Consider the following 114846-nt stretch of genomic DNA (forward strand, 5'->3'; position numbering starts at 1 on the left):
TTTTGCCGTAGAGGCTGACCCCAAGCCGATTGGCGCCAGCGCCATCGGCCTGGGGGGCAACACCGTTCAGCTGGTTGAAATTGACGTTCTGCTCGGCAGCGGCGTTGAGCGTAGCAGTCGTTTTCAGATTGCCTTGGGCGTCGACTTGTAGAGCCTGGCCCAGGCCGGCGGGGTTCACGCCTCCGATCAGCAGCGAGCCATCGCCGTTGAGGTAGCCTGACATAGAGTCCTGCCTCCTCTCTGCTTAGATGCCACGATAGAGACCGCGGTAGTCGACGACGGCGCCACCGTATTCATGGCGGATCTTGTACGAAATGACGTCTTGAGTAAAGTTTAGTCCGTAGAGCGGCTGGTCCTGAATGAAGAGCACAGGGTTAACCTGGCCGCCGACGAAGCCGATTTCAATGGTATCGACTTCGCGTGGATCTGCCACCAGGAACCACTGGGTTGGGCTGCTGAGCTGGGGCGAGACAATGGGAGTGACGTAGCCCATCATGGGGTTAATGTCGTTGTTTGGCGAGCCGGGGATACCCGCCGAGCGCGTGGCGATCATCGCGGTCCATTCCAGCTCGGGAGGGACAACCAGGTAGCGCGGGCGCAGTCCGATTCGCTTGCCAGCAAAGTTGGTCTGTTCGCGCATAGCCGTGACCCCGGCCTGCATAGCAGCGGTCGAGAGGGCGGCGTTGCCGAGGTTGTTATGTGGATTGCCGGCTGTGAAGAGTGGGGAGCCGTCGTAGATGGTGGGGTTGCCCGAGAGGAAGCCGTAGACGAATTCGGCCAGGGTGTAGGCGGCGGCCACGGCCAGCTTGGTAGGGATCTGGCGAATGGCCATCAGGTCGTCATTGATGATGGTTTCGCGCGAGATGGTGACCAGATTGCCGCGCTTCATAGGAACGTAGGTGGCGGCGGTATCGGTCAGACTCAGCGTGGTGTAAGCGCTGTCTTCGGCCACCGTCGAGAGGCTGCCGAAGGCACCCAGGCGCACGCGCGTCTGTTGCTTGAAGTCTTTGATGGGCACAATAGTGCAGAATTTTTGCCACTCTGCGGGCCAGGCCTGGTAGTCCTTGAGAAGGCGCTTGTTCATAGAGGTGCCTAGCAAGTAGCTGAAGGAAGCGGTGGTTGTGTCGCCCTCGCTGATGCGCGTCAGGGGGGCATGCTCCCCGATGTGGATCTGGCCAAGCAAGCTACGCTCAGAGAAGCCGCTGACGCTTGGGTCGCCGGTGACGCGGGCGTAGGCTTCACGGATGCTGGTGAAGCCGCGGATGTTGCCCAGGCGACTGGTGTCAATCTCCAGTTCGAACATGCGATCAAAGGCCGCCTGGATTTTCTCGACCTCGGTAATTTGCTCCCCGATCTCTGGGCGAGCGTAACCGTGGTCGCGCACGAGACCGGTGGCGGCCAGTTCAGCAAGCATACGGCGTTGCTCGGCGATGGCCTCCTCTAGTTCGGCAGTCTCGAAGATGCGTCCCTCATAGCGGTGGCGAAGATGTTGCTTGACGACCTCGGGCAGGTGAACCTCCTGCAGACGTCGCTCCAGGGTGAGGCGGGCGCGCTCAAGGCGCAGCTCTTGCAGGGTGCTTTCAAGCGATGAAGTGGGTGAGGTGGCCTGCTCCTGCTCGCGGATAGAAGCAAGCTGGCTGAGCTGGCTTGGAAGGGTGCTGGCCTGGTGGGTGGTCGTGTTGATTGGGGAGATGCTCTCGCTCATAGAGTGACCTCTCTGGGGGGAAGCCGACGCGGCCCCTGAAGGGGTGTTGGCCTCTTGGGACGGATAACGATCCTGAAGAATGCGGCGGATAGAGCCACCAGCACTGGGACGAGTGACGATGTCACAGGAGTTCAGGGCACTGATGCTGATCACTTCGCGCAGCGGGCGAGAGCTATCCTGACTCTCGCGTAGCTGCCAGGTGCCGTAGATGTCGATCGAGAGACCGATCAGGCCCGGCTGGCCCAGAGCGCAGGCTTCGCGAATCAGGCGCCAAAGCCAGTCGGCGGATTCGAGGATGTGCAGAGTGGCGTCAACGCGCCCTTGCTCGCCGGCGGTAGGCGGCACATAGTGCGGAGCGCGGTAGAAGCCCACGATGTCGCGCACGGAGCGAGCAGCGCTCTCGCCGTCGCTGCGGGCATGGTCAACGTAGGCGTGAGCGTTGTCGAGCAGAGTGGCGAGGCGTTGAAGAATGGCCTCGCTGTAGTAGTAGCCATTGAGGCTGGCACCGCCGCGAATGACGGTTACCAGGACATCGCGGCGCTCATCCTGGGGAAAGATCTGCTCTTCACGAATAAAACCTTCGATGCGAATGTGCTCCTGGGGCTGAACGGAGCCGGCGCCGGCAACCGACTCTGTGCTGGCACAGTTTCGGTCGCCGAGATCGGGGGGGAAGGGTTGCTCAGCGATCACGGGGAACCTCCTGCCCTGCCCAGGAGCTTAACCTATCGCTCAGCGCTAGCAGCAGCGGTGCCAGATGGCGCAGGCGGTGGGTCATGCCGTCCTGGGTAGTGCGCGTCTCATTGTAGTCGAGCGTCGGGGGGAGTGCCTGGGCATCAACGCTGCGCTGGATGTGGGTTGCGCTCTCTGGGGCCAGCGTGGCCGGTGTTTCGCCCAGGGTTGGAGCTACCTCTGCCTGGCCCACAGCATGCTCGCCAGGGGGAAAGCGCAGGAGGTTGGGCGGGAGCAGAGGCTCCAGCAGGGTGGGCAGTGGTGGATCGGGCCGCTCGGTGGGGGGCAGATCCAGAGGGACGGATGCCGACGGCCCGAAAAGGAGCGCGGGCGGATCAGGCTGCTCTGGATCAGGAAGCGTCAGCGCAGGCAGGCCAGGTGGATCTGGCGCGAGCGAAGGGAGACGAAAAATGGGGAGTTGGTCTTCGGTCATGGAGGACCTCCTTCCTCGCCGGGTTGGGTTGGATAGACGGGACCACAGCAGAGAGGATGAGTGAATGAGCGGGTCGGGCGCTGCTCCGCCAGGCCAGAGCGGAGAGGCTCCAGCACACAGTCAGAAGAAGAAGTCAGCGATGCAGCCGCGAAGATGGGGTGAGCGCCGCTTTGCAGGCACAATCAAGAAAGGACAGATCATGGGTGGGCGCGAGAGGGCACACTCACCGCTGCCTTGCCGGGACGTGAAGGGGCACGCCGGAGGCCGTTTCGTGGTTGCATCGTGCGGTGGCAAGCTGGAAAAGCTTACCAAGTCACAAGTATAACTGAGGCTTCGAGAGAAGTCAAGCCTGTTCGTAGCTGGCTATTTCACTACTTGCCCCTCTCTCCTTGACAGGTTGCTTGCCATACTCTATACTTGGCTTAGCTGGCAGTTTGCCACCTGCCACATCCTCGCCTACTGCGCACGGCTCGGGCGACCGTCGTACTCGTGTCCCCTGGCCGTGTCGCATCTCCCCATCTGCCTCTGGAGGAGCAAGGCGCTCTGCCCTCTTACGCCGGCAGGTGCCTGTTATCCCTCATCGCTGCCTACGAGGAGGTTCCGCATGTCACCGCGCTTCTCTCTCCCTGGCTGGCTTCCCAAGAAACGTGCTGCTGCAAACCGCCACTCCGCTGCTGGTGAGGCCATCGCGGGAGAGGTCCCGACTCTTGACCGCATCAGCGAGCAGCTCAATCCCACCACCTTCGCCTCCAGCCCCACACAAGAAGACTGGTACTGGGGGCGGCTCGCCACGGGAGGGGAGGAAGATTACTTCTGGCGCCGTCTTTCGGATAACTGGTATCAAAAAGACCCTATTCCCTCGACCTACCTCGAACTTCACAACCAGTGTTATGAAGCCTACAATGCCAATCCTCTGGCCTTTGCCATCATCGAAATCACCACCAGCTTTGTCATGGGAAAAGGCGTCACGATTGCCGCCCGCGACCCGCGGGTACAGCGCGTCCTGCTTGAATTCTGGCACGATCCCGAGAACCACATGGAGACGCGGGTGTACTCCCTTTGTACCGAGCTGGCTCTCTACGGCGAACAGTTCATCCGTTTCTTCGTCAACCCCTACGACGGGCGCGTCACCATTCGCCAGATCGACCCCTCGCTCATCGATCAAGTCGAGACCGATCCCGACGACATCGAAAAGCCCTTGCGCTTCCATCGCCGTCCCATCGGTCCCTCTGCCAGTCTCCCGAGCGACGCTAGCCAGAGCAGCGCTCGCTCAACCAGCGCTCAGCCGGCATTCTCTCCCTCTGCTGCCGCTCTTGAGGGTCAGTGGCTCAAGGCTGGTGAGGAGGTTGTTCAGTTTACCATCAATAAGGTCTCCAGCGCTAAACGCGGCAAAAGCGACCTGGCCACTCTCTTGCCCTGGCTGCGTCGCTACAAGGACTGGCTGACCGATCGCGTGCGCATCAACAAGTACAAAGGGGCTTTCTTGTGGGATGTCCGTCTGCAGGGGGCCGATCGCAAGACCATTGAGCGCAAAAAGATGGAGTATAGCTATCCGCCAGAACCGGGCAGCGTGATCATCCACAACGAGGCCGAGACCTGGTCAGCCATCAAGCCGGAGATCAATGCCAACGAGGCTGCCGAGGACGGGCGGGCCCTCAAGCTGATGATCGCTGTTGGCGCACAGCTGCCCGAGCATTATCTTTCTGACGGCTGTAAACCTGTAAAAATGGGCGAGTACTGCACTTCTACCCTCGGTTCGATATTTTCCATCTCGCTTCTTGAGCGCGGGCAGGACTCTTCCAGGAAACGGTTCAGTTCGTCCCGGTGGATGAAGGGTAAAGAGATGTCTCGCGTCTGCGCCTTTACCTTCCCCCTTCTAATAGCCGTCGTCATTGAACCGTGTGATATTATTCTCAGTTTAGCAAGCTTATTCACGGTAAACCATTCTTCCTGATACTGGTCGAGATTCACAGTTCGCCGCTTTCCGCCGCGAACTGGAAGGTTTTCTAGGTAGCTAGCAAGCTCATCCCGGTGAATAACTGTCATCGGGACAGTTCGGATGCATGTAGCGAGTTTGCCCCTCTCTATGTTTATCCGTAATGTCCTTACTGGTATTCCGGCGAGTCTGGCTGCCTTTTTAATGGTGAGCCATTCCTGATCGGTCTCGATAACTGGTTTATGGACTTGCCTGCCTGAGTGGACATAGACCCGAACACCAAGTATATCCAGCGCATTGCGTTTTTCTGCGAATGTCGCCTCCTCGTACCTACCCCGCATGGAGGTCAGGAAACTCAGGAAGCCTATCGTGCTTTGCTGATAAATGCTCGACAATCTCACTATGTTGATGGAGCTTTGGTATTCCTCTTCATAGCGCGCAAGCTGCGCTTCCTTAGCACGTATATCACCGGCAATGAGATTGTAGTAGTAACTACCCTCCGGATGTTTATCGCATTCCTTCTTCGCAAACTGTATTTCTTCTTTCAATTGCTCTATAAGCACTTTTCCTTGCGTGTCTTCCAGAATATTCTGAAGCGCCCTCTCTACATTGAACTCTATCGTTGCCTGTATCGACTCCAGCCGCTCAAACACACGGCAGCACTCTTCCCAGACGAGCTGGTCAACTCTATCGGATCGGATAAGGGGGCGTTCAGGGCAGGCAACATATTTATTTCCGTCATTTATACAGCAGTAAAAAGGATAGAGATGAGTTTCTTTCGTTGTTTTCATAACTCTTGATACATAACGCCCATGCATGCGATATTGGCAGGTTTTACAATAGATATGTCCTTTAAGAAGAAAATCTTCTGGATTCCGGTGAGGATGGCTTTTATCGCTCCGATTATTTTTGAGCTTTATCTGGGCCAGCTCATAGACATCCACCGCCACAATCGCCGGGATACCCCCTGGAATGGTTTTCATATTTGGGTTCGGCTTTCTGGTTTTCGTTCCTTTATCCGTCATGACTGAAGTAGTTTTACAGATGCGCAAAATGCCTATATTCTCTGGGTCGGTAAGCAGTTTGCGTACCGTGGAAGCCCTCCAGACGGGCTTCCCTTTCGCATACCGCCCGTTGGCAGGCGGTGCTATGCCATCTTCTGTGAGCTTGTGAGCAATAGAGCGTAAGCTCATATCCTCATCTATAAACATTCTGAAAAGCGCCACGCGCAAAGCAGCTTTCTCTTTGTCAATAACATATTTTGTCTTTTTATCATCTTCCCATGCCCATCCATAAGGCGCTCGACCTGTTGCAACTGGGAGATTCTGCTCCAATCGCGTCTGCCAGTGTCGGTTCGCGTATTCCACAATCTTCTCGCGCTCGCTTTCCGCGCTCCAAGCTAGGATGGAACGAATGAGCTTGCCAGTAAGACTATTGTCGATATTCTCGCTGACGCTCACAATCTGAGCGCCTACGCTCTCAACTTCCTCAAAAATCATTGCGGAATGGACAAAATTGCGGGAGAAGCGGCGCAAGTCCCAGACAATGATCATATCGGCGAGGCCATCTCGGATCATCTGCCGCGCCAATGTTAATTTCTCACGCATGGAATAATGGATAAAGCCGCTCTTTGTCTCCTTTAATACCAGGATCACATCGATACCGTGCAGGGCAGCATATTGGCGGCATTTTGCTTCCTGATAGTCTAGGCTCTCGCCATCCTGTTCCTGTTTGTCGGTGCTGACCCGGCAATAAATGACAGCACGTTTGCGAATGGAGGTGGGTTCTAGTGGCATAGGTTTACCCTTTCTGTCTCACCCGTTCTCTCTTGATTACTATACCATATAGCCGGGGACCTCTGCCGCCTGTTTCTTGAGGAAAATCATCAGCTCGGATATAATGATGAAGAGGCATATTTCTTGAGATCGTTAGTCCCCAAGAGAACTAATGGTGCCCTTCGGAAAAGGGGGGAATGATGGAACTGGATCGGTTTTCTTCAGCGCAACTGCGGATACAGGTCTGGCTCTTTGGGGCATTCCAGGTCTGGAAACGCGAGGGGATTGACTGGCGAGAGGTGAGCCGCAAGGAATGGCACTACGATCGCGCAGCACGCAAGGTCTTTGTACGGCTCCTGGTCACGCGTGGCAGGCGTTTGGCCCGCAGCATTTTGGAGGATGATCTCTGGGGAGAGAGCAGTCAGCGCATCTATACTGCGGTGAACCGGCTCCGCAGTGTCATCGGGAAAGACATGCTCAAATCCTTGGATGGCGGATACGCCCTGGCAGGACAGGAGCAGATTTGGACCGACCTGGATGCTGTGCGAGATATCATGCGCCAGGTGAGGAGAAGAGAACCGCTTATCGTAGAGGAGGTGGTGCCACTGCTGGAGGAGGCGCAAGAGATTCTGGGAAGAGGCGAGCTGCTGGGAGAGGAGGATGGGACATGGGTACACGCGCTTCGCGCAGAGGTTGAGAACATGAAACGGCAAAGTGGGCGCTGGCTCGCACAGGCTTACATGCAGCAGGGGAAGTGGTGGCAGGCAAGGGAACAGTACCGGATGCTGGTGGAAGGGGACCCTGGGGATGAAGAAAGTCTGCGGGAGTGGCTCAGACTGTTGATGGAGGAGGGTGGCGAGCGGGAAGCGAGGAAATGTTATCAGAGGATAGCTCGGAGGGCGGAGGAGGAAGGGATCAAGATTGTCCCTTGGAAACAGCTTGGGCTGGTGGAACAGTCTGACCATATGCTACGATGTAAATATGCATTGGCGGTGCCGATCTCGCGGTCGCTGGCGAACCCCACAGCGGTGGCGGTAGCTGAACTGCCTACCGTTGGCAGCCACGTCTGCCTGGCGTTAGTCGTACAGCGTGCGGGCGATGAGGAAAGCTGGACCGGTGTACGGCAGCGGCTGCAGGAGGAATTAGAGATGCCTTTATCCAATAGTCAACATCACCTATCTCGGCGGCAGGCACTGGCCGCGATCGCGGCCCTGCCTTTGGCGGCGCTGACCAGCCGCGCACTTCCACCGGCGGAAGAGTTTCTGCCGCTATGCGCGGCGGCTAATGCAGCCTGCAACCATCTTATGAATAGCGATGGTCTGGACAAGGCTCATGCGGCTCTCTCTTGCTACCTGCCAGTATTGGAGCAACTGGCATACACTGGCAGTTCTTCATATCGGCCAGCCGCTGCCCGCCTTGCTGCTGAGGGGAAACGCATGGCAGGTTGTATAGAGACCCACCGGGGTGATTCGCAGGCCAAACTCCGCTTAAGCCTGGAGGCCGTGCGGTTGGCCGCTCTCAGCGGTGACCCTGGCGTGCAGGTAATGGCGTTGCGCGATCTGGCCCTGGCCTATTACTATGGCGGCCAGATTGAGCAGATGCGGGTTCACCTGCAACCCGCACTGGCGCTTCTCGATCGCGCAACGCCATTACTGCGAAGTGGCACACTGTTTCTCCAGGCGGCAGTGGAGGCCCGCCTCGGTCAGCCACAAACAGCCCTGCGACTGGTCGGGCAGGCGCAGGATCTCTTCTCCAGAAAAGCAGATGGCGAGCCGTTGCCGGACTTCCGCTTTGAGGAGGACAATGTGATCATGTGGACAGGGCGCGTGCACCTTCATCTTGCTGAGCGGGGTCGTCCATATACCTCCCAGGCCCGGAAAGTCTTCGAGCAATCATCTCGCGTGAAAGCCGTCATCCCGCCTCGCTTGCTGGCTGAAATTAATCTGGATATGGCCAGAACAGCCCTCATACAGCAGGATCTGTATGCTTTCAGCGCATTTCTGGAGGAGAGTATACACCTCGCCAACCGCCTAGGGAGCGTTAGCCTGCGCAGGGAGGCCAGAGCGATCTACCAGCAGGTGCGAACTGGACATCCCTGGTCTGCCGAGCGACCGATCAAGGAGATGAAGGACCTCTTTACAACTAGGAACATCTGAGGAAGCGCAAGGCGCGACATGGCCAGGCACGTGCACTCGAGTCAGACCTGTAGCAAGGGCAGCTCGGCACGACTGATATGCTGTGTCATGCCGCGCCCCCCGTTGTAGACCACAAGAGCCGGCCCTCTGCCTGTTCTGGCCTACGCTGAACAATTTCCCACCAGCACAGTTATCGCTTGTTGGCACTCAATCAGCCTCTGCATACTTCTCCTCACTGCCACAGGGCGCTGTTACCTGGAGCGCATACCGCCGCTTCATCCATTTGCTTTGAGAAACCTTTCAGAAATCTTCGAGAAAACATACATCGGGTTAGCAGATACTCTGATTGACTCTGTTACAGAGAGAGATATGGCGATGTCATTACTATCAGAGTTCAGCTGCTCTGGCTCGCAGATCAGCATACAAGAGGCTCTGGTCGGTACTCTTAGCACATGCTATCAGGACGAGTATGCTGCCGGAGCCTTACTCCGGGAGGCCCTCAACAGACTGGAACAAATTGAACATAGCGAAGCGCTGGCGCAAGCCGAGGAAGTGGTGCGGGAGGCGTGGGACAGCATCGAAACTGCGCTGGCCCATCTTGACCTGCTTCCTGCGGCGCAAGCATGGCAGCTTGTGCTGGCACCATTCTTCGTTGCTGGAGATCAACGGTCTGAAAGAAAGGAGAGCGCTTATGGCCACATCACTGCAGCCATTGCCACTGAGAGCAGACGACCGCTCGTCACAGATAAACCCGGTGGACGGACAGATTAAGCAGCACAATAACCATACTGCTTCCCGGCGGCCTGCAACACACACGCCTAGCCCCCCGCCTGTCCTCTGCGGTAGGGAGGTGAAGCAGCCATGATAAACTGGCTTGGCCGCTTATTTGGCGGCTCGTCCCGCGTATCCGGCATTACTGTTCCAGGCGTTGAGGAAACCTATGTCCTCCCACGTACGCGGGATGAGCAGAATCGCCTGGAGCTGCAACATTTTGCCCTGCGCCAATTGCTCGGCACCCACTTTCTGGCTCCTGTTCAAAACCCTCGCCAGATCCTCGACGTCGGTACAGGTACCGGCATCTGGGTCCGCGAGGTCGCTCGTCGCTGGCCTACAGCCCGCATCATCGCCCTCGACAGAGATCTCTCGCTCCTGCGGCCTCTCCCGGTAACGTGCCAGGCCATCAAGGCTGATTTGCTCAATGGCCTGCCGTTCCCAGAGCATTCTTTTGATTATATCCATCAGCGACTGCTGGTGGCAGCTATTCCCGTCACTGCCTGGCCGGGTGTGCTCGCTGATCTGTTGCGCGTCACCCGTTCCGGCGGGTGGCTTGAATTTGTCGAAGCGACCGGCGAGGTAGTCAAGGAGGGACCGTTGCATGCACAGGTTCGCGCCTGGTTTGAGGCGCTGGCCGGGAGAAAGGGCCTGCGAATGGAAGCGCCCCTGCTCTTGCCAGACTGGCTGCGAGCGCTGGACCTCGATCCTGTCGTGCGTCACTTCATAGCCCCCCTGGCTGGCAAGCATCACGGCGCTCCGCTCTTTCGCAAAGATCTACTTGCCTCCCTACAGAGCGTGGCCCCTGTTCTGGCCAGCGTTAACCAGGTTCCCTTGGAGAAAGTCCAGGAAACATTGGCGGCGCTGACCGCCGAATGGGAACACTACGGCACTGGCTGTGGCGGGGTGGCTGTTTGGGCGCGGAAACCATAAGAGAGGAGAGGTCCAGAATCATGGAAACGACAGACGTCCCCTGGCGGCTAGACTGGCTCAAGGAAACGGACTGGCTCGTGCTGCTACTCAAATCACAGGGCTGGAAGGCCAGCAGGATTGCCCAGGCCCTGGGAAGAAGCCGAAGCCGCGTCTACCAGAGATTAAGCCGCGCCCGGTTGGCGCTCAGGGCTATGGGATGCTCCTCTCAGGAACTGCTAGCGCGTGTCCCCTGGGATCGGTGTCCAGCATCTGCGCGAGAGCAACTGGCCCGCTTGCTGGAACGGCAGCAAACCGGGGGAGGAAGAGCTGCACTGGAAAGAGGGGAACGTTATGCCGATACGAAAGCATGATGCCCACTGGGCAGTAGCTGTTGACCTGATGCTGGTGGATGAGGGCCGAAGCCGTATTGCGCTCATCCGGCGCGAAAATGAGAATGTGCTCGCGCTTGTGGGAGAGAAACTTCAATGGAATGAAACTGGGGCAATGGGGTTCCGCCGCGCCTTTTACGAGGAGCTGGGAATCATCGACATGATGGATGCAGGTATTAAAAGTTGGAGGCTGGCGGGCCTCTTTGGATTGCATGTCCCGGATCGCGATCCGCGTTTCCTGCAAGGGGACGATGGAACAGAGAAAGCCCAAATACTTTCGCTTGTTTATTTGATCGAGGCCGACCTGGATAGGCTCCAGAAAGCAGCCCGTCCAGGCAGCAGTGTGGTAGCCCTGGAAATGGTCGGGCTGGATCACCTTCCGCCGCTTTTTCTGGACCACTCGTCCATCATCAGGCAGGTGTTGCAGGCGGAGCAGGAAGGCCGGTTGCCTTTGCTGCCTGATGGCGAAGAGTATATCATATGATGATTGAATCTATGTTGCCGCATGAACTACTGGGAGCGTTAGAGATCCTGGCTGCGCAGCCACGCCAGGATACACCGGCGTTCTTCTGGCTCCGTATCGATGGCACAACACTGGCAACGTTGCAACGCGAGCTGCAGGCTTGTTGCCAGCGCTACCGACTCCCCTGGCTCTGGCTGTCAGGCGGCGCTCCGGGATCGGGGACGATTCTGTCTCCTCTTGGGGCTGGAGCCGTATGGCGATTGATCTTTGGCACGGGGCCGTTTTTCATCGTTCTGCAGGTGGAGGTCAGTGAAGAACTGCACAAGGCTGTTTCCCTATTGCAGCAGCCTGGGCGGATTTTACTCATCCTAAACACTACATCAGGAAACAGGAAAGGAGAATACGATGTCAGATCCGGGAGATGAGCGCACTAACACCTATGTGGTAAACGCCGAGGATGTAGCAGAACTGGCCCGCCTGATGCAACAGGACCGCCTGCTCACCGATAATATGGGGGGGGTGCTCCCCGAAAAGGAGGTGGAGCTGCCAGAGCGGAGCCGGGTGCTTGATCTGGCCTGCGGCCCTGGCGGCTGGGTGCTGGAGATGGCTTTTGCCTACCCCAAATCTGAGATTATTGGTGTTGATATTAGCCCGCAGGTTATTGACCATGCCCGCACCCAGGCGTGGTCGCGCGGCCTAGAGAACGCCCATTTCCGGGTAATGAACGTCATGCGGCCCCTTGACTTTCCTGATGCCTCCTTCGACCTGATCAATGGGCGGCTGATGTGCGCTTTCATGTTACCCAGTGCCTGGCCGAAACTGCTGGCCGAATGCCGGCGTCTTCTCAAACCTGGCGGTGTCATCCGGCTGACAGAGACAGAACCACCGCTTAGTACCAGCCCGGCATTTGAACGGCTGATGGAGCTTGGTTCTCAGGCGCTCAAACGCGCTGGCCAAAGTTTCTCGCCCGATGGCCGCCACATTGGCATCACCCCAGTGCTGCCGCGTCTGGTGCGCCAGGCCGGCTTTATGGATGTGCACCTTCGCGCGAGCGCCATTGAGTGGTCGATGGGAACAGAAGCATACTACCCCGTCTTCAAAGACTACCTGGTCGGCCTGAACCAGATCCAACCTTTCCTTATAAGGATGGGCGTGGTAGGTAAAGAGGAAGTGGAGCAACTCTGCCAGTTGGCTGTAGCTGAGATGCAGCAGGAGGAATTCTGTGCCATCTGGACGCTGCTGACCGTCTGGGGCAGGTGTCCGGCATCTGAGCGTCAGGACGCCTAGATACCTAAACGTCCTGACGCTCAAGCTCCTGACTGTTCAGATACTGGAGAGTTGACAAACTGCGAAGGATCGGTAGCATATAAGCGCGAAAAGCGTTTTTTTGCAGGAGCCAGAGGGCAGGCCCGAATGGGCCTGCCTCAATTATTTTCTTGAAGGGTATGGAGACACTCCGGGTCGTTTCAGTGTCTGGGGGCAAAGATTCGACGGCGGTTTACTGCTGGGCGATCCGGGAGTTCGGTCGGGATGGATTCCAGGCGGTTTTCGCCGACACAGGCCATGAGCACCCGGTGACGCTTAACTATCTGAGAAATCTCCCGAAAATGATGGAGGGGGGGGTAAAATCACCTGGGTGAAGGCGAATTTCGCCGACCAGGTAAGACGCAAAGGCAAGGAACCATCTGGCAACCCATTCCTTGACCTTATGCTCTGGAAAGGCCGCGCTCCAAGCTCAAAAGCGCAGTTCTGCACTGAGCACTTAAAGATGGCCCCGATCCGCGCCTGGATAGAGTCCATCAGAGGCGATAGCGAGGTGTATCTTTACACAGGAATCCGTGCGGGGGAGTCGCGGCGCAGGGCCGGGATGCTGGAGAGGGAGTTTTCCGAGTACTACGACGCCTGGGTGTATCGGCCTATCCTTCGGTGGTCAGAGCAGGACGTGTTTGATTTCCTAAAAAGCGTTAGCATCCCGCCAAATCCGCTCTATGAGGCAGGATTTACACGGGTTGGGTGCTTTCCCTGCATCCACGCGCGTAAGAGCGAGCTGGCCAGGCTGTCGGACTCCGCCTGGGAGAAGCTTAAGGCGTGGGAAAGCAGGGTAGGGAGCACATGGTTTCCGCCAGGTTTGGTGCCCGGCCAGCACATTACGACCATCAGCGCTGCACGCGCTTGGTGTAAAACGAAAAGAGGGGGGAGGGAATTAGATCCTGCCGCTCCCGATGCGAAGGACGTTCCTTCCTGCCTGTCCACCTGGGGGGTCTGCGAATAGCAGTTCCCAAGGCGCTGCTATTCGCCAGGCCCCCAATGTTCGGATACCCAGAACCATGATCTAGGATTTGCGCCTTGTCCTGTAATCCGCCAGCGCCTCCGCAATAATCTCGCTGATCTCCCTGTCGGAAGCTGCTGCTGTTACGCGCAGCCATGTTCTCAGTTCAGGAGGAAGGTAGCAGGTCTGCCTCTGCCAATCCGGGTGCTTGGAGGTCTGGGCGTTTGAACGTCTAGGCTCCTGGTCCTCTGGACGTTCAGGCGTCTGGGCGTCCAAGCCGCCAGACGCCTGAACGTCCAGATGCTCAGGTTGTTTACCGCCCAGCTTTCCGAGCTGGGCAGCGCGTTCTAGAGGGTTGCCTATACGGGACCTGTCGGGCATTTACGCTGTTACCTCCTCCGGCACCAGCAAGCTCGCCAGTGCCATGAAATCAGCGGCGGCGTTACTCCTGGGGTCATATTCAAAAACCGTCTGTCCGAGGCTCTGTGCTTTTGAGACAGTGCCATCGGTGCGGACAGGATGTAAAATCCGCTCTCCGAAATGCTCTTTAAGGGAATCATGATATTCCTTGGTCATGGCATAACGTTTGTCCAGGCGGAAGGGAACAATGCCGATCAGGTCAACTTCATGGTCAAGGCCTGTCAGCGTGTCGCCCAGCTTATTGATCATGTCAATCAAGCCCTCGACCGCATAAGGCTCCAGCAGGCAGGGAACAATCATTGCATCGCTGGCAAGAAGGGCTGCCTCCGTGATGCTGCTCAGGCTGGGGCTGTGGTCAAACAGAATGAAGTCATAATCCTGGTGGCGAGCGACTGCATTCTTGAGGGTTCCGTAGGCACGCATACCTGTCATAAGGATATGCTTTGCGGCTTCCTGCAGATCGCCGCTGGCCGGGAGCACGTCAAGATTTTCACGCGCGGGACGGATAGCGTCATTGAAGGATGCCTTCCCCTGTAATACCTCGGTCAGGGTAGGAGCGGCGCGAGCGCCCTCCGGCAAGAGGGAAGAAGAATTGCCCTGCCGATCACAATCCACGAGTAGAACCTTTGCCCCGCGCATGGTGAGCGCAAAGGAAAGATTGGTGGCGAGGGATGTCTTGCCGACACCACCCTTGAAGTTCAGGATGGAAATTGTCTTCATTCTGGTCCTTTCTGGACGTCCAGATGGTTGGACGTCTGGGAACTTGAGCGTCTGGACGCCCAACCATCTGGACGTCCATATAAGACTCAGTGTACTTCAACTGTCAATGTTTATGTGACCAGCTCGGTAAACGGCTTCCGCCGGGCGAGGCGCTGAGATGCGAAGCGCCTGCGCGACCAGAGCGGTTACCATTTTTTTCTTTCCCGCTGCCTTCCGGCTGGCTTGGCAAATGCTCAGGTGCCTAGGTTTCTGGCTACTGAGTATCCAGGAAAGGAGGGGTCCCGGATCGCTGCTACGGAAGCGCCTCCCGCAGCTTGATTTCCAGTACCGGATATACAATGCAAGCTCTTTCTCCCCGAATGGACAGCGGTAACAGGTAACCACCCGATACCGGAAAGTGCTATATGGTTAGCGGCTGTGACCACCGGAGTTTTTCAGACGGCTGGCGCGGGGAGGTATGGGGCGAGGTGGAGATGACTCCATCAGATCCCTGCCTATCACAGGGCCTTTGCCAGGATTTGGGATGAAGGTAGGCACTACTATCCCGTCTTTATTCACTCGGTCCTCTATCGTGCCCCACACTTCGTCTGGGCTTGTGCCGGGCGGAGGCGGGCGAGTCACAGTGTATTCCATGCCGCCAGACAGCTCTGACTGTTCATAGCCCGCCTGCTGCGCCTGATCGCCGCCCGCCTGTCGATCGCGCTTAAAAATTCTTTCGATAAATCCCCTGATGTCTGCCATGCCCATATTCTTCATATTGCATTTATCCAAGTATTAGTTAATGAATGATTAACATGTCTGTGACATGATATATATGAAAAAGTTATTAAAAGATATCAATAAGCATATCGGAAGAAAGCTGAGGGAAAGGCGTCTGTCGCTCCGCCTGAGCCAGAGGGAGCTGGCAGCAGCGATTGCCGTCACATTCCAGCAAGTCCAAAAATATGAAACAGGCACTAACTCCATGAGTCCTGAGCGGATTTACAGAAGCGCGATGCTGCTCCAAGTATCACCAGGCTGGTTCTTCGAGGGATTCGAGAAACCAGGGCATCATGATGGTGTGAGGTAATCAGGGCCAACGAAGAAACGGAACCTTCTGAGAATCATGCTCATCTATGTCCTCCCTCAAGCCCGCCATCTTCCATCTGGGACTAAACGAAATTCAAGGCATCGCCCTAATCAACAACCTTTTCCTTGAGGGGGCTTTTGAACCGCAACATCTGTAGAACAGCGTCCACCTCGTAGGTGGCGACTTCGGCGAAGATAGCGCGACGCCAAGCAAGATTTTTTAACACATATACGAGGTGATGAGACAAGCTGGAGCTTACGACGACCATAAGGGCTTTAATCCAGCGCTTCCGTTCGGCCAGCTATTCTCTTCTCTGACGAGCGCCTGGCTGACTCTCAGGACGTAGAAGACCTTCTCATCTATTGGAGCCAGTCATCCTTCGGGAGGAAACCCCACCAGGAGCAGCACGAGCTTCCTGAACAGAGAAGCCTGCGGGCCAAACGCCTGCCACGCGTGACCAGGATAACGCTACCGCGTTAGGGGTCATCGATCCTATTTACAGCGGCCTCCGCTCCTACAATGAAACCTGGATTCTCGGCGCTCCACGCCAGGCTATGCTTGACCGGCTGGGAACCGCAAAGTTCTCCCTTGATAGCGGAGTTGTTCCAGGCGAAACAAAGGTGCTGGCCGGGCACCAAACCTGGCGGAAACGCACTCACAAGATATGCTGGCATTGGTCAGCAATTCTTTAGATCAGGGTGATGCATAAGCGTAGCAGATAAGGGACGCTATATTGCTCCACTGTACACTCCCTTTTGTGTTCGTGGACACTAACACCCCGGTGTAGGGATAGATAGTGTCCACTAAAGCAAGTGGACGCTTAGCATCTCACCGGCCTGCTGTCCTGCGGTCGAGACTAAACGCTTACTGAGAAGCAGAGTAAAATCATATTCAGCTCGTGAGCGGTCAACCATCTGTGCTTCGCCAAGCGCTTCTTGCGCCAGCGCTGCTCAATACCCCTCGGCCTGCGCGACTAGGCCGGTTACCGCCTCTACCAGGCTAATCTACAGCCCCACCTTCGCCGAGGCGTTCTCAGTAAATAGCGATCCCTCGCGGATATAGCCGCGCAGGGTGGGTAAATGCTTGTGGCCGCTCTGTTTCATGATTATCCGTTCGGGCACTCCCGCTTTGGCGGCGGCGGTGATGAGACCGGAGCGCAGTGAATGCCCGGAAAACCTCTCTGGATCGAACCCCGCAGCCTTTACACGGCTCTTGACAATGTTGGCAATCGTCCGGTCCGAAATTGACGTGCCTATCTGCAGCTGAGTGCAGCGCCCGACCGCGCGGAACGCCTGGCCGTCCACAATTCCCGTCGAGGCGAGCCAGGCTCTCCATGCGCGTACTGGGCATGTCCTTTCATCGCTACCGAACGGAATGCCCTTGACGATGCCCTGGCCTTCCTGGTCGGTCTTGGACTGACGCAGCAGGATACGCAGGCCATCCTCGGTTTCAGTGAGGTCAGCCAAGCGTAGCTCGGCAAGCTCTGAACGGCGGAAAGCTCCGGCAAAGCCAATCAGCAGCAATGCGCGATCACGCACATCAATGAGGGAGCCGGTGAGCGGTTCCACGATGCGGGCTATCACGCTGGTCACGGCAGGCATAACCTTGCGCACCCCCTGGGCAGGCGCGTGAGTTCTCCTAATGCCCTGCATGATAAGCCTGACGGTCGCTGATCTGGTAGGTGTTTCATGGCCCGCAGCCGCATGCTGCTGGCTGATGGAGGCGAGACGGCGCTGCACTGTGGCAACCTTGCGCCTGGCCGCGAGGTCAACGAGATACGCGGCAACGGTTTCAGGAGAAGCGGGGAGGGGGGGAAGACTGTGAGCTTGGCACCAGGTGGTGAAGTCGCGTAAGTCGGCCTGATAGGCTCTCCAAGTGCTTGCCGCTTTGGAGTTGTGAGCATAGGCCGCAATCTGCTCTTTCACCTGAAGCAGATATTCAGGGGTAAAGGTGACGAGGTGGCGCGAGCACCCTTCGTTCATTAGCATATCACCAGGATATTGACGCCAATTTGCAGCTCCGCCCAGCCGCGATCTGCCGTCATGACGGGCAATGCTCTAGTAAGGGCAAGGGCCAAGCAACAGCGATCACCGAGGGATAGCCCTAGTGAGCGTGTGATCGGGCGCAAGCCCGCAGCGAGTTCCGCCTGCTGCTCGTCAAACGCAATAATGGGCAATTGCAAACCTCGCAGCAGGGCTTTCGCTGCCTCAAATCCTTTGGGTACTTCCGCTGCTTTCACTAGCACCTCCGAGAAGCTCACAGCAGAAATCGCCGCCCCAGCTAACGCGGATTGCACTTTGTCATTACCAGGTTCCCGCCGAAGCAGGGCCATTAAGGCGGAAGCATCGAGCACGACCTTACTCACGGCTGGCTTCCTCCCGGCGCTCGCGGATCAGTTCCTCTGAAAGCGGCATGTCTAGCGGGGCAAGGGTGGCAAAGAAATCCTGCGCTTCACGAAGGGCCTGCTCCTGAGTCTTTACCTGCAAGCCATCAGGCTGCTCAATGAGGATGACCTGATCACCCGTATGGATGTGCTGGCGTGACCGTACCTCAGCGGGGAGTACGATACGGCCCGACATATCTACTTTAGAGCGGTAGACACGAGGGTGTTGCCTTTCTGAAATCTGCATGGGATGTTTTTATTGTTCGGTTGCCTATGGGTTATCCTACCAATCTCATGCAATAACGTCAAACCATATTTTTAGGGCATGATGATTAGCATTTGCCCTAATATGAGAAATCTGGTAAACATCCCTTTCCTACGGCCTGAATGCTTCCGATAATAGAAGGTTATCGGAAGTATGGCAGGGGAGAGTATGAATTAATATTACTTGACACGCAATCCATCGGAAGTAATATGAAGGGCGGCTTTTTTTTGAAGGCAAGAGGCAGGCCCCTCCGGGCCTGCCTTGACTGAAAGTTGTTTGATGGTTATCGGGTTTTCGACGAAGAGCGGGGCTTTGGTGTTGGGGATGGGGCACCATTAAGCACCTCCTGTAACGCTCCCACATCTTCCGACACGGCGACAAATGCATCCGACACGCCTGCTTTCTTTACATCTGGGCCGAGCTGGCTTTGCAGGAGCGCTAGATCGGAGGACAGTTTTTTTGCTATGTCCCGCACGCCATCAAGCTGCGGATTGATCAGCTCCCCCGCCGCCAGCCCTCCGAGACTACCAGCAGCCGCACCAACCCCAATCGCTTTTATCGCCACCCTTCTTGATATTTTGTCGCCATTTACTTTGCTTTTCATATAAAACATCTTTTATCTATTTATAATTTCTATGCTCTACCCGTATGTTGTGTAGCGCTGCGTTCATTAAGAAAATTTATCCAGTTCTTATTACTAGATGCAGGTGTACTAACCTGCAGAGGCAGAGGCGGAGATTCAGGAATAGGGACAGTAATAGTCTGATCACGCTCCTCGATCTCGACGATGGAATCCGGGAATGCCGCTGGGATCAGGGATTTCTGGGGAGCCATGAATGTTACGCCATCCTTGGGAGCGGAAAGCAGCACGGGTATCACTTCACCATCAGCGGCGTAAAAATAGGTCCAGGCAATGTGATCGCCCCGATGGATCTCACCGCCATTCTTTAAGCCGTCTTTAGCGGGCCTGATGACAACTCCCTCTCGCTCGAAGTGCCTTCTTACGCTCTCAGGGACGTCGCTCATGCTGTTAATAAGCTGCACATCGCCGTACTGGCCTGGTTTTTCCATCACGGGCACGACTCCCGGCGGATTCAGCCCAGCGTTGGGCGAGCCGGGAGTGTAAAGCAGAGCCGGATCGCGATAGAAGGTTAGAGGTTGGGTGCGTGGCAGTAGGAAAGGCGAGAGGATCTCGATGCCTAGGGAATAGAGCAGGCCGACCACCGCTCGCTCTGCAGTACTGCCTGCATCCAGAGCCATATGCTGCCCTGTTTCCGCCAGCAGGGCTAATTTACCAGCAGCCGGAGTAGCGGTTTCACACATGTACCGAGTCGGGAGATCACTGGTCGGCTCGGCAAAAACCCCTGTTGCGCCTGTGAGTGCTGCCAGTTCCTTAAACTGCTTTGCCTGCTCCAGCGTCATTCCATAAAAAATCGCCATTGGCTCGCCGGGGTTGGAGGTCGTATGGCCGTCAAAGGTGATGGTCATCAGCTCTTTGCTGCTTCCATCTCCCTTCCCGTAGAAGCTGCGATCATAAAAATCATGGATTTGCTGAAGCCAGCCCAGAGAACCGGGAGTGCTGTCAGGCGGCTCTATCCGGGCCTTGGGAACACGGTTACAGTTCACATTGCTGGCTGTGTTGCGAAAGCTCTCAAGTTCCTCGGCAGAAATATATCCCTGCGCGTTTTCTCTAATGCGGCGGAAGAAATCATGACAGCGTTCCTTCTGGCCGCCCAGAAGCAGATTGATACCGCGCCCCTTGAAGGCTTCGGGATTCTTCCTGAATGCCTCCAATACCTGCTTGATTCCGTCGAGAATAGCCGTCTCGTTATGATGCGTGCAGAAGATGATATTCAGGTCCCCGGCAGCAGGCGGCGCTCCGTTCAGGCTGAGGCGCATTCCCCGCTGCTCTTTTGTCCCGTCAGCGAACTCCATGATGATCGGGGTTATGCCCTGGCCAGGCGATCCGGTGCTGCTGGTAAGGTAGCGAAAGGTTTCTTCCCGCTCCGCCATTTTGCCTTTAATATCATTATCAATCTTTATATCCATATAATACCTTTATTATTGACGCTCCCGGCCCCTGCGTGCCTGCTGGCTTGCGAACCGGTAGAGTTCGTAGGCAAGGCCAGGCTGCTCTTCCTTCCCCGATGTCAGCACGCCATCCCTGCTGCGCTCAAAATCCACCCCCAGGCGATGGAAGGTGTCGCGTATGTCTTTTATGTCTCGCGCCAGGGCCGGGTCGACCACGAGGACCGGCGCTCCATCGGGCGGACTGAAAGCGGAAAATGTCCCTTTTCTCTGCCCGGAGATAAGATCTGCCAGGTGGGCAATATCCCCCTCGAAGGAGCCAGGGCGGTCACTTCTGCCGGGGCTGGTCCTGAAGGCCCCTTTCACTCCCAGCGCTCCCTCAAGCTCGTCAGCAATAACCTGTATGTCACAGCGACCGCGCTCGACCTGGGTAAAGAGCAGAGACGGCTCCCCAGCCACGCGCACCATATTCTCAGCCAGCAGTCCGAGCGGCTCCAGGCGTCCTGCTTCAGCCAACCGCTCCAGGCGTCGAATGAGTTCAGGAGCGCAATTAATTTCTACAGCTTTCGCATGCTGGATGACCGACAGGCAACGTGTTGGAGAGTAAACCTCACCGGTCGCATAGAGGGGAGCCTCCTGCCCTTTGCGGTGCCGGCCTTGGACAGACTTCAAAAATTGGTTGGTCCATTCATTGAGCGAGTCGCTGGAAAATGCAGGCGACCAGCACTGGATCATCGCCCATCCGCCCTTGCCAAAGATGATTCGGGTTTGTCTGGTTTGCTCTTCCAATGCAGAGAATATCTGCGCTCCTGTTTCCTTCTGGCCTGGAGGGATATAGCAGAGAGAATACTCGTCAGTGTCAGCCCAGGTAAGGGGGGATTTCATGACGTTTCGGACAAATACCCTGGATAGTTGAGGGGGAGAGTAGAATTCTGAGGCGGCGAGGCGAGCATATTTCATCAAGTCTTTCAGATGATAACCATAGCAGTCAAATGCATAGCCCTTTTCTGTCTGGTATATTTCGGAAAGCGAATCTTCAACCGGTGCTCGCCTCTCCTGCACAGCCTCTGCAAGATCGCCTGCCATATACTGCGCCACCTCCAGCGCATCGACCCCGATCACCTGGCAAGTGATACATCCATCCTCATCCGGTCCATGAAACGAAATATCAACGTCCTCTGCCATGTCCCCTCCCATCGCTGCCTGGTTCTCGCCCTCACCCGGCCTGAAATACTTATCTCTCACAATTCACAATTTACATATCATTATTTAATTATTGGTTAATTACCGTCTGTGATTGCAAAAGTTCATAAAAAATTCATATGGTCTCCGCCGGGCAAGGCGCTGAGATGCGATTCTGACGGGGTGGCGGGAGCCTGACCTATGATTTCCTGCCTGGCGCTGGCAAGGCCACCAGAATCGTATCTCAGCACGTTACATGCTTCTGCTGTCAGACAGTCGGATCGGAGGGCGGAATAGCGCTCCGGCCTCTGCCGCCCCAGTTCATCGGGGTTACGCTCGGCGTTACCTCATGGGCTGATTCCGGCGCTTGCTTACCTACTGCAGGAAGCTGTCTCAGAGGCGGCTTCCGCCTTTCCGTAAGGACGTCCGTCCAGCATTCGTACTGGAGGTCCCTGCGATCAGGGCGGGCAGGACGTACCCGGACCGCATCCTGGCGGATTGAAGAAATGAACACTGCTATTTTCTCTCCTGTTGGGTTGCCGTTGGTCGCGGTAACAACCCTTGTGCGAAGATCCATCAGGGCTTCCCTTACTTTCCTGCTCTGCGCAGAGGAAAGCTCCTCTGGGGCACAGGGGATGCAGATATAAAGCCCATACTCGCCGCTGAGGAACTGATAAAAACTCATAGCATCTTCGGGGGATTGGCTAATAACAATACGATTTATGCGTCCACCTCCCACCTGGCAGGCGAATAATCCCTCAAAGAAAATAGGGCTGGCGAATGCGGCACGGGTCTGGTCGGTGATGCCCCGCTCTTCTTCCGGCTTGGTTGTCCGAGTGCCCGGAAGGCCGACCTGCGCATTCGCAGGCGATGGAACAGCGCTATCCCGCTCTATCTCTTCCTTCCTTCCTGCCTGTTCTGGTTCCGCAACGACCTGCGCCTCGTCTTTACCTAGTTCAAGCCGCTGGTTGATTTGCCTCTGCTTCTCCTGCATCGCCTGCCATTGCTCTTCATGCTCAAATATCCGACCGTGCTGCACCTGATAGTCCGCCAGCTCCTTTTCCATCCGCTTGATGGCTGCCAGCTCCACCTCAGCGGAATGGTCAAGACGCCGCAGCGCGTAGTCAATGCTGGCAATAGTGCCCAGCGGGTTTCCCATATTCACGCTTATTTCATAGGAATTACGACCACGCAAATAGAGCCTGGGTGCGCTCTTTTTGCCGCAGGTCGTGCTGATCGCAAAGCCCCTATAGCTGCCAATGGTTATTGCTCCTCCCCTACCATCGTGCGCTGCAGCAATCTCCTGGAGAATGGCCTTCCCGGCAGCTTCCCGCGCTCTCTTGCCGGTAATCACCTGCCCGCCTATCGTCATGGCGAATTCCGGCGTATTGTGCCGATCGCGCATTGCTATGTCAACGAGTAGACCAGCATGATACTCTCTTGATTGCTCAACCCGACTAGGCAGGATGCGCATCTGCTTACCAATTTCAATCTGCTGGTTGATATGTGCAGCCCGGAGCGCATCCAGGCGGCGCATCTCGGTATCAATCTCCACCTTTTCCAGCACCAGCGGGTTGCCAGACGCCAATGCTTTGATTTCCGCAAAACTCAAGGCTCCGCTTTCTAAGTCTTCCGCCTCGCGCACGGTGACATCGCCGCTCGTCACCTGGCCGATAAACCGCGCCTTCGTCTCCAGCAACTGCCACATGTAGGCGTCGAAACTTCCCTCCGTGACATAGCGGTAAATCTGAACCTGCTTGTTCTCGTTGCCCTGGCGAAGTATGCGCCCGTCGCGCTGCTCGATGTCCCTCGGCCTCCACGGTGCGTCCAGGTGATGCACGGCGATCAGCTTTTGCTGGACGTTGGTTCCCGCCCCCATTTTCTCGGTGCTGCCTAGAAGCACACGAATGCGGCCAGCGTTTACCGCGTCGAACAGCTCTTTCTTCTTCGCATCCGTGTCGGCATCGTGAATAAAGGCGATCTCCTTCGCCGGGATGCCGCGCTCAATGAGTCGGGCGCGAATTTCAGCGTAGATATTGAAGCCATCGCCGGTCGGAGTGGACAGATCGCAGAAAACAAGCTGAGTGGATCGCTGCGCCGCCGTTTCCTTCCAAACATGGTAGATATTGTCAACAGCCATGTAAACCTTCGAGCCGGGGCCTGGCTCCGCTGTCGCGTTCACCAGGCGCATATCGAGCGCCGCTTTCCTGCCGTCGCCGGTGATCTTGAGCATGTTATCGACGCGCGGGTCAACCTGCCGGAGCTGCTGGGCGCGGACTACCAGTCTCTCCACATAATCCTTCAGCTCCGACGAGGCAGGAGAAACGACCACCTTGGGCTTGCCTCCCTCGATGGCAGGGCGCGGCAGGTGAAGCATCTCCGCTGTCTGGATGTCGGCAAAGCTGCGGAACATCGACAGCAGTTCTGGCAGGTTGACAAACTTCGCCATGCGCGTGTTCATCCGGTAGCCGCTGCCATCCGGGGCAAGCTCCAGCGCCGTCACCGGCTCACAGAAGTTTGCTGCCCAGGCGTCAAAATGCTCAAGCCCTGCGGCTTGCAGCATCTGCGGCGCGAGGTAGCGCATGAGGGTGTACATTTCGGCCATCGTATTGCTGATGGGGGTGCCGGTCGCAAACACGATCCCGCCGCCGCGCTCGGCAAGGTAGCGCGTCTTCATGTACATATCCATCGCCCGGTTGCTCTCGGTATTGGACAGTCCGGCGATCCGGTTCATCTTCGTGGTAAAGCCCAGGTTCTTGTACATATCGGCTTCGTCCACAAAAATCTGATCAATGCCAAGCTGCTCCCAGGTTACGCCGTCGTCCTTATGCTCACGCTTCAGCCGGTCGGCAATCTTTGTTTCCAGGCGCATTTTCGCCTTCTCAAGCTGCTTGACGATGGAGCGGTTGTCGCCTTTCTCGGCTCTTGCTTCGAGCAGTGCATCCTCCAGGCTCGCAAGCTGTTTGCGCATGAAGTGGTTGAACGTGGCATCGGAGACGGGCAGGGCCTCAAAGGATTTCTGGGAGATGATTACCGCGTCATAATTGCCGGTGGCAATGCGTGCCATCGCCTTTTCGCGGTTGCCCGCTGTGAAATGCTCCTTGCCGGCGACAAAGATATTCGCCTGTGGGTACAGTTGCAGGAACGCTGCTCCCCATTGTTCGACCAGATGGTTAGGCACGACAATCATGGGCTTCTTGCGCAGACCGAGGCGCTTCTGCTCCATGCAGGTTGCGGCGATGGTCGCTGTCTTGCCCGCACCGACCACATGGCCGATCAGTGCGCTCCTGCTTTGCAAGATGCGCCAGACGGCGCTTTTTTGGTGGGGATCGAGATCGTTGTTACGCAGGCCGATGCGATTCATTCCTGGCAGCGTCAGATGCGAGCCATTAAAGGTGCGCAGGCGAATATTATTGAACCGGTCGTTATAGATCCGAGCCAGACGCTCGGCTCTCTCTGGATCTTCCCATACCCATATAGCGAAGCGGTCCCTGATTTTCTGCTGCGCCTCGCGGGCTGCGATAGTTTCTTCCTGGTTGACCACCCTTGTTCCATCGGTCAACGTGTCGTAAACGGTGGGCGTTCGGAGGTTAAGCGCGTCTTCGATCAAGTCAGAGGCGTGTACGCGCTTGGTGCCGTAGGTCGTCGTGTTGGCAACGGTGCGGTCGGCAAAATAATCGAGCCTTACGCTCCACGTTGCTATCGCCTCGGCATGGGCAACAGTCACATCATGGGCGGGAACCTGCAATAGCTCGCAGATAAACCGCTGCACATCCTCTTTGGGTATCCACGCCGCGCCCAGCCTCGCGCTGATGTCGCCGGGCGGTATGTCGGGTGGCTGCACGGATTTAAGGGCTTCGACATTAGGCTGATAAGCAGGATTGATTGCCGCCGCTGCGGTTGCGGCACGCAGCTTCGCCCGCACGTCGCCGCTCAGGTATTCGTCCGCCGTCTCCCACTGGCCGCCCTCTGGGTTGCGGTATACCTGGCCGGAAAGCTCTGCCTGCATTTCGGCATCGGTAAAACCCGTTAGCTCCCCCATGCGCTGCCAGTCGATGCGGCCCGTCTCGTTGAGGGATACAGTGAGTGCCTCTATCGCCGTCTCGACGCTCTCAACTGGCTTGTAGCGCTCCAGCGTGCGTTGCGTAAATATCGCGGTCTTGGTTGCGGCCTTGGTTTCGGGGTCAAAGTTTTCCAGGGAGAGAAGAAGGGGCAGGTCGGGGTCGCCAGCATAGGCGCGGAAATTCTCGCGTATGGAAAGGTAGCCGTGCCGCTTTACAAAACCGTCATAGACGCGGTTTAGCTCCTGCCGCGCCCGGACGATTTCCGGCTCTGGCGCGTCGTCTAGCTGCGTCCGCAGCACCTCGCGTACCGCGTCGCGCACTTGCATCATGCCGCGCACACGCCCTGCCGCTGCTGCCGTCATATGCACCTGCTCGAAACTGTCACCCCGACGAATGACGATCTGACCGTCCACGATCGCATACGCGCCGTCCTTGACGCCGATAAAGCGCTCCGGAGTGGCTATCAACAGACCATGCGCCGGAGCGCGGCGGCCCTGGTAGCGAGGGAGATACACGCCTTCAGGAAGCGCCTTCAGGGCCTCCTGCAATTTCCCCGGCGTCAGCTCTCCGACAAGCGTTGGCTCGTCAGCGCGGTACATACCACGGATGAGCTTCATCTCGCCGAGCATCATTTCAGGATGCCTGATGTAATATTCGTTGAGCGTTATCTCATGGCCATCTACCCAGGTAGTGCCCGTCTCCGCCCACTGCTCTCCTGTCGGCTCCGTTCCTTCTTCACGCTTGCGCAGAAACAGAATATCCGTCACCACTTCCGTCCCGGCATTGCCTTTGAAGGCTGTATTGGGCAGACGGATTGCGCCTATGAGGTCGGCCTTGTCGACGAGGTGCCTACGGATAACGTCATCCTTCTTATCCATCGTGTAATGACTGGTGATCAGCGCCATCACGCCGCCAGGACGCACTTTTTCCAGCGACTTGGCAAAGAAATAATCGTGGATGGAGCTTCTTAGACGGCGAGGCATACTGGGATCGTGAACGCCATAATCCCCAAACGGGACATTGCCTACCACCACGTCGAAATAATCATCGGGGAGCTGCGTTTCTTCAAACCCCTTATGGAGCACTCTCGCATCCGGGTAAAGCTTCTTAGCAATTCTCGCCGTGATAGAATCCAGCTCTACGCCTGTGCGGTGGGTGGGCTGCTGGTGCTCTGGTTGAAGACCAAAGAAATGGCCAACGCCCATTGACGGCTCCAGCACTTCCGCGCCTTCTTTCAGTCCCAGGCGTTCCATGCCTTTCCAGATCGCTTCAATCACGACGGGCGAGGTGAAATGCGCGTTCGGGGTCGTTGCCCTGGCCGATTCATATTCCTCATCAGTAAGAAGCTGTCTCAGCTCGGCGGCGATAACCGTTTGCCAGTCACGATTCATCCGCTGCGTGATTGGGTCCAGTCTCCAGTTATCGAAACATTGAGCAAGCGCCCCCCAGCCGGCGTACCGGACCAGGACCGCCTTCTCTTCCTCCATCGCTTCGCGGTCTTCCTCCTCAAGCTTTTTCAGGAGCTTAATCGCGGCGATATTGGCCTCGGCCTTTTCCTTCAGGCTGCCTGAGCCGATCCCGTGTTCCGGCGTTATTCGGAGATCGCGGGAGGCTCGCGGTTCTGGTTCAGGGTCGTCGAGGATGACTCTTCTTCCGGGCCGGGCAGGAGAATCTGATCGACTGCTATCTCCCAGGCCGCTTGGTGGCTCATCTTCTGTATCACTTCCAGTTCGTACAGCAGATCGTTGAGTCTCTCCACCTCTGCTTCCAGGGCCGTCTCCAACCGATTCTCCCGCTGAAGCTCCATCAGCAGCGCCGGATTGTGATTCTGCCAGATTCTCAAAACTAAGCTGGTTAATGCGTCGGTCATATGGCTGCTCCGATTGTGTGGTGTCTTTTTTCTGCTCGCTATCAGTATCCAGCAGGTCTTCCAGAGAAGCCTGCACTACGCCTTCCGCCGATCTTGCGTTTTTTCTTGCCTGCCTTGTCCGTTGCGGCACGGGCTGGCCGAACACAGGAGGCCCGGATGCTGCTCCAGGCCGCTCTTTGCGCTGCAATGAGGACTGCCTTGTCTGGCTAGATTCCTCAACGAGCTGGCTAAAGATACCCGGCTGTACTATACCTTCCGGCAGGCGCTTTCCTGCTTTCTCAGGCGGCAGTTTCGGAGGGGAAGAAGTAGCCATCGTCCTTCACATCGCAGTTGATAAACAGAATATTTCATGCAAAATAATATAATTTTATGGTTAATAAACAGTTAAAGCTGGAGAGGAAGGGGGTGATGGGGAGCGCTGGCGTCCCCTTGGGGAAGGGGAGGCAGGCTCAGTCGGGATTCAATCTCATCCAGATCAGCATATTGCTTACAGTCGCGTCTCTGGTCATAGTGGCGGTGCTTCCCACTCCCCAGGCCGAAATTCAGCACGATGCGACCAGCGTTATCAGGATGAATGCCATTCTGACAGCCCTGCGCCAGTACCAGGTTGCTAATGGAGTATTGCCCTGTCCCGCCGATCCAACCCAGCCCATCGGCAGCAGCAGCTACGGCGTTGCGGCGGCCAAGCCAGGAACAACGAACAATTGTACGGGCGGTTCTCCGGCAGCGGCTTATGCTGACAGCACCAATCATATCGCCATCGGCATGGTTCCAGTGACCTCGCTCGGCTTGTCCTATGACTATGCGCTTGACGGATGGGGCCGCGACATCACCTACGCAGTTGATACCAACGCCACTGCGTTTTATTGCCCCTGGAATGTTTTGCCCGGCACGATCTGGGTCAATGACAACGGAAATATCCATAATACAGTCGTTGCCCTGGTAAGTCACGGCAAGGACGGCTTCGGGGCGTGGTTGCCGCTTGCAGGGAGCACCGGAACGGCGAAACGCTTTGACTCCGGCTCTACTGATACTGCCCAGGCCGACAACGCCCAAGTTCAACACGGCGGAGGACTTACCGCCAACGGGGCTGGACAGTTCCAAAGCTTTGTCAACAAAAGCACTACCAATACATTCGATGACCATGTAGTGTATAGCAGCACGCAGTTCAACATAAACGCCATACCGCAGTCATACGTCGCGAGCGCGGCATACGCGGCAGCGAAGGCTGCCGCCTGCTCCTGCTCGCCGACCTATCGCTCCATCACTATCGACCATACTAAGGTTGGGGCTATTAGCGGCACGGATCTCACGAATTTCCCCATGCTATTCGCCGGTGTGTACCCTTACCTGGCAACCCAGGCCAACGGGGGCCAGGTGAAAAACAGCAACGGCTATGATATCAAGTTCACCTCAGACGCAGCGGGCACAACATTGCTGGCTTATGAACAGGAAAGCTATAACCAGACCAACGGAGCAGTTAATTACTGGGTTAATATACCCACGCTTTCCCATGCGACCGATACGGTTATCTACCTGCAATACTGCACCGCAAACCAGACGGACCAGTCCAATAAAGCGGGCATATGGACGAGCGGCAACACCTATCGGGGGGTGTGGCATTTCGGCTCTGGCGCGAATGGATCGAGCGCGACCAATGCCAACTCCGCTTCTATTCTGTCCTCAAGCTGGTGCAGTATTCCGCCCACCACCACATCGCCGTTTGGAACCGGCTCGGCAGTTTCCTTCAACAATCCCTCCTATAACGGCTACTGTATGTGGATAGGGAATGACCCCACATATGACATGTATGAGAATACCAGCACATTTACAGTCGAGGCTTGGGTCAATAAAACCGACCATTCATGGCACTGGTACAACGACTGGATTGTTACGTCGGCGGAGGCGAGTGGCGGCGACCCCAGCACTTCTCTGGCTACCGGTGCAAACTCCAGCACCTGGGGCCTTGCGAGCACCAGCACCTTCTCCAACAACGTCCCACCTGCAGACAACTGTCCAACCCTCTATCTGCTGAGTTCATCCAATGTTACGTCCCGTACTGTGAGTAGCGTTTGTCCCGCTCTGAACACCTGGTACCATGTGGCGGCAACGAGAAATGGCACTTCCTGCTCGATATATGTGAATGGTACCCTAGCAGGGCAGAATACCGGTTGCCCTGCGGTGTTATCAAACACAGGCAACGGAACGGGGGCAGGAGACAGTCCTAACGGCGATCAGTCAGAAATCTATATGGACGAGCTGCGCTTCTCCACCACCTCGTACTCCGCCGATTGGATCAACACCGAATACAATAACCAGGCATGGCCGGATAAAGCAGGCACTGGGGTTAGCGGGACAAGCGCAACCAGCGGCTTCTATACAGTAGGAAACGCGGTAGCATCGCGATAAAAGAACCCTCGGCGGGGGAAGAACCTCGCCGAGGGCTGATTGTGTTCACACTGTGAAACAGCGTTGCTTGGTTATGGCGCCGTTGTCACCATATTATCAGGCGGTGGAGCGGTTGCCCGCGTCCTCCGCCGCTGGATCTGGACTTCCAGATCGGGGGAGATCCCGGTCGGGATGCCTGCGGTTTCGTCCAGGGAGCGCTGTTTAACCTGGCCTGGCCCTCCGTGGTAGTACTCCATGTTCTCGCCCATCACCTCGCTATCCACCAGATTGTCAAGCTGGTCCAGCATCATATTGATTGAGCGCTCGTAATCATACGACTCGAACGCGAACAGGCAGAGGGCCGCCACCATCAGGTAAATGCCTAGTAATCTTTGCACTCCGGTCAGAGCAAACAATCCTCCCACTACCAGTACAACAGCCGGATCGACAAAACGCTTTACCGAGCTGTCATTGAGTGGCAGGAACGCGAACCAGCTAATGCCCCTGCTGCGGCTGTGCCAGGGGACGCCCTGTTTGATGTCGCGCCAGCGCAGGGCGCGTTGCACGAATCCCCAGATCAGGAAAGCCAGTGCAAAGAGGACGAGCAGGAACGCATTGGACGAAGCGAGGGGAGTGGCGGGTGATACTGTGAATATCGCCGCGATCCAGAAGAAGAGGGCTGAAATGATCAGGCGCGGCTGGCTGATGAAGCGATAGCCGAGCCGACGGCGCAGCAACACCATCACTGGAAATGCGATGGTATAGACGATATTCGCGCCAATTTCAATTTTCTGCGCGATAGTCGTACCCTGCTGTTGTTGCATCTGCATGTCTTCCACCTTGTTTTCATTAAGAATGTCCTTACAAAATCAATCACCAATCGAAGCCGCCCCACAGGACCTTTTCCACCTCCTTTCATCATGTTCTCTGGTTGAATGTGAGCAGCTTGTAAGGTAACCCCTCGAAGAGGTGACCGCCCTTGTAAACGATACATTCGACCAGGAAGTTATTCACATCGCCCCCTCGCTTGAGCGTCGTAAACTCAGACGGCTCAACAAAGTACCGGCGCTGCTCGCTTCGCGAGACGCCGCCGGTTGCTCCCTGCTCGCTGCGGTTCGAGCTGGTACTGGTTACATTGACCCAGCGCTCGCCCAGCAGCTTCGCGGCCCATTCATTCGTGTCGCCACTATTCTGACAGAAGAATTTCGCCTGCAAATTTCCCAGCAGGCTATCCACCGCGTCGTCATTGCCCAGCACGCGCCGGTAACTCTCCCGGTTCTGGGTGAGGTAGACGGTGCAGCCTCCCGCCGAGCGGGCAACCGCCTGATACTCGGCGTCAAAGTCACTGACGAAGTTCTGGGCCTCATCGGCCCACAGGAACACCGGGCGCAGATAGCCACGCTGCGGCTGCATGCGGCGGAGCACGGCGACCTGGAAACAATATTTCCATGCCAGGTTGGCGACACGACCAGCCAACCGGTATTCCTGAACGGGGAGATCGACAATGATGATCTTGCCTGCAAAGGCGTCCTCCGGCCTGACGGTCGTATCGGTCGAAAAAAGCTTCCTGAGCGGGCGGGTGATAAAGGGACGCACTAACATGGAGAACGACAACACAATAATGCTGCGGGTTTTCTCCGAAAGCACCGGGAACTCCCGCAGCCAGTAGTTTTTGCATTCTTCCAAGTCCTGCCGCAAATCGGACGGGGCGGTGGTCAGCTTGTCCTCCGCCTCCCGGATGATGGCAGCGCAGGCGCTCGCCTTTTGCCAGTCCGGGTCTTCCAGTTCCTTGAGGCTGGTCGGCGCGGTTGTGACGATCGAGCGCAACAGTGGCAGAGAAACCGGCAGGCCGGCGAAGATGGGCAAGTCTACGAGGTTGGTCAGGAGGTGGTGGAGGGCATCGTCGAAAAACTTGTTCTCGCCGCCGTTCTCATCCTTCCCGGCGTTGCCGGCGATTGCTCCGGCCAGTTCGTCGAGCAGGGCTACGATATTGATGGTCAGGCCCCCGCCCTCCCCTGCCCGGCTCGCTTCCCAATCCAGGAAATTAAACCGCGCCTGGCCGGCTCCATTCACGATCACCAGGTCGTCCTCCCTGCCGGCATCCCTGGCCCATCTCTCCCACTGGTATCGCTCTTCCTTCTTCGCACACAGCACCAGGCCGCCGAAATCATTAGCGAGGTATCCGAGCGCAAGATGTTTGGCTACGCCGCTTGTCTTGCCGGAGCCGGTGGCCCCGAAAACCGCTACCCCGGTTAATGCATCGGCCAGCCGGAACGCCTGGCCCCTTCCCCAATCCCGAATCACGGTGAGCGGGTGAAAGTCGGGAAAATTGGTCATACCTGCTCCCTTCATTGCCGTATATTACAACAACGCGCGAAACGGTTATTTTTTGCGATGCAAATACGGCGAGAAAGCAGCAGCCCCCTTTTTTCTTCCTACTGCCCTCGCGCCGCAGGCGCTTCGGCTATTTCTTTCCCTTCGGCTCTTCCTCAACGCCCCTTACCACAAGTTCGAGGAACTCGATTATCGGCTCATCTCTGCCGGGAGGTGTAAACCGCGTCGGATGATACTCCTGGACGAAAGCGCAAGTACCTTCAAACAGGGCTTCGTAAAGGGATTGCAGGTTCCGGCCAGCGATTTTTACTAGCAGGGCGCTGTATACTAAAACCAGCTCCTTCCCCTGGGGATCATAGACAATATCTATAAGGTAACGATAACTTGGGCTATGCCAGGGTCCTTTTTTTGGACGGATCTGCAGGCGCTCCTGACTTCGGTCGCCTGGCCCGTATGCTGCATAATGGTGGGGATCGCCGGCCATCTGGTCGGAGGTCGCACTCTGACTGATCTGCCGAAACGCTGCTGGACTGATATGCCCGGCTATTTTCCGGCTGATGCCGCTGACCTGGGTCTCGCCGCTGCGAAATGCGGCTAATGGGTCATCAGAATCCTGGCTCATGGTGACTACCTTTCCTCTGGTTCTATGTCGGTATCTGGCTCTCTCTCAGTATTTCCCTGAGATGGACCCGCCAGCCCATGAGATACTTTTGCAACCGACCGACTTTCGTTTACCATTCCCGGTTGTTGTGGTGAACTTAATTCTTTCTTGATAACCTGGATATTGATAAACGCCTGGATAGACGGCGTGCCATCATCCGTCCGGCCCAGTTCAGTCAGAGCGTCTTCGCACAGGTCAAGGGTATCGAGGATCATGGGAGCTAACTCCATCAGCCTGGCGCGTCTCTCCCCTTCCCGGTAGGTCCTTCCCAGATCGGGAATGAGCTTATAGGTGGTCGCGTAGTCCCTCATTCTTAGCCTGGAATTAGGGATCTCATTCAGCACGTCTATTGCCAGTCCCAACGCCTGATGCTCCGTCAATGATCGCTGCTCCTGATCGGGAGACGCTGGTTGCTGCTTGCGCCGGAATGGCGCAAGGGGATCATCGCTCATAATCACGCTTCTGGCTCTACCTGCAGGGATGAATCCGGGGGTTCTGCTTCAAGCGAGTAGGTCGCCGGCACAGCATGCTCCCTCTCGTATTCTTCCTCCGCGATCCAGAGTGACAAGTCCCTGGACGGCATGAGGTGTCCTCGAATGAGCAGATCTTGATATGAATTTGCTATGTCAGCGAGGGCGCTCAGAGCGAACTGCTTCATGTCCTCCCGAAATCCGGGTTCTGCCATTATCATCCGTCCTTATCCGGCTCGTCAATATCGCGAGCCTGGAAAATATACCGGCTTACGAACCGCTCTACGCTTTCCCTGGCACGACTAATCGCGGCCATCGTGCGATAGTAGATGTTCTCAAAGAGCGCCACCGTGCGGTCATACCATGCTCCGCTTCCTACCCCATACTCCCGTATTTCTCCCTCCTCCCGGATACTGCGCTCATAATCCCTTACTGCCGGGCTGTTAAATATACTATACGCCTCTGTGTCTAGATGGGCCTCCGTCTGGCTGCCCTTGCCGGACGTTGTGTGTTCTTCTTCCGCCTTCAGGAGCGCTTCGCTGCGACCGCTCTCTATTTCCCTCCCTGCGGAGGGCTGACCCTCCATTTCAGCGGATAGTTCAGCATCGATGGCTGCCAGTTCGTTTACGAGCGCCTCTATCTGCTGGTTATGTGCCAGTACATCACGGTTGCGGTCGCCCAACTCGGAAGGCTCCCCTCGTCGCTCCATCGCCGTCGCCTCGACGCCCATATGCGTCGTCGGCTCCTGGTTGATGCCCCGGTCTGCAAAGCTACGATGGTCCACACGCTCGTCAATACCGGCTTCTTCGAGGTAGGCGTTGATCAAGCCAGCAACGAATTCCCGAAGATGCTCTACTTCCAGGGGACCAGCCCGGCGGTCGTCCAGCTCGCGGGTTTTCTCTGTAAACCCGTTTTCGTCCATGCGCCGGGTCGAAAACAGGATATGCGCGTGGTAGTTCCGGTCGTCGCCGTGGCGCGACGGCTCATGCAGGGCAACCGATACCGCAACCCCGTAACGGTCAACCAGGTGAAGCGCAAAATCCCGTGCCAGCGCTTCGCGCTTGGTTGCGTCGAGCGAGTTGGGCAAGGCAAGTTCGACCTCGCGGGCCAGCCGTGAATTCACCCGGTTGTCTTTCGCCTGCGCCTCGTTCCACAAGCGTTCCAGATTAGACGCCCATTCCGGTGCCTGCGAAGGCGCGACAATGAAAGAGGCCAGGACGCCGCGCCGCCGCGTATAATCATACGTTTTGTCGAGCTGGTCATCATGCATCCGGGTTCCTGCCCGGTAAGCCGCTGCCGCGATGGCGGTGCGACCGCTTGACCGGCTTATGGGCTTTACACTGCAATGATACCAGGTGGCTGCCCTCATGCGCTGCTCCTTCAGGCCCTATTAACGCCGGATCACCGCAGGGTCAAGGGGCAGGCACGCCCCTTGTTGCGGGTGTCGGGGGTGCAATCACCCCTGACGCTGGGAGGTCAAGGAGGGGCAGGCACGCCCCGCCTTGTCGAGGGTTCTCAGGGGCGTGAAAGCCCTTGAGGCAGGGTGCAGGGGTGCAACCCACTGCCGCACAGCAAACGCAGTTTGCGTAAGTGCGCCCTTCGGGTTCCCTACCATCACTATCAACGCTGCATAGCCTGGAAATTCTACCCCGCCCGCTCAGCCTGCCGCAAACCCTGTGCTATCCCAGCGCCTGTACTCACTGGCAAGAAAAAACGGAAGCGCCTGCGGCGCGAGGGCAGTAGGAAGAAAAAGGGGGGCTACTGGAACTCCGCAGATGTTCTACGGCAAGATAGCAGCTCCCGCTCGGCGGCAGGCACCTATTTTATTGATTAGCGTTAACACTTTTTTAAGTAGAACTATGCCATAGTGAATTTTTTGATGATATGGGATCACTATGGCACGCACATATACAGAAAGAAGACAGCAGATTATTGATCTTACAGACTATCAAGGTCCGTCCAGGCCGGAGCAAGAGCCAGAAGCCGTTTATAAAGCGATCGTACATGCACTTAACGAGGACTCTGAATTAGGTTTCTCGCCCTTTGAACTACAGCTTGCCACCATGATGATGACCGCGCTCAGCGCCACCCGGCGTGCTCGTGGCAACCCTTATATTTCCCCGGAACAAAGCGGCAACACGGCAGAGCATTCCGCCCATACAGTCGTCGAGTGGGATCATCTCTTCGAGCGTGTTGGAGCTAACGATCCGGGCACATATGAGTCTCGCTGCCAGGGTGCCCGTGCTGCGCTGGTGCATGATTGGGGGGAGATTCTCGGCGAGGCGAGCGTACTTTCTTCCCGCCTCCTGGAAGGCGGTTCCATCGACTCAAACGGGCTGTGTAACCATGAACTGGATATATGCAAATATGCCATTTACCTTGCTGCCTGCTGCGCTGTTGCTGGAACTCCGCAGATGTTCTACGGCAAGATAGCAGCGCTCGCCGCCGAGGCGGACGTGGCAACGCGCGGCTATGCTAAAATCCCCTCTATCCTGGCTCGTGAATGGCGGGAAATTGAGACGGCCAGAGCGTCCCTGGCCCCCGAACAGACACGGGCAGCGCAGAAGTTTGTCGCGCTGATCGAATACGCCGAGCAGGAAAAAGGCCAGGATTTCTTTCATACCCTGATGAAAAGTATCGAGCACCTGCAAGGTACGACCGCCATAAAAGAGCACGCGACGAGCTATGTGCAGGGCGTCAAGGACGGAAAAGAGGTCTATAAACCATTTATTGGGTTAGCTCAAACGACCAGATCACAGCCAGCTCAGGTGTCAAGCAAAGGCTTGCCCCTTGTGGACCCTACGGTCACGGTTGATAGTATCTTCGCGACCGGTAACTTTTTTTATAACGAAGCAGATCTAGGTCAGATCTGGAGATTGGCCGGGAATGACCCGATTAGGCAGGCGCTTGCGCGACAGCATATCATTGATGTGTATGCGACCCTTGCTGACTACCTGGACCAGAAGGTATCGGTGTTCAGACGATTCGATCAAAAAGCTGCCAGTCAGGATCAACTCCACCGCCTGGTACAGGACATCGGTATCACGAAAGAAGGGATTCAGCCGGGTGCGCCATCCGAAAGCTACGCAGCTCTGCTCCAGCAGTTCAAAAGCTTTCGCCACTGCAATGGAAGTGTCAGAAGCGGCCTTCTGCCTGGCGAGGCTCTGTTCCCGATTGAAACTGCCAGCAGGATAAAACGCCTCTACCGGACGGCCATAGAATTGGTACGGCAGGACAAGTTTCACCCGCTTCCTGGCGAAGTCCTGTTCACAATGGACAACGCCGGTACGCAGCAGGCCATCGCTGCCAATCCCACCGCCGTTGCTGAACATAAGGCGCTCTTGGAGGCGTTTAACAAAGGAGCGCCTGCAGATCCGTCCTTGTCGGCACTGGATTCGCCGCCGATCACCCCTCTGACTCCTCCGGCGAGGTTAACACAGCGCCAGAGCAGGGAGCGCTGAAAGGGCGGACATCCGCTATTGCAGGGCGGCATAAGAGAAGATACACTGTTACTCGGAGGTGCAGATGTCAAACCCCCGAATAGAGAAACTGCTCGCTAAGAAGAAGGCCATCGAGGCCCAAATACGGCGGGAGCAAAACCGCGATCGCGCACGCGATCGCAAAGCCGATACCCGGCGCAAAATTCTGGCGGGCGCGTGGGTACTCGCCGAAACGGAAAAGCGACCTGACTTCAAGGAGTTTGTCCTTCAGCAGCTCGACCGCTTCCTTCGCCGAGCTGATGAACGCGCCCTTTTCGACCTGCCTCCCCTTCCCCAAGGGGACGCCAGCGCTCCCCATCACCCCCTTCCTCCTGGGCCAGCCGACAAGTAGGCCAGCACCGCAAAGGGCAGGAGGGGGAAGACTGTGATTCGGAGCAGCTTGCTTATTGCATAACCATATACTTTGGCCTAGAAAAGAGGGGCAGGCTATTTAGAGAGGATTATTATGAGAGTATGTGTCTCTGTTTTAATTACAACATTGATATGTATATTGCTTTCTATAGCAGCTATCAGAGAAATGTGGTTTCATGAGCAGAGATTCAAACTACAAATATTGCAGGAGCAGATAGCGCTCGCTGACCTGCGCTGTCAGAAAGCCCTCCGAGGTAGTGCAATTACTGAATGTGAGAATATCAGCTCGGAGGCACTGTTCGAGCTAGGCCAGCTACCGGACAGAGACATCATAAGGCAGCTCGATGCAAGGCAACTGGAGCTGGTTAAAGCCTATGAGAGAGGTGACATTAAAGAGGAAGAAAAAAATAAAGCCCTGGAGCAGCTCCAGATTGAGACCACAAGCAGACTGAATGCCGCTGAGTCTCACATGCCACTCAGCCCTTTTGACTTCCTTTTCACTTACTAGCCTTCCCGAATAGGAGCGCCTGCGCTGAGCGCTCTCCTCTACAGCCTCGGCTTCATAAATACCTTTGTCATTGGACGTTTTCATGGGCGGCGCTCCTCTGCCAGCCTCTTGCTGGCAATGGCGTGGTATTTCTCATCGAGTTCTATACCGATGTAGCTGCGGCCAAGCGACCTGGCCGCAACCAGCGAACTACCACTGCCGCTGAAAGGGTCGCAGACCAGACCGCCCGGCTTTGAGAACGTCTCGACCAAGGGCAGAAGCACTGACAGGGGCTTCTGTGTCGGGTGCAGTTTGTTGCCGCTGTACGTCCAGTCAAGAACATCACCGATGACATACTCCGGCTTGTGGGGATAGCCTTTCGCCAGAAGGTGAGCGCATTCGTGTTGCCCGCGCAGGTATCCGCTGCGGGACGTGTAGCGCTTCGGGAATGCCAGATGCCCGATAACCCGGAAACCTGCGGCGCGGTACGCGGCCAGGAACAAATCCGCCTTAGCCCAGCCGTAGAAACTCACCGCATAGCTGTGACGCTCCAGTACGCGATAGATTTCCGCAAAGGCCGGCTCCAGCCAATCAGTATTATCGTCGTTTGGGACAGTACGCCCGTCACGCGCCTGGTATGAAATGCCATAAGGCGGGTCTGTCAGCACGAAGTTCACCGATCTAGCCGGAAGCTGAGGCAGCACCTTGAGGCAATCGCCATTGATGATGGTGTTGAGAAAAGCGGTCATATCGCGCCTCCCTTATACTCGGCCTGCTCGGCCTCGAAGTGCATTTCCGCACGCATAAGCGTGTTATCAACGTCATGTCCCAGATGCTTTTGCAGGTGGAGGAGGTCAGCAATCAGGTCGCTGGCGTCCGTGTCATAATATATTTCCGGCCAGTCCCATCGCGGCTCATCTTTGGCCTCGAAATAGGCTTTTAATGCGGCTTTGGCGTGGGCAAGGCGTTCTTCCATTGTCATTGGCATATTATTGGCCCTCCTTCTCTGGAAACAGATCATCGGCGATGGTTTCGATGAAAAGCCAGTTCATGCCGATTTCAGCATCGTGCTTGCTCATGCACCTTTCCAGCACTTGCATGGATTGCTCCGCCGTAAGGTCAGGCCGTACCATCTGTACATCGTCGGTATGCCACAAAGAGGCTCCCCAGCCTCGCGCCGCCAGAATTTCTCGGATTTGTTCCAGGGTAATCTCTTCTAATGCACATTTTGTCGTATTCGTCATAAAAAATCCTTTTCAATTTTTGAGGTTGAGAGGGCGGAGGGTTGACTCCGCCCTCCGGGCGTTAGTTGCGCTCACGGCTGTAGGTGAGGACGTGATTCCCGGCTTCGGTCTCGAAGAGGGCGCAATTGATCGAGATGGTGGGATCTTCGATCAGGACCGACAGGAACTCCTTGCCGTCCTTGCTGGTCTTCTTCCACGCCGCGCCGATCTCGCGGTCGCCAGTGAGCACCCGGAAATCCGGGGATTTGTCGCTTGGCTTGCTGCTTACCGCTTCAAGCGCCGCCTGAATGGTGAACAGAAGCGTTTCTACCTTGCCTACATAATCTCCGCCTACTTTTCTGAAATTTCCGATAATCATCATGTTTCTCCTTTTTACGTTGTGAGGCCGCACCATGCGACTTCTTGACGGCAACCAGAGCGGCAAGGGCAGAGGGTAGGAGCAACAGGAATTTTGGCTGCGCGAGGAATGAGCCATCAGGCTCAGGGGAAAATTCCTGTTGAGGTTGACCGGCTCCGCTCCCCTGGCTTTGCCAGGTTGCCAGATCAAGGAGTGCAGTGGAGCGCGAACTGAAAAAGGAGAGGTGATGGAGGCAGAGCTAAGGAGAGGGCGGGTTATGGAGGGCAGCGCCATCCTGTGCAGGCCAGGGCGATGGTGCAGGTGATCGCCAGAGAACGGCGAAGGTGGGCGGCGAGGAAATTCTGATCGGGGGAGGCGCGGCGTCTGAACGCCTTGGCGGATGGGCGAGAGCGGTTGACATGGGGGCCAACCAAAATTGCGTAATCTTAATCAAAAATTAGTAAATACCTAATATGATGTTTCTGTAAGCTAAACAAAACCAAAGGCAATACTATGTCAGAAATTGAAGATAACAGATTTACTCCTGAGCAGCAGGCGGCGCTTGAAGCCATGAAAAAAGGCTATCAAAACAGATCTCCTGATGATAAGTCTCCGGCAGAGATAGAAGAGGCCAAAACAGATAACAGGTTGAATTTCGCCAAGTATCTCGTCGAGCAGGGAAAGCTCAATGAGGGAGATGGGCAGAAGCCTGGCCCCACCCCCGGAGGAGGCGAGAAAGGCGGACGTGGCAGGGGATAAAACATCCGGTTTTACCCTCATCGAGCTTTCGATCGTGCTGGTAATTATCGGTCTGATCGTTGGCGGGGTGCTGGCTGGCCAGCACCTAATCAGCGCGGCGGCGGTGCGCTCGCAGATCAGCCAGATCAACAGCTATAACGCAGCGGTCTATGTTTTCGAGGGGAAATATGGCGGTCTGCCCGGCGATATTCCTGACCCTGCGGCAAGCCAGTACGGGTTGCAGGCCAGGGGGCAATACGCCGGGCAAGGCGATGGCAACGGCATCATTGAAGGTAATTGCGCCAATAGCGCTGGCGCTAACAGCGGATTCACAACGGGATGTGGGGAAATCCCTGTTTTCTTCGAGGATCTGACAGCAGCAGGTCTTACAGACACCTCGATAGTCCCTGTGCAGGGGGCGGGCGGCGTCTGGTATCCGAGTACATGGGCGGGAACCTGGCTGGCAGGGGATAGCGCAGTGGCTACTTTTTTCCCGCATGGGAAGCTCGCCCCTAACTTATTCATCTATGTTTTTAGCTACAATTCAACGAATTATTTCGGGCTGTCCACGATTGACGCAGTGGCCTGGACGTCCGGCACTACCGTGGGGCCAGGCATCACAGTCCAGCAGGCATATGCCATTGACAGCAAGATGGACGATGGCATGCCGCAATCGGGCAGCGTCACGGCGTGCTACGTAAACTATAACGTCGTCGGTTACCAGGCCGTATGGGCCGCTGGGGCGTCGGGAGGAACTGCGAATCAGGGAGCCAATGGCAATAGCGGTCCCGGCTATAACTGCGTGCCGACCGTAGCGGCAACAGCTTACGCACCCACGAACTGCTATGACAATAGCAATGTGACTGGCCCTCAGAGGTATTCAGTCGCCAACAACGCCAACCTGCCCAACTGCGCACTGTCTTTCAGGTTCCAGTAACATACATCCGTTGAGCCGGGAGGCGCAGCGTGGCGATGACGCGCTGAGATGCGATTCTGACGGGGCAGTGGGAGCCTGACCTATGATTTCCTGTCTGGCGCTGGCAAGGCCACCAGAATCGCATCTCAGCGCCTCGCCCGGCGGAGGGCGCTTGCATGCCCATCGCCTTCCTGATCACTGTTATTTAACTGGATATATACATGTATTTATGATATAAGTCTTAATTATTTATTGACAAATATATGAATAACAGACAAGAAGATCCTAAAGAACATGCGGCGCGGCTGGCAGCAGAGCAGGCGGTTAGGGATGCCATCGGAGCGCCCATTGAAGTCAATCGGGATGGCCCTAAGTGGGAGCAAAATGGCCTCCTGGGATCGGTCAGGATTGTTAATACCTCTGAGGGCCAATATACTGTTACCCCCAATGGAAAAGTTGAAAAAGATGGGAAAATCATTGGAAGGTAGATGGCAGTTCCCCGATCTGGCTGGCGGACAAGGGCATGTTTGTATCTGCCCTCGCCCGCCGATCCTGCTGACTGATTACGCCACCTGTGTGCTATGAGTGAAACCAGCGAACCCCAGAGAAAAAGCGTGTTATTTGCTGCACTAAAAAGCTGCTGCACCTCAGTTGGCGCGGTCATGCTGACCCAGACCCTTTTTAACAATATGGGGGGGCGCTGTCAGTTATCAGCATTGGTACGGCGCTGGGCATAATAAAAACCCTGCAACATAACGATAAAACCACTCATTATCGGCGACTGGGAGAGGAACCCACCTCCGAACATGGGTTGGACAGGTAATGCCCGGTTCTGTCTCATACCCCCTGCACCATTCCAGCGAGGGCGTCTTTCGCGTTGCGGCTCGGCAGGCGGAAATGTGCATGGGGCAATTCAGCGGGTGGAGCACAGCTCCTCAGAACTGCTATAGCATAGAGTTCCTCCACTTAGCGATCGCCACCAGGGCCGTTTATTTAGTCGCTGGATGGGTGTTTCGAGTTTTGGGCTACCTCCCATAGAAGAAGATCCTTTGCATGCTGTACGAGCGAATTTAAGGGCAGATCGGCTTTCTTTCCTGCCGAGTCGCCGCGCCAGCGGCGTATTCGTCCAGATAATTTGCGCGGCGACGTGAGCCGCGCACCGTTTTCGGCTTGTCAGAGGGGTTCAAGGGGAGATGAACAAATCATCTCCCCTTGTCTGCGCTCAGGCGGGGTGTTTTAAGTTATCCACGTTTTCCACAGGAAAGTGCAGAGAACTACAGGTAACTATATATTATTATATGTAGGTTGACCATTTCACCGTATCCAGGTTGACCATTTCACCGTATCCAGGTTGACCATTTCACCGTGGATAACTTTTTTATTCATGACTTAGCTTGCTTCTGGAAAGCTCTTTCATGTAGCGTAGGCATAATTATGCCGGAGGCCGGTTGACCGTTTCACCCTGCGGGAAGGCACCCTTCTTTCCGTATGGTCATAGACGGATTGCAAGGCAGTACCCGAACGCCCCCTGGTTCAAATTCAATGCCCAGTTCGGGATAAACGGTCTGTACCTTGCGAAACGCCGCTCGTGTCTTACGTCCGAAATCTTTCAGATTGGCATAATCTCCCCCCAGCTGTTCGTGCAGCAGCTTCCAGGTAACAAAGCGCGACTGTCCAATCTCCTTGGTCCTAAAGGCCGTATAGGTCGCCCAGGAATACAGGTCGAGGGCAAGTGGCGAGTTCTTTAGTGCCTTAAGCGCTCGCATATCCACCGGAACAGGAGCGGCGGTAATCGCATCGAAGAACTGCTTGCCCAATTCTATCCAGCTCCCCCACAATGTATTCTGCTCCGGTTGCCTCTCGTCCCACCACAAAACTCCTTCGGGCGCGACCTGCATGTCAAGCCACGCTCCCCCTTTTCTTTCCTTTTCCTCGCGTGTCTGATGGAAGCTGATCTTCGCCTTAAATAGTCTTTCCATCTGGTCGCGCAGGCGCTTCGCATCCCCTCGCTTGCCACCGCCGGTGCTGGGACTAAGGCCGAGCTGGCACATGAAGGAGGCAAGACTATGCCCAAGGGCAAGGCGTGGATTCTTGGTGCGCAGCGCCTCGGTCGTTATCCAAAATAGGAGCAGTCTCGGTATGGTTCCATAAGGATAGCCATAGCTCCTGCCAGTCTCAATATTTATGCCGGGCTGGATGCCAAGCGTCAGGTTGCCGTTCTTTCGCTTCCACAGGGGAACGTCGCCAGGATTGCGGTGCGGAAGGGTTGCCTGTATTAACTGGCGGGCAATAAAAGCCGCCTCTGCCTTATCAGGTGCGAGCCGGATCGCCTCGGCGGCGGCCAGCAATTTATTCTGGCGAGGTGTGACGACCACACATGTCCCTTTCTGATGTAGATCCTACAGAAGCGCTGTGCGATGGCCTACTCGGTTTTATCAGACTCTTTCCGCTCTACGCAGATAATCTTCCCGTAGATGCTCATCCCTTCGTGAATAACCACATCGAACCCTTGCCCGTTCTTATGGGGCCATACTACCCCGACCTCATGCCAGCGTAGTTTCTTTGGGCTTCCTTCCTTTGCGGGTGGCGCGATGTACGCTATATGGGTTGGCTTGTTACTCATATTATCCCCTTTTTATTGTGGAGCTGCAGCGTGCAATCTTCCAGATTGCGACTATAACGGTCTGCATAGAGAACGCAACCACAATCACGCTTAAGCCCCAATAAAAATGGGGCGGGTTCCTCTAGCGACCTATCTTTGGCGAAGGTGGAGCATGACCCGGACGCGCAGGCATAAGTTGCAGAGCTATCTCAGGGGCCGTCTGCTGTTCTTCTTGATGAGGCTTCCCTGCTTTCTTGATGGTTGCCGGAGCCTGGCGTTCCATCAGCACGTCGTTCCAGTCCTTGAAACGCTCGCCAGAGTGCCCGCGCCGACCGGGCCGGTCGCGAATAGCATCGGAGCGAATTGAGTTAATGAACACCGCGTATTGCTCGCCCTGAGCATCAGCATCCGTTGCCGAGACGACCTCGGCCTGCGGATTGGCGATCAGAAGCTTGCGCAACAGGTCTTTCTGCGCATCTGAAATCCCCCCAGCGAACGAAACATACAGTCCTGGCTTGCCTGAGAGTTGATGATAGCTCATCGCATCGATAGCCGATTCGCAGATCACGATGCGGGTCGGCGGCCCCTCCTCTCCGATCAGACAGGAAAATAGCTTCTTCCCGCCTCCACCTGCGAAGCCAGTAAAGCCCCGGTTTTTCACTTCCCAGCCGGAAAGGCCGTCTTGGTCGTCGTGTCGAAAGGCAACATTGCGGTGCTTACCATCCGGGCTGGCGATCAGGCGGATATGATCGGAAAACCGGGCGATCGTCTCGGCGGTGAGGCCGCGCCCTTCGAGATAGCCGCCGCTATAGGGCTGCGCTCTCTCCCAGGCCACTGCGCTCGCTAGCCGATCCCGCCTGACTGGAACTGGCTTCTGCCGTGCATAGTCCCTGATTTCCAGGTTCAGGCGCGGCTGGCCCAGCCATTCGCGCAGCTTAACCCGAGCCTGCCCCAGGCTGCAGTTCTCGCGGTACATCACAAAGTCGATAACGCTGCCGGATGCGTCGCTATGCACCTCGAAGAAAATACCGTGTCCATCCTGCCCGGTCGCCACGACCAGCTTGCTGTGCTCCGTTGCATGTCTCAGTACCATGCTGGTCCTGCAGCTTTCCTTCCTGGAAACCACGTACCCGTATGAGTGTGCCAGCTCAACCAGGTTCACCCTGCGTTTGAAATCCTCCAGCTCGTCAGCGTCGCGCATGACTTCTTCTTACTACCCTGGACTGCTTCACGCAAGAGCATAGCTGTCCGAATGCCAGCTCGGCATGATTCCATCATAGAAAATAAGCTACTGTGCTCGTTAATCCTATAAGGCTTTCAACTATCTGCGAAAGGAGATGAAATCATGCCGAGCTGGGAGGAGACGAAACGGGAGGGCCAGATGGCGTTTCTTAGCCAGGGGGATAATATTCAGGCGGCGCATGAGAGCGTCGACAGCTTTTATCGGCAAATACTCACGAGAGGCTATATCGCTCCTTCGATGGAAAACAGTGACCTTACCCGTCAGATCGCCGACCCCATGTACGAGCCGACCCCGGAGGACTGGAAAGAGTATGAGCGTTATCTTGACGAGTACCCCCTGCCGGAACCGGGGGATATGGAACCGGAAAGGTAAAAGCAATGAACAGCGATCCCTTGTCTCAATTCCGCTCTGGCAAACCAGCGCAAGGCGCGGGCGGCTATCTCCGATCACAAGCTGGAGGGAAACAGCCGTACAAGGCGTATGACAGTTCAGGAAAGCCCTCCCCATACATAGAAATCCGCTGCGTAACGCAGCCTTCGCAGGCACCGCTATCACGCTTTCTCATGGCTGTTGTATTCAGCTCGGACTTCGATGACGCTTTTACCCTGATCTATAGCTTCATGGCCGTAGAGGTCAAGGGAAGAAATCTGAGGGAGGTCAGGCTGGCGATCCAGCAAAGCCGCTGCGAGTTCATCCAGGAGTATCACGAAAACGAGTTTCTCCCTCCTGGCAAGGATGCGCCAGTGATCGAATCCATCCGGTTCATCACAGGCGATAAGCTTGAGGATATTCTTGCAGTTCATAAAGCAGGGGAACGCCATGCTAGATGATATGTTCTCCTTCATCGATCCTGTCTTCAGCACTGATGAAGACAGCCTTTCTGAATTCATTATCCAGATGGAAGCCTTCGTCGCTGATACGGAGAAAAAGGGAAAGGTGCTGGGAAACCCTCCGCGGCCACTTACCGAGGAAGTCTTTAAGGAGATGTGGATGTTACGCTACCAGCAGCATCTTGGCCAGATTACTTTTGAGGAACTGCTGAGTAAATACGAAGAGATACTTGGTATAGCCTCCCCTAGCGACTCAGAACAGTTCTGACTGGTCTGGACATGGCCTCTAATTTCACACATGCCACTACTTGCTTCCAAGGGGCCATGTCCGCAGTGCGTCTCCGAAAGCCGCCGCAATATGCTGAAGCAGTCCCAGATCATCTTGGGTTGCTCCCATTTTCGACCAGACACGTCCCAGACATGATCAGAAAGAGCAATTGCTTTATCAATCTCCTTTGTCTCTCCGCACGCTAAATCCAGCGATGGAAAACTCATGTACATAAATGGAGCCATCCACCAGCGTGAATCCAAACTTTATAGGTGTACAGTATTCTTCTGACGGCAGCTACAGCAATCGGGCCACCGCCGCTGAGATGGGCCTGCCGACGCTGCTCAAATTCCAGCGGAGGCAGTATGTCATGCGCGCCATGCTGCGCGCTATACTCGACCGTGTCTTGCAAGAGGCCTGTCGTGCTGGCAGGTTGTCCCCCGAAGTTGACAGGCACTACGACATCATCTTCCCCGAAATCGAGGTCACCGATCACGCTACCCTGGCCAGCGCCGTACAGATGCTGGTCTCGGCTCTCAGTACAGCGAGAGCCCAGGGCTGGGTCAGTGACGAGACGGCCATGCGTCTCTTCTTCCAGTTCGCTGGCGAGGAGATCGATGTGCACGAAGAGCAAGGACGCATTGGCCAGCAGGGCGATCAACGTGGGCGTAGGGATGGCTCTGGCCTCGCCGCTGATCATGCGCAAGAGAAGCCACGGTCTCTATGAGTCTTGTAAACCCTGGTTCTCGCTTTCCGATGAAGTTCCCCTCCTGTTGTCTCCTGCTAACGCTCACCTGGCTGCGCTCTCTAGCGAGCGTCTCTACGCTGCAGGAAGGAGATCATGACCATGTCTCGAACACCCCCTTTGCGCCAGGCTCGCTCTGAGGGCCGTCGCTCCCCCAAGCAGATGCCGTCGGCCATTGTCGACCCCCTGGCTCACAGCCAGTCCTGGCCGATCAAGCGCCAGGGGCCGCTCTCTGACGCTCGTCATCACGGCTATCCGCTTGCCCGCTATCACCAAACGCTGGGCCTCGGTGTGCCTGTACCGGCTTTCCCCTCCTGGTGGACTGGCGGTCAGCAGGAGGAAGACAGCGACCAGGAGCGCCAGCTTCCCCTTTGAGGCTGGCTGTCCCCGCCGTCGCCCGGGTTAACCTCGGCAATCTGACGCGGTATTGATGGAAAGGAAAGATGGCTGTGCCCCTCGACTCTCGCAAAACTCAGCACGTACTCCAGCTCATCAACCGCAGCTATGCAGGGCGCCAGCGCAGCTTTGTCGCCGTTGTCCTCAGCGGAGGCAGCTACAGCTATCGTCTCATTCAAGGTATCGTACGCCCCCTGCACTGCCTTGATCCCCAGGTCTACGATGGCAGTGGTCAGCCGCCACGGCCTGAAGCTGATCTTTTGCTCATTGCTCCTCTGGGTACCGACTTCAGCGGTGTCGTCTACCTGGCCGATTGTACTGTGACCAGCGCCGCTGCCGTGGCTGCAGCAGCCAAGTACGAGCTGGTCGAAGCCGTGCCTGTGGGCCTGCTGCCCGGGGGAACCCATCTGCGCGTCCTCCTGCGCCGCCTGCGCTGAGCCGCAGGCTCTCTCTGTCGTGCCAGATGAGATAGTGCACCGCTAAGCAACGGCATTGCTTCCAAGCTCTGCCTATGGTATGCTCTCGTTGAGATCTCAGTGCATTTTGAGCCTGTTGGGCACCTTCTCAGAGGTCAAGATATCTCACCCAGGACCATGCTATTCATTTCATTTTCAGTTGAAATGCTCATTGCAGGAGGGTAAGTGTCATGGAAGTAGTGCTAGCCATCCTTGACTGGGTCGGACGCATTCTCGTCATACCTGCGCTGATTGCCTTCGTCTTAGGCGTCTATGAATGGTCACGTGGAGTCTTGAAGGTTCTCTATCGTCTAGGGCTGGGTTTGACGCGCCGAAAAATTGCCCTTCTGGCGAAGGGCGACAATGTCACCAGCGGTCGCAGCCTCTTGCTTGATTCGCGCCTCTTCCATGAAGAAAACCTGATCATTGTCACCTCGCCCAAGGATCTAGGCCGGGCTGAGCGCGCCGATGTTCTGCTGGTTTACTGGGGAGATTGGAAGGACGATATTAATGACATTCTACGCCTCAAAAGGGACCACGTCGCCCTGGTAATTTATGCTGAGTCGCAGGCCATTCCCCACGAGAAGCTAAAAGAGCTTGACAGTCATCGCTATACCATTGTGGCTAACTTCCGTGGCCGCCTGCTCAACGACGTCATTGTCAGCCTCATCGCCATCAGCGGCCAGTCTCGTGGCGCGTAAGGAAGCAGCCTAAAGAGTAGCATCCACATCCCGAGCGAACCACAGCGCTATGGCCTTCGTCCAGTCCACGGCTGCTGGAGGACCCTGGTAGACGAGCTGCCCCTCTTTCAGAACAATGATCTGAGAGGCCAGCTCGCGGAGCATCTCCAGGTGGTGGCTGGTCAGCAAAACGCAGGTCCCTCCGGCAGCCCGCTGCTGCAGATCGCTGCAAAGCAGTTGTAGCGCGACGGGATCGAGTGCATTGAAAGGCTCGTCCAGGAGCAGAATGGGGACGTCGACCATCAAAGCTCTGATCAGGCCCAGGCGCTGAAGCATGCCCCGCGAGTAGGTGCGTACAGGCCGGTCCAGCGCCTCCCGTAAATGATAGCGCTCTGCCAAAGCCAGTGCTTGCTTGAAGGCTTCGGACTGGCCATAGACGTCGGCATGGAAAGCCAGATGTTCTGTGCCAGTCAGATGGGGATTGGTAAATGGCTCATCGGGCAGATAAGAGATCCGCCGCCGGATCTCCCAGGTCCGCCGCCCTGGAGACAGGCCCAGCACGTTCACCTTCCCGCTATCGGGCGTGAGCAATCCCGTAATCAGCCGCAGACAAGTGGTCTTTCCGGCGCCGTTGTGACCGGCGAGCGCGGTAATTGTGCCAGCAGGGACCGCCCACGTCAGATGATCCAGAGCCAGAAGCTTACCATAGCCTTTACTCACTTCGTGGAACTCAATGAGTGCTGCATGTTCCATCTGTCAAAACCAGGCCAGCAGCAGAGCTGCCAGCAACTCGCATAGCCCCAGCGCGATGAAGCCAGGCAGAGGAGGCACCTCACGCCAGGCACACCAGGCCAGAGCCAGCAGCCCCAAGTATCCAGGGAGGAAAGCAACCAGAGCGAAAAGGGAATGTCCTGTAAGACCAATTATGAGCAATGATAGTGACATAAAAGGAAGATAGATCAATGTGAAAGCAGCGGAGAAGCCAAGGAGCTGCTGGCTGACATGCAGGGGCAGACCAGTAGCCCGCAGCAGACGGCCTTGCTCTACAAGATAAGAATAAGCCGGCCAGCCGAGCTGAGCGGTGGCCAGGCTGCAACCAAGCAACCAGAGACCTGCCGCTCCAGTTGGGAAGAAGTACCCCAGAGCAAGCAGACCAGCCAGACGGCTCACCAGGAGCGTAGGAAGGCGTAACTGAGGAGACAGGCACAGCGCCAGACACAACCATTTAGCGACAGCCCACCGTCTGCCGCTGGCAGTGAGCGGATAGAAAGAAGCACGTCGCTCGGGAGTAGCCGCCAGCTCCCAATAGCGCAGCAGGCGCGGTAGCGTCCAGGCTGCGACAAGTGCAGTGCTGGCGGTCAGCGGTAGCAGGAAGAGCCAATGACCTTGCAAGCCGGCCAATGCCCAGATCCAGGGCCAGCACCACAAGGAAACCAGATCAAAGGCGAAAGAGCGCAGTGCGCGCAGGTGCTCCTCGCTTATGCCCGCATGGAGAGAGCTGGGAGAAAATGCCAAAAACAGTAGAGCAAGCGCTCCGATGCTGGCGAAACGGATCAAGATCAACACAGCTCCTGGCCGGACGAGCGAGAGCAGATGCAGCCCTGTCCCGAATAGCATCACGAAGCCACAGTAGAGCAGCAGCCCACCACAGCCAGCCGGCGTCAAAGTGAATGGGAGCAGACCGCTGAAGCCGAGAGCCAGCAGAGGAGCCAGCAGCAGAGCCGTCAGAGCCAGAATATTGCTCAGGAACCAGTCGCTGAGCACGGTAAGAGCCACCTGCCAGGGAACCAGAGGCAGGCCTAGCAAATACTCCCACTCGCGGGCCAGACGACTGGTGAGCAAGCCGACGCGCCCAGCATTCAGATCGCTTGTGAGCAGGGTCACCACCAACAGCCAGAGGGCCACCTCCTCGGCGGTCAGATGGTGGATGCGTCCGAATACCAGGGCCACGGCCACACCCGAAAGGATCAGCAGCAGCGAGACGAGGCCGCTCATGGCCCAGGCAAAGAGCGGCGTCCCCCACGGACGCCGCCCGCTCAGATACTTGTAGCGGATCAGCAGCGCCATAAGCCCTTCCTATCTTGTGGAAGTGAGCGAGGGGCAACCCGCCATTTGCCCGGTGCTATCCTTTCTGCCGTATGTCTCCCCCGTCCGATTGACGGATGCGATAAATTCCTCCCACTATAGTATAGCATCGATTTCCTCTCAGAGCGAGTAGCTGCAACTCTCTCTTCTTATCACAAGGTAGCTGGCCTGAAACAGGAGAATTTATCAGGATCATCAAATACCTGATCATCCGCTCATCCAGACCTATAGTGAGCGAACACGCAGTTCTGTTGCAACGCCACCAGGCTAGCAAGGGATCGAAGCCGCTCCCCGCCTGTCCTGCCATTCTTGCGAGAGCTACAAGCCAGGGCAAGCGCCATCTATTGTAGGAAGGCGGGGGTAAGGAAAGGGTATTCCTCTTTTGGAAGAAAGCACCGCTCGCTCGTTCTATTACAAGGGAACCGCATTTTGTCCACAGGCCGGCTCGGGCAGAGCCGCAAGGAAGGAGGTTAGAGCCATGCTCAGCAGCTCATCGAGTAAGTGCCGTCCCGGGCTGTGGTTAGCGCCGACCACACTTGAACAACGGATTGACCTGCTGACGCGCCTCCTGCTCCTCCTGATAGCCCTTCTCTGTGGCTGGGGTCTCCTCTTCCTTCCCAGAACCATTCCCATCCACTACAGCCTCAGTGGTTCCATCCATCCCGATCTCAATGGCAGCAAATGGATTCTGGTTCTCTTCTTCCTGCTGGCGCTAGTTCTCTATGGGCTGCTCGGCCTGCTCAGTCGCTGGCTTTATGCCCTGTACCATCCCTGCAAGGCTGTCTCTCGGCGTGCTATGCGCCGCTATCGGCTTGGGCGCTTACTGCTGGCCGGGCTAAAGCTCTGTCTCAGCGCGCTCCTGGCCTACCTCTCGTGGATGTTTATCCAGGGAGCCATTAGTGGTCTCAACAGCTGGATTTTCCTGGGTTTTCTCCTCTTAGCTGTACTGCCTCCGCTGCTGGTCCTCCTCTATCTTATCCAGGTCCGGCGCCTGTCCTAAGCCTACCCTGGCCGATCATAATATCACCTTTTGTTCTCCCAGTGAGGAGGAGCTTCTCAGGGTAGCAGACCGCCAGGTGGCAGCGGCTTGAGCCAGCGGTCTAAAAACAAATAGGCAGCCTCACGGGCCTCGGGAGGAAAGGCGTGGCCGCCCTGGAAGACCAGATAGCGGAAGCGCTCTGGTACCCCTAGCTGAATATAGAGGCTCTGAGCGTAGTTCACCATAAAATAGAAGCCATCGATCGGCAACAGCGGGTCCTGTTCGCCGCCAATCATCATAAAGGGAGTGGGGGCCAGGGCCCCAACGAGATCATCCATATCGGCCACATCGAGCAAACCTGGAATGCAGTTCACCAGGGGCTGACTCAGGCCATCGCGCAGCAGCGACTTCACCAGGGTCAGCCCGCAGGATGCCACCCCGGCCATCACCCTGGCATCGTACCAGGTCAACCAGAGCGCCTCAAGTCCGCCCAGCGAATGGCCAATCACCCCCAGGCTCTGCGTGTCCACTTCCGGGAGTGAACCCAGAAGATCCAGACTGCACGTCAGATCATGCAGGTACTTTGCCTGCAGGGACGAGCCTTTCAGCAAGCGCTTTGTAAACTCAAAGCGCTCATAACTTTCTCCCATCAAGGCCGCCCGTCGTCGACGGATCTCTTCCGGCGGACGGCGCTCCTCGTAGCAGAGAAGATCGGGGCACAGCACCACATAGCCGCGTAAGCAGATTTCCCGCCCATAGTAGTACATTGGATCGCCAGCGATCCCGGCTACTTCTCCTTTCCCCAGCTCACAATGCTCGCTATCGCGATGAATGGCCAGGATCGCCGGCCAGCCCTTCTTCGGCTTCTCCCCGTGCGGATGCAGCAGCCAGGCTGGCACGACCTCGCCCGGCTCGACCATATAGGTGACGCGCGTGCGTGTATACCCTTCCTCAGCGATCGGCTCCTCAAAGACCGCCTCCAGAGGCACCTTCGAGGGGAATCTTCCCAGACGTACCAGGATCTTCTCTCGCAACAGACGATTTTCCATCTCTTCTCCTCTCTTTCTACCTGCGATACCTCACAGCCTGCAACCGGGTCGCTGCAGGGTTGAGCCAGAGCCGGCGGAGGCGGACAGGCGAAGTAGCGGTGCAAGACCTCTGCTGGCGCAGACACATGCCCTCTCTGGGCGCCGGAGTGCCCTCCCTGCCCGGGACCTGGGCCGCTGCCCCTGACGAATCACAGACAGCTCGCCTGCTACAGGCACCTTCCCACGCAGTGCCCCACTCACCCTTCCCAAGCCTCTCATTTCTTGTATAGCAGAAAAGATATGAATTGTATGATATGCATATTGTAATGCACTGCTTTAAGAATTGCAAGCCTGGGGCAGCAATCTCGCTCACCTTACCTTGTCAGAGAGCAGCGGCTGCGGTAGTGTATTATCAATGGGGCTGGCCGAGAACAGTGGCCAGCGCCAGCCCCAGTTGACCACACCAAGGAGAGACTGACCATGATGTCTGCTCATGCGCAGACGACGGGACAGATGGCCGATCTTGCAGCCTCGCCCGAGAGAGCAGAGGCGGCCATCGTCGTAGATAGATTCTGCAAAAGCTATAATGGACGACGTGTCGTTGACGAACTGAGTTTCAGCGTGCGGCGTGGTGAAGTCTTTGCCCTACTGGGACCCAACGGGGCCGGCAAAACCACCACCGTTGAAACGCTAGAGGGCTACCGTCGACCCGATGGGGGAAGTGTACGTGTGCTTGGGCTTGACCCTGTGCGGGACGCAGCGCGCCTCAAGCCGCTCATTGGGGTCATGCTCCAGCAGGATGGCCTCTACCCCATGCTACGCCCACGAGAAGTAGCGCGCCTCTTTGCCGGCTACTATCAGCGGCCCCAGCCCATTGACCAGCTCCTGGAGCGTGTTGGTATCGACCCTGGCACGAAGACCATCTGTCGTCGACTCTCTGGTGGCCAGAAGCGGCGTCTGGCTCTCGCTCTGGCCCTTGTTGGCAATCCCCAACTGCTCTTTCTCGACGAGCCTACCGCAGGGATGGACCCCCAGGCCCGCCTGGCTACCTGGGAGATGATCCGTGACCTCAAGGCTCAGGGAGTGACCATCTTATTGACAACCCATCTGATGGACGAAGCCGAGCGTTTGGCCGACCGCGTGGCCATCATTGATCATGGCCGGCTCATTGCCCTGGACACCCCTGATCGGCTGACCGGTGTTGACAACGCTACTGTTGTGCGCTTCGTTGCTCCTGCCGGCCTCGATTGCCATGCTCTCGCCGCCTTACCGGGCGTCCAACGCGCCGAAGAAGTGCGGCCCGGCAGCTACCTGCTTGAAACGGCGTCGCAAAGCATGCCGGCGGTCCTGGCTGACCTTACGGCCTGGTTACGCGATCGAGGCATCACATTGACCGAATTGCGTGTTGGTCATGGCTCGCTCGAAGAGCTATTCCTGCGCCTGACTGGGTCCGAGATCCGTGAATGAGTGGAAAGGTGGATCTTCGAGCGCTCTTTGTGGAGGTGACCCGATGACAACTCTTGCTGATACGAGTCGGAGCGGGCGGGGGCGGCCACAGCCGTCGCAAGCGGCTCCTTTCCTCCGTCAGGTTGGGGCCCAGCTCAAGGCCGAGCTTCTCCTGACCTCGCGCCGTGGCGAAAACATCCTCGTCACGCTCATTCTTCCTGTGATCCTCCTGGTCTTTTTCGCCTCGCTCAAGATCATTCCTGTGAGCACAGGCTCGGTCATTAACTTTCTTTTGCCCGGCATCCTGGCTTTAGCCATCATGGCCTCGGGCATGGTCCATCTCGGCATCTCGACCGCCTATGAGCGCTACTACGGGGTGCTCAAACGTCTCGGAGCGACGCCTCTCCCGCGGAGCGGCCTCATCGTTGCCAAAATTGTTGCAGTGCTACTTCTAGAAGTGCTGCAAGTGGTCCTGCTTGTGGGTATCGCCCTCCTCTTCTATGGCTGGCGGCCCGTTGGCTCGCCTGGTCTGGCCATTCTGGTCCTGGCCCTGGGAACCATCACCTTTGCCGCCTTGGGGCTAGCTATGGCTGGTAGCTTGCGCGCCGAGACAACTCTGGCGGTGGCCAATGGTCTCTATCTGCTCTTTCTGCTTATTGGGGGCGGCATTTTGCCCCTTGACCACTTGCCAGCTCCCCTGGCAGCTCTGGCTCAGTATCTGCCAGCCGCAGCCTTCACCCAGTCGTTACAGGCTGCTCTCACTGCCGGCGCTCCTTTCCCTGGCACCGCCCTGCTGACACTGCTCATCTGGATGATTCTCATCCTGGGGGTGGCCATCAGAGCTTTCCGTTGGGAGTAGCGCTTACCTGTGGGAATAAATGAAATCATCTCATTGTTTTTGTTAGGTGAAAGCCCCAAGAAGAGGGTCCGAGCAGGAGCTGCTCAACAGAGGGGTCAGGCGGCTCAGCCGAACGACCGGCGAGCATCTCATCGAGAGGCGCTCGCGGCGAGCCGGAGAGCCTGCCGCGAAGAGCGGCGATGGCTCACAAGACCCGAAGCGCGAGGAAGACAAACCTGATTTGATTGGACGTGTGAAAGGAGGTAAGCGGCTATGGTTGACATCATCCGCTACGATCCTTTCCGCGAGGTGATCAGTCTGCGGGATGCAATCAATCGGCTCTTTGAGGAGAGCTTTGTGGCGCCTATCTGGCGTTGGGATGAGGCGGTGGCGACCATCCCTATCAATGTACGTGAGAACGAGCACGGCTATCAGGTTCAGGCGCAGATTCCTGGTGTGAAGCCCGAGCAGCTAGAGGTGAACGTCACCGGCAACACGCTGACGCTCAAGGCTGAGGTGCCGCGCGAGGAGAAAGAGGAGCAGCGTGGTCAGTGGCACGTGCGGGAGATCCGCAGCGGTAGCTTCGCGCGGACGATTACCTTCCCAAAGGACATTGATAGCGGGAAGATCGAGGCCAGGTACGAGAACGGCGTGTTGACCGTGCATGTTCCTTTCGGCGAGGCGAGCAAGCCGAAGCAGATCCGCGTCAAGGTCGCCTGAATCTGAGCGCTGGCTTGGAGCGCACATGCAGACTGAGATCGCGGAGTCGTGACCAGATCCAAAGTCAGGCCCTCACCGTTCTCCAGCGACGGTGAGGGCTTTTTATCGTCCCTGGAGCAAGACCAGACAAGACGAACTGCTGACTCTAGCTACCTATTCCTCAAGCCTCTTTCAAAAAAAACCTGCATAGCCATGACGTCTGCTGTGAGGCTATGCAGGCTGCTGGTGGGAGATATCCAGCAGAGGGATGTCGCGATCGGTGTCCCCGACAGGAATCGAACCTGCGCGCCCGGTTCCGGAGACCGGTGCTCTATCCACTGAGCTACGGGGACTTGCTCCACCGAGGATTATACCATATCTGTCAACGTGCGTCACCACTTCCGCATAGATTCCTCACCCCGTAGGCTCTGATGCCGCCCTTTCCGCCCTGCTTCCCTCCCCTCACGGCCAGCGCCCAATCAACTGCGGCCTTTGCCAACGTCGAAAAGTGCCGTTTTAGCCGACCTTCCTGGCCGACTTCCTTTTGTGACCAACCGCTCTCTTATTTTACTGCTTGCTTCTTGGAGAGATATTTAGTTCGCTTGCTTCGCAATTAGATTGTCGCATTTAGCTATTGACAGATTCATAAACATCGTGTTATCATGCCCCCCGTATTTTCAGGAAACAGGGAGTACGTAGAAAGGGGTGGGCTTATGAAAACTAGCCGCAAACATCTATCCTCCTCGTCTGCTCTACCAGATGGCCTTGAGGGCGATTCGTCGCGATTCACCGGGAACATGGCCCTTGCTACCGAGGGCTACAGAGGCCGCGAAGAAGATCTGGCACTGGTTGAGACGCTGAAGCTGGCTGTCCCCGTGACTCCTCCTACGGTCAGGCCGCGCTTGCTCCGCGCAGCAGCGCTGATGCTTGCTCTTGTGCTGGCGGTGGCGCTCTATCTCCTCTGGCAGGGAGCAGTACCTGCTGAGGCACCTCTAGAGTCAGTTCCCTCTCCTGGCGGCACGGCGGCAGCGCTGACGCCTGCTTCGGCAGGGGGCCGGGGACCCGCGATGACAGCCACAGCGGCGGTTGCTCCCGCTCTGACCCCGCTGACGTCTGCCACCAGTATTGAGGTCTATATTGTTGGAGCTGTTCGCCATCCCGGGGTCTATAGGCTGCCCACTGGGTCGCGTGTCTATCAGTTACTGCAGGCGGCAGGTGGTCCGCTGCCCGAGGCCAATCTGGTCGCTCTCAATCTGGCCGCCGTCCTCCACGATGGCGAGGAAATCTATGTCACGCGCGTTGGCGAGGTTGCTCCGCCAGTTGCTGTCGATGGCTCCTCGCCTGCTATTCCCAGCGCCAGCGGCTCCGCTGCCTCTCCCTCTACTCCAGTGAATATCAATACGGCGAGCGTCGATGAGCTGCGCCAGCAGTTACATGTGAGCGCAACAACTGCCCAGCATATTGTGAATTATCGTCTTCAGCATGGCCCCTATACGTCGGTCGACCAGCTCCTCCAGGTGGTGAGTCGCTCGATCTACGACCGCATTAAGGACCTGGTAACGGTCTGAGGGGTGAAGCAGAGGGAAGAGGAAAGGGATGACCGTGTCGTTGCTGCTTCTCAGAGAGGCTCTGCTGCGGTTGCGGAAGTTACCGCTACTGGTTGTCTGCCCGGGCTGGCTTGCTGGGATAGTGCTCGCCGATTGGCTGCAGTTTTCCCCGCGCTGGCTACTGCTGCCGCTCCTGGCGATGGTGCTGGTAACCGTTGTTGGCTGGCGCCGCTGGGAGAGAGCAGGTGTGCTGTGGCTTTTCCTGTCGGCCTTGCTCGCTGGGGCCTGGCGTATGGCGCTGGCTGATCCGCGCCATGATCCCCTGGCCGTCGCCAGTTTGCTGCGCTCCCCTGCTGGGACCAGCCAGCTCATCGTCCACGGTGAGGTATCTGCTCCTCCTACTCTGGAGGGCCATGCGCGTCGCCTGACGGTGAGCGTGATCGAGGTGAGCAGCGATGGCGGTTTACATTGGTGGCCACGGCATGGTGAGATTGCTGTCTTGACCTCTGGCACGCTCCTCGATGATCCCTATGGTCCAGCATACGGCGATGAGGTCCTGCTGAGAGGGCACCTGCTGCCACCCGCCAGCGCTGGTGCTCCAGATCTGCAAGCCTTGATGGCTTTCCCTCGCCTCACGGTCAGGCGGCATGGAGGAAACCCTTTGCTGGCTTTGCTCTATGCCCTTCGTTTCCAGCTGGCTGCATTGATCGCAAGAGTGCTGCCCCAGCCCGAGGCAGCTCTGCTGGTGGCGATCTTGCTCGGCTTACGGACGCCTGCTCTGCAGCCGCTGACTCCTCTGTTCAACGTGACGGGCACTGCTCATCTGATTGTCCCCAGTGGCTTTAAGGTGACGCTGCTCGCCGGCCTGCTGGCGCTGCCGCTGCAGCCCCTGACTCGCCCAAAACCTGATGATTGGCTCCTGCTGCCAGCGCAACGTCGGCGCTCTCGGCGCTGGCTTTGGCTGCTCTGTGCACTCCAGCTGCTGGCTATAGCTGCTTATACGGTGCTGAGTGGCGCGGGACCAGCAGCTTTGCGGGCTGGGTTCATGGGGGCGCTCTTGGTTCTTGCCCCCCGCCTGGGGCGCCACTACCATGTGTATAGCGCTCTGGCGGCGACAGCTCTGGTGCTGAGCCTCGTTGATCCTTTTGTCCTGTGGGATAGCGGTTTCCAGCTTTCTTTTCTGGGTACCTTGGGGATTGTGCTCTTTACTCCCCTCTTTGCCCGGCCTCTGAGGCGGCTGGAGCGTTTCCCTGCTGGTTCGCTGCTGGTCGAGGCCCTGGCTGTAACCCTGGCCGCTCAAGTGGCTACCTTGCCGGTCTTCGCTCTGACCTTTGCTCAGCTTTCGTTTGTGGCCCCGTTGGCTAATTTGCTGACGGTCCCTTTGTTGGAGCTGTTGCTCTTCTTGGGGGCAGCAATCTGTCTGTTGGGGACGGTCTGCTTGCCGCTGGCCCTGGTTGTGGGCTGGCTCGCCTGGTTCCCTTTGCAGTATATCATTGACGCTGTCGCTCTCTGTGCGCGGCTCCCGTTTGCCTGGCTAAGTACCAGAGGCTGGCCGCTCTCAGTTCCGCTGGCCTGGGGCTATTATGCCCTTTTGGCTGGTGCCCTGGGCCTGGGCTGGCGCTCTTGTCCAGCGCTGTTCGTCTCCTCCTCTGGCCATAGCCTCCCGCAGGTGGGGGAAAACCGGCCAAAGCCGGGGCCAGGACCCAGCCACAAACGGGGGATGCTGCTCGGGGGACAGCTCGCCCTGGCACTTTTGCTCCTGCTGACGACGGGCCTGCGCACGCTGCTGAGCCAGAACGGCACCGGGCTGATACTGACGGTCTTTGCCCTGGCCTCTCCTTCGGGGGTCACTGGTCCCGCCGTGCTCGTCCAGATGGCTCGCAGCGGCATTCTCTTGATTGATGGCGGCCCCGATGCAACAGCCCTCGCTCACGTACTCGATCGCCGCCTGCCTTTTTGGCAGCGCCGCATTGATTGGCTAGTGCTGTCTAGCCCTTTGCTCTCTCATTTGACGGGTCTCCAGGATGCGACCTCGCGCTTTGCGATCGGCCAGGCTCTGGATGGCGGGGTACTCCACCCAGGGAGAGACTATGCGCTCTGGCGCCGTGCCCTCCGGGAAGGTGGCGTCCCTTATCAGACGCTCCGTCAGGGCCAGCTGCGCTCTCTCGGGCCAAGCCTGCGTCTGGAGGTACTCTGGCCTCCGTCCCCCCTCCATCGTGGAGGCGATGAGGCGCGCAATAACGCTCTGGTCCTCCGCCTCGTTGTCCCAGGCTTACGCCTCTTGCTGCTAGGAGAAGCGGCTCAGAGCAGCTACGCGCTCAGTGGATTGCTAACCGCCGCCAGGTCGTCCTCAGCAGGTCAGGTCGATGTGGTGCTGGCCGCCCTGACTGCCGGTCTGCGACCACCACCTGCTTTCTCTCGTCTGCTCGGACTTCTCCATCCGTCTCTGCTTGTTGTGAACATGACGACCACGCGCTCGCCATCAGCGCCACCCAGGCCCAACAGCAACGGACCTGGAGGGGGGTCCGTGATCGTCCCTCCTGACGTGAAGCATACGTTTTTCCTGAGAGCGCCAGCGGCCTTCACCGTAGAGAACCACCAGACAGGCTGGTCTTTTGGCCTGGCTGCCCCATGAGGGGCGCGATCGGGAAACTGGTGAAAGGCGCGCTCTCGACCTCATAGGACGAATGGATGGGGATAAGTGAGACGGCAACACTATTGCTATAGGAGTATTCCATGCTATCATAGAGGGAGTTATTGGCGATGAGCTACGATAGCGAGAAAGGAGTACCTACGTCTTATGAGCCGCTGTGAACGCTGTGGCTATGATAGTCCGCACCATGTAACCATCTGTCCTGTCTGCGGCTCGGTGACCACATCCTCCGGCGATTATACTCCTGCAAGAGACCCTGAAGCACCAGGAGGCACGAGTGAGCCATTTTCGTACTATAGCCCCAGCAGCTGGCCAACTTCTAGCCCTGGCCTCTATGCTGATCCCTGGCCTCAGCAGCCTTCCTCGTTCCAAAATGCCTACCCTCAGCCTCCACAGGTCAATGTGATGGTTGTGCAGCCGCAAAAGGAGATGGCACCTCTCATTGTCGAGCTTTTGTTGTCCTTGCTCTTGAATATCTACGGCGTTGGCTGGTTGATGGCTGGAGAGACACTCCCTGGGGTGCTGCTCCTGGTAGGCAGCATTGTGGTTGTCTGGCCCATCCTGCTGGTCTCCTTGTTTTTCTGGCCGATATGCTGCGGCCTCAAACTCGCACTCATTGTGGGACTGGTCGTCAACACCGTACTGCTCAGTAATCATCTCGATCGCCAGGCGGCTAGCCGCCTACTACAGATGCCTCCACCACTACCGTACCAATAGTAAAAACGGGCAGAAGAAAAGGCTGCTATCTCTACCGTCAAATATTAAAGATAAAAACGACAGTGAAGAAGAAGAAGAAGAGAACGAATGGCTCTACAGCTCTAGCCCGCTACTAAGCAGCTGGCCACTGCTGCCCTGTAGCTAGCTAGCTAGCTGCCGGTCCTCCCGGTTGCAATCGTCTTGTAGGGTGAAGGCGACGCAATGAGAGCCGTCAGGCGGGAAAGGCCAGACGTCGATACTTCTCTCGCGATTCGAGCCAGGCTTCATCAGAGAGACCCAGCCGCTCGCGTAGCGTCTCGAACGAAACGCCAGCTCGCAGTTGGCGGACAGCAAAGGTATCGCGTAGCAGCTGCAGCGTCACTCGTTTCTTGATGCCGGCTGCTTTGACCGCGCGCGCCAAAATATAGTTGAGATTGCGATCGGTGCAGTTAAAGAGCGTCTCGCCCGGCTGGTGCTGATATTTGCTTAGATATGCTCGCACAATGTCAGTAAACTCGGGGGGCAGGGCCAGACTACGCTCGCGGTGCTGCTTCCCCGTTGAGGGAGGAAAATGGACGCTCACCAACGGCTGCTGTGGATTGGAGAGGTCGATGTGCTCTGGCTTGAGAATCATGATTTCTTCTTTCTTGAGGCCTGCATGCAGCGTCAGATAGATCAGACAGAGACAGCGCGCATCGTCGGCTGCCGCTTTGAGGAGCCGCTCAATCTCTTCCTCGAAGAGAAGCTCCGGCAGAGGCGGTAATGGACGCTCCAGGATGAGGCTCGCCGAGGGATCTTCACGAATCACGCCTTCACGTGCCAGCCAGGAAAAGAAATTCTTGAGAAAGGTAACCCGTCGCGCCATCGTCTTCGGGGCCGGCGTATGATCTTTATTGCCAAATTTCAACTTCATAAGCCAGTCGACAAGGTCCTCTTTGGTGATCCTGCCAACTGGCGTCTCGGACCCCATGAATTCGCTAAACATCTTGAGGTCGGAGAGAAAGCAAGTGATAGTATAGTTCGATTTCCCCCGCAGCTTCAGCTCCTGCTGATAGGGTAAGGCACAGGCTGCCAGGCTGGACTGCTCGGTCAGCGGCTGAGTACGCACCAGCGGCGGAAAAGGGACCTCGCGCGGGTCCGCTGACTGGGTAACGACCTGCGTGGCCCCAGGAAAAAGACCAGCCTGGACTACAACGCGCTCTTCTTCCGCTACACTCTCCGTTGGCTGCTTCGTCTGACTATCCTCGTGCATGAGCTGCTCTCCAGTGGTAGTTTCGTGCTCTGAAGCTGTTCTTTTTGTATTTCATTATAGCAGGAGAAGCCAGCGCTGTTCAACCTTCGCGCTCGCTCCCTGTGACTCCTTTCTCTTGCTCATCGTTCCCAAGTAAGGAGGGCTTGCCCTCTTCTCACTTTGCCCAGAGAGGATGGTCCTTTCCTCTGAATGAGACGCCTGCCAGCGCTATTCCCTGTGCTCGTGGTAGGGGGCCTGGCCCTCACGGTGCGCGTGATCTATAACCTGACGGTAGCGGCGGCCTACGTTCCCTTGTTTGATGCGCGCTCCTATGAGCAGATTGCTCTTCATCTCCTGCAGGAGCACTGCTTCTGCGAACATCCCTTTGTTCCGACCGTCTACCGGGCGCCACTCTGGCCTGCCCTGATCGCCTGCATTTATGCTGTGTTTGGTCAACACAATCTACTGGTCCGCTTCTTCCTCTCACTGGTCGGCGCCGGCACCTGCCTGCTCCTCTTTTACTTCGTCCGTGATCTCTATGGGAAACGAATGGGCTTACTGGCCGGCCTGTTCGCTGCGATTTATCCTGAACTCTATATTTATGATGGATGGCTTTATTCGGAGTCAATAACCATCTTTCTTCTGCTTTCATTATGCTATATACTCTATCGCCTGACTACTCGGAAAACAACGTTGTTCTCATGGTGCCTCTGTGCAATTGTGCTTGCGCTGCTGGTGCTGGCGCGTCCCAATGGGCTGCTGGCGTGTGGCATCTTTCTCTGCTGGCTGGTCCTGGCCCTCAAGCAGCATTGGCTCTGCTGGTGGTCGCGCTGGCAGCTGGTCGGGCGCGCTTGTCTGGTTGGAGTGCTGACCCTCTTCATACTGACCCCCTGGACCCTGCGCAACTATCGCGTTGGCCACAGCTTCCTACCGGTAGCCACTGGTGATGGTACCGTGCTGCTGGGAGCTTACAACGATCTTGCCCTGACGACCCCAGGCTACGTTGGTTCCTGGATCAATCCGCGGCTCGCCGCTCCTGCGCTCGCGGCCCGCTACCCAGCGATCTGCTCCGCTTCTTGCGAGCTGGAGCGTGAGGAAGATTTCAAGCGTGGGGCCTGGCTGTGGATGGAGCGTCATCCGGGCAGCCTTCCATTCCTTCTGGCCATGCACTTTTGGAACCTCTGGCAACCAGAGACCGTTGAGGGCGATTTGCCGACCATTCGCTTCCCCTCAGCGCCTGGGGCGCTGGCGGTCGTCCTCATGATGCGCTCGTTCCCGCTCCTCGTTTTTGCCCTGGCCCTCCTCGGAGTCGGCACGATCTGGGGCCGCTGGCGTCTCTGGCTGCCAGTGCTCCTGGCTGTCGCCTTTACCATCGGCCAAAGTCTTGTCTTCTATGGCAGTCCGCGCATGCGGGCTCCGATTGAGCCACTACTGATCGTGCTGGCGAGTGCCGCTATTGCCCGCTGGGCAGAGCGCTGGAGCCGGAACCAGGACCAACCCGGTACCGACAAAGAGGGAGTGGCAGCAACGAGCCAGGTAGGGAAAACCACTCCTCAGCCAGGCCAGGCAAGAGGACCCCACTGAATCTATGGGGGGCCTGGCCCGCTGGTGACTGTGCTGAAGGCCGCTCTCCACTGTGAAGAAGCAAAATAGACCTCACCCGTCTTGCCCTGGTATCGTGAAAGGCAATTGGCTGAGGTCTTCACCTGATGGGTATGTTCTCGCTCTGGTACTGAAGAGGCGCGTCAGGTGGTCCAGGTGGTTATTCTGGCTTCCTCTCTGTGCTTTCCGACTCTCCTTCTGCTTCCAGGCTATCTGCTTCCTCCGCCTCTTCCTCGCTCTCCATAGAGTGAAGGAGCATTTCCAGATCCTCTGGCTCGAACTCCTCATCCATCTCCTCGCTCTCCTCAGCACTGACCACGCGCCCCCAGTCGCTATAGCGCGCCGGTCGCGACTCCTTCCAGACACGGATAGTGGGTCGCATCGTAGGGAAGGTGCGCAGTCCTTCTGGCGCCGCTGGCCCTTCGAGCTGCGGCTCATAGGCTGGCGCGCTCTCGCGCACAAGCACTTCCTCCCCCCAGGCCATGGCTTCGAAGCCCAGGCGACGCAGGTCCATAACCGCGCCAGGCCAGGTATCCTCTGGGGCAATGGCCCACCATTCGCGCCCCCATAGTCGTACCGGGCGAACACGGAGAGGCCGATTCAGATCCCCCAGAGTAGCTAGTAGCGACGAGCGCTTGCGTTCCACTTTTTTCATAGCTTGTCAACCGTCCTTCCCAGGACTGAGACCACCTGCTCTGGCCTCTTCTCCTGGTGCCGCATTGCCATGAGCAGCATTGTATCTCGCTGCTGCTGCCAGGCAAGACCAGGAGAGCCGGATCTTCCGCTATTTACGATACCACATAAGCCCGGCTCTTGCCAGGGTAGAGCAATGCCCACCGCCCTCCCTGTCGCTCCGTGCTGCGCGCCAGAGAAAGTAGTGGGCATTGCCGGCATGTTGTCTGTCTAAACAGGACTGCTCGCCTGACCCTGCCTGTCAGCCAGGGCTAGGTCGGCTGCCCTGGTTGCCTGCTTTGTTCTGGCAGCCCCAGGTGAGCCATGATTTCGCCGTCGTGCCACTCGGGCGGCCCCTCTAACCAGCGCAGCATCCGGCGATAGCGCTGATCCTGCTCTTCGCTCTGGGCATTGGCCAGGTAGGCTGCTCTGTCTCTGAAAGCTACGGCGATATAACACTCGCGGCCATCGGCATCCATGCGGTAGACAAGCGTGGCAACGGCTCCAGGCACGTGTGCCTGCTCAAACTCGCGTAGCTCTGCCAGGAGCTGTGCCTCCGCTCCGGGCTTGATCCGACAGTGGGCGACTGTTCCGTACATGGTGTCTATTCCTTTCTGTTTAACTGCAATTCGGGACATTGCCGCATCGGATACCGGGCCGATGCTATCGTTGTACCCCGTAACCCAGGCTTCTAGCAAGCACAGCTATTGGATAGGGTGACTGTGAATAGGGTGACTGCGCCAAAAAAGAAGAGGCCGCCAGTGAGCTTTCTGCAAGCCTGCTTGACGGCCTCTTCCTGCCGTGGTCAGCCAGGACAGCTTCTTGAGGGCAGCCACTTAGCCGCTTCTCTCGCCAGGGTAGGTGGGGTGGAAGGTTAGTGCCAGCAAGTGGCGCCACCTTCTGGCGTAATGGGCTTCCAGTGGCTCAGCTCAGTGCGTAAACTGCCAGGTTACTATAGACCACGTTAGCATCGTTCTCGCCCACAGTGCCAAGAAAGCCGATATTGCCCTCCGTGTAGTTATTATCGTTAATGGTAGTCAAGTAAACGTTGTTGGCGTAGAAGGAAAGGTTACTTCCGTTGGCGATGATCTGGAGCGTATTCGCCACCCCGGTGCCAGACTGCAGAGCCGGTGTGGTGCTCCAATCGGCGAAAGGCTGTTCAAGGCCCCCGTCGAATCTGGCGATGCGGTAACGGCCCTGGCTGTCAACCTCAAAGAGGTAGCCGGAGGGGAGATTGAACAGGTTAGGGCGCAGGCGAATGAAGACGCCTCCAGAGGCACCGCTCACAATCTTCATTTGCACGCTGAGAGCGATATTCCCGTAGCTATAGTTTGCTTCATGACAGATACGCTGTGTTGTTGTCAGGCTGACAGCCTGAACAACGTGGTAGCCATCGCCTCCAAAGAGACAGTGACTGCTGCGGTCCCAGTTAGCCTGCTTGGTGGCCGAGTTATCGGCGCTGGTCAGTGGATCGTTGTAGACCAGCCTGCCGGCGGTGGCGGTCTGCCAGACTGCTGCAGTCGCGGTGGCCTGAGCTTGCACGGTGGCAGTGGCCCCAGCGACTGCTGTCTGCGTGGCTTGTGCTTGAGCCTGGGCGGTCGCGGTGGCCTGGGCCTGGGCGGTCGCGGTCAGATCGGGTGTGGCGGTGGGCGTCTGCTGCTGCCCGCTGGACTGACCACTAGAGACCGTAGGCTTCCCGTTCGTTCCCTGGTGGGGTGAAGAGAAGAAGGCCAGTGCCAGGGGAATGGAGATGGCAAGCAGCAAGATGAGGGCCAGGCTGGTAATGAGCAGGCCCCGCCGGGTTGCTCTGGCACCCGCTTGTTGTCCATATTGTCCATAATGTAGCTGCTGTCCGTAGCCAGGGTAGCCTGGGCCTGTGGGAGGCGACGCAGTCGCAGCAGCGTTGGTTTGACCAGGAAAAGGGTAAGAGGTTGGCTGCGGCGGGGTTGGTGTCCCCACGCTCCCCATGCTGCGCAGCACCAGCGGCTGTGGCGCTCCTATCCCGGGGACTCCTGGGCTGGAGGTGCCAGCCGGGGCCCAGTTCTGGTACTGCTGGGCTGTGGCCCCTCTGGCTAAGGCCCGGCTGCTACTGCTACCAGCGACTGCCTGACAGAAAGCCTCAGCCAGCTCACTGGCGCTGCTATAGCGCAGCTCGGGGCGTTTCTCCAGCCCTTTGAGAATTACCTGCTCGACTGCAGGGCTGATGTGCGTGGCATAGAGATGCGGCGGCGGGGGTGGCTTGTTGATATGCATCGTGACGACTGCGATGGGATTCTCGGCAGTGAACGGCAGGCGCCCAGTGACCATCTCGAAGAGCAGGACCCCAAGCGAGTAAAGGTCACTACGCACGTTGGCCCGATTGTCCCCTTCGAACAACTCCGGCGCAACGTATTCGACGGTTCCAAGCACGTTACCGGTGCTGGTGAGCTGCGTGGCGTCGCTGGTTGTGCGCGCGATGCCAAAATCGGAGAGGTAGCAGTGTCCATCGGCATCGAGCAGCACGTTCGAGGACTTAATATCGCGATGGATGATTCCCTGACGATGAATGTAGTCGAGAGCCGCGGCAATCTCGCGCAGGCTGCGGCAGGCTTCGCTCAGCGAGAGCGGCCCCTGCCGGATGCGGGCCCGCAGCGTTCCTCCTTCCATGAAAGGCATCACAATATAGTACCAGGTCAGGCCATCAATCTGGCCCGAGCCAGTGTCATAAATCGGCACCAGATGCTCGTGCTTGAGCGAGGCCATCAGGCGCGCCTCGCGGATAAAGCGTCGCAGCAGCTCCTCATCTTCTCGCTTGAACACCTTGATCGCCACGGTACGCTCAACCGCCAGGTCGTAGCCCTCATAGACGTCGGCCATGCCTCCTTTGCCAATGAGCCGACGTAATTCATAGCGTTCGAGGGTCTTTCCCTCCAGACCTGCCATGCATCTTCTCCCAGTTGAAGTCTCACGGTCTTGGAGAATGCTATCCTGCCCGCCGCTAGGGGGCATCTCTCTATAGATACAACGGTTGACCCTCCCTTTCGTTACTTGATCCAACCTCGCTTGATAAGAAAGAGCAGAAGCGGCGCCATGACGGCGCGGTAGGCGGCGAATAGTCCAAAGGGAGTGACGATCAACAAGCCAAGACACATCAGCGCAATAGCGATATTTAACAGCTGTGGGTTTCTCTCTGTAAGAGCAAGATTTGAGATATTTTCGACTAAGAAGAGGAGTAGTCTCCCAATGACGAGAATGCAGAGTGCGGTTACGCAGCCGAACCCCCCTCTGAGGGAAGGTGGCAGGCGCAGAAGAAAAGTGCGATAGCTGAGAATAGGCCGGTAGAGTGGATGAGCCGCCCGGATAGCCTGTAGCAGGCGCTGCTGGGTCGCTTTCTCTTCAGGGTCCAGGCGGATTGCCTCCTTGAGAAGGTGCAGCGCCTGCTGAGGTCGGGTCTGGTAGTTGAGCAGAAAGTTGCCATAGTCGCTGAGGATGGCGGCATTCTGTGGTTCGAGTGCCAGGGCGCGCAGGTAGGCTTGCTGGGCCAGGTCCAGATTACCATCGACGCTGGCCTGGTAGGCGAGCAGGGCCTGCAGGCGGGCCTCTTCGGGATCAAGCTCCACGGCTTTGTAGACGTAGGGGCGAGCCTTGTCTACCTCGGGCCGCGGCTTGAGAGAGAGATAGCTTGCTCCCAGAAGATAGTAGGGCCAGGGATTCAGGGGATTAAGCTCTCGCGCCTTCTCCAACTCGGCCTGAGCCAGCAGTAGTTGCGATTTCGCCAGCAGGATCATCCCATAGAGCAGATGGTACGTGCTGGAGAGAGGGTCTAGCCGTAAGGCGTCTCGGATGGCGGCTTCGGCCTGGGCGTAGTCCTTGTTCCGCATGGCCGCTACTGCCATCAGGGCCAGGGCGCGGGTGTTCTCCGGCTGAGCGCGCAGGACCTTGCTCATCAGCTCCAGCGCCAGCTGTGGCCGCCTGAGATTCAAAGCGGCTATGGCTTTCCTATAGTTTTCCCTGACCCCCGTGTCGCCCTGGATCTGCCTCGTCTCTTCGCTCATGGTCATTTACCATTTGGCCTTTTGCATGAAACGGAGCACGTCGTCGTAGAGACCTCCCTCGTTGCTATAGGTGGCGTAATTTTTTGCGGTGGCGAACCATTCGAGCGTCGAGGGACGGACCTGTTTGAGGGCTGCTAGCAAATCACTGGTGCGCAGGGGGCGCGGCTGGCCTGTTTTGAGCACCTCGCTCAGCACGGCATCTGTGGCCCGCTCGCAGACAGCGCGAATATCGGCGCCCGAGAATTTTTCCATCTGCCGGGCGAGCTGGGGGTAATCGATGGCCTCGGTAGGTTTCTCCTCCAGGAGGAGACGCAGAATCGCGCAGCGCGCCTCCAGGTCCGGGGGCGGCACAAAGAGAATGCGGTCGAAGCGCCCGGGCCGGCGCAAGGAGCTGTCGACAAACCAGGGGCTATTTGTTGCCCCCAGCACAAGGATCTCACTATTATTGGTGGCGATGCTGTCTAGCTCTAGCAGCAGCTGATTGGTGAGGATGCGGAGGCCGTGAAAGCGCATTTGCTGGCGGCTCCCTCCGAGGGCATCCAACTCGTCAATGAAGACGATTGCCGGGCGATTACGCCGTGCCAGCTCGAAGATCCCGTGGAGGTTCTTCTCGCTGTTCCCGATGTACATATCGAGAATATCGTGAATGGCAATGCTGATAAATCTACACTGGCTCTCGCCCGCTGTGGCCCTGGCAAGAAAGGTTTTCCCGCATCCAGGAGGCCCATAGAGCAGGATGCCGCCGCCAATGCGTTTCCCGAAGCGTTGGAAGAGAGCGGGTTGCTGGAGTGGATAGAGGATCTGCATACGGATCTGCTCTTTGATGTCCTCCAGGCCGCCGACGTCCTTGAAGCTCACGGTGGGCTGCTCAACAAGCTCCTGATCGGCCTCCGCCTCCTCTTCTACTTCAGCAAAGCGCAGCAGGCGCAGCTTTCCTCTGATCACTATGCCTTGTCGGGCCAGCTCCTCTTCGTAGCTGCTCTCGCGCAGGCTCTCGTCGGCCTTCAGGGCCTGGTCGTAGTAATGGCCTGCGCGTTCATACTCCTGGCGCGCGAAGGCATTTTTGGAAAGAAGCAGGTAAAGCTCGGGAGTGGCCTGCTGCTCCAGGGCGGTCTGTAAAAGCTGCTCCGCGCGCTCGAAGTCGCCGCGCTGGTAGTAGGCGCGCCCAAGGTTGACGCAGCTCGCGTGATCGTTACTGCGCTCTAGTACTGCCTGGAACTGCTCAATCGCTTCCTCGATCCGGCCCAGTCGCAGCAGCAGCTCGGCCAGATGCCTGCGCAGGGGGACGTTCTCAGGACTGACTGCCAGCGCTTCTTGGAGAATCGCAATGGTCTGCTCGTCTTCTTGATTGGTCATCGCTTTGCTCTGCCTCACTGAGACCTTGGTTTGAAGAGGATCAAGATCGGCGTACGTCCGGTCTCTTCTCCCCTCTATTGCTTTTCCTTCCTTCGAAGATGACTTGCGCTGGGGCTGGAGATGTAACTCTCTCCTGTGCGGCTCAGCTTCTCTTTTCTACTCTTTTCTACTCTGCAAGCTAGCTGATAGCTTAGCAAGAGTCGGAGACCTCTTCTCGCTCACTATCGTCTGGGGATTCAGTCTCTGTCGATCCTGTCAAAAATAACTTTAGCAGCTCTTATGGCAAGGTGCAAGGGTGGATGGCCTCGGACGCCTGTGCCGTAAGGTGCCTGATATGTACTCCTGATGCCATCTGATGACTTTTTGGGGAAAATGTCCAGGTTGGGACCCTGACAAGGGGTGTAAGCTGCTGTCAGGCAGCTTACACCCGTACATAGAGCTGCTGCTGCTCGTCGTAGCGATAGACTTCGTTCCCCTTGTGGAAGGTCAGGTTGCCGTGTGCATCCAGGCTGAGCCAGAGGAGGACACGGGTACCCTGGGGGAGATGGAGCGGGAGCTTCCAATGGTCAAGGCTGCTTGATCCAACGACGCCGAGTAGCCAGGCTCCTCCATCGTCATCGATGGTGTTCGGTTGAAATTCGTCGCAGGAAGGAGAATGATCGTCGTATGTGTCATCGATCTGGATCTGACAGGCGTGCAGAGTAGCGCCGTTAAGCGCGGTCTGAGGGTTGGCATAGGGGTAGTTGCTCATCCCGGCAACGTGCGCCAGCGGATAGGTAGCGAAGGCCCAGATCCAGGAACCGTTTTGCACGGGCACGTTGGTCGTGGCATCGACATTGACCTCTACTCCTGGGGCGATGCGCACCTGCATCGTGCACCCCTGTGAGCAGTCGATTCCCTGATTTGGGGGAGTGGGCACGGGAATGAGTGGCGTCGGCAAAGCCTGGGGCGGTGTGGCGGGCCGCGCCTTGAGGATGATCCCGCCGAGAGCCATTAAGGGATACTGCGGCGAGAGTCGGATGACCATCCCCGGCTGGAGCCGGTGGCAGTCTTTGCCAATAGCTGAACTTAAGGCCCGCACAGTCTCCGGTTTGGCATCACTGAAGATCTGGCTGGCGTCCATCATGTGCATTTGAACGGTCAGGATCTCGTCGCAGTTATCCCCTTCTTGTACGGTGTAGAGCAGAGAGCCTGGCTGCGGCAAGGCCCTGGCAAAGGCTGGATAGGGAGTCGGCACCGGTGTCGTCGGCACCCCTAGCGCGTAAAAAAAGCTGCTGAGAGCCGGCATGATGCGATCTCCCAGGTGAAGGCTATAGTTGAAAACGGGCGTGACAATCGCTCCAAACAGGATCAAGAGGAGCAGCAGCTTCCAGGGTATAAGACGCAACAGCGAGCGAAATGTGTCGCTTGCTCGCGGGCGTGAAGGCATGCGACTGGCCATAAGGTGCTCTTCCCCTCACTTCATGCCGTTTCCTGGCATGGTGCTATTATAGCAAGGCTGCGCTCTGCTGGCTATCAAGAGGGACTGGCAGGCTCCTCTTGCAGTGGAAGAATAGCTCTTAGTGTTATTCTACACTGTCCGCTATGGTTTCTTCGGGCGGAAGGATAAGGCCGAGGCTTTCTAGCGTAGGTCAGCAAAAGCCAGCTGACCAGAGGCTGGGGAGGAGTCAGCTTTGCGAACAGCAGCTGACTCACTGGCCTCTGGTCAGGCAGATGCTGGTACAGACAGAGCAGTCCCTGGCGACCGCTTCCTTCAAGCAAGAGGATACCCCTTGTTGGGTCCTCCCCGCCTAGGGTAGCACCCAGGTGCCAGTGCGCCCGGCCAAGGCGCGCCCGATAGCCTGGGGACAGGTGAGCAAAGCAGCGCCTCCACCACGCTCCAGATAGCGGATGACGGCGCGAATCTTTGACTGCAGGTGCTCGTTGACGAAATGTCCGGCGGCCTCATAGTGGCGCAGCTCGGCCAGGGTGAGCATGTCCAGTGGATAGGCTTGCCCCGCCTGCTGGGAGCAAAGGACTACCCTCTCGGCTGTCGTGGCGATCAGGAAGAGGTCGGCGTTCAGCTGTGTGGCCAGGAAGCTAGCGGCCAGATCGCCAGGGAGCCTGGCCTCCACCGGGTAGAGACTTCCCTCTCTATCGCGCCTCACCGGGATGCTGCCGCCGGCTGCGGCAATCACGATGAAGCCGGCCCGGAGGAGCGTTTTAATTGCCTCCTGCTCGACAATCTCCATTTGCTCCAAACACGTCCTGTTTTCTTCTTCTGTGCTTATTGCGCCGACTATGCCTGTCTCCGGCTCCTCCGTTGTCTGGGCCTCGGCCACGGGTCCGCTAGCGGGTTGGGTGAGCGTCGTCTCGCGGTCGCCCGAGCTGACAACGACCCGCGTGAGCAGGCAGGCACTGCGGCGATTCACTCCCCGGTGCTGCAGCTCATCATCCAGTGCCTGCTGGATCAGATAGCCTAGTCTCCCCTGAAGTCCCGCCAGGAGGCTTGCGGGGGACCTGGGAAGAAGAGGTTCGCCTGGCTGATCAGGCTGGGGAGTATTGTCATGGGCAATGACCACGTTCCAGCCGTTGACAATTAGGTCGACAATATGCTTTGCCGAGGTGCATATGGCCTCAAGCTGCCCAGGTCCATCCCTGTCTTTCTCGTCTTCGATGAGTGAGTTACCGCCTATGGCAACGACAGCCAGCTTGCTCATTGAACGGGTATCCTCCTCGGATAGTTCTCTTCACTGGCCAGCGAGCGTCTGCCGCGCTGCGCTCAGGCGCTGGCCTGCAGCTCTAGAGAGTGCAGCCCTTCGCTGCCTCTAGCGAGCGTGACAAGCTCATCCTCGCGTTGCTCGACTGTCTCACCGCTGCGCTGGCCGCTAGCCGTGGCTAGCAGGACGACCGTCTCTTGGCGTCTGATCTTGCCTTCCTCAAGCAGCTGCAGCAGGGCCGCATAGGAGGCTGCTCCCGCTGGTTCGACGAAGATACCGGTCAGAGCGGCCAGCTCCTGGCGAGCCTTAAGCAGGGCCTCATCGCTGACAGTGATCCCAAAGCCGCCGCTCTGGCGCACGTGGCGCAGGGCCATCGCTCCGTTGTGAGGACGACCGACTGCGAGGCTCGCCATCTGGGTTGTCGGGGAAATGGCCTCTGGCTGGCGCAGGCTCTCGTTACCAAGGGAGCGCACGAATGCCGGGGCGCCTTCTGTCTGCACTGCGATGAGGCGTGGAATCTGGCGGACGATGCCGAGCTGGCGCAAGTCTTCGAAGCCGCGGTAGATGCCGCTGATCAAGCCACCATCGGCCACGGGTACGAGAATGGCGTCGGGAGCGGCATGCCCCAATTGCTCGGCGATTTCCAGACCGACGGTCTTAAGCCCTTCGACAATATAGGGATTGTAGCCGATATTGACGTTGTACCAGCCGAATTTCGCCGTGGCCTCGACGCTCAGGTCAAAGGCATCGTCGTAGCTGCCGTCGATCGCGAAGATTCTGGCGCCGCAGAGCTGCAGGGTCCCGGCGAGCTGGCGAGCGCTGCGCAGGGGGAGAAAGAGCTGACAGCTCAGTCCCAGGGCTGCCGCCTGCTGACTCAGCGCCAGGGCGCTGTTGCCTGTTGAGGCGCAGACCAGCTTGCGTTCCTCTGGCAGGGCCAGGCTGGTCGCGACAAAGGCTCCACGGTCAGTGTATGAGCCGCTGGGATTGCGCGTTTCGTCCTTGAGCCAGAGATTGCGCATATTGAGATGCTTGCGTAGTCGCTCTGCCGGGTAGAGCGGCGTTCCCCCGGCGATCAGCGGCGGCAGGCGGTTGCCGTAGGGAATGGGTAGAAAGGGACGATAGCGCCGGATTGAGGGATCACGGCTCTCGGCGTGGTAATTCCAACGAATCTGGTCATAGTCATAATGAACTAAAAGAGTGCCTTGGGGACTGCAGTTCGGGCAGGTGTAGGTAACGCTACCCGGAGTATAGCTGCTGCCGCAAAGAACACATTCCAGCTTGAGAATATGGCTCGCTAACAGCATAGAACCTGTCCTTTATGTATGTGAAGTCAGTTGAGTTGAGTTGTTATGTGGCTGGCAGGGGCCGACTTTGGCCTCTACCAGCCTTGTTGCCTGTTCTGTAGGTGAGTGGGTGGGAGAGAGGTGCTTGCATTGGTGCTCCACTGATCCCACCGCTTGCTATTATGACACATGGGTTAGCCTGACTGTGACACATGGGTGTGTTTGACCAGGGAGCGATCGATGCTGGCCAGGTGAGGGCAGCCTGAGAGGGCCATCGCCTGCTCCAGCTCTTCGCGTAGGATGGTCAGGATCTCGGCCACTCCCTCGGCTCCGTTAACGGCCAGGCCCCAGAGCGGGGGGCGCCCAACGAGGACCGCCCGCGCGCCCAGGGCCAGGGCCTTGAGGATGTCGGTGCCGCGTCTGATCCCGCCATCCAGGTAGACCTCGCAGCGTCCCGCCACAGCCTCCACGATCTCGGGCAGGACTTCGATGCTGGCGGGTACGCCGTCGAGCTGGCGCCCTCCGTGATTCGAGACGATGATGGCGTCGATCCCATACTCACAGGCCCGCTGGGCGTCCTCGCCTCTCAGAATGCCTTTCAACATCAGTGGCAGGCGAGTGAGTGAGCGCAGCCAGGGAATGATCTCCCAGGTGCAGGAGGGATCAGGCTGGTCACCCTCGCTCTCATGCTCAAAATTGGCCTTGCGGATGCTGCGACTGAGTGGGTGGCGCGCGGTGCGCTCTTTATTTCCCCAGCGCGGCGTGTCAACCGTCAGCACCAGGCCCTGATAGCCAGCGGCTTCAGCTCGCTCGACCAGGCGCTGGGCGGTCGGGCGCGTGGTGATATAGAGCTGGAACCAGAGTGGTCCACTGGCGGCGGCGGCTACCTCCTCCAGACTGCGGCTGGCCGAGGTGCTCACTACTAGCAAGGTGCCAGCCAGGGCTGCCCCTCGGGCCATCTCACACTCTCCTTCGGGATGCGCCAGGGTTTGCAGAGCCGTTGGCGCAATGAGAATGGGCATCGGCAGACTCGTACCGAGCACCGTTGTCGTCAGGTCAATCTGACTGACGTCAACCAGGACCCGTGGCCTGAGTTTGATGCGCTCAAAAGCGCTGCGATTGGCCCGTAGCGTCACTTCATCCTCTGCTCCACAGGCGTAGTAAACCCAAGAGCTGGTGTCCAGACGCTCACGGGCCAAGGCCTCGTAGTCGAAGACGTTAAGCAGATCCATTGTCCTTGTCCTTTTCCTCCTTCGCTTCTTTGCTTTCTCACGTGGCTGCCCTGGCTGCTTGCTGTCTGGCCACGTAGAGGGCGTGCAGGACGCGCTCCGGAGTAAGTGGCAGCTGACGCAGGCGCACACCAAGGGCGTCGGCGACTGCATTGGCCAGGGCCGGGGCCGCGGCAGCGATGGCGATCTCGCCAATGTCGCGGATGTCGAGCGGGTCGGCGCCGTCGCCCTCCATCAGGACAATGCTTGTCTCGGGCATGTCGCGGGCACTGAAGATACGATAGTCATTCAGGTTAGTCGTGAGCGGGTTCCCCTGCTGATCATAGACCATCTCTTCGCAGAGACCGTAGCTGAGTCCCTGAGCGATGCCACTCTCAATCTGCCCCTCGGCAAGAACAGGATTGACAATGTGACCACCGTCAATCGCTGAGACGACCTTGATCACATGCATGGCGCCTGTCGCGGTGTCGACCTCAACCTCGACGCCCTGAGCGGCAAAGGTAGGAGCACTGCAGGTAGCGCTCCAGGAGGCAGTGGCGCTGATCGGCCTCGGTTGCTCGCCGTAGAGGGCCTGGAGCGCTAGCTGGGAGAGGTTGAGGCTTTGACCACCTGGAGCGCGGATCACGTAGTCAGCCAGGGTGAGGCTCTCCGCCGGCACGTTGAGCAGCCGCGCGGCAACGCTGAGTAACTGCTGTCGAACCTGCGCTGCTGCTTGCCTGACCGCGTGAACGCAGGCGTAAAGAGAAGATGAGGAGTCGCTGCTTGTGTCGAAGGGCGTGCTGTCGGTATCGGGGGGATGAATGAAAATATCTTCGGGACGCACCCCAAGAACTTCGGCGGCGATCTGGGCGAAGATGGTGTGGCTGCCGTTGCCGTTCTCGGGGAGGCTGATGAGCAGGTTGAAGGAGCCGTCTTCGTTGAGCTTGAGCGTAGCGCTGCTCAGCAAGGACGGGCGGGGAATGGGCAGGTGCATGGCCAGAGCAATGCCGACGCCGCGTTGGATGCGTCCGCTCTGATTCTGTCCCTGTCCCTGTCGGCGTTTCTCACGCCAGTTGAGCTGCTCTTCGACCACCTGCAGGCAGTGAGATAGGCCGCAGTGTGTGAGTCGCGTCTCTGCCAGTTGGGTGGGTGCCAGGGCTGCCTGGGGGGTGGCGAACTGATAAGCGGCTTGGGCCAGAGGGAGGAAAGGAAGGATCTCCCCCTCCTTGAGCCAGTTTTTGCGCCGCACTGTCAGGGGGTCCATGCCCAGACGGCGCGCGATCTCGTCCATATGGCTTTCGAGGGCAAAGAGGCCCGCCCAGGCTCCGTTGCTGCGGAAGGCACCAGCAGGCGGCAGGTTGGTATAGACCGCCTGGGCGCTGTAGCGCAGGCTTGGGCAGGGATATAAGGGGAGGCTGTTCAACCCGCTCCCCACTGAGAGAGGAACGGCCTGGCCTCCGTAGGCACCGGCATTGACCAGGACGAGCATCTGATTGGCGAGGATCGTGCCGTCGCGCCGAAGGCCGGTCTTGAGACGGATGATGTGGCTCGGAGCCACACGACTGCTGCGAAACTCGTCTGCCCGGCTGTATTCAAGACGTACAGGACGATCGGTAGCCAGGGTGAGCAGAGCGCAGAGGTCTTCAACGAGAAGATCGCGCTTGGCTCCAAAACCCCCACCCACACGCGGAGCAATGACCCGAATCCAGCGCGGCGCCAGCCCGGTCAGGGCTGCCACAAGGCGCCGCACGTGATAGGGCGCCTCGCTGCTCGTACGTACGACAAGACGGTTATCCTCATCCCAATACGTGATTGCGACGTGGTTTTCAAGGGCCACCTGCTGGATCTGGGGAAGGACGTATTCCCCTTCCACGATCAGCTCGGCGCCGGCAAAAGCTCGCTCAACGTTTCCCTGTTCGAACTGCACGTGAGCTGCAATGTTGCGGTTAGCGTCGTAAATGCCATACGACTCCGGTTCGGGGTGCAGCTGTGGTGCGCCCGGCTCAAGGGCCTGACGAGGATCAAAGACGGCGGGCAGCGGCTCGTAGTCGACCTTGATCAGCTTGAGCGCCTGCTCAGCGATTTCCGCAGTCTCGGCGGCGACGACTGCCACGCGGTCCCCCACGTAGCGGACGATATGATCCAGGCAGTACTGGTCATGTGGTCCGGGCTCAGGCCAGGGTTGACCGGCGCTAGTGTAGGGGATGCGGGGAATGTCTTTGTATGTCAGAACAGCATGGACGCCCGGCAAGGCTCGCGCCTCCGTCGTATCGATCTCGCGAATGATGGCGTGGGCATAGGGACTTGTAAGCAGCCGAGCGTAGAGCAGGCCGGGCAGATGGCAGTCGTCAGCAAAGGCTGGCTTGCCTGTAACGAGCTTGATGGCGTCGACCTGGCGCTCTGGTCGCCCCATCATAGCGTGTACGGGCTGCGCTTCCTCGCTCGTCTGTTCGCCTGGCTCCAGGGGGGCAGGCCCGAGATCCCAGGGGCGTGTGCGACTGCCACTGTCGGGGATGCTGATCGGTTCGATATCTTCGCCACGGAGCAGGGCGGCGGCGCGCTGAACGGCCTGGACAATGCGATTGTAACCGGTGCAACGGCAGAGATTCCCCGCCAGGGCGTCGCGGATCTCTTCCTCGCTGGGGTTGGGATTACGCTGCAGGAGCGCGTACGCTGAAAGCAACATACCGGGGGTACAGAAGCCGCAGTGGACTGCGCCGGCGTCGATGAAAGTCTCCTGTAAGGGATGGAGGCGGCGAAACGAGCCGAGTCCCTCGACCGTGGTCACCGTCGCACCGGCTGCCTGCATAGCGAGCATGACGCAGCTAGGGCGTGGCTGGCCATCGATGAGCACCGTGCAGGCTCCGCAGTGCCCATGATCGCAGCCGTGCTTGACACTGTAGTAGCCTTCGCGCCGAAGAACGTTCAGCAGCAGCTCATTCGGGGCGACATCGAGGCTCTTGATCACTCCGTTGATGCGTAGTTCGAGTTCCATGAGATTACGCTCTCCCTTCCGAGGACGTAATATCACGCCAGCGTGCTATGTTTGCGGCCTCTTCGAGGGCCCGGTAGGCCAGGTTAGCGCCGCAGACACGCCGGTAGCCCTGGCTGGCGCGGAAGTCGGCGGGTGGGCGGAAGTCGGTCAGGCCGGCCTGGACAGCGGCGGCCAGCAGGCGCAGATCCTGGACGGGTTGACCCTCCAGGCGCCGCTCAATGGTGGGCAGACGCTGTGGCTCCATATTGACGCCACCGAGGGCCAGGCGCACGCTGCGATAGCGTCCGTTTTCGACCTCCACCAGGGCGGCAGCAGTAAGCAGGGCTGTATCAACGGCACTCCGGCCAACTCGTTCGAGGGCTGTGCCCCAGCCGCGGCCAGGGGGAGCGATCTGCACTTCGATAATCAGTTCCTGGGGGCGCCGTTCCAGTGAGAGCCGGTGGTAGGGGAGGCGCCGCTCCTGTTTGCCTTTGTAGGTGACACCTGAAAGCGCGAGACCCGGGCGCTCTGGCGTGCCGCCGCGCAGATCGACCTGCGTTTTCTGGCCGGAGCGCAGGACAACCTCGGCATCGACAACGGCCAGGGCTGTGAGCAGATCGGCCTGGGCGCTGGCTCCGAGCGCTAGTGTGCCTCCCAGTGTGGCGGCGTTACGAATGAGCGGTGAGGGAGCAGAGTACTGGGCTGCCTGAGCGAGCAGGCCACCAAGGAAACTCTTGAGCAGTGGCGCCTCCGCCATGCTCTGCAAGGTGGTCATGCTGCCGATGCGAATCCCGCGCTGATCTTCTGAAATATAGGCCAGACCCAGGTCACGCAGATCAACCACGGCCTGGATGCTTTCGTCTTCGTCATTCTGGCCCAGCAGATAGGTGCCCCCGGCCAGGGGCACCGTTTTGATGTCGGGACGCGAGAGCAGAATGAGCGCGTCATCAACGTCCTCGACCCAGTGATATTCAAGTAAGTTTGACAGCATGCTAGAATCCTCGGACTTTCCTTGCCTCAAGGCCCGGCTGGGCAAGCCGAAAACTGCTGGCTCGGCTTGCCTGCGTGCTGATCTGGGTGATGGGTTGGCTAGCTTTGCAGTGGCACCGGTGCAAAGCGCTCAACGTCGATCAGTCCTTGATCGGTGAGCTTCAAGGCTGGGATAACTGAAAGCGAAAGGAAGCTGAGGGTCATGCAGGGATGCTCTAAGGTACAGCCGAGGGCGGCGGCGGCCTCGTCCAGGGTCCGCAGGCGGGCGACTAGCTCGGAGATAGGGGCGGCGGAGACCAGGCCGGCCAGAGGCAGAGGCACGCTGGCCCGTAGCTCGCCGTCGACAACGAGGGCGAAACCTCCTCCCATCTCTGCCAGGGTCTGGGCAGCCTTGACGATGTCCTGATCGCTGACGCCAGCGATAACCAGATTGTGGGCGTCGTGGGCCACGCTAGAGGCAAGGGCGCCACGCTTCAATCCCAAACCTTGCACCAGCCCCAAACCGATACGCCCGCTGGCATGGTGGCGCTCGACGACCACCAGCTTTAGGAGATCACGCTCGGGATCGGCTACGATTTCGCCGTCGCGCACGGAGGCCTCTCGCTGGAGGTGGCGGGTGACGATCTGGCCTGGCTCAATGCCGATGACCGCCACCGGTCCGGGCCGACCCATGATGCGCAGATCCTCCTCGCGCAAAGCGGCTATGCGGATGGTGTTGCTGAGATCCTGCGGTTGACCGGCTGCTGGCTCAACCAGTAAGCGCCCACCTTGGGCAACCTGCTGACCGCTTTTATAGACCGACTCCACCTGGAACGTTGTCAGGTCGTCGAGCACTACCAGATCGGCCAGTGCGCCTGGAACAATGGCCCCGCGGTCGGTAAGGCGGAAATATTGGGCCGTGTTGTAGCTTGCCAGGCGAATGGCCTCCACTGGGTCCAGGCCCAGCTCGATCGCCCGCCGTACCATCGAATCGATGTGTCCGCGCTCCAGCAGGTCCAGCGGATCGCGATCGTCGGTCACAAAGAAGGCGCGTGGTGGGTGCAGTTCCTGGATGAGCGGGAGCAGGGCCTCCAGGTTGCGGGCCGCCGAACCTTCGCGGATCATGAGCCACATGCCCAGACGCAAGCGCTCGCGCGCTTCGGCGGCGGTGGTGCATTCGTGATCGGACGAAATGCCAGCGGCGGCATAGGCACAGAGATCCCTCCCTTGCAGCCCTGGGGCGTGACCATCGACAACCAGACCGTGATTCAGGGTGGCAGCGATTTTGGCCAGGACCTGCTCGTCGCCGTTGAGCACGCCTGGCATGTTCATCATCTCGGCCAGCCCAAGCACTCGCTCCTCGCTGAGCAGGGGCAGCAGGTCGCTGGCGAGCAAGGGACGATAGGGCGTCTCGTACTCGGAAGCAGGAACACAGGAAGAGAGCAGTACAAAGGCGTCAAGTGGCAGGTCGCGCGCCGTCTCTAGCACGAAGCGAATGCCGGCGATGCCGGAGACATTGGCGAACTCATGCGGATCAAGCATCACGGCAGTGATGCCACGGGGGACAACCAGACGAGCAAACTCTGGAAGGACCAGCATCGTGCTCTCAATATGCATATGCCCATCCATGAGCCCTGGAGCAAGCCAGCGTCCCTCAAGCTCGCGCTCTTGCAGGCCGCGATAGCCTCCTGTCGCCTCGCTGATGCCGGCAATCCGCCCGCCGGCAATCGCGATATCGGCGGGGTAGCATTCGCCACTGCAAACATTGATGAGTCTGGCGTTGCGCAAGACCAGATCGGCAGGCTCCTCTCCTCGGGCCACGCGAATGCGCCGCCGGAGTTCTTCCACCGTGTACATCCAAGAACCTCCTGGCCGGAAAATAGGCTGCTTGAGGCTGTTTACGCACCTCAGCTGTTGGGGATCAGTTGACACCTCTGGAGAGCGGGCGTGCTCCATATCATCTTGCTTGCTTATCTGCTTGATTGGTCGCTGATCCATCCGCCACCGGCTGGGCATCCCTGCTGTCACGCCTGCTATTGCCGCACATAGTAGCAGAAATATGGCCTCTCGTCGAGGGGGAGAGGGTCCCTCTTCGGAGGGGGAGAGGGCTTCTTTCAGAGGGGGAAAGGCCCCTTTTCGGATGAGCCTTTGTGCGGCGAGCGCTCTCATAGAGGCCGTCGCTGGAGGGGGCTGGAAAGCTGCCTGTAACACGGCAGGCGGCTCTGCTGAAATTTCTTCTGGAGAGATTAAAGAGCGAGTGGGGGACCTGGCGGATTCGATCGATCTGTGTTCCCGCCATGCTCAGTCTCCTGACTCTTCCCTGATTGATACCTATCACTCATCGATGAAAAACTAAGGAACAGAGCAAAATGTTGCCTGATGGACAGACTGCCGTTGTAGCCCAAACGGGGGCGGCGCTACCTGCTACCGGCCTGGCGTTGCGTACGCGCGGCCTCACCAAGCGCTATGGCCAGCGTCTGGCGGTGGCTGATCTCAACCTTGAAGTCAGACGCGGTGAAATTTTTGGCTTTCTGGGACCGAATGGAGCTGGCAAGACGACGACGATCCGCATGCTCCTGGGCTTGATTACGCCAACAGCTGGCAGCATCGAAATCCTGGGGCAGAACCTGCAGCGACAGCCGAAGCTAGTCTTGCCACGAGTTGGAGCCTTGATAGAGACGCCGGCGCTCTATCTCTACCTGTCAGCCCGGGATAATCTGCGGGCCGTAGCCAGTTCGCTGGGCGGTGTCTCCGAGCGGCGCATTGACGAGATTCTGAAACTGGTTGGCCTGAGCGATCGCCAGAAGGATCGCGTCAGAACCTATTCGCTGGGCATGAAGCAGCGCCTGGGCCTGGCTCTGGCCCTTTTGCATGACCCTGAATTGCTGATCCTTGATGAGCCGGCCAATGGTCTCGATCCCGCCGGTATTGTCGAGATGCGCGATCTCCTGCATCAACTTGCTGCTCAGGGGAAAACCATCTTCATTTCCAGTCACCTGCTCAGCGAGGTCCAACAGATCTGCACGCGCGTGGCGATCATCAGGCTGGGACGGCTGGTGACCGAGGCCAGCGTGGAAGATCTGACTCGCGGGCGTGGCGAATTCGTCGTACGCCTGGATTATCCCCAGGAAGCCCTGCGGCTGGTGCGAGCCCAGCCCTGGGGAGCAACAGCACACCTCAATGAGAATGGCGAGCTGGTGACCCTCGCTCCCGGCGGACGCGGGCGCGATCTGAATCGCTTCCTGGTCGAGGCTGGCTTCATCCCCGACTCACTGGCTCCTGCAACACTGGACCTGGAGCAGGTTTTTCTGCAATTAACAGCTGATACTGCTGCTATGGGAGGAAAGGTACTGGGTTCAAGATGATGAAAGAAGCGCTACTCTCTTCTGCTAGGCGAGACAGTCAGGAGCAAAACCTTGTTGGTGGGAGCATACTATACCCGGGCTTCTGGGGGCTGGTGCGCTCCGAGCTGCTCAAGCTCTCGCGTCAATGGACGACCTGGATTTTACTGGTGCTGGTGCTCTGTTTTGTGGCTGGCATCTATGTCATTGAACTGACAGTCCCATCTCTCAAAGATGATATTCAGCATGAGCCGCTAGGCTATCTCGCCATGCAGCTGCGCGGCCTGGACATCTTGCGCATCTTTGCTGGCATCTTCCTCATCGTGGTAGCGGCTCGCTGCATTGGCCTGGAATATCAGCTTGGCACTATTCGCATTCTCCTGGCGCGCGGGGTGGGACGCCTTCAGCTCCTGGGTGCCAAGCTCCTGGCCCTCGTGCTGGTCGGCATAGTGACACTCGCCCTGGGCATCGCTGAAGTGGCCATCTGCTCCTGCCTGCTCACGCTCCTCCTGGCGGGCAACCTCAATGCCCTCTCGGCGACCAACGCCACCTTCTGGCACGATGCTGGCCTCTACACGCTGGCTGTTGCCAGCAGTATGGGGATCTCCATTCTGATGGCTGTGGCGCTGGCGGTGGTCGGGCGCTCGCAAACCTTTGGCCTCAGCGCGGCTCTGGGCTACTTCCCGGCAGATAACTTTCTGGTCTTCCTGCTCTACCTGGGCTTCAGGCTCACCAACAACCAGTTCTGGCAGGATGTTTCTGCTTATCTGCTTGGTCCCAACCTTAACATCATGGGCTTCGTCGTCACCAATGGACATCTTCCCTCAACGGGAGCAGAGCCTTTGAACATGCATCTGGTCGATGCGCGCCACATCTGGCTCCTGCTCCTTGTCTATGCCCTGGTCTTTCTCACCATCTCACTGGTGCTGACGCGGATGCGCGATGTCAAGGAATAGGTGGCCTGGCCTCCTGTCCTGCCGTCAGCGTTCGTCAAGCAGCCATCCCAGACGCGCCACGCCAGGCGTACCACCATAGGGGCTGGCCTTGAGACGCTGGTAGAGGAGGCTGAGGTGAGCCAAAGCTCGCCGGGCGTTGAGCGCCCTGGCTTCACTGGCTGCCTGCACAGCAAGCGAGGTTGCGACCTCGTAGTCCTTGAGCATCAGGTGAGCCAGGGCCCGATAGATCACAATAAACAGTCGGCGCGTCGTAAACAGCGACTGAGTATGTAGGCTGGCCTGATCCAGCTCGCCAAGGGCCTGGCCAGCCTGGCCCAGAGCCAGGAGCGTTCTGGCGCGGTTGATATGGTAGTAGCCGACATCGGCAGCCAGAAAGTAAGGATCGTCATCCTCGCTGACCGCACTCAGCAACTGACCGGCCTGATCAAGCAAGACCAGGGCTTGCTTGCGCTCTGGCTCATCTCTTGCCAGGTGAGCCAGAATGTGGGCGGCCTCCTCTAGCACAAAGCGCCGAACGGATGGACAAGTCTCGACTAAACCTTCGAGAGCCTCGCCAGCGTGCCGACGGGCTGCCTCCGTCTCCCCTAGCTCGAAATGAGCAATCGCTTGCCCGATCAAAGAGTTGGCCAGCAGGTCCCGATAGACCCTCTCTCCTGGCGGCCTATCCTGGCCGCTAGCCTGCTCCAGGCTACGGGCGATGGACAGGCAGAGTTGGACGAATGGCAAGGCGTTCGCGACACCGTAGAGGTCAGCTAGCCCATCGGCCACTAATTGGGCATAGTTAAACTCCAGGCGTAAGATATCTCCTAATAGCCTGGGATGTATGAGGGGAGCGAGTCGCTTTAAGTAAGTGATGCGGTGCAGGGCTCGTGTCAGCAATGCTGGCCGACGAGCAGCCCGAAATTCGGCGTAGAGTTCTGCTTGCTGGCGCTGGTAGGTGATCAGAAGAGGCTCTTCACTATCCTCGCTGATGAGAAGGGAGGTAGGTGAGGGAAGCGGAGAGGAACTAGAAGCCGGAGGGCGCCGCTCAGCGAGTCCTAGCAAATGGGGAGGGATACCCAGGATAATGGAGAGCATGCGCCGGCGCCGTGAGGAGTCCAGATAGTCGCTGCGGTTCTCCATGCGGCGAATCGCTAGCTCTGACAGGCCCAGGGCCTCTGCCAGGTCGGCCTGGGTCCAGGCGCGTTCGCCACTTTGCTGCTGTCGGACTTGCCGCAGGCGATAATGCTTGATAACCGCTCCTGGTAACGGATAACCGTCATCGCCGGCGGGAAAGGCCGGGTAGCCCTCCTGTACCCACCAGGGCGGCGAGCCAGTGAGCCGCGGATGGTGGGGGTCAAGCCCCAGCAGCTCTGGGGGAATGGCCAGCAGCTCGGCCAGTTGGCGCCGCCGCTTGAGTGAGTCAAGTCCCTGTTGCTGCCTCTCTAGATAGTAGATCATGCGCGCGTGCACGCCGAGCTGACGGGCCAGCTCAGCTTGAGACCAGCCTTTTTGTCGACGGAAATGCGCTACAACTTGGCCGGGATGTGGATAGTAGCCGTGTTCGTCTTCGGGATCGAAGGCTCCATAGCTCCGCCACCACTCAGCTGCCATGCTGTTATTCCCCCGTCCTTTCTTCTGCTACTTCTAGAAACCGCTCTGCTCCAGGAAGCGCCACTTCTTGATACACAAGAAGTAGACTGATAATTTGAATATTTCAATGTCGGTATATCATTGTAGCTTTTCATTCATAATTTTGCAAGCAGCCCGCATTCGGCTCGTATACTTCCTTGGAACTTTCCCCCGAGCCTGCACCTTTGCCGGGCGAGCGAGCTGCGGCAGGCGTCTCAGACGTCGCTGAGGTCTCCTCTCTCCTGGATGCGGGCCTTAGCCTGCAGCTGCTGGTCGCTTTCACCTTGCAGCCACTGGAACAAGAGAGGGGCAAGACGGCTGGCGCGAGCTGTTGCTGGCAGAGCAGCCAGAGTAGCCGCACTCAGGGACAGCACAACAAGGCTGCCGACCAGGAGTGTCCAGCTGCCCTCGGGGAGCAGCGGGGTCCAGGAATGCGCCAGGATTTCCAGCGTTGCCAGGGTACAGCCTGCCACGCCTATCACCGTCCCCGAGTGGAGCAGCCAGGGAGCCAGCGCTCTCGCTCCCAGGGCTGGGCGTGGCTGCTGATAGGCGACCAGTGCCGTCACGTAAAAGCAGAAGAAAGCCACAAATAGGCGTAATAGCGTCATCGTTGCCAGCAGCAGAGCCATCACCACAGGGGAACTCATCGGCTCTACAGGCGTCTGAGGGAGCACTACGAGCAAAGCAGTGGCCACAATGCCAGTGAGGAGCGTTTGTATCACAAAAGCGCGCCACGGAATGCGTTCCCGATTAAGCAAGGCCAGTCCAGTCGGTAAAAGGCCATCGAGGCTGGCTACGAAGAGCAAGCGTGCGCAAGCAGAGATGTGTACCAGGGCTGCACAGAAGTAAAAAGCCAGCAGGCCGACCAGGGCTATACTGCCGGCGGCGTGGCCCAGGGCCATCTCAAGCACAAGGTCCGGTCCATCGCCGGGTGCAATCAGAGCGGAGAGCGCGACGAGCAGGTAGCTGCTGCAGGCCAAAAGGGCGCTTCCCAGCAAGGGGCGGCCTGGAGCGAGGCCGGGGCGCAGCTCGCCGGCCATACTTAAAGGAGCGCTATACCCGAGATAGAGGAGAGCGGCCAGGCTGCCAGGAGTGCGCGAGGGCCCGGCGAGAGTCCTGCCGGGGCGCCAGAAGGATGAGGGGCGCCCCGCTCCCTGTTGCAGCAGCACCAGGCTACAGATCCCACTAAGGATCACAATAGCCAGGGTCAGTGCGCTGAACGTGTTCACGATACGCTGCACCGTACGCTGTCGTTGCCAGCCTAGCAGGAGTAAGAGCGCCAGCAGGATCATGACCACCAGCCCCCGCTGCCAGGGTTCGGCCAGCCAGCCTGCTTTCAGACCCTGCAGTGTGGCAACAAAACTGACCAGAGCGCTGACGGCTGCCAGCAGACCTGGCAACCAGTCGCTGATTCCCACAACCGTACCCCAGTAAGGTCCGAGTAGGCGTGCAGTCCAGCTATAGAGTGCTCCCTCGGAGGGAGCCAGGGCCATCAACTGAGAGGTAGCCAGCGTCATGGGGAGCAAGAGCATCAGTGCACCCAAGGCGGCGGCCAGTAAAGCGGGCGGCCCTTCCCTGATCAGTTGCAGCAATGGGCTGGGGGCGAACACTGCAGCGAAATGGAGCAGGCAAAGATCGAGCGAGCTGATGGGCCTGGGCAAGGCCCGTCTCGTGTAGTAGTGGGAGAGCGCTGGCGGGCAGATCGCCCGGGGAACGCGGCCCAGCGGTCTGCCGGCCCCGGTTTGCATGCTGGCATCCCTGCCATTTGGTTGCTGCCCTATCATAACCCATTCCTCCTTCCTCTTCTCCTTCCACCCTGCGCCTCCGTGTGCTGTCAGATGAGGAGATAGCGACAGGCGAGCAGTCATGGCGAGTGAGGGCTTCACATCATGGCCAGGCTCGCATTTTACACAAGAAACACCTTCATTCATATTGTACTGGAGGAGGTATAAGGAGCAGAAATAAGTGAGAGCTGCCCCTTTCTGCTGTGCCTTGACAGAGGGGGGAAAGATATGCTCTTATAGAAAGAACAAATAGCCGAGAGCGTCAATCAAAGAGTCACTCAGGCTCAGAAGGACCGGCGTCCTGCTTGCCGTGCTGCTCAAAGGAAGCCAGCCTGATAGCAGAGGCAGGAGACCCGAGAAACGCATCCCCTAAGAGAGACGAGAGCGCCCCTGAGTAAGCCAGAGGGGAAGAACCAGCGACCTCCCGGCTGCGATAGCGAATCCTGTGGCAGTCGCGCCGGAGAAGCCAGGCCGAGAGAGAGCCAGCCCGGCAGGAAGGCGTCCCGTATCCGGTGCTCGTCTACCCGACACAGGAGGAATGACTGGCCCGGCACAACAACCGATGGAACTCCACGGCTTCTGGTGTGGAGGACACGGGACCACGTGCCGGGCGTTTGCCTATGTTGTAAGGAGGAAAGGAAGGAGAGCTATGGCTGAGGCCCATACAGCAGAGACCATCGACGACCTGCAAGCGCATCCTGCCGTTGCACCAGCCGAGTTTGCCCTAGATGGGCGAGAGAAATTTGTCGGTGAAGGGTTGACCTTTGACGACGTCCTGATCATTCCAGCGGCCTCGCGGGTTCTGCCTCGCGACGTCTCGACCAAGGCCCGTCTTACGCGCACCATTAGCGTCAACATCCCCATCGTCAGCGCCGCTATGGACACCGTCACCGAAGCGCGCATGGCCATTGCGCTCGCGCGTGAAGGTGGCATTGGCGTCATTCACCGCAACCTCTCGATTGAGGACCAGGCGCGCGAAGTAGATAAAGTCAAGCGCTCCGAGTCCGGCATGATCACCGACCCCGTCACCCTTGGGCCACAGGCCTCCCTGCGTGAAGCGCTGCAGTCCATGCAGCACTTTCACATCTCCGGCATTCCGGTTGTCGAAGACGGCAGGCTGGTCGGCATCCTCACCAATCGCGACATCCGCTTTGAGACCAACCTCGACCGGCCCGTCTCCGAGCTTATGACGCGCGAGAACCTGATCACCGTGCCGGTAGGCACCACCCTGGAGCAAGCTCGCGACATTCTCCATCGTCACAAGATCGAGAAGCTGCCCGTCGTCGATGAGCATGGCATGCTGCGCGGTCTCATCACGATCAAGGACATCCAGAAGAAAATTCTCTATCCCAACGCAGCCAAGGACGAGTACGGGCGCCTGCGTGTCGCGGCAGCTGTCGGCGTGGGACCCGATACCGACGCGCGCGCCGGGGCCCTGGTCGAAGAGGGTGTTGATGTCCTGGTCGTCGATACCTCGCATGGCCACTCCCAGATGGTGCTAGACACCGTTGCGCGTCTCAAGCGCCTCTTCGGCGACCGTGTCCAGATTATGGCGGGCAACGTTGTCACCGGCGAAGCCACCGAAGCCCTGATTCAGGCGGGCGCGGATGCTGTCAAAGTCGGCATCGGGGCTGGCTCCATCTGCACCACGCGCGTCATCGCCGGCGTGGGCATGCCGCAGGTCACTGCCATCCATGAGTGTGTGCGTGTGGCCCGCCGCTACGGCGTCCCGATCGTCGGCGATGGGGGCATCCAGTACTCGGGTGATATCGCCAAGGCCATCGCCGCCGGCGCCGACACCGTCATGCTTGGCAGCCTTCTGGCCGGTGTTGACGAAAGCCCTGGCGAGCTGATCATCTCCCACGGCGAGCGCTTCAAAGATTACCGCGGCATGGGTTCGATCGCAGCCATGAAGCAGCGCAGCTATAGTAAGGATCGCTACTTCCAGGAAAATGTCGGCGATGAGTCGCAACTGATTGCCGAAGGAATCGAGGCCCGCGTCCCCTACAAAGGCCTGTTAGGGCCACTCGTCCATCAGCTGGTCGGCGGACTGCGCCAGGCGATGGGCTATGCAGGCTGTGCCACTATTGAAGAGATGCAAACGCGCACTCGCTTCGTGCGCATTACCAGCGCCGGCTTGCGCGAGAGCCATCCACACGACGTGATGATCACCAAAGAGGCACCTAACTACGGAACCAAGTTCCGCTAGGATCAGCGTCAGCTAAGAGTGGGTTGCAATAGGTTGTCTCAGCTGGCTGCAGCACCAGCGGCAATCACTGCAACCCGCTCGTCGCTCCTCCCTGCTCTCCCTATCAAGTCAGGGCGACACCTCCAGACGCAGAGACAGAACACCTGATCTCCTTCTCCTCCTCCTCTCCTACCCTAGCGCTGTGGTGGGCGGCTACCTGGTGGCCTGTCCTGCCCCTGGAGCCGGGCCAGCTCCAGCTCGACAGTGATCAGCCGACGCTGGAAATCCGCGGCCACCTCGCGCAACTCCTCCAGCTGCTGCCATAGTCCAGCATAGCCAGGATCGCTCTCCGCAATCGCCCGGGCCTGATCAGCATGCAGAAAGGGCCTCTCAGCCGTGGACTTGCTCTCAGCAACAACCGGTACCTGACCGTGGCGAGCCAGATAGGCGCAAAGTTCATCCCAGGGATAGGGACCCGGGCAGTAGCTGCGTCCTTGTGGATCAAGCGAGAAATGACCAGTAATGCCCCCTTGCGCATCAGCGCGCCGTCGCGGAATGCCGTGCCGCTCGCACAGATGATCAATCAGCAGAAAGCTCGCCTGCTTTTGGGCCGCGGTCAGCTCGTCACCATTATCGCGCCTCAGCTTGTGGTGCTCAATTGAAAGCGTCACATAGTTGGGATTGCCCGTCATACCCCACCAGCGATCATGCCCCCGACTCACGGCGCCATTGCCCCAGGCCGCATCGGCCTCGCGTACGAGCTGGAAGATGCGCCCATCGCGCCCAATCAGATAATGGGTGCTGGCCTCCGTTTCGGGACGCTGGAAGAAGGCCACCACCTCCTCGGCAGTGGCAAAACCAGCGGTCCCATGCACAATGATCCAGCGCGGTCGCTCTCCTCGCCGACCGGCAAAGTAATGAGGCGAAGGGCACCAGAGCGCTCCTGGTTCGTCCATTGTTCCTCCTGGATTGGATTGATCATTCATTCAGCTGGCATACGGAAAGCTGCCGCTTAGCCGAAGCCAAAAGCCAGAGCCAGATGCCCGCTCGGCTCAGCCTGGCCTGCTTGCTCTTGAGCAGGTCAGAACCAGAGCGGAGGAAGGCAGCTGGTATGGACCATACATCTACATATAACCATTAGCCAAGAAGTCTCACCTGGTTGCGCTCTCAAGCCGTATCGTATACAATACCAGCAGTCCCCGTGTGGCAGAGCATAGGCGGGAACAGGCTGGATAATTGGCACCGGCCTTCCCCTCATCCACCTGCCGCGAGGTGCAACCCATTCATGCGTGTATGGCTTCGTTCGCTCGCTGGCTGATAAGCGAGGCAGAGCAGCTTTATCTGTACGATCGATCGATCGACCGACCGACCAACCAACCAACCGACCCGTTGCGGTGGTGCGTTCCGTGAGAGACGGAGGAGAGCATGGTTGACCTGAAGCAGGCGCTAGGCCGCTTCCTAACCATCCCAGGTGTGAGGATGGCCATCCTCGTCGGGCGCGATGGCCTGCTGATCGAGGGGGTCCCCCGCGATAGTAAGGAAGACCTCGAGGCCGTGGGGGCCATTATGACAAGCGGCTTGGGCGCCGCGGAGGCTCTGGGACGGGAGATCGCTCGCGGCGGGCTTGTTGGCGCTCTCGTCGAGTTCGAACATGGCCTGGTGAGCGCTGACCCCCTGGGCGACTTCGCGCTGATCGTGACGGTTTTCGACTCCGCTTCAGCTCTGGGGCGGGTTCGCCATCTGGTCAAAAGTAGCCGCGATGAGATCCTCGAAGCGCTCGATATCGCTTGATCAGGCGCCGTCGCTCACTCGCTCGCTGGCTCGCTCGTTTTTCTTTTTTCTTTCTTTTGTTCATTCGTTTGTTTGTTCTTGCTTCGCGGTTTATTCATGACGCCCGCTGCTCGCTGGCGCTCATGAAGCTGTGCCTGTGCTGTGCACGCTAAGCTTGTTGGACCGGACCGGAGGCGGCGCGTACATGGAGCAATTATCAAATCTGGTTATTTCGGATCATGAACTTGAGGCTATCCGGGCAACACTGAGCAAGTTGTTGCACGATACCAGCGCGTCCACGGTGATGTTGCTCGATAAGAGCGGCCAGGTGATCTCTAACTTCGGCAATGGGGTGCGCCGCAACGTGACTTCCCTGGGCGCCTTGCTGGCTGGCGCGTTCTCGTCCTCTCGCCAGGTGGCCGAACTCCTTGGCGAAAAGGATTTCCGGACAATCTTCCAGCAGGGCATGCACGAAAATATCTATACGACCCTGGTCGAAGAACAGTGGCTGCTGGTCATCGTCTTCGATAAACTGACCCATATCGGCCTGGTCAAGGTCTTGTCTAAAAAAGCTACCGATGAGTTGGTGCGCGTGCTCGCGCGCGTCAAGGCCGATACGTCTCGTCGAAAGACGTCCGTGATTAATGTGGAGTTCCGTTCCTCTGTCGAGGATACGATCGATTTGCTTTTCCGCGATTAGGGCCTGCTTCCGAGGTAACTGGTTTCTATGGCTCTTATCAATATCGCTACTCACGAGATCCATTGCAAAATTGTCTACTACGGCATTGGATATTGTGGGAAGACTACCAATCTGCAGTACGTGTATAAGAGCATTAATCCCGCTATCCGCGGTGAGATGCTCTCTATCGCGACTGAGACCGAGCGCACGCTCTTTTTCGATTTCCTCCCCCTCGACCTCGGTACTGTGCATGGTTTCCGCACTCGCTTCCATCTATATACGGTGCCCGGGCAGATTCTCTATGAGCGTACTCGTCTGGCTGTCCTCAATGGCGCCGATGGAATCGTCTTTGTGGTCGATTCTCAGGCGGAAAAGTTTGAGGAGAATGTCCAGAGCATCGCTGAGCTGGAGATGTATATGCGTCGCCTCGGCAAGGATCTCGGCCATTTCCCTTTCGTGATGCAGTGGAATAAGCGTGATCTCCCCTCGGCTTTGCCTGTCCATGTGCTTGATCGCTACCTGAATCGCCGGCGGGTGCCTGCCTTCGAGGCGGTGGCTTCTAGTGGCGTTGGGGTCTTTGCGACCCTGCGTGCTATTAGTAAGAGTGTGATCGCCCAGCTCTAGCTCTGCTTGACTGGGCGGCTGGCTTCTCTTTCTTGCCTGGCCTGGCTGCAGCACATTGGCTGCCGGGTGCTAAGGTTGTGACGGTAGGGGTGGGTGGAGTGGGATGAGGTGAGTGGCTTCAGGCGCAGCTCCTCGGTCAAGCGCGGGTGTGCAGTCCCCTGATGCGCCAGCGTATGCCTCTGGTCTGCCTGTTCTGGCAAGTGGCGTCTGCCCTGCCTGCTGCCCTGCTATCCGATGACAAAATCTATCCCGCGCTGGTGGTGCGGCCCTGGCTGAGGCGCTGGCCCTACAAAGACGGGACTCGTGCTTCTCTTGTCGCCAGCGCTCGCGTCGGTGGATCGCTCCCATTGCAGCCTTAGCCCTGGTTCAGAGCAAGACACTCATAATCCCGATCAGGGTCACAAGCACGCCGATGATGGCTGTCAACGAGGGGATCTCATGCAGCCAGAGAATGCCGAGCAAAATGCCGCCAGTCACCTCCTGCGTGGCAATCAGATTGGCATACGTCGCATGCAGCGTCCGTAGCGAGGCGTTGTAGAGCGTGTGCCCCAAACCGAGGGGCAGAACCCCCAAAGCGATCACCGCTCCCAGGGCTGGTAGTGGATAAGCATGGCGGAAGGCAAAGTAGAGCGTGAGCGGCAGCAGCCAAAGCGCTGCCAGGCCATAGACATAGAAGGTATAGCGAAAGAGCGGATGACGATCCCGTTCGCCGCGCCCGGCGATCGAATAGATCCCATAGCAGATGGCTGAGAGGAGCGCCAGGCCATCCCCCAGGAGCATGCAGTGGCCTTCTTGAGGCTGGCAAGCGGTATAGTGCGGCTCAAAACCAGCCATGAAGGCCACGCCGATTACTGCCACCGCAATGCCGATATACTTGCGGAATGGCAGTGCCTCGCGCAGCACCAGGGCAGAGAAGAGCGCCACGAAGATAGGCGAGGTATAGACGATGGCCAGAGAGTGAGCAATCGTGGTAAAGCTCAGCGAGGCGATGTAAAAAATAAAGTGCAGAGCTGTTACCAGCCCGTAGAGCAGGAAGCGCGGAAACTCTCGCAGCCTCAACAATAGCGGCTGACGTGTCACCAAGCCCAGTAGCAACACGAGCAGGGCAGCAATCCCCAGGCGCCAGAAGGCGATTTCAACCGAAGTAAAAGGGGCGGCAAGACGAATAAAGACGGGACTCGTTGAGAAAAAGAAAACCGCCAGACAGGCATAGAGTAGACCCTGCCAGGAGCGGTGTTTCGGGTCGACGTCAGTGGAGACAGTAGCGTCGGTATCAATCTCTTGGGAGGAATGGGACTGCATCATGCTCCTCCTAGCGTGGTCTACACCCGATCAGTCAGGCAGCGTGGAATGAGCGGGATCTTCCACGAGGCTGGACGAGCGGGTGAATGAGGACAGACGATCAGGCCAGCTGCAGACATGCAGACAGCCCAGACTGCTTGCCATCAGTTTAGAGTTTGTTGGCTGCCTATCAGCTGTCTGGCGCCCACCAGGCGCTCTGGCCCTGCTTTCGGACTAAGCTGAGCGAGGTCTGGCAGGGCTAGAACGGCTCGACCCTCTGCCAGCGCTCGCTCATGCGCTGTCAGTACCCTGAGCATGCAGCGCCGCTGACTCTAACCGTGCCCTGAGAAGCTAGGGACGGAGGGTTGCAATCAGGCGCTTTGGATAAAAAAGGAGGTCGATCCCATCAATGGGGTTGCGCACCAGCACATCGGCGGCTTGCAAAGCCTCGCGCGCCACCCCCTCGGGCCCCAAAACTGCCACCCCGATGGCCGCCCGACGCAGCATCCCTGCATCGTTGACACCATTGCCGAAGGCGATCACATTGGCCGGACCTAGCTCCTCAACATAGCGAGCCTTCTCCTCGCCTGTATCGATCACATGCAGCGGCAGACCCAGGCTGTGCTCCAGGGCAGCGACCTGGCCATGCGTCGCCGCTGTGAGGAGATGGATAGAGAGAAAGCTGGCCAGACGCTTCAAGCGGCTCACAACCTCGGGCCAGGGCTTTCCATCAAAGGCCAACGTACCGTTGATGTCAAAGACAGCATGCTTCAGTTCAATGGTCTCTCTTTGTGGAATCTCAATCCTGATCATCTCTATCAACTGATAAGCATCATAGCGCTCAGAGCATGAGAAGGCTGGCCGCTACTAGATTGGTCGCCCTCAGCTCAGCTCAGCTCAGCTCAGCGAAGCACCAAAGCGGCAGGGCAAAAGCTGGAGCGGCAGCCGGCTCCTATAGCCATCCGGTTGAACAGGCGAGGCGGGAAAGAGGGAGTCAGCCCGGCGACCACGGCGGCCATCGATGCCAGCGCCCCTGTCTGACTGCCCAATGGACGAGCAAAGCTGACAGTCCTTCTTGCCCAGGCAGATAGGAAAGCAAACCGACAGACAGGCGCATTTGCATCTCGCAGCCACTCCAGGCTTATGGCCCTATCTCGGCAAATGGCCCTTCACGGCGGGCGACCATCTCCAGCAGTGCTTGCAAGCCCTCCCGAGCACCGTGACGCTGGGCCGCGCTCAAATCCGCCGCTGCCTGAAACTCATCCTCATCCAGCACCCGCGCTCTTCCCTGGCTGTCAACCCAGACGTCGAGCAAAAGATCAACCTGCTCAATACGGTCATCGTAAATCACTGCGGGCTCGGCAATGTTGCAATACCAACCCTTGCGCTCACCATCCTTCCCTGCAATCGCGAAGATGTTGAACCAGCGATCAGTATAATAATACTCCGTAAAACAGTCTCCCGTTTCGAAGCGCGTATAGCCAAGATCGCGATCGGGCCACGTCCAGAAGGCACGGATGATGCAGGTACGCGAGGTAGCGACGAGCACTTCACCCTGATAGGAGAAGAGGGCCTCACCTTGCGGATTTTTCTTAATAACGGTGATCATCTGATGCGCTCCCCGTGGCAATCCCAGACGGGGCCGGACCACTGCCTGCGTGACTCATCCATCCTGGGAGAAGGGTAGCAGCAAGAGCCTGCCTTGTCAAGTGGCGAGAGCCAGACGCGAAAGCTGTTCACGAGAGAAAAATGGCATTTGAATAGTAAAAATATGCTATTATCTTAAAATAAGTTTATATATAATAAAGATATCTTATATTGATAAGAGAAGCAGAGCGCCAAATCAGAAGATTGGCGCTCTTATCCAGATCAGGAAGTAGGCATTCAGCTTCCATCTGAACCGTTTTGCTCTACTCGCTTGCTATGCTATACTGACAGCGTATGCTAAGTCTTGATTTACTGCGTCAGCAACCCGAGCGAGTACGGAAAGGGCTGCAGAAACGCCAGGTCAGTGTAGCGCTCGAAGAGATCTTGCGTCTGGCCGAGCAGCGCGATGGCCTTGCCAGGCGCTGTGAAGGGCTCCACGGGTCGCTCAAGAATCTGCGTGAGCAATGGCGGGCCGCTGCTGCCAGTCGGCGCGCCGGGCTTGAGCAGCAGATTGCGTGCCTTGAAGAGGAGATCCGCGCGCTGGAGTTGCAGATCGCTGACCTTGAGACGCATCTGCGCCTGTCGCTCTTACCGTTGCCCAATCTGCCCCATCCTGATGTGCCCAGTGGCTTTCTGCGTTCGGCTAATCGCGAGCTGCGCCGTTGGGGCGTCCCAATGAGCTTCTACTTCTCTCCCCGCTCGTACCGCGAGCTGGGCGGCGGGCTGGGTCTCATCGACAGCGCCGCCGGCAGCCGTCTGAGCGGCAGTCAGTTTATGGTCATCAGCGGGCCGGGGGCCAGGCTGCTGCGGGCGCTGGTGACCTTTGCCCTTGATTTCTTCACCCACGAATGGGACTACAGGGAGGTCCAGCTCCCTCTCCTGATGAAGTATGGCGCCCTGCTGGCCGCCGGGCAGTTTCCTCCTCTGGAGTCCCAGAGCTATAGCTGTCAGGCTGATGAACTCTATCTTAACCCCGGGGGAGCAACGTCCCTGATAAATCTCTACAGTAATACGGTCCTCACTGCCGAGAGCCTGCCCTTGCGTCTGGTGACCTGGACGCCGGTCTTTCACCGCGATGGGGGCTCGCCCTCATTGCCTCCCAGTGCAGCGCGCCTGCCCTGGCACCAGCTCAGCGAGGTGCAACTGCTCTTGTTGGTGGCCCCGCAGGAGTCATACACAGTCTTGCAAACACTGTTGTTACAAATCGAAACACTGTTGCAGCGTCTGGAGCTGGCCTATCGGGTTGTCATGCTCTGTAGCGGCCAATTGCCCTTTGCCTCAGCAATGACCCTGACGGTCGAGGCCTGGCTACCGGCCCAGCGCCGCTTTCTCCCCCTGGCCTCTGTCAGCAATTATGAAAGCTTTCAGACGCGCCGTGCCAATATCCTCTATCGGGCCGCCGGCGGCCAGATGGACTATCCTCACAGCCTGGGTGCCTGTGCCCTGAGCATTGAGCAGACAGTGGCCGCCATTCTGGAGGTCTACCAGCAGGCCGATGGCAGCGTGGTGGTGCCGAAAATGCTCCGCCCCATGATGGGCCTCTCCTTGCTTACCCCCCAGTGAACGCGATTCTAACAAATGTTTGTTCTCGCCATGACAAAGTGTCCACGATGTTAGCAGTCCTTGTTGTGCAATGCATGAGACAATGACCCAAATGGTATGCTCGCAGTGCCCCGAACCTTCCAAATTGAAACCGGTTGTGGTAAACTATCTAGCGGAGGGGTGGCAGAGCGGTCGAATGCAGCCGTCTTGAAAACGGCCGGGCGATGAGCCCCGGGGGTTCGAATCCCCCCCCCTCCGCCCTGCGTTGATAGATCAGCGGCTGGCCTGTCTCCATAGCCCGGGGGGTGCTGTGGGAACAGCGCGATTTTGTCTTTGGGCGGCTGGGCCTCGTGGATGGAGAAGGTCATGCTCACGCTGTCGAACAAGGTCGTTTGACGCCAACGCTGCTCAACGTTGTTGAATTTGACTCGGGTCGTATTCTGTTTGTAGATATTGCTGATGTCTCTCACGCATGCTGTGCTTGCTGGAGACGAGAAGCGCATGTACACGCGCGCACGCACGCATACGCGCAGCAGGGGCATTGCGACAGGCGGTGAATTACTGTGTCTACGGTGAGTTTTGCGACGACGTTAGATCGGGTCAATCTGGCTGATCTCTTGCGGCGCCTGGAGTCCCATGAGAAGAGCGGCATGCTGGTGGTCAAGCAGGGGGCTCTCTGGGTGGAACTCTACTTCAGTCAGGGACGCCTGCTCTGTATTGGCCCAGTGCGTGCTCAGCTGACGCTGGGCGATCGCCTGGTGCAGGCTGGTGTAATCTCCCAGGCCGCTCTATCCCAGGCGATGGCGGTTCTGCGGGAACGTGGTGAGGAGCCTGGCGAGACTCGCATGGCTCTGATCCTGATGGAGCTGGGCTATGCTACGCGCGAGCAATTGCGTGCCTGGGCCGCGCGCGAGGCCTCGCGTGTGCTGGAGGTCCTCCTCTCGTGGCGCTCTGGTGAGGTGTATTTCGAAGAGGGGCGTACGCCTCCTCCGTCGCGCTTGCTGGTCTCTCTCTCCCCTTCTGCTCTCCTGCCCGCTTTGCCTGCTCATCAGCCCGCTCCAGCATCGACGTCGCAGCTTACCCAGAACCAGGGGCCGTCTTCTCTGGCCAGTCCCGCACCCGGGCCGACTCCTGCTCATTCCGGCTCGCTGCCTTCTTCTCAGCTACCCTACGAGCAGCCATTGTTGTCGCAACCTCTCCCCCCTCTGTCGCCGCAACCAGTGGCTCAGGGGCAGGTTCCACAGGCACAGGTGCAGCTCTCCCAGCAGCTTTCCCCTACTTCCCAGCCGCGCGTAACGCAGGCGCTGCCGGAAACAGGGGCTGCTCCTCAGCGCCAGGAGCGTGGTCGCCTTGATCTGAGCTCGCTCTTTGATCCAGATGCCTTGGCCCGCCTCTCGGCGGTGGCTTCTGCCGCTCCCTCTTCCTCTGGCTCATCGCTCAGCGCGGCGGAAACGGCCTCCGCTCAACGGCAGCCTTCTGCTCCTCAGCAGGCGGCTTCGACCAGCGGTGCGCTGGCTAACCTGCCCGCTCCTCGCCCAATTACGACGCCCTACATGCCGCGGCGCCTCGATGCTTCTTTTATCCATCCCGAGGCCAGGCTGACGCCGCCTGATCTGCAGGCTCTACGTTCCGGCAGCGTCGAGATCCCGCTCACTCCTGATGAGTGGCGCGTCTTTGGGTGTATCAATGGAGAGGCGACGCCGCTCCAGATTGCTCAGCAGCTGGGGATGCCGCTGGAGCAGGTCTACGTGGTGATTGGGGAGTTGATGGCGCTGGGCCTGATCCAACATCCTTACCACATGCAGCCGCAATACCCTGTTCAGGAGTTTTCGCCTGCCGCTCTGCCTCCAATGGCTGACCCCTCGGCCCCACCTTCGCCAATGTCAAGCTCGCCAGCCTGGATGCCTGCCCAGCCCCAAGCGTGGTCAGCTCCACCTCAGACCCCCCAGGTCACGGGTGCGCTCGCGCCCGCTGCTTCCTCGGTCCCGCAGTCACCGATCTATGTGGAGACCGAATCGCAATGGGGGAACGGTGGCAATGGCGCCCGCTTCATCGTGGGTCGTGGCTGGGGCGTCCAGCCAACGCGACCGCTCTCGCCCAGCAGTTCCACCCAGCCCCCGTATTCTGCCTCCGTGCCCGTTGGGGGCTCCCAGCTGGGCAGATAGCCGGAGGACCGATAGACATCGTGGGGGAATAGGGCCGCTGTTGGCAGCGGAGCCGTGCCAGTAGTGAGACTGTCTGGCCGGGTGGCCGCTGCCCTGGGCTGGCTCCCGAGCAGGCTGGAGTTGCGACCTCCTATTGGACCGAACTGGAATGGAAGGGTGGGGACGATGTCGCAGGGTTCAGATCCTCTTGATGGCCCTCAGCTACCTGCAGGCTCAGGCTCGCTTGAGGCGCATGAGGGTGAGAAGCTCCTGACCGAGCTAGAGCGCTTCGGTCTGGTCATTGGGCACAGTCAGACAATGCGCCAGATCGCAACGCTCATCCGTCAGGTGGCAGCTTTCCCAACCACAACAGTCTTACTGCAAGGAGAGAGCGGTACTGGTAAAGAGGTCGTTGCCTACGCGATCCATGCCCTCAGCGGCGGTTCCGCGCGCCAGTTTGTTGCCATTAATTGTGCTGCCATTCCCGAAACCTTGTTAGAGACAGAATTGTTCGGCGTGGAGGCCGGCGCCTACACCGACGCCCGGGTAACGCGCGACGGCTATCTGGCACGGGCCGATGGTGGCACGCTCTTTCTCGATGAAATCGCTTCGATGCCCCTTGTCCTCCAGTCCAAGCTCTTGCGCTTCTTAGAGACGCGCTCTTTCCGCCGTGTCGGGGGCACTACCGAGATCCAGGTCCGTCTGCGGGTGATCTCAGCCTCTAACATCGATCTAGCGACAGCAGTGGCCCGTAAGGAATTCCGTGAAGATCTCTTCTATCGCCTGAAGGTCTTCACCATTCATATTCCTCCCCTCCGTGAGCATCCTGAAGACATTGTCCCGCTGGTCGAGTACTTTTTACGTCAGCAGCCGGGAGGAGAAGGCCGTCTTCTGCGCCTCAGTACCGAGGCTCTGGTCCTCTTGGAGCGCTACAGCTGGCCTGGCAATGTGCGCGAGCTACGCAGCGTCGTCCAGCATGGTCAGATTATGTGTGAAGGCGATGAGATCCGCGTTGAGCATCTCCCAGCCTATTTGCAGGCTGCCAGTAGCAGCGCCCTACAGCGCCTGCTGGAACTTAAAGAGCAGCTCCATTTGCCCCCGGAAGGGCTGCATCTAGAGGAGTTCCTGGCTGAGATCGAGCAGCGCTTCATCTGTGAGGCCCTGGAGCGCTGTAGCTATAACCAGGTGCGGGCGGCTGCCCTGCTGGGCCTCTCGCGAGATCAGCTGCGCTACCGCCTGACACGGATTGGCCCGCGGAGAGGGCGGCGACGGCAGAGCACGGGGGCCACGTGGCCAGACCCGCGCTCTGACTGAGCCGATACCCTACCAACTCGGTGGCTGCTCGCTCGCTCGCTCGCTCGCTTACTCCTCTGGCCAATCGAGCATAAGAGCCTGCGCCCTCTCCCCCGGCTTGAGGGTCTTACCCCCTTCTGGCACAATCACCAGGGCATTGGCGTCGAGCAGCGAGGTAGTAATGTGTGATCCCTGGGGGCCGGTAGTTCGTGCCACGAAGCGACCCCCTTCCCAGTGTACATGTGCCCGTACGTAATGGCGGCGCGGCGTGCGCTCGCTGACGCCATCCTCGACTGTGACCTCCACCTGGGGGCGGTGCAGGCGGTGGTGTCCGAGCAGCTTGCGGATCAGTGGCCGCCCAAATAGCTCGAAGGTCACTGCGGCTGAGACCGGGTTACCGGGCAGCCCAAGCAGGGGGACCTGCCCAATGCGCCCAAAAGCCAGCGGCTTGCCGGGACGCATGTTAATTTGCCAGAAGTCGATGGCTCCCTGCTCATTCATGATGCGCTTGACCAGGTCGAACTCGCCAACTGAGACCCCTCCCGAGGTAATGATGAGGTCATGTTGCATGGCCTGACGAAAGATTTGGCGCAGGCTCTCCTCGGTATCGCGCGCTACACCCAGGCGCAGGGCTTCAGCTCCGGCTCGGCGCACTGCCGCCTCCAGTAGATAGCCGTTACTGTTGCGAATCTTGCCCGCTTGCAGGGGCTCGCCCACATCGATAAGCTCGTCTCCGGTGCTGACAATCGCGACACGGGGGCGACGAATGACCTGCACGCGGGCCTGTCCCACCGTTGCCAGAACGCCGATTTCCCACGGACCGATCTCGCTTCCCTGGCTCAGCACGCGCTGCCCACGGCGGATATCCTCACCCGCGGCGCGAATATTGTTTCCCGGCGCCACCTCCTGGAGGATCTCGACCCAGCCGCTATCGGCGGGATCGCTGCGCGTCAGCTCGATCTGAATCACTGCGTCGGCCCCACGCGGGAGCGGAGCGCCTGTCATGATGCGCATGGCAGTGCCTGGCTCGATGCCGTGCTCAGCTACATAGCCCGCGGCGATCGTCCCAATGACGCGCAGACGGGCCGGACGCCCGTTCTCCATGCGCGTGTCTACGCTGCGCAAAGCATAGCCATCCATTGCCGAGTTAGCGAAAGGCGGGAGATCTTCCTGGGCTATAACGTCCTCAGCGAGAACCAGCCCCGTGGCTTCCGCCAGCGCGACGGTGGTCACTGGCAGTGGCTGAATCGTGGCCAGCATGCGCTCTTGCGCTTCCTCTACACTGATCATAGGCTCTCTCTTCCTTTGCTCTGTCCTGACTCGCTCCTGCCGGGGCAGACGGATGCGACAGGGCGAGCGGAGGGAACAAGACGGTCAGCAGGCTGACTGACAAGTAAGCCTGCCCAAAAGCAGAGAGCCTGGCAAACCAGCATGAGAGGAAGGTCTGCCAGGCTCTCCCAACGATTGCCCTTGATACCTCGTACGGGATTCGAACCCGTGATCTCCGCCTTGAAAGAGCGGCGTCCTAGTCCGCTAGACGAACGAGGCTCGACGATCGCTACGCGACAGCTCCTGAGAAGGTATTGAGATGCTCTCGCGCATGCGTCATCTGGATTGTACTGTATCTGGCTCGTTTTGTCAAGCGGCTTGTGTGGACAGTCTTCGCCGAGCTGCTTAGGGCTGGCGAGCGCTGACCGCCGACCAGTGCCATTGCTGAGGACAGGTGTAGTCGAGGACTGCGACGGTGCCAGGCTCGGCAATAGCCACCACGACGAACTGGGGAACGCTCGATCCCTGCAGCTGATTCGTTCGGTCGGGAAGCTGGACGCCGATGCCATCCAGCTCGTGAATGTGAGAGATGGTTGCCTCGACGGTGGCCAGCTGGCGCAAAATAACGGTAACACTGAAGCTGAGGCTGCGATCGTGGGCATCGACGGCCACAAAATGCGGAATAATGGTATCCTGCACGTTGCGAAAAGGATCTTGAAAGGTAAAGTCGGTCTTGTAGGGATTGTCAGGAGTGGCGCGCAGATAGGCATAGGCCTCGGCGCAAAGATGATACTTGTAGGCGCTGTTGGGACTGCGTACGAGCTGAACGCGCGGGGCGGGCAGGCGCCTGGAACCCAGGCCAGGACCGAACCGGTAGATCAGAACCAGCACACCTACCAGCAAGAGCACCGCCGCCAGTGACAGCAGTAGAAGCCCTAAATGCCAACGCTGCTTCATGGCCTCTCTCCCTTCCAGGGGCCGGAAAAACTGGCTTGGCCCGGCGCCTCCCTTCCTGGCAAGGAAGAGGGTCAATTTGGCCCGGTCCGAGGCTTACCGCCAGACTGCCCCACTCTGCAAGTCGCTCCTCCCGTTAGCTTCAGTAGATCGAGAGATTGTTACCTATCTATCGACCAGAGTGAGAAGAGCGCGGATGTGAGCGAGCAAGCCTTGTTGATGATGAAGCGGAAGAAGGGGGCTGAGAGGTTCCGGCCTCCGTTTCTGGCTCCGGCTCCAGCAGTCTGGCCAGGCTGATCAGGAAGGCGACCAGGATCAAGACATGCAGAACGGTACACCAGAGACAAATGGCATGCAGGCGGACCAACTCGACATAGACCAGGTAGAGCACGGTGACTATTCCGGCCAGCGACCAGAAGAACTGAGCGGGGCGAAGCCAGCCAGGCTCTGTGGGGCGCAGCAGGCTCACCAGCGCTAGCCCGGCCAGGATCAGGCACCAGCCAAGGCCCGGCAGCGAGATAGGGAGCGTTGTCCCGGGCACCACTGCGTAGCTGCTGCTGAGCACATGTGCGCAGTCAATGGCACCCGAGGCCGGACAGACCAGCGGCGCGTCTTGATAATGCACGATGGTCAGGTAGATGGCGTCTCCCATGCCCACCAATGCGAGCAGAAGAACCAGGAGCTGCAAGCCTGCACGTCGTAGTAACAGTTCCATCAAGTCGGACTCTTCGATATAAAATCGGTTGCAACAGCACTCTCTGTAGAGAGGATACTGCGCGGCTCCCCCTCTGTCAAGGGTCAATCCAGTGCTACAATGGAAGGCGGCCTCTCGCGGCTCTGGCTGCGAGGGGGTCATTCTGTGCTTGGCTTGCTACTTGCAGAGATGGAGGAGACTGAGATGGGACAGCGCATCGTCCAGGTCGACGCCTTTACTGATCGTCCTTTTGCCGGCAATCCGGCGGCAGTCTGCGTCTTAGCGGAGCCGCGTGATGAACGCTGGATGCAGCTCGTCGCACGCGAGATGAATCTTTCAGAAACGGCTTTTCTGCTCCCAGAGGGAGACGGTTATCGCCTGCGCTGGTTCACGCCGACGGTCGAAGTCGATCTCTGTGGCCACGCCACGCTGGCCAGCGCTCATGTTCTCTGGGAGGAGGAGCTATTGCGGCCAGATGAGCCAGCCCATTTTTATACGCGCAGCGGCCTCTTAACCGCTCGCCGTCTGGATGGCTGGATTGAGATGAATTTCCCGGCCACGCCAGCCACAGCCGCGCCCCCGCCGCCGGGCCTGAGCGAGGCCTTGGGGGTGACCCCGCGCCTGGTTGCCAGGAATCAGTTCGATTATCTGGTTGAGTTGGGGAGCGAGGAAGAGGTGCGCGCTCTCCAACCGGACCTGACTCGCCTGCTGGCCATTCCCGCCCGAGGGTTCATCGTGACCAGCCGGGCTGGCAGCCAGGAGTATGATTTTGTCTCGCGCTTCTTCGCACCTGCCGTCGGGGTGAACGAGGACCCGGTCACCGGCTCTGCTCACTGTACACTGGCGCCTTTCTGGTCTAGCCGTCTCGGGCGTCCAGCCCTGACGGGCTACCAGGCGTCTGCTCGCGGTGGCCTGGTGCGTGTGCGTCTGGCGGGAGAGCGCGTCTTTCTCAGCGGCCAGGCGGTCACAGTGCTGCGCGCCGAGTGCTATTTCTAATCCAAGGCGGGCCCGCAGTGGAACCGCTTGTACCCTTGCTGCCCTGGTTGAGAGCAGGAAAGAGCGCTAAGTGATCCAGACGACCGGCCAGGCTAGCGAAAGACGTAGCCTACGCCACGCACGGTCTGTATCAGCTTGGGGGAAGCCGGGTCCTCTTCTAATTTCTCGCGCAACCAGCGGATGTGAACGTCGACGGTGCGGGTATCGCCAGCGTAGTCGTAGCCCCAGACATGGTGCAACAGTTGATCACGAGTCAGCACCGTTCCACGATTGCGCACGAGGTAGACCAGGAGATCGAATTGCTTCGGTTGCATTTCGATCTCCTGATCACGGCACCAGACCCGCCGTCCGGGCAGGTCGATGCGTACAGGGCCTGCGACCAGCTCCCGCGTGCTGCGCCGTGGCTGGGTGGTGGCCTCTTGAGACGAGCCGCCTCCTTCAGGGGGCACCTGCGTCACAGGATAGGCGGCACGACGCAATAAAGCGCGCACACGGGCTAGCAGTTCACGGCGCCCGAAGGGTTTGGTCACATAGTCGTCGGCCCCAACCTCAAGCCCCACCACTCTGTCGATCTCTTCCCCACGCGCCGTCAGGAGCATAATTGGCGTGGTAGCTGTGGCCGGCTCCCGTCGGAGCTGTCGACAGACCTCCAGTCCGTCGATCTCTGGCAGCATGATGTCCAGGATGATCAGCTGCGGTCGCTCGCGACGCGCTAGCTCCAGGGCAGCTCTCCCATCGAGGGCTGTGAGCACCTGGTAGCCCTCCTGCTCCAGACTGTAGGCGATGGCCTCAACAAGTACTTCTTCGTCATCGACCACCAGGATCTTCTCGCGTTGACCTCTGATCATAGTGACGCTCTCACCCTTAACTGAAGCGCCCGCTAATGTAATCCTCTGTCTCTCGCCGCCGCGGTCGCTTGAATAGCTCGCCGGTCGGCCCATATTCGATCAAGCTGCCATTCAGGAAGAAACCGGTGTATTGGGAGATACGAGCAGCTTGAGACATATTGTGAGTCACGATGACAATGGTATATTCCTTGCTGATAGAGAGTAGCAGCTCCTCGATCTTGAGCGTGGCGATGGGATCGAGGGCTGAGCACGGTTCATCAAGCAAGAGCACCTCGGGGTGTAGGGCCAGGGCACGAGCGATGCAGAGCCGCTGTTGTTGGCCGCCCGAGAGACCCAGCGCGGAGGCCTTCAAGCGGTCCTTGACTTCGTCCCAGAGCGCTGCGGCTCGCAGACTGCGCTCAACTTCCTCGTGGATCTCCCGCCGTGGCTTTCTCTGAATGCGCAGACCGTAAGCAACGTTTTCAAAGATCGACTTTGGGAAAGGATTGGGACGCTGGAACACCATGCCGATGCGCTGCCGCAAGCGGATGACATCAATGGCCGGATCATAGATGTTCTCGCCGTCGAAGATCGCTTCTCCCTCGATGCGGGTCTCGGGAATGAGATCACTCATGCGGTTGAGCGTGCGCAGAAAGGTGGATTTCCCACAGCCCGATGGCCCGATCAGGGCTGTAATCTGCCGCTGGCGAAGTGGGAGCGAGACATCGAAAAGCACCTGGCGCGTCCCGTAGTAGAAATTCAGGTGTCTGACCTCTATTGCAATGCCGGCGTTCTGGTCCAGCGGCTGGCCTGGCTCAACCGCCCCAAGGGCGTGACTCTGCCTGAGATCGACAAGGGGCGTCTCGGATGGTTGGCTGGCGAGACGCCCCTCTGTCGCTGGCAGCCGCGAGTATGGCCCACTCATGTTGCTCTCCATTGCCCTTCCTCGCCGCTAAATCAGCTAGAGAAGCTGATACTCCTTATGAAGCGGAATGGCGGTATCTACGATCAGGCGGTTGTTTGTCACAATGAGACGAATGTAGCGCCCGGCGAGGGCCTTGCTGATAAAGTATGGGCGTCCTTCGTAGGAAATGTGCCCGCTACGGGCCACTTTCCGCGAGAAGATACTGACGCCCTCCGGGAAGGTGTTACCTGTGGTGCTCACTTTATTGGTGCTCTCTGCTGCGGTATCCTTCACGGTAATCCCCTCTCTTATAGCTGAGTTGTGTTAAGCAACTCGACTAGCCGAAACGTCCACTGATATAGTCTTCGGTCTCCTTCTTGCGTGGGTGAGTGAAGAGCTGTTGGGTCTCTCCCTCTTCGACAAGGTGGCCATGCAAGAAGAAGGCCGTGCGGTCCGCGATACGGGCGGCCTGCTGCATGTTATGGGTGACAACCACGATGGTGTACTGGCGCTTGAGATACGTGATCAGCTCCTCCACCTGGAGGGTGGAGATAGGATCAAGGGCCGAGCACGGCTCATCCATGAGCAGGACCTCTGGCTCCAGTGCCAGGGCGCGGGCGATGCACAGACGTTGTTGTTGCCCACCCGAGAGGCTGGTAGCTGGGCTGTGGAGGCGGTCTTTGACCTCCTCCCACAGTGCGGCCTGCTGGAGGCTGCGCTCAACTAGCTCCTTGAGCCGCGAGCCGTGCAGTCCCAGGTTGAGCCGTGGTCCGATAGCTACGTTCTCAAAAATGCTGCGTGTTGGCAGCGGATTAGGTTGCTGAAAGACCATGCCAATGTGGCGCCTGACGTTCATGGGGCGAATGCCGCGCCCATAGATATCGAGGCCGTTGGCGAGCACCCTTCCCTCAACGCGAGCGCCAGGGATGGTCTCATGGAGACGGTTGAGGCAGCGCACGAGCGTCGATTTGCCGCAGCCGGAAGGCCCGATCAAGGCGGTGACGCTCAGTGGGGGCACCGTCAAGTTGATATCAAAGAGGGCCTGCTTACGTCCGTACCAGGCATTGAGCTGCTCGATGCTGAGCGACATCCCCGCTGGATTCGGCGCGCTGCTCCTTGCTTGCTCCACCATTGCCTGATCCATTGACGAACTCCCTTCTTATCTTCCTACCTGCCTGTCTGACTGACTGCTTACATCTCGCTGCTCACCGTTGCTTGAAGCCGCCTGTGGCCAGGCGCACGGCCAGGGAGGCGAGGAGGATCAGGACGATGAGCACAAAGGCGCCAGCGTAGGCTTGATTGACCTGTTGTTGATAGGGGCTGAGCGTGAACTGGAAGATGCGCAGTGGCAGAGCATCCATTGGCTGAGTGACGTCGGTGTTCCAGAACGTCGTTCCAAAAGCGGTCATCAGCAGGGGGGCCGTCTCCCCGGCTACACGCGCCATCGCCAGCACCACGCCCGTGATGATCCCGCTGCGCGCCGCGGGGAGCACTACCTGCAGGATAGTGCGCGCCTCCGTGGCTCCGAGAGCCAGCGAAGCCTCGCGTAGCTCGCGCGGTACCAGGCGGAGCACGTCCTCCGATGTGCGTGTCACGATGGGGATCATGATCATGCCAAGGGCGAAGCCGCCAGCCAGACCCGAGAAGGTTTGCATGGGGATGACAATCAGGACCCAGGCCAGCAAACCAAAGATGATGGTGGGGATGCCGTTGAGGACGTCAACCAGAAAGCGCACTCCTTGGGCAAAAGGCCCGCGCCCGAATTCGGCCAGGTAGATGCCGGTGAACAGCCCCAGCGGAACGCCCATCAGGGAGGCCAAAGCGATGAGAATCAGGCTACCCTGGAAGGCCTCGCCCATGCCGCCGCCCGGTTCTCCGTTCGGGGTTGGCAGCTGCGTAAAGAAGTCGAGGTTGATGTAGCGCAGACCCTGGCTCAGCACGTAGCAGAGCAGATAGACCAACAGCCCGGCGGCGAAAAGGGCCGCCAGGGTGGTGAGAAGAACGATCAGGGCGTTCACCAGGCGCCGCCGTAGGGTCAGGGAGGAGCGTGTGGCCTGGAGCGGGTGAAGGCGGCTCTCTCCTGACTGCAGAGCTGGCGAAGAAGATGTTGGCATAGGCACGCTCATAGGCGCCCTCCTCTGCTTCTTCCTTGGGCCTGGCGCTGGAGGCTGGCGATCAACCAGCGTGCCAGGATATTAGTGATCAAGGTGATGATGAAAAGGATGAGACCAGCTTCGATGATGGCTGAGAGAAAGAGGCCGGGCGTCGCTTCGCCAAACTGGTTAGCGATGACGCTGGCCAGGGTATAGCCGGGTGTAAAGAGGCTCAGGCTTGGCTCGTTGGCCTGGTTGCCGACGATCATGGTGACGGCCATCGTCTCGCCGAGGGCTCGTCCCAGGGCCAGAATGACACCACCCAGGATGCCTACACGCGCGAAGGGAAGTACTGCGTGGCGAATGACCTCCCAGCGCGTGGCCCCCAGCGCGAGCAGAGCCTCGCGCTGAGCGACGGGGGTCACCAGCATGACTTCGCGTGAGACCGAGATGATGAGGGGCAAGACCATCATCGTCAAAATGATGCCAGCTCCAAGGTAGCCGACGCCCTCTGGTTGCCCCTGAAAAAGCGGAAGGAAGCCCAGATGCTGTTGTAGCCAGGGTTCGCCGTTGTTGTGTAGCCAGGGGGCGAGCACGAGAAAGCCCCAGAGGCCGTAGATGACACTGGGGATAGCGGCCAGCAGGTCGATCAGAAAAGCCAGGACCAGCCGAAGTGGACGCGGGCAGAAGTCAACTAAGAAGATGGAGGCCCCCACGCCCAGCGGTACGGCGAAGATGAGGGCAAAGGCCGAGGTGATCAGGGTGCCGAAGATGGCCGGCAAGACCCCATAGCTGTCGTGGACTGGATCGAAAGCCTTGTTGGTCAGGAAGCTGAAGCCGAAGCGTCTGATGGTGGGCAGCGAGTTGCTGATGAGAATCCAGGCTGTGCCCGCGACCAGCCCGAGGACGATCAGAACGAACAGCAGGGTGATACCGCGAAAGAAGAGGTCCCCGGGTCGCTGCGCTCGTAGCAGCCGTTGCCAACGTATCCACTGCTGTCGTGCTTTACTAAGACTGACTCTCTCTTGGATCATGCACCCTCCCCTGGCTCTCTCTCCCTTGGTGATGAGGCAGGGGCTGATCTTTGTGGGATACAGTCCCCTGCCTGGACTTGTCTTCCTTGCGACCGGCGCGGTGACTCAACTCGCCAAGGCACTCGTCCGTTAGGAACCGCTGTAGCAGGCGCTACTGCCACAACGTATGGCCTTGATCTGGGCCTCGTCTTTGCTGACGATCGTGTCTGGCAATGGCACGTAGTTGAGCGGTTGCGCATACTGCTGCCCATCGTGGACCATCCACCAGAGCAGACGCGCCAGAGCTTGCCCCTTGTCGCTGTTGCTCTGATTCTGGTAGACCACGACCCATGAGAAGCCAGTGATCGGATAGGCGTTGTCGCCGCTGCCATTGACGATGTAGAAGCGTAGGTCCGCCGGGATGGAGGTGAAGCTCTCTGCGTCAGCCTTGGCGCTGTCGAGCGAGGGCGCTACGAACTTGCCGGCAGCGTTCTGGAGCTGCGCGTAGGGGATGTTGTTGGCGAGGACGTAGGTCAGCTCAACGTAGCCAATGGCGCCGTCGGTGTTCTTGATCTGCCCGGCTACTCCAGAGCTCCCCTTTGCACCGACACCCGTAGGCCAGTTCACGGTTGTGCCAGCTCCGACCTTGCTCTGCCAGTCTGGGCTGATGGCCGAGAGATAGTGCGTGAAGATGCTGGTGGTGCCGCTGCCGTCCGAGCGGTGAACGACGGTGATGTTCTTATGGGGCAGATTAACGCCGCTGTTGATCGCTTTGATCTGGGGGTCATCCCAGCTGGTGATCTTGCCTTGGTAGATGGCCGCCAGAATCGGCCCCGTGAGCTTGAGCTGGCTGACTCCGCTCAGGTTGTAGGAGATGGCCACCGCTCCAATCGTGATCGGGATGTGCAGAATTGGACCGCTGGTGCTCTTGTTCAGCTGATCGGTGGTCATCGGCGCATCGGTAGCGCCAAAATCGACGATGTGTTGCAGCAGGTTATTGATACCAGCTCCACTCCCTACCGCCTGATAATTTACGTTGATGCCACAATTGACTTTTGGATATTCCTGGAACATTTTTGAGAATAAAGGATTGTCAAACGTCGATCCAGCGCCCGTAAGCTGCTTGGTCGAAGGGCAGGTGTTGCTATTGCTGCCTGTGGTAGTGCCTCCGCTGGAGTTGCTGTTGTTGCCGCAGGCTGCCAGTAGGGCCAGCAGGCCCAGCAGCAGGAGAGCGCTGAGATATCTCAGTTGCAGGCGCCCTCGATGGCTGGGTGAAGGTGTGAACTGTGTCATAGCGCTGGTTTCCCCTCCTCACTAACGCTGCCGTGGCGCGACGGCAGCGGGAAAATAGATGAGCTGATCGGCGGACAGGCCGGAGGATTGCCGACCTCTGCCGGGCCGCTCTTTGTTCGGGCGGGCCCTGGCTCTTTTCCGCACCACCCGAATTGTACAGTTGTCGCTTTAATGGTCCTTTAATGGCGCGTTAAGCCCCTTTAAGGGCGGGTTAAAGTTTGCCGAAGGGATAGGAAGACTCTGTTAAGAGGGTGAGGATGCCAGTCTGCTGGGGGCGCCTGGGACGGTTCCAGAAGGCAATTCTTGCCGCCAATGGAAGAGGGGGCGTGAGAGGGTGCCCGCCGTGGGAGCTGTAACGCTTAGCAGGATGAAGCTGAATGCTGAGGGCGAGCGCTCTCTTCTACGGCGGGCCTTTCCTTGAGTGGGCTGAGCTGCCTCTCCTGAAGATCAGGCTGCACTGTGATCCGAGATCTCTAACCAGGGGCGGACTGCTGAGTCTCCAGCGCTGTCTGTTGAGGAAGGAAGCGACTCAGTTGATTGCTGTTGGGACTGAGATAGGGGCTGCCGTTCCAGGTGCAAATGGCCCCTGTCCTGGTCCAGGACCAGGAGAAGGTGATCGCTGCTTCCGATCTCGCCTCGCAGCAGGGCCTCGCTGAGGCGATCTTCCACTTCGTGACGCACAAGCTGCCGCAGAGGGCGGGCCCCTTCAGTGAGTAGCTGCTGCTGGCTTCGCTTGAGGAGGTAGTCGCGGGCCGCTGCGCTGGTTTCCAGGCTGATACCGAGTCCTGCCAGGCGCTGGGAGGTAGCACTCAGCAATTGGTCTATGATCTGGCCAAGATGCTCTTGCTTGAGCGGGTGGAAGGGGAGAATGGCGTCGAGTCGGTTGAGCAGCTCGGGCCGAAAGCTCCGCTGGAGCTGAGTGAGAAGCTGTTGCCACTGGCGGGCTCGCAGTGGTCTGCTCTGTGGGAAGGCGCGCCCAAAGCCAGGCGGAGTCGCTGGGGCTGAGGAGTGCGGCAGGCTGGTGGTGAGAATAATGATGGCTTCGCGAAAGTCCACCAGGCGCCCCTGTCCATCGCTCAGATGCCCATCCTCCAGGACCTGTAAGAGCAGATCGAGCAAGGCTGGATGGGCTTTTTCTATGCCCTCGAAGAGCACGATGCTGGCTGGCCGCTGGCGAATGGCCTCGCTCAATAGGTCGGACTCTGCGTAGCCCTGGTAGCCCGGTGGACTGCCGAGCAGGCGCTGTACCTGCTGGCGTTCCGTGAAGGCAGCCATATCCAGAGCAATCAATGAGCGCTCGTCTCCTGTCAGTACCTCGGCCAGGGCTGTTGCCAGATGGCTCTTGCCGACACCGCTGGGGCCGATGAAGAGAAAAGAGGCTGCCGGACGCCGTGGATCACGCAGGTTGCTGCGCGCGCGGCGCACTGCTCGGGCCACGGTGCTGATGGCTTCTTCTTGACCGGCGACTCGTTGCTGGAGGAGGCGCTCCAGAGAGAGCAAATACTGGGCCTCTGCGCCGCCTGGGAAGGTCACCCGCAGTCCTGTCCACTGAGCCACCACTGCGGCAACGGCCTCCTCGTCAACACGCGGGTGCGCGTCTGTGGTAGCTGTGTCTGTATCTGCGGCGCCTGCTAGTCTCTGCTTCAGCCACTCGCTCTCTATCCCCAGCGCCTGGCGCAGGAGTTGCTGCTCTTGCCGACGTAATGCTAGCGCGGCGGGGAAGCGCTGCTGCCAGAGAGCGGCCTCTCGCTGCGCTCGCAGACGGGCTAACTCCTCGTGGAGTTGCCGCAGATCTGGCGGCGGCAAGATCTGGCGCAGCCGTAGCGCGGCGGCTGCTTCGTCGATCAGGTCAATGGCTTTATCTGGCTGGGCGCGTCCGGCAAGGTAGCGCCCCGAGAGGCGCACTGCAGCCTTCAATGCCTCGTCGCTGATGATCACCTGGTGGAAAGCTTCGTAGCGGGGACGCAGCGCCTCCAGGATTTCCAGCGTCTCGGCGGCGTCCGGTTCAGCGATGATCACAGGCTGGAAGCGCCTGGCTAACGCGGCGTCCTGCTCGAAATAGCGGGCGTACTCCTCAAAGGTGGTGGCTCCAATACATTGCAGGTGTCCGCGTGCCAGCAGAGGCTTGAGCAAATTGGCCACGTTCGGGGAGCTGGCTGGTCCGCCGGCACCGATGAGCATATGAATCTCATCGATAAAGAGAAGAATGTCGCCGGCCTCCTTGATTTCCGCCATAACGCCTTGTACGCGCTCTTCCAGATCGCCGCGATAGCGTGTCCCGGCTACCAGTAGACCAATGTCGAGGGCCACGACTCGTTTACCTTGTAGACATTCTGGCACGGCGCCGGTGGCAATATAGGCGGCTAACCCCTCGACAATGGCGGTCTTGCCGCTGCCTGCCGGACCCAGAAGCAAGGGATTATTCTTCGTATAGCGCAGCAGGATCTGGATCGTGCGCGTCAATTCTGCCTCGCGCCCAATCAAGGGGTCCAGGTGCCCTTCTAGTGCTGCCAGCGTCAGATCATGGCTAACGCTGTTCAGCTCCGGGGTACGCTCGTAGCGTTCACGGTAACTCGCCTGAAGGTCGCTGGCTGGGCAGGCCGACGAGTCCGTAGCGAGAGTGGGGGTGGAACTCTCTTGAGCGCCTGTCTCGCTGGTCTGTTCAGAGGCAACGGCGGCTTGATCGGGTGGTGCTGAAGCTGGCGTAGCCAGGGCCTGCAAGCGGGCCCGTACGCTGGCACAGGTAATGCCAAAGCCCTCTAGCAAACCCAGGAGCAGAGCAGCCTGACGATCCTGGACGCTGAGCAGGCCCAGAAGCAGGTGCTCTGGTGCAATAGAGGTTGCTCCTAGTTTCCTGGCATGAAGAGCGGCGGCACGTAAAGCCGCCCGCGCTGCTGGAGACAGCGTCTGACGGCGTGCAAAGCCGCGCTTGCGGGGCCGATCCAGAGCCTCGATCATGTGCTGGAGCAGGGCAGGCCGCAGCATGAAGGAGGTCAGCAGTTGGCCGATGAGGGGATCGTTGAGGCGCAAGATGCCTAGCAGCAGTTGCTCATTGCCAATTAACCTGCGGTGTCGTTTACTGGCCTCTTCTCGTGCATAGTGCAGGGCCAGGCGAGCCGCAGGTGTATATGCTTCATACACAGGTTTCATTGATCTGGCCTTGTTAACCATGTCCTACAAAATAGGCTCACCAGGTAGAAAAGACCCGCTGCTTTCTCTCTCCCTATCGCTGACAGGCTGCTGAGGCAGCGAGAGGAAAGCAGGAGCCTTCGGCGCATAGCTCAACAATAATCGATATAGATAAATATCTCTACAATATCTCTTGTCGGCAGGGAGAGCGTCAGCCATAAGGGGGAAAGCTTGTTCTAGCCAGATACCGGAGTGCCCGGCAGCCCTGGACTCCTCAGCGTGGATATGCTACGATTCTCTCGCGAGCTTCGTCAATTGTTACCGTTCAAGTAGTGCACTGATCGCTATAAAGCAGAGCAGGGGCAGCTGCGACTGTCTCTGCTCTCTTCTTGCTTGCGAGCTGTGTCTCAAGGCAGCTCGCCCCACTTTACTGACGTTCCTTGTTCTGGCTGAAGAATCGGAGGTCATTCTCGTATGAGTGAAGAGCAGCAACAAGCGCGCCTGCCGGACCGCTACGGTCTGAAAGAGATTGCTACCAATCGCCTGGAAGCCTGGCCCAATCCGAACCCGGAGCGCGACTACGTCATTCATCTGGAGATTCCTGAGTTCACCTGTCTCTGCCCGCGCTCGGGCTTCCCCGACTTCGCCACCATCGTCATCGATTATGTTCCCGACCGCTCGGTGGTTGAGCTAAAGAGCCTCAAGCTCTATATCAATGGCTATCGCGATCGGCAGATCAGCCATGAGGCTGCCACCAATACCATTTTGAACGACCTGGTGACGCTGTTGGGGCCGCGCTGGATGCGTGTGGCCGGGGACTTCAATGTACGGGGCAATATCAAAACGATTATCTTCGCCGAATATGCCGCTCCCAGCTATAGCGGCCCACGTCCTGAATATCGGCGCCACATGACAGGGAGTAGCCTGTAATCGGCTCCGTCGGCGTCGGTGTGAGAGAGGCCCGGCCCGCCGCCTCCCTTCTGGTTGACCGGCGAAATCGCTCGGTGGGAAAAGGCCTCTCTCGCTGACGATCACCTGCTGCGACCCTGACGACTGTTGCCTAGGCTAGCGCGAGAGCAGAATCGGACTAAAATTAGTGTTGTAATCGAATGTGTCGAGCTGCTCGTGTTTCTTGAGGAAATTGACGACCACGTAGGTCAGTGGGGTTGCCACTACCTCGTAGCCCACCTTAAAAAGCCACTGCGTGAGCATTGCCGTCAGCATCTCGGCAGGTGGAATCACACCCCAGAAGGCGATACTGATGAAGATCAACGTATCCAGTCCCTCGCCCACGAACGTCGAGCCGATCGTCCGCGTCCAGAGCCAGCGCCCTTTCGTCAGAATCTTAAGCTTTGCCAGGACGAACGAATTGGCGAACTCGCCGCAAAGGTAGGCCACGAAAGAGCCGAGCAGCAGACGCGGGGTAAAACCGAGGATGGCACTGTAGGCGGCCTGCAGCTTCCAGAAAGAGGCGGCGGGCGCTAGCCCTCCCACGAAAATTGCGATCACCGCCAGCAGGTTGCAGGCGAAGCCAAGCCAGATGACGCGCCGCGCAGCCGCATAACCGTAGACTTCCGTCAGGACATCGCCGAACAGATAACTCAATGGGAAGACAATGATGCCGGCGGGCACGAGCAGGCCCGCCACGGCGATAATCTTGACAGCGATAATATTAGCGGTAATCAAGCAGGTCACAAATAGAGCTGCGATTGTCACGAACCAGAACGATACTCGCAATGGACTCATCCTTTCTTGTCGCTCACTCTACAAATAGCCGCCTGCCTTCAGCTCTTCACAGGCCGTGTGGACCTGCGTACAATATCAAGAGCAAAAGTCATCATCGCTCTACCCCGGCGACTGCTGCTCTCAGGCAGGTGGCAGCCGGCATGGCCCAGCGCCATTGAGGTCGCTCGGCAAACGAAGGCCGGAAGCATCCGTATCAAGCGCATCCGGCGCGCCTGACCGGGTCAGCGTGAGGGTCAACAACTGGAAGGAGAAGCAAGCATGTCCCGTCCTAAAGCGATTGCCGTTGTCAGCGGGGGGCTTGATAGCGTTACTCTGGCCCATTTGCTCCATGCCCAGGGCTATCAGCTCCATCTGCTTTCGTTTGACTATGGCCAGCGCCATCGCAAAGAGCTGCTTTTTGCCGAGCGCTGTGCCCAGCGGCTGGAGGCAGCCTTTTCGCTCCTCGATCTGCGGCAGCTAGGCCAGCACTTGAAAGGCTCGGCCTTGACCGACGAAAGCGTGGCCGTTCCTGACGGGCACTATGCCGCTGCCAACATGGCCGTCACAGTAGTACCCAATCGGAATGCCATCATGCTCGCCATTGCCTACGGAATTGCCGTGGCCGAGGAGGCGGAGGTAGTAGCCTTTGCTGCCCATGCCGGCGATCACTTTATCTATCCTGACTGCCGCCCGGCCTTTATCGAGGCCTTTGGAGCGATGGAACGTCTGGCTGTCGAAGGGCACGGTCATCCCCGCCTGCATCTGGAAGCGTCCTTTGCTCACCTCAAAAAAGAGCAGATTGTCAGCCTTGGCGCGGCGCTCGGTGTCCCCTTTGCTGAGACCTGGAGCTGCTACAAAGGGGGAGAGAAACACTGCGGTACCTGTGGTACCTGCAATGAGCGTAAAGAAGCCTTCCAGCTGGCAGGC

Annotated in this window: 101 protein-coding genes and 3 tRNA genes (2 of these 104 only partly in view); 42 read left to right on the forward strand and 62 right to left on the reverse strand. The window is 58.4% G+C overall.

The window, feature by feature from the left end; all coding sequences use genetic code 11:
- From N688_RS04065 to N688_RS22185, 4 genes are all read right to left on the reverse strand, one after another.
- Positions 1–223: the 5' end (the start) of a hypothetical protein gene (locus N688_RS04065; protein WP_052888088.1), read on the reverse strand. 833 nt of this gene lie to the left of the window's left edge; 223 of the gene's 1056 nt are visible here — the first part of the coding sequence; its start codon is at positions 221–223; the stop codon falls past the left edge of the window.
- A 21-nt stretch (positions 224–244) separates the two neighbouring features.
- Positions 245–2395 carry a phage major capsid protein gene (locus N688_RS04070; protein WP_052888089.1) on the reverse strand — a complete coding sequence of 717 codons (2151 nt, stop codon included), beginning with the start codon at positions 2393–2395 and terminating at the stop codon, positions 245–247.
- Positions 2385–2867, reverse strand: coding sequence for a hypothetical protein (locus N688_RS04075; RefSeq protein WP_052888090.1), 483 nt, complete (start codon positions 2865–2867; stop codon positions 2385–2387). The genes N688_RS04070 and N688_RS04075 overlap by 11 nt, the downstream gene beginning before the upstream one ends.
- A gap of 1695 nt (positions 2868–4562) precedes the next feature.
- Positions 4563–6599, reverse strand: a complete 2037-nt coding sequence (locus tag N688_RS22185) for a recombinase family protein (protein WP_081838493.1) — start codon at positions 6597–6599, stop codon at positions 4563–4565.
- 176 nt (positions 6600–6775) lie between these two features.
- Between N688_RS22185 and N688_RS04090 the strand changes: the two genes are divergently transcribed.
- The 9 genes from N688_RS04090 to N688_RS23920 all read left to right on the forward strand — a co-directional run bounded on the left by N688_RS04090 (position 6776) and on the right by N688_RS23920 (position 13520).
- Positions 6776–8734 carry an AfsR/SARP family transcriptional regulator gene (locus N688_RS04090; protein ID WP_052888093.1) on the forward strand — a complete coding sequence of 653 codons (1959 nt, stop codon included), beginning with the start codon at positions 6776–6778 and terminating at the stop codon, positions 8732–8734.
- 354 nt (positions 8735–9088) lie between these two features.
- The gene (locus N688_RS04095) at positions 9089–9484 is read left to right on the forward strand and encodes a hypothetical protein (RefSeq protein ID WP_052888094.1); all 396 of its coding nucleotides are present in this window, start codon (positions 9089–9091) and stop codon (positions 9482–9484) included.
- 90 nt (positions 9485–9574) lie between these two features.
- A complete protein-coding gene (locus N688_RS04100; protein WP_052888095.1) occupies positions 9575–10417 on the forward strand; it encodes a class I SAM-dependent methyltransferase in 843 nt (280 codons plus the stop codon).
- A gap of 20 nt (positions 10418–10437) precedes the next feature.
- Complete coding sequence (locus tag N688_RS23910; protein WP_162179482.1) at positions 10438–10767, forward strand: helix-turn-helix domain-containing protein; 330 nt, start codon at positions 10438–10440, stop codon at positions 10765–10767.
- Positions 10748–11269 (forward strand): NUDIX domain-containing protein, encoded by a 522-nt coding sequence (locus tag N688_RS04105; RefSeq protein ID WP_156025282.1) that lies wholly within the window; start codon positions 10748–10750, stop codon positions 11267–11269. Before N688_RS23910 ends, N688_RS04105 begins: the two co-directional genes overlap by 20 nt.
- Complete coding sequence (locus tag N688_RS04110) at positions 11266–11673, forward strand: hypothetical protein (RefSeq protein WP_052888097.1); 408 nt, start codon at positions 11266–11268, stop codon at positions 11671–11673. The genes N688_RS04105 and N688_RS04110 overlap by 4 nt, the downstream gene beginning before the upstream one ends.
- Positions 11654–12535 carry a class I SAM-dependent methyltransferase gene (locus N688_RS04115; RefSeq protein WP_052888098.1) on the forward strand — a complete coding sequence of 294 codons (882 nt, stop codon included), beginning with the start codon at positions 11654–11656 and terminating at the stop codon, positions 12533–12535. Before N688_RS04110 ends, N688_RS04115 begins: the two co-directional genes overlap by 20 nt.
- A gap of 158 nt (positions 12536–12693) precedes the next feature.
- Positions 12694–12888, forward strand: a complete 195-nt coding sequence (locus tag N688_RS23915; protein WP_081838494.1) for a phosphoadenosine phosphosulfate reductase domain-containing protein — start codon at positions 12694–12696, stop codon at positions 12886–12888.
- Between the two features lie 128 nt (positions 12889–13016).
- A complete protein-coding gene (locus N688_RS23920; protein WP_420341011.1) occupies positions 13017–13520 on the forward strand; it encodes a phosphoadenosine phosphosulfate reductase domain-containing protein in 504 nt (167 codons plus the stop codon).
- A gap of 378 nt (positions 13521–13898) precedes the next feature.
- Here the strand turns inward: N688_RS23920 and N688_RS04130 are convergent, their stop codons facing one another.
- Positions 13899–14657 (reverse strand): ParA family protein, encoded by a 759-nt coding sequence (locus N688_RS04130; protein ID WP_052888101.1) that lies wholly within the window; start codon positions 14655–14657, stop codon positions 13899–13901.
- Between the two features lie 814 nt (positions 14658–15471).
- Between N688_RS04130 and N688_RS23925 the strand changes: the two genes are divergently transcribed.
- Entirely contained in the window at positions 15472–15726 is a 255-nt protein-coding gene (locus N688_RS23925; RefSeq protein ID WP_162179483.1) for a helix-turn-helix domain-containing protein, read from the forward strand.
- Positions 15727–16730: 1004 nt separating this feature from the next.
- On the opposite strand, the gene N688_RS04145 is transcribed toward N688_RS23925, so the two are convergent.
- From N688_RS04145 to N688_RS23105, 8 genes are all read right to left on the reverse strand, one after another.
- On the reverse strand, positions 16731–17714 hold the full coding sequence (locus tag N688_RS04145) for a site-specific integrase (protein ID WP_052888104.1): 984 nt from the start codon (positions 17712–17714) through the stop codon (positions 16731–16733).
- The gene (locus tag N688_RS04150; protein WP_081838495.1) at positions 17708–18091 is read right to left on the reverse strand and encodes a type II toxin-antitoxin system VapC family toxin; all 384 of its coding nucleotides are present in this window, start codon (positions 18089–18091) and stop codon (positions 17708–17710) included. Before N688_RS04150 ends, N688_RS04145 begins: the two co-directional genes overlap by 7 nt.
- Positions 18084–18356, reverse strand: coding sequence for an AbrB/MazE/SpoVT family DNA-binding domain-containing protein (locus tag N688_RS04155; RefSeq protein WP_081838496.1), 273 nt, complete (start codon positions 18354–18356; stop codon positions 18084–18086). The genes N688_RS04150 and N688_RS04155 overlap by 8 nt, the downstream gene beginning before the upstream one ends.
- Positions 18357–18657: 301 nt before the next feature.
- Positions 18658–18978, reverse strand: coding sequence for a hypothetical protein (locus N688_RS22655; RefSeq protein WP_156025284.1), 321 nt, complete (start codon positions 18976–18978; stop codon positions 18658–18660).
- A 29-nt stretch (positions 18979–19007) separates the two neighbouring features.
- Complete coding sequence (locus N688_RS04160; RefSeq protein ID WP_052888106.1) at positions 19008–20423, reverse strand: hypothetical protein; 1416 nt, start codon at positions 20421–20423, stop codon at positions 19008–19010.
- A gap of 12 nt (positions 20424–20435) precedes the next feature.
- The gene (locus tag N688_RS04165; RefSeq protein WP_156025285.1) at positions 20436–21587 is read right to left on the reverse strand and encodes a hypothetical protein; all 1152 of its coding nucleotides are present in this window, start codon (positions 21585–21587) and stop codon (positions 20436–20438) included.
- 265 nt (positions 21588–21852) lie between these two features.
- Positions 21853–27135, reverse strand: a complete 5283-nt coding sequence (locus N688_RS04170; protein WP_052888108.1) for a DEAD/DEAH box helicase family protein — start codon at positions 27133–27135, stop codon at positions 21853–21855.
- Between the two features lie 104 nt (positions 27136–27239).
- Complete coding sequence (locus N688_RS23105; RefSeq protein ID WP_052888109.1) at positions 27240–27518, reverse strand: hypothetical protein; 279 nt, start codon at positions 27516–27518, stop codon at positions 27240–27242.
- Positions 27519–27887: 369 nt separating this feature from the next.
- Between N688_RS23105 and N688_RS04180 the strand changes: the two genes are divergently transcribed.
- On the forward strand, positions 27888–29927 hold the full coding sequence (locus tag N688_RS04180) for a LamG-like jellyroll fold domain-containing protein (RefSeq protein WP_081838497.1): 2040 nt from the start codon (positions 27888–27890) through the stop codon (positions 29925–29927).
- A gap of 71 nt (positions 29928–29998) precedes the next feature.
- Here the strand turns inward: N688_RS04180 and N688_RS04185 are convergent, their stop codons facing one another.
- The 5 genes from N688_RS04185 to mobQ form a co-directional block, all read right to left on the reverse strand.
- A complete protein-coding gene (locus tag N688_RS04185) occupies positions 29999–30736 on the reverse strand; it encodes a hypothetical protein (RefSeq protein ID WP_052888111.1) in 738 nt (245 codons plus the stop codon).
- An 88-nt stretch (positions 30737–30824) separates the two neighbouring features.
- Positions 30825–32243: a type IV secretory system conjugative DNA transfer family protein gene (locus N688_RS04190; protein WP_052888112.1), complete on the reverse strand. Its 1419-nt coding sequence runs from the start codon at positions 32241–32243 to the stop codon at positions 30825–30827.
- A gap of 127 nt (positions 32244–32370) precedes the next feature.
- Positions 32371–32862 carry a hypothetical protein gene (locus N688_RS04195; RefSeq protein ID WP_052888113.1) on the reverse strand — a complete coding sequence of 164 codons (492 nt, stop codon included), beginning with the start codon at positions 32860–32862 and terminating at the stop codon, positions 32371–32373.
- A gap of 5 nt (positions 32863–32867) precedes the next feature.
- Complete coding sequence (locus N688_RS04200) at positions 32868–33353, reverse strand: hypothetical protein (RefSeq protein ID WP_052888114.1); 486 nt, start codon at positions 33351–33353, stop codon at positions 32868–32870.
- A 235-nt stretch (positions 33354–33588) separates the two neighbouring features.
- Positions 33589–34740 (reverse strand): MobQ family relaxase, encoded by a 1152-nt coding sequence (mobQ, locus tag N688_RS04210; protein WP_081838499.1) that lies wholly within the window; start codon positions 34738–34740, stop codon positions 33589–33591.
- A 526-nt stretch (positions 34741–35266) separates the two neighbouring features.
- Here mobQ and N688_RS04215 point away from each other — a divergent pair.
- The gene (locus N688_RS04215; RefSeq protein WP_052888117.1) at positions 35267–36832 is read left to right on the forward strand and encodes a hypothetical protein; all 1566 of its coding nucleotides are present in this window, start codon (positions 35267–35269) and stop codon (positions 36830–36832) included.
- A gap of 67 nt (positions 36833–36899) precedes the next feature.
- Here N688_RS04215 and N688_RS04220 read toward each other — a convergent pair whose 3' ends face one another.
- The 6 genes from N688_RS04220 to N688_RS23110 form a co-directional block, all read right to left on the reverse strand.
- Positions 36900–37172, reverse strand: a complete 273-nt coding sequence (locus N688_RS04220; protein WP_156025287.1) for a hypothetical protein — start codon at positions 37170–37172, stop codon at positions 36900–36902.
- A 363-nt stretch (positions 37173–37535) separates the two neighbouring features.
- Positions 37536–37814, reverse strand: a complete 279-nt coding sequence (locus N688_RS04225) for a hypothetical protein (protein ID WP_052888119.1) — start codon at positions 37812–37814, stop codon at positions 37536–37538.
- On the reverse strand, positions 37811–38458 hold the full coding sequence (locus tag N688_RS04230; RefSeq protein WP_052888120.1) for a DNA methyltransferase: 648 nt from the start codon (positions 38456–38458) through the stop codon (positions 37811–37813). Before N688_RS04230 ends, N688_RS04225 begins: the two co-directional genes overlap by 4 nt.
- A complete protein-coding gene (locus N688_RS23325; RefSeq protein WP_052888121.1) occupies positions 38455–38697 on the reverse strand; it encodes a hypothetical protein in 243 nt (80 codons plus the stop codon). The genes N688_RS04230 and N688_RS23325 overlap by 4 nt, the downstream gene beginning before the upstream one ends.
- Position 38698: 1 nt before the next feature.
- Positions 38699–38953 carry a hypothetical protein gene (locus N688_RS04240; protein WP_052888122.1) on the reverse strand — a complete coding sequence of 85 codons (255 nt, stop codon included), beginning with the start codon at positions 38951–38953 and terminating at the stop codon, positions 38699–38701.
- Between the two features lie 61 nt (positions 38954–39014).
- On the reverse strand, positions 39015–39314 hold the full coding sequence (locus N688_RS23110; protein ID WP_162179484.1) for a DUF736 domain-containing protein: 300 nt from the start codon (positions 39312–39314) through the stop codon (positions 39015–39017).
- Between the two features lie 489 nt (positions 39315–39803).
- Between N688_RS23110 and N688_RS22665 the strand changes: the two genes are divergently transcribed.
- Positions 39804–40049 (forward strand): hypothetical protein, encoded by a 246-nt coding sequence (locus N688_RS22665; protein ID WP_156025288.1) that lies wholly within the window; start codon positions 39804–39806, stop codon positions 40047–40049.
- On the forward strand, positions 40036–40965 hold the full coding sequence (locus tag N688_RS04250; RefSeq protein ID WP_162179485.1) for a type II secretion system protein: 930 nt from the start codon (positions 40036–40038) through the stop codon (positions 40963–40965). Before N688_RS22665 ends, N688_RS04250 begins: the two co-directional genes overlap by 14 nt.
- Before the next feature lie 1436 nt (positions 40966–42401).
- Here N688_RS04250 and N688_RS04255 read toward each other — a convergent pair.
- Positions 42402–43319 carry a replication protein RepA gene (locus tag N688_RS04255; protein ID WP_052888125.1) on the reverse strand — a complete coding sequence of 306 codons (918 nt, stop codon included), beginning with the start codon at positions 43317–43319 and terminating at the stop codon, positions 42402–42404.
- Between the two features lie 369 nt (positions 43320–43688).
- On the reverse strand, positions 43689–44747 hold the full coding sequence (locus N688_RS04265; RefSeq protein ID WP_052888127.1) for a toprim domain-containing protein: 1059 nt from the start codon (positions 44745–44747) through the stop codon (positions 43689–43691).
- A gap of 144 nt (positions 44748–44891) precedes the next feature.
- Here N688_RS04265 and N688_RS04270 point away from each other — a divergent pair, with 144 nt between their 5' ends.
- The 7 genes from N688_RS04270 to N688_RS04300 all read left to right on the forward strand — a co-directional run bounded on the left by N688_RS04270 (position 44892) and on the right by N688_RS04300 (position 48184).
- A complete protein-coding gene (locus tag N688_RS04270) occupies positions 44892–45161 on the forward strand; it encodes a hypothetical protein (RefSeq protein ID WP_052888128.1) in 270 nt (89 codons plus the stop codon).
- A 5-nt stretch (positions 45162–45166) separates the two neighbouring features.
- Entirely contained in the window at positions 45167–45619 is a 453-nt protein-coding gene (locus tag N688_RS22670; protein WP_156025289.1) for a hypothetical protein, read from the forward strand.
- Positions 45609–45887, forward strand: coding sequence for a hypothetical protein (locus tag N688_RS04280; protein ID WP_052888130.1), 279 nt, complete (start codon positions 45609–45611; stop codon positions 45885–45887). The genes N688_RS22670 and N688_RS04280 overlap by 11 nt, the downstream gene beginning before the upstream one ends.
- A gap of 253 nt (positions 45888–46140) precedes the next feature.
- On the forward strand, positions 46141–46614 hold the full coding sequence (locus N688_RS04285) for a hypothetical protein (RefSeq protein WP_156025290.1): 474 nt from the start codon (positions 46141–46143) through the stop codon (positions 46612–46614).
- 120 nt (positions 46615–46734) lie between these two features.
- Positions 46735–47007 carry a hypothetical protein gene (locus N688_RS04290; RefSeq protein ID WP_052888132.1) on the forward strand — a complete coding sequence of 91 codons (273 nt, stop codon included), beginning with the start codon at positions 46735–46737 and terminating at the stop codon, positions 47005–47007.
- A gap of 74 nt (positions 47008–47081) precedes the next feature.
- Positions 47082–47465 (forward strand): hypothetical protein, encoded by a 384-nt coding sequence (locus N688_RS04295; protein ID WP_156025291.1) that lies wholly within the window; start codon positions 47082–47084, stop codon positions 47463–47465.
- A gap of 209 nt (positions 47466–47674) precedes the next feature.
- A complete protein-coding gene (locus N688_RS04300; RefSeq protein WP_052888134.1) occupies positions 47675–48184 on the forward strand; it encodes a hypothetical protein in 510 nt (169 codons plus the stop codon).
- A gap of 9 nt (positions 48185–48193) precedes the next feature.
- Here the strand turns inward: N688_RS04300 and N688_RS04305 are convergent, their stop codons facing one another.
- The gene (locus N688_RS04305) at positions 48194–48916 is read right to left on the reverse strand and encodes an ABC transporter ATP-binding protein (RefSeq protein ID WP_052888135.1); all 723 of its coding nucleotides are present in this window, start codon (positions 48914–48916) and stop codon (positions 48194–48196) included.
- 3 nt (positions 48917–48919) lie between these two features.
- The gene (locus tag N688_RS04310) at positions 48920–50230 is read right to left on the reverse strand and encodes a hypothetical protein (protein WP_052888136.1); all 1311 of its coding nucleotides are present in this window, start codon (positions 50228–50230) and stop codon (positions 48920–48922) included.
- Between the two features lie 496 nt (positions 50231–50726).
- Here N688_RS04310 and N688_RS04315 point away from each other — a divergent pair, with 496 nt between their 5' ends.
- Positions 50727–51248 carry a hypothetical protein gene (locus N688_RS04315; RefSeq protein WP_052888137.1) on the forward strand — a complete coding sequence of 174 codons (522 nt, stop codon included), beginning with the start codon at positions 50727–50729 and terminating at the stop codon, positions 51246–51248.
- A 56-nt stretch (positions 51249–51304) separates the two neighbouring features.
- Here N688_RS04315 and N688_RS04320 read toward each other — a convergent pair whose 3' ends face one another.
- The gene (locus tag N688_RS04320; protein ID WP_052888138.1) at positions 51305–52276 is read right to left on the reverse strand and encodes a dienelactone hydrolase family protein; all 972 of its coding nucleotides are present in this window, start codon (positions 52274–52276) and stop codon (positions 51305–51307) included.
- Between the two features lie 462 nt (positions 52277–52738).
- Here N688_RS04320 and N688_RS04325 point away from each other — a divergent pair, with 462 nt between their 5' ends.
- The 3 genes from N688_RS04325 (at position 52739) to N688_RS04335 (ending at position 55259) form a co-directional block, all read left to right on the forward strand.
- Positions 52739–53722 (forward strand): ABC transporter ATP-binding protein, encoded by a 984-nt coding sequence (locus tag N688_RS04325; protein ID WP_081838501.1) that lies wholly within the window; start codon positions 52739–52741, stop codon positions 53720–53722.
- A 43-nt stretch (positions 53723–53765) separates the two neighbouring features.
- The gene (locus N688_RS04330) at positions 53766–54560 is read left to right on the forward strand and encodes an ABC transporter permease (protein ID WP_081838502.1); all 795 of its coding nucleotides are present in this window, start codon (positions 53766–53768) and stop codon (positions 54558–54560) included.
- A gap of 252 nt (positions 54561–54812) precedes the next feature.
- Positions 54813–55259: an Hsp20/alpha crystallin family protein gene (locus N688_RS04335; protein WP_052888139.1), complete on the forward strand. Its 447-nt coding sequence runs from the start codon at positions 54813–54815 to the stop codon at positions 55257–55259.
- Positions 55260–55519: 260 nt separating this feature from the next.
- Here N688_RS04335 and N688_RS04340 read toward each other — a convergent pair.
- A tRNA-Arg gene (locus N688_RS04340) sits at positions 55520–55591 on the reverse strand.
- 360 nt (positions 55592–55951) lie between these two features.
- Here N688_RS04340 and N688_RS22200 point away from each other — a divergent pair.
- The 3 genes from N688_RS22200 to N688_RS04355 all read left to right on the forward strand — a co-directional run bounded on the left by N688_RS22200 (position 55952) and on the right by N688_RS04355 (position 60155).
- On the forward strand, positions 55952–56806 hold the full coding sequence (locus tag N688_RS22200) for a ComEA family DNA-binding protein (RefSeq protein ID WP_162179486.1): 855 nt from the start codon (positions 55952–55954) through the stop codon (positions 56804–56806).
- A gap of 28 nt (positions 56807–56834) precedes the next feature.
- Positions 56835–59420 (forward strand): ComEC/Rec2 family competence protein, encoded by a 2586-nt coding sequence (locus tag N688_RS04350; RefSeq protein WP_052888140.1) that lies wholly within the window; start codon positions 56835–56837, stop codon positions 59418–59420.
- 165 nt (positions 59421–59585) lie between these two features.
- The gene (locus N688_RS04355; protein ID WP_052888141.1) at positions 59586–60155 is read left to right on the forward strand and encodes a hypothetical protein; all 570 of its coding nucleotides are present in this window, start codon (positions 59586–59588) and stop codon (positions 60153–60155) included.
- A gap of 211 nt (positions 60156–60366) precedes the next feature.
- On the opposite strand, the gene N688_RS04360 is transcribed toward N688_RS04355, so the two are convergent.
- Entirely contained in the window at positions 60367–61386 is a 1020-nt protein-coding gene (locus N688_RS04360) for a tyrosine-type recombinase/integrase (protein ID WP_052888142.1), read from the reverse strand.
- Between the two features lie 189 nt (positions 61387–61575).
- Between N688_RS04360 and N688_RS04365 the strand changes: the two genes are divergently transcribed.
- Positions 61576–62949, forward strand: coding sequence for an ArnT family glycosyltransferase (locus N688_RS04365; protein WP_052888143.1), 1374 nt, complete (start codon positions 61576–61578; stop codon positions 62947–62949).
- A gap of 178 nt (positions 62950–63127) precedes the next feature.
- Here the strand turns inward: N688_RS04365 and N688_RS04370 are convergent, their stop codons facing one another.
- From N688_RS04370 to ade, 12 genes are all read right to left on the reverse strand, one after another.
- Positions 63128–63622, reverse strand: coding sequence for a hypothetical protein (locus tag N688_RS04370; RefSeq protein ID WP_052888144.1), 495 nt, complete (start codon positions 63620–63622; stop codon positions 63128–63130).
- Positions 63623–63911: 289 nt separating this feature from the next.
- The gene (locus tag N688_RS04375; RefSeq protein WP_052888145.1) at positions 63912–64238 is read right to left on the reverse strand and encodes a putative quinol monooxygenase; all 327 of its coding nucleotides are present in this window, start codon (positions 64236–64238) and stop codon (positions 63912–63914) included.
- 325 nt (positions 64239–64563) lie between these two features.
- Positions 64564–66561 carry a serine/threonine-protein kinase gene (locus N688_RS04380; RefSeq protein WP_052888146.1) on the reverse strand — a complete coding sequence of 666 codons (1998 nt, stop codon included), beginning with the start codon at positions 66559–66561 and terminating at the stop codon, positions 64564–64566.
- Between the two features lie 101 nt (positions 66562–66662).
- Entirely contained in the window at positions 66663–67673 is a 1011-nt protein-coding gene (locus N688_RS04385) for a tetratricopeptide repeat protein (protein ID WP_162179487.1), read from the reverse strand.
- A 6-nt stretch (positions 67674–67679) separates the two neighbouring features.
- Positions 67680–69029 (reverse strand): ATP-binding protein, encoded by a 1350-nt coding sequence (locus N688_RS04390; protein WP_052888148.1) that lies wholly within the window; start codon positions 69027–69029, stop codon positions 67680–67682.
- A gap of 421 nt (positions 69030–69450) precedes the next feature.
- Positions 69451–70470, reverse strand: a complete 1020-nt coding sequence (locus tag N688_RS04395; protein WP_052888149.1) for a hypothetical protein — start codon at positions 70468–70470, stop codon at positions 69451–69453.
- Positions 70471–70819: 349 nt separating this feature from the next.
- The gene (locus N688_RS04405) at positions 70820–71728 is read right to left on the reverse strand and encodes an amino acid kinase family protein (RefSeq protein WP_052888151.1); all 909 of its coding nucleotides are present in this window, start codon (positions 71726–71728) and stop codon (positions 70820–70822) included.
- A gap of 62 nt (positions 71729–71790) precedes the next feature.
- Positions 71791–73032, reverse strand: coding sequence for a threonine synthase (thrC, locus tag N688_RS04410; protein ID WP_052888152.1), 1242 nt, complete (start codon positions 73030–73032; stop codon positions 71791–71793).
- Positions 73033–73205: 173 nt separating this feature from the next.
- On the reverse strand, positions 73206–74243 hold the full coding sequence (locus N688_RS04415) for an alpha-hydroxy acid oxidase (protein WP_052888153.1): 1038 nt from the start codon (positions 74241–74243) through the stop codon (positions 73206–73208).
- 37 nt (positions 74244–74280) lie between these two features.
- Positions 74281–77214, reverse strand: a complete 2934-nt coding sequence (locus tag N688_RS04420) for a molybdopterin-dependent oxidoreductase (RefSeq protein WP_052888154.1) — start codon at positions 77212–77214, stop codon at positions 74281–74283.
- Between the two features lie 4 nt (positions 77215–77218).
- On the reverse strand, positions 77219–78184 hold the full coding sequence (locus tag N688_RS04425) for an FAD binding domain-containing protein (protein ID WP_052888155.1): 966 nt from the start codon (positions 78182–78184) through the stop codon (positions 77219–77221).
- 98 nt (positions 78185–78282) lie between these two features.
- Positions 78283–80019 carry an adenine deaminase gene (ade, locus tag N688_RS04430; protein WP_052888156.1) on the reverse strand — a complete coding sequence of 579 codons (1737 nt, stop codon included), beginning with the start codon at positions 80017–80019 and terminating at the stop codon, positions 78283–78285.
- A 512-nt stretch (positions 80020–80531) separates the two neighbouring features.
- On the opposite strand from ade, the gene N688_RS04435 reads away from it, so the two are divergent.
- Together N688_RS04435 and N688_RS04440 are read left to right on the forward strand one after the other, a co-directional pair.
- The gene (locus N688_RS04435; protein WP_081838505.1) at positions 80532–81527 is read left to right on the forward strand and encodes an ABC transporter ATP-binding protein; all 996 of its coding nucleotides are present in this window, start codon (positions 80532–80534) and stop codon (positions 81525–81527) included.
- The gene (locus N688_RS04440; protein WP_052888157.1) at positions 81524–82459 is read left to right on the forward strand and encodes an ABC transporter permease; all 936 of its coding nucleotides are present in this window, start codon (positions 81524–81526) and stop codon (positions 82457–82459) included. Before N688_RS04435 ends, N688_RS04440 begins: the two co-directional genes overlap by 4 nt.
- A 24-nt stretch (positions 82460–82483) precedes the next feature.
- Here N688_RS04440 and N688_RS04445 read toward each other — a convergent pair whose 3' ends face one another.
- Positions 82484–84052, reverse strand: a complete 1569-nt coding sequence (locus tag N688_RS04445; RefSeq protein WP_052888158.1) for a helix-turn-helix domain-containing protein — start codon at positions 84050–84052, stop codon at positions 82484–82486.
- Positions 84053–84285: 233 nt separating this feature from the next.
- Positions 84286–85854, reverse strand: coding sequence for an APC family permease (locus tag N688_RS04450; RefSeq protein WP_052888159.1), 1569 nt, complete (start codon positions 85852–85854; stop codon positions 84286–84288).
- Positions 85855–86503: 649 nt separating this feature from the next.
- On the opposite strand from N688_RS04450, the gene guaB reads away from it, so the two are divergent.
- The gene (gene guaB, locus N688_RS04455; RefSeq protein WP_081838507.1) at positions 86504–88063 is read left to right on the forward strand and encodes an IMP dehydrogenase; all 1560 of its coding nucleotides are present in this window, start codon (positions 86504–86506) and stop codon (positions 88061–88063) included.
- Positions 88064–88236: 173 nt separating this feature from the next.
- Here the strand turns inward: guaB and N688_RS04460 are convergent, their stop codons facing one another.
- Positions 88237–88998: an N-acetylmuramoyl-L-alanine amidase gene (locus N688_RS04460; protein ID WP_052888160.1), complete on the reverse strand. Its 762-nt coding sequence runs from the start codon at positions 88996–88998 to the stop codon at positions 88237–88239.
- Between the two features lie 469 nt (positions 88999–89467).
- Here N688_RS04460 and N688_RS04465 point away from each other — a divergent pair, with 469 nt between their 5' ends.
- The 3 genes from N688_RS04465 to N688_RS04475 all read left to right on the forward strand — a co-directional run bounded on the left by N688_RS04465 (position 89468) and on the right by N688_RS04475 (position 91115).
- Complete coding sequence (locus N688_RS04465) at positions 89468–89833, forward strand: roadblock/LC7 domain-containing protein (protein ID WP_052888161.1); 366 nt, start codon at positions 89468–89470, stop codon at positions 89831–89833.
- Between the two features lie 184 nt (positions 89834–90017).
- Complete coding sequence (locus N688_RS04470; protein WP_052888162.1) at positions 90018–90512, forward strand: roadblock/LC7 domain-containing protein; 495 nt, start codon at positions 90018–90020, stop codon at positions 90510–90512.
- Between the two features lie 27 nt (positions 90513–90539).
- Positions 90540–91115, forward strand: a complete 576-nt coding sequence (locus N688_RS04475; RefSeq protein WP_052888163.1) for a GTP-binding protein — start codon at positions 90540–90542, stop codon at positions 91113–91115.
- Between the two features lie 366 nt (positions 91116–91481).
- Here the strand turns inward: N688_RS04475 and N688_RS04485 are convergent, their stop codons facing one another.
- The 3 genes from N688_RS04485 to N688_RS04495 all read right to left on the reverse strand — a co-directional run bounded on the left by N688_RS04485 (position 91482) and on the right by N688_RS04495 (position 94005).
- Positions 91482–92420, reverse strand: a complete 939-nt coding sequence (locus N688_RS04485) for a DMT family transporter (RefSeq protein ID WP_081838509.1) — start codon at positions 92418–92420, stop codon at positions 91482–91484.
- A 327-nt stretch (positions 92421–92747) separates the two neighbouring features.
- Positions 92748–93209 carry an HAD family hydrolase gene (locus N688_RS04490; protein ID WP_052888166.1) on the reverse strand — a complete coding sequence of 154 codons (462 nt, stop codon included), beginning with the start codon at positions 93207–93209 and terminating at the stop codon, positions 92748–92750.
- 328 nt (positions 93210–93537) lie between these two features.
- Entirely contained in the window at positions 93538–94005 is a 468-nt protein-coding gene (locus tag N688_RS04495) for a ribonuclease FAU-1 family protein (protein WP_052888167.1), read from the reverse strand.
- Between the two features lie 332 nt (positions 94006–94337).
- Here N688_RS04495 and N688_RS04505 point away from each other — a divergent pair, with 332 nt between their 5' ends.
- From N688_RS04505 to N688_RS04520, 4 genes are all read left to right on the forward strand, one after another.
- Positions 94338–95606, forward strand: coding sequence for an aminoacyl--tRNA ligase-related protein (locus tag N688_RS04505; protein WP_081838510.1), 1269 nt, complete (start codon positions 94338–94340; stop codon positions 95604–95606).
- Positions 95607–95759: 153 nt separating this feature from the next.
- Positions 95760–95843: transfer RNA gene (locus N688_RS04510), tRNA-Ser, on the forward strand.
- 305 nt (positions 95844–96148) lie between these two features.
- Positions 96149–97750 (forward strand): DUF4388 domain-containing protein, encoded by a 1602-nt coding sequence (locus N688_RS04515; protein WP_052888170.1) that lies wholly within the window; start codon positions 96149–96151, stop codon positions 97748–97750.
- 165 nt (positions 97751–97915) lie between these two features.
- On the forward strand, positions 97916–99043 hold the full coding sequence (locus N688_RS04520; RefSeq protein WP_052888171.1) for a sigma-54 interaction domain-containing protein: 1128 nt from the start codon (positions 97916–97918) through the stop codon (positions 99041–99043).
- A 48-nt stretch (positions 99044–99091) separates the two neighbouring features.
- Here the strand turns inward: N688_RS04520 and N688_RS04525 are convergent, their stop codons facing one another.
- From N688_RS04525 to N688_RS04540, 4 genes are all read right to left on the reverse strand, one after another.
- Entirely contained in the window at positions 99092–100312 is a 1221-nt protein-coding gene (locus N688_RS04525) for a molybdopterin molybdotransferase MoeA (protein WP_052888172.1), read from the reverse strand.
- 184 nt (positions 100313–100496) lie between these two features.
- A tRNA-Glu gene (locus tag N688_RS04530) sits at positions 100497–100570 on the reverse strand.
- A gap of 126 nt (positions 100571–100696) precedes the next feature.
- The gene (locus N688_RS04535) at positions 100697–101248 is read right to left on the reverse strand and encodes a hypothetical protein (RefSeq protein WP_052888173.1); all 552 of its coding nucleotides are present in this window, start codon (positions 101246–101248) and stop codon (positions 100697–100699) included.
- Between the two features lie 166 nt (positions 101249–101414).
- Positions 101415–101960 (reverse strand): vitamin K epoxide reductase family protein, encoded by a 546-nt coding sequence (locus N688_RS04540; protein WP_052888174.1) that lies wholly within the window; start codon positions 101958–101960, stop codon positions 101415–101417.
- Between the two features lie 183 nt (positions 101961–102143).
- On the opposite strand from N688_RS04540, the gene N688_RS04545 reads away from it, so the two are divergent.
- Positions 102144–102935, forward strand: coding sequence for a PhzF family phenazine biosynthesis protein (locus N688_RS04545; protein WP_052888175.1), 792 nt, complete (start codon positions 102144–102146; stop codon positions 102933–102935).
- Positions 102936–103027: 92 nt separating this feature from the next.
- Here N688_RS04545 and N688_RS04550 read toward each other — a convergent pair whose 3' ends face one another.
- The 8 genes from N688_RS04550 to N688_RS04585 form a co-directional block, all read right to left on the reverse strand.
- Positions 103028–103783: a response regulator transcription factor gene (locus N688_RS04550; RefSeq protein WP_052888176.1), complete on the reverse strand. Its 756-nt coding sequence runs from the start codon at positions 103781–103783 to the stop codon at positions 103028–103030.
- A 16-nt stretch (positions 103784–103799) separates the two neighbouring features.
- A complete protein-coding gene (gene pstB, locus N688_RS04555; RefSeq protein ID WP_238321065.1) occupies positions 103800–104699 on the reverse strand; it encodes a phosphate ABC transporter ATP-binding protein PstB in 900 nt (299 codons plus the stop codon).
- A gap of 24 nt (positions 104700–104723) precedes the next feature.
- A complete protein-coding gene (locus N688_RS04560) occupies positions 104724–104960 on the reverse strand; it encodes a hypothetical protein (RefSeq protein WP_052888177.1) in 237 nt (78 codons plus the stop codon).
- Positions 104961–105003: 43 nt separating this feature from the next.
- Complete coding sequence (gene pstB / locus N688_RS04565; protein WP_052888178.1) at positions 105004–105756, reverse strand: phosphate ABC transporter ATP-binding protein PstB; 753 nt, start codon at positions 105754–105756, stop codon at positions 105004–105006.
- 115 nt (positions 105757–105871) lie between these two features.
- Complete coding sequence (pstA, locus tag N688_RS04570) at positions 105872–106792, reverse strand: phosphate ABC transporter permease PstA (RefSeq protein WP_052888179.1); 921 nt, start codon at positions 106790–106792, stop codon at positions 105872–105874.
- On the reverse strand, positions 106789–107793 hold the full coding sequence (gene pstC / locus N688_RS04575; protein ID WP_081838513.1) for a phosphate ABC transporter permease subunit PstC: 1005 nt from the start codon (positions 107791–107793) through the stop codon (positions 106789–106791). Before pstC ends, pstA begins: the two co-directional genes overlap by 4 nt.
- Positions 107794–107922: 129 nt before the next feature.
- On the reverse strand, positions 107923–109065 hold the full coding sequence (gene pstS / locus N688_RS04580) for a phosphate ABC transporter substrate-binding protein PstS (RefSeq protein WP_052888180.1): 1143 nt from the start codon (positions 109063–109065) through the stop codon (positions 107923–107925).
- 447 nt (positions 109066–109512) lie between these two features.
- Entirely contained in the window at positions 109513–112215 is a 2703-nt protein-coding gene (locus tag N688_RS04585) for an AAA family ATPase (protein ID WP_162179488.1), read from the reverse strand.
- A gap of 453 nt (positions 112216–112668) precedes the next feature.
- Between N688_RS04585 and queF the strand changes: the two genes are divergently transcribed.
- The gene (gene queF, locus N688_RS04590; protein ID WP_081838515.1) at positions 112669–113124 is read left to right on the forward strand and encodes a preQ(1) synthase; all 456 of its coding nucleotides are present in this window, start codon (positions 112669–112671) and stop codon (positions 113122–113124) included.
- A gap of 135 nt (positions 113125–113259) precedes the next feature.
- On the opposite strand, the gene N688_RS04595 is transcribed toward queF, so the two are convergent.
- Complete coding sequence (locus tag N688_RS04595) at positions 113260–113931, reverse strand: queuosine precursor transporter (protein ID WP_052891371.1); 672 nt, start codon at positions 113929–113931, stop codon at positions 113260–113262.
- A 267-nt stretch (positions 113932–114198) separates the two neighbouring features.
- On the opposite strand from N688_RS04595, the gene queC reads away from it, so the two are divergent.
- Positions 114199–114846: the 5' portion of a 7-cyano-7-deazaguanine synthase QueC gene (gene queC / locus N688_RS04600; protein ID WP_052888182.1), read on the forward strand. Its footprint extends 30 nt past the window's final position; 648 of the gene's 678 nt are visible here — the first part of the coding sequence; its start codon is at positions 114199–114201; the stop codon falls past the right edge of the window.

The organism is Thermogemmatispora carboxidivorans (genome assembly GCF_000702505.1).
GTDB classification, from domain to species: Bacteria; Chloroflexota; Ktedonobacteria; order Ktedonobacterales; family Ktedonobacteraceae; genus Thermogemmatispora; species Thermogemmatispora carboxidivorans.

Coding starts and splice junctions, on each gene's coding strand:
- N688_RS23325 (WP_052888121.1), bottom strand. CDS start 38,697: ATGCCAATGACAATGGAAGAACGCCTTGCCCACGCCAAAGCCGCATTA.
- N688_RS04505 (WP_081838510.1), top strand. CDS start 94,338: ATGCTAAGTCTTGATTTACTGCGTCAGCAACCCGAGCGAGTACGGAAA.
- N688_RS23920 (WP_420341011.1), top strand. CDS start 13,017: ATGGCCCCGATCCGCGCCTGGATAGAGTCCATCAGAGGCGATAGCGAG.
- pstA (WP_052888179.1), bottom strand. CDS start 106,792: ATGAGCGTGCCTATGCCAACATCTTCTTCGCCAGCTCTGCAGTCAGGA.
- pstS (WP_052888180.1), bottom strand. CDS start 109,065: ATGACACAGTTCACACCTTCACCCAGCCATCGAGGGCGCCTGCAACTG.
- N688_RS04225 (WP_052888119.1), bottom strand. CDS start 37,814: ATGAAAACGTCCAATGACAAAGGTATTTATGAAGCCGAGGCTGTAGAG.
- N688_RS04460 (WP_052888160.1), bottom strand. CDS start 88,998: ATGGACGAACCAGGAGCGCTCTGGTGCCCTTCGCCTCATTACTTTGCC.
- N688_RS04280 (WP_052888130.1), top strand. CDS start 45,609: ATGCTAGATGATATGTTCTCCTTCATCGATCCTGTCTTCAGCACTGAT.
- N688_RS04470 (WP_052888162.1), top strand. CDS start 90,018: ATGGAGCAATTATCAAATCTGGTTATTTCGGATCATGAACTTGAGGCT.
- N688_RS04170 (WP_052888108.1), bottom strand. CDS start 27,135: ATGGAGGAAGAGAAGGCGGTCCTGGTCCGGTACGCCGGCTGGGGGGCG.
- N688_RS04375 (WP_052888145.1), bottom strand. CDS start 64,238: ATGTACGGAACAGTCGCCCACTGTCGGATCAAGCCCGGAGCGGAGGCA.
- N688_RS04215 (WP_052888117.1), top strand. CDS start 35,267: ATGGCACGCACATATACAGAAAGAAGACAGCAGATTATTGATCTTACA.
- N688_RS04240 (WP_052888122.1), bottom strand. CDS start 38,953: ATGACGAATACGACAAAATGTGCATTAGAAGAGATTACCCTGGAACAA.
- N688_RS04535 (WP_052888173.1), bottom strand. CDS start 101,248: ATGAAGCAGCGTTGGCATTTAGGGCTTCTACTGCTGTCACTGGCGGCG.
- N688_RS04390 (WP_052888148.1), bottom strand. CDS start 69,029: ATGACCAATCAAGAAGACGAGCAGACCATTGCGATTCTCCAAGAAGCG.
- N688_RS04320 (WP_052888138.1), bottom strand. CDS start 52,276: ATGGAAAATCGTCTGTTGCGAGAGAAGATCCTGGTACGTCTGGGAAGA.
- N688_RS04330 (WP_081838502.1), top strand. CDS start 53,766: ATGACAACTCTTGCTGATACGAGTCGGAGCGGGCGGGGGCGGCCACAG.
- N688_RS04305 (WP_052888135.1), bottom strand. CDS start 48,916: ATGGAACATGCAGCACTCATTGAGTTCCACGAAGTGAGTAAAGGCTAT.
- N688_RS04440 (WP_052888157.1), top strand. CDS start 81,524: ATGATGAAAGAAGCGCTACTCTCTTCTGCTAGGCGAGACAGTCAGGAG.
- N688_RS04100 (WP_052888095.1), top strand. CDS start 9,575: ATGATAAACTGGCTTGGCCGCTTATTTGGCGGCTCGTCCCGCGTATCC.
- N688_RS04545 (WP_052888175.1), top strand. CDS start 102,144: ATGGGACAGCGCATCGTCCAGGTCGACGCCTTTACTGATCGTCCTTTT.
- N688_RS04350 (WP_052888140.1), top strand. CDS start 56,835: ATGACCGTGTCGTTGCTGCTTCTCAGAGAGGCTCTGCTGCGGTTGCGG.
- N688_RS04415 (WP_052888153.1), bottom strand. CDS start 74,243: ATGGATCTGCTTAACGTCTTCGACTACGAGGCCTTGGCCCGTGAGCGT.
- pstB (WP_052888178.1), bottom strand. CDS start 105,756: ATGTCGCTCAGCATCGAGCAGCTCAATGCCTGGTACGGACGTAAGCAG.
- N688_RS04075 (WP_052888090.1), bottom strand. CDS start 2,867: ATGACCGAAGACCAACTCCCCATTTTTCGTCTCCCTTCGCTCGCGCCA.
- N688_RS04200 (WP_052888114.1), bottom strand. CDS start 33,353: ATGAGCGATGATCCCCTTGCGCCATTCCGGCGCAAGCAGCAACCAGCG.
- N688_RS04445 (WP_052888158.1), bottom strand. CDS start 84,052: ATGGCAGCTGAGTGGTGGCGGAGCTATGGAGCCTTCGATCCCGAAGAC.
- N688_RS04195 (WP_052888113.1), bottom strand. CDS start 32,862: ATGAGCCAGGATTCTGATGACCCATTAGCCGCATTTCGCAGCGGCGAG.
- N688_RS22185 (WP_081838493.1), bottom strand. CDS start 6,599: ATGCCACTAGAACCCACCTCCATTCGCAAACGTGCTGTCATTTATTGC.
- N688_RS04115 (WP_052888098.1), top strand. CDS start 11,654: ATGTCAGATCCGGGAGATGAGCGCACTAACACCTATGTGGTAAACGCC.
- N688_RS04180 (WP_081838497.1), top strand. CDS start 27,888: ATGGTTAATAAACAGTTAAAGCTGGAGAGGAAGGGGGTGATGGGGAGC.
- N688_RS04300 (WP_052888134.1), top strand. CDS start 47,675: ATGGAAGTAGTGCTAGCCATCCTTGACTGGGTCGGACGCATTCTCGTC.
- N688_RS04325 (WP_081838501.1), top strand. CDS start 52,739: ATGTCTGCTCATGCGCAGACGACGGGACAGATGGCCGATCTTGCAGCC.
- N688_RS04355 (WP_052888141.1), top strand. CDS start 59,586: ATGAGCCGCTGTGAACGCTGTGGCTATGATAGTCCGCACCATGTAACC.
- N688_RS04270 (WP_052888128.1), top strand. CDS start 44,892: ATGCCGAGCTGGGAGGAGACGAAACGGGAGGGCCAGATGGCGTTTCTT.
- guaB (WP_081838507.1), top strand. CDS start 86,504: ATGGCTGAGGCCCATACAGCAGAGACCATCGACGACCTGCAAGCGCAT.
- N688_RS04405 (WP_052888151.1), bottom strand. CDS start 71,728: ATGAGCAAGCTGGCTGTCGTTGCCATAGGCGGTAACTCACTCATCGAA.
- N688_RS04165 (WP_156025285.1), bottom strand. CDS start 21,587: ATGGCAGAGGACGTTGATATTTCGTTTCATGGACCGGATGAGGATGGA.
- N688_RS22200 (WP_162179486.1), top strand. CDS start 55,952: ATGAAAACTAGCCGCAAACATCTATCCTCCTCGTCTGCTCTACCAGAT.
- N688_RS04550 (WP_052888176.1), bottom strand. CDS start 103,783: ATGATCAGAGGTCAACGCGAGAAGATCCTGGTGGTCGATGACGAAGAA.
- N688_RS04265 (WP_052888127.1), bottom strand. CDS start 44,747: ATGCGCGACGCTGACGAGCTGGAGGATTTCAAACGCAGGGTGAACCTG.
- mobQ (WP_081838499.1), bottom strand. CDS start 34,740: ATGAGGGCAGCCACCTGGTATCATTGCAGTGTAAAGCCCATAAGCCGG.
- N688_RS04525 (WP_052888172.1), bottom strand. CDS start 100,312: ATGATCAGTGTAGAGGAAGCGCAAGAGCGCATGCTGGCCACGATTCAG.
- N688_RS04370 (WP_052888144.1), bottom strand. CDS start 63,622: ATGAAAAAAGTGGAACGCAAGCGCTCGTCGCTACTAGCTACTCTGGGG.
- N688_RS04385 (WP_162179487.1), bottom strand. CDS start 67,673: ATGAGCGAAGAGACGAGGCAGATCCAGGGCGACACGGGGGTCAGGGAA.
- N688_RS04485 (WP_081838509.1), bottom strand. CDS start 92,420: ATGATGCAGTCCCATTCCTCCCAAGAGATTGATACCGACGCTACTGTC.
- N688_RS22655 (WP_156025284.1), bottom strand. CDS start 18,978: ATGAAAAGCAAAGTAAATGGCGACAAAATATCAAGAAGGGTGGCGATA.
- N688_RS23915 (WP_081838494.1), top strand. CDS start 12,694: ATGGAGACACTCCGGGTCGTTTCAGTGTCTGGGGGCAAAGATTCGACG.
- N688_RS04230 (WP_052888120.1), bottom strand. CDS start 38,458: ATGACCGCTTTTCTCAACACCATCATCAATGGCGATTGCCTCAAGGTG.
- N688_RS04380 (WP_052888146.1), bottom strand. CDS start 66,561: ATGGCAGGTCTGGAGGGAAAGACCCTCGAACGCTATGAATTACGTCGG.
- N688_RS23910 (WP_162179482.1), top strand. CDS start 10,438: ATGGAAACGACAGACGTCCCCTGGCGGCTAGACTGGCTCAAGGAAACG.
- N688_RS23110 (WP_162179484.1), bottom strand. CDS start 39,314: ATGATGATTATCGGAAATTTCAGAAAAGTAGGCGGAGATTATGTAGGC.
- queF (WP_081838515.1), top strand. CDS start 112,669: ATGAGTGAAGAGCAGCAACAAGCGCGCCTGCCGGACCGCTACGGTCTG.
- N688_RS22670 (WP_156025289.1), top strand. CDS start 45,167: ATGAACAGCGATCCCTTGTCTCAATTCCGCTCTGGCAAACCAGCGCAA.
- N688_RS04110 (WP_052888097.1), top strand. CDS start 11,266: ATGATGATTGAATCTATGTTGCCGCATGAACTACTGGGAGCGTTAGAG.
- N688_RS04160 (WP_052888106.1), bottom strand. CDS start 20,423: ATGGATATAAAGATTGATAATGATATTAAAGGCAAAATGGCGGAGCGG.
- N688_RS04360 (WP_052888142.1), bottom strand. CDS start 61,386: ATGCACGAGGATAGTCAGACGAAGCAGCCAACGGAGAGTGTAGCGGAA.
- N688_RS04395 (WP_052888149.1), bottom strand. CDS start 70,470: ATGGCCAGTCGCATGCCTTCACGCCCGCGAGCAAGCGACACATTTCGC.
- N688_RS23105 (WP_052888109.1), bottom strand. CDS start 27,518: ATGACCGACGCATTAACCAGCTTAGTTTTGAGAATCTGGCAGAATCAC.
- thrC (WP_052888152.1), bottom strand. CDS start 73,032: ATGCTGTTAGCGAGCCATATTCTCAAGCTGGAATGTGTTCTTTGCGGC.
- pstC (WP_081838513.1), bottom strand. CDS start 107,793: ATGATCCAAGAGAGAGTCAGTCTTAGTAAAGCACGACAGCAGTGGATA.
- N688_RS04310 (WP_052888136.1), bottom strand. CDS start 50,230: ATGGCGCTGCTGATCCGCTACAAGTATCTGAGCGGGCGGCGTCCGTGG.
- N688_RS04475 (WP_052888163.1), top strand. CDS start 90,540: ATGGCTCTTATCAATATCGCTACTCACGAGATCCATTGCAAAATTGTC.
- N688_RS04105 (WP_156025282.1), top strand. CDS start 10,748: ATGCCGATACGAAAGCATGATGCCCACTGGGCAGTAGCTGTTGACCTG.
- ade (WP_052888156.1), bottom strand. CDS start 80,019: ATGTACACGGTGGAAGAACTCCGGCGGCGCATTCGCGTGGCCCGAGGA.
- N688_RS04155 (WP_081838496.1), bottom strand. CDS start 18,356: ATGCAGATTTCAGAAAGGCAACACCCTCGTGTCTACCGCTCTAAAGTA.
- N688_RS04585 (WP_162179488.1), bottom strand. CDS start 112,215: ATGAAACCTGTGTATGAAGCATATACACCTGCGGCTCGCCTGGCCCTG.
- N688_RS04090 (WP_052888093.1), top strand. CDS start 6,776: ATGATGGAACTGGATCGGTTTTCTTCAGCGCAACTGCGGATACAGGTC.
- N688_RS04290 (WP_052888132.1), top strand. CDS start 46,735: ATGTCTCGAACACCCCCTTTGCGCCAGGCTCGCTCTGAGGGCCGTCGC.
- N688_RS23925 (WP_162179483.1), top strand. CDS start 15,472: ATGAAAAAGTTATTAAAAGATATCAATAAGCATATCGGAAGAAAGCTG.
- N688_RS04315 (WP_052888137.1), top strand. CDS start 50,727: ATGCTCAGCAGCTCATCGAGTAAGTGCCGTCCCGGGCTGTGGTTAGCG.
- N688_RS04145 (WP_052888104.1), bottom strand. CDS start 17,714: ATGCTAATGAACGAAGGGTGCTCGCGCCACCTCGTCACCTTTACCCCT.
- N688_RS04520 (WP_052888171.1), top strand. CDS start 97,916: ATGTCGCAGGGTTCAGATCCTCTTGATGGCCCTCAGCTACCTGCAGGC.
- N688_RS04365 (WP_052888143.1), top strand. CDS start 61,576: ATGAGACGCCTGCCAGCGCTATTCCCTGTGCTCGTGGTAGGGGGCCTG.
- N688_RS04490 (WP_052888166.1), bottom strand. CDS start 93,209: ATGATCAGGATTGAGATTCCACAAAGAGAGACCATTGAACTGAAGCAT.
- N688_RS04130 (WP_052888101.1), bottom strand. CDS start 14,657: ATGAAGACAATTTCCATCCTGAACTTCAAGGGTGGTGTCGGCAAGACA.
- N688_RS04425 (WP_052888155.1), bottom strand. CDS start 78,184: ATGCTGTCAAACTTACTTGAATATCACTGGGTCGAGGACGTTGATGAC.
- N688_RS04435 (WP_081838505.1), top strand. CDS start 80,532: ATGTTGCCTGATGGACAGACTGCCGTTGTAGCCCAAACGGGGGCGGCG.
- N688_RS04495 (WP_052888167.1), bottom strand. CDS start 94,005: ATGATCACCGTTATTAAGAAAAATCCGCAAGGTGAGGCCCTCTTCTCC.
- N688_RS22665 (WP_156025288.1), top strand. CDS start 39,804: ATGTCAGAAATTGAAGATAACAGATTTACTCCTGAGCAGCAGGCGGCG.
- N688_RS04190 (WP_052888112.1), bottom strand. CDS start 32,243: ATGACCAATTTTCCCGACTTTCACCCGCTCACCGTGATTCGGGATTGG.
- N688_RS04450 (WP_052888159.1), bottom strand. CDS start 85,854: ATGATAGGGCAGCAACCAAATGGCAGGGATGCCAGCATGCAAACCGGG.
- N688_RS04420 (WP_052888154.1), bottom strand. CDS start 77,214: ATGGAACTCGAACTACGCATCAACGGAGTGATCAAGAGCCTCGATGTC.
- N688_RS04185 (WP_052888111.1), bottom strand. CDS start 30,736: ATGCAGATGCAACAACAGCAGGGTACGACTATCGCGCAGAAAATTGAA.
- N688_RS04465 (WP_052888161.1), top strand. CDS start 89,468: ATGGTTGACCTGAAGCAGGCGCTAGGCCGCTTCCTAACCATCCCAGGT.
- N688_RS04540 (WP_052888174.1), bottom strand. CDS start 101,960: ATGGAACTGTTACTACGACGTGCAGGCTTGCAGCTCCTGGTTCTTCTG.
- N688_RS04095 (WP_052888094.1), top strand. CDS start 9,089: ATGTCATTACTATCAGAGTTCAGCTGCTCTGGCTCGCAGATCAGCATA.
- pstB (WP_238321065.1), bottom strand. CDS start 104,699: ATGGAGAGCAACATGAGTGGGCCATACTCGCGGCTGCCAGCGACAGAG.
- N688_RS04335 (WP_052888139.1), top strand. CDS start 54,813: ATGGTTGACATCATCCGCTACGATCCTTTCCGCGAGGTGATCAGTCTG.